67 protein-coding genes, 1 tRNA gene and 1 riboswitch are annotated in these 89,534 nt (G+C 31.5%); of the genes, 11 read left to right on the top strand and 57 right to left on the bottom strand.

Annotated elements, in window-relative coordinates:
- On the bottom strand, positions 1 to 337 hold a 337-nt coding region (locus tag ACNG5D_RS12105; RefSeq protein ID WP_418183781.1), incomplete at its 3' end, for a hypothetical protein.
- A gap of 339 nt (positions 338 to 676) precedes the next feature.
- Here ACNG5D_RS12105 and ACNG5D_RS12100 point away from each other — a divergent pair.
- Complete coding sequence (locus tag ACNG5D_RS12100; RefSeq protein WP_418183789.1) at positions 677 to 1,831, top strand: DNA polymerase III subunit; 1,155 nt, start codon at positions 677 to 679, stop codon at positions 1,829 to 1,831.
- 75 nt (positions 1,832 to 1,906) lie between these two features.
- Here ACNG5D_RS12100 and ACNG5D_RS12095 read toward each other — a convergent pair whose 3' ends face one another.
- From ACNG5D_RS12095 to ACNG5D_RS12040, 12 genes are all read right to left on the bottom strand, one after another.
- Positions 1,907 to 2,581, bottom strand: coding sequence for a hypothetical protein (locus ACNG5D_RS12095; RefSeq protein WP_418183780.1), 675 nt, complete (start codon positions 2,579 to 2,581; stop codon positions 1,907 to 1,909).
- A gap of 10 nt (positions 2,582 to 2,591) precedes the next feature.
- On the bottom strand, positions 2,592 to 3,680 hold the full coding sequence (locus ACNG5D_RS12090) for a hypothetical protein (RefSeq protein ID WP_418183779.1): 1,089 nt from the start codon (positions 3,678 to 3,680) through the stop codon (positions 2,592 to 2,594).
- Entirely contained in the window at positions 3,661 to 4,203 is a 543-nt protein-coding gene (locus ACNG5D_RS12085) for a hypothetical protein (RefSeq protein ID WP_418183778.1), read from the bottom strand. Before ACNG5D_RS12085 ends, ACNG5D_RS12090 begins: the two co-directional genes overlap by 20 nt.
- Positions 4,204 to 4,208: 5 nt before the next feature.
- Positions 4,209 to 4,742, bottom strand: coding sequence for an RNA polymerase sigma factor (locus ACNG5D_RS12080; protein WP_418183777.1), 534 nt, complete (start codon positions 4,740 to 4,742; stop codon positions 4,209 to 4,211).
- Between the two features lie 102 nt (positions 4,743 to 4,844).
- Positions 4,845 to 5,690 carry a DUF4249 domain-containing protein gene (locus tag ACNG5D_RS12075; protein ID WP_418183776.1) on the bottom strand — a complete coding sequence of 282 codons (846 nt, stop codon included), beginning with the start codon at positions 5,688 to 5,690 and terminating at the stop codon, positions 4,845 to 4,847.
- 4 nt (positions 5,691 to 5,694) lie between these two features.
- Positions 5,695 to 8,067, bottom strand: a complete 2,373-nt coding sequence (locus ACNG5D_RS12070) for a TonB-dependent receptor (protein WP_418183775.1) — start codon at positions 8,065 to 8,067, stop codon at positions 5,695 to 5,697.
- A 158-nt stretch (positions 8,068 to 8,225) separates the two neighbouring features.
- Positions 8,226 to 9,116, bottom strand: coding sequence for a LytTR family DNA-binding domain-containing protein (locus ACNG5D_RS12065; RefSeq protein WP_418183774.1), 891 nt, complete (start codon positions 9,114 to 9,116; stop codon positions 8,226 to 8,228).
- A gap of 83 nt (positions 9,117 to 9,199) precedes the next feature.
- Positions 9,200 to 9,727, bottom strand: coding sequence for an OmpH/Skp family outer membrane protein (locus ACNG5D_RS12060; protein ID WP_418183773.1), 528 nt, complete (start codon positions 9,725 to 9,727; stop codon positions 9,200 to 9,202).
- A 239-nt stretch (positions 9,728 to 9,966) separates the two neighbouring features.
- On the bottom strand, positions 9,967 to 10,827 hold the full coding sequence (locus ACNG5D_RS12055; protein WP_418183772.1) for a class I SAM-dependent methyltransferase: 861 nt from the start codon (positions 10,825 to 10,827) through the stop codon (positions 9,967 to 9,969).
- Positions 10,828 to 10,932: 105 nt separating this feature from the next.
- Positions 10,933 to 12,804: a tRNA uridine-5-carboxymethylaminomethyl(34) synthesis enzyme MnmG gene (mnmG, locus tag ACNG5D_RS12050; RefSeq protein WP_418183771.1), complete on the bottom strand. Its 1,872-nt coding sequence runs from the start codon at positions 12,802 to 12,804 to the stop codon at positions 10,933 to 10,935.
- Between the two features lie 89 nt (positions 12,805 to 12,893).
- Entirely contained in the window at positions 12,894 to 13,304 is a 411-nt protein-coding gene (ybeY, locus tag ACNG5D_RS12045; RefSeq protein ID WP_418183770.1) for an rRNA maturation RNase YbeY, read from the bottom strand.
- Complete coding sequence (locus ACNG5D_RS12040; RefSeq protein ID WP_418183769.1) at positions 13,297 to 16,740, bottom strand: DUF4175 family protein; 3,444 nt, start codon at positions 16,738 to 16,740, stop codon at positions 13,297 to 13,299. Before ACNG5D_RS12040 ends, ybeY begins: the two co-directional genes overlap by 8 nt.
- Before the next feature lie 188 nt (positions 16,741 to 16,928).
- Here ACNG5D_RS12040 and gltX point away from each other — a divergent pair, with 188 nt between their 5' ends.
- Together gltX and ACNG5D_RS12030 are read left to right on the top strand one after the other, a co-directional pair.
- Complete coding sequence (gene gltX / locus ACNG5D_RS12035; RefSeq protein WP_418183768.1) at positions 16,929 to 18,440, top strand: glutamate--tRNA ligase; 1,512 nt, start codon at positions 16,929 to 16,931, stop codon at positions 18,438 to 18,440.
- 171 nt (positions 18,441 to 18,611) lie between these two features.
- Positions 18,612 to 19,121, top strand: coding sequence for a DUF3124 domain-containing protein (locus ACNG5D_RS12030; RefSeq protein WP_418183767.1), 510 nt, complete (start codon positions 18,612 to 18,614; stop codon positions 19,119 to 19,121).
- A gap of 7 nt (positions 19,122 to 19,128) precedes the next feature.
- Here the strand turns inward: ACNG5D_RS12030 and ACNG5D_RS12025 are convergent, their stop codons facing one another.
- Positions 19,129 to 19,812: a hypothetical protein gene (locus ACNG5D_RS12025; protein WP_418183766.1), complete on the bottom strand. Its 684-nt coding sequence runs from the start codon at positions 19,810 to 19,812 to the stop codon at positions 19,129 to 19,131.
- Between the two features lie 78 nt (positions 19,813 to 19,890).
- Between ACNG5D_RS12025 and ACNG5D_RS12020 the strand changes: the two genes are divergently transcribed.
- Both ACNG5D_RS12020 and ACNG5D_RS12015 read left to right on the top strand, forming a co-directional pair.
- Positions 19,891 to 20,814 (top strand): SPFH domain-containing protein, encoded by a 924-nt coding sequence (locus ACNG5D_RS12020; RefSeq protein WP_418183765.1) that lies wholly within the window; start codon positions 19,891 to 19,893, stop codon positions 20,812 to 20,814.
- Between the two features lie 59 nt (positions 20,815 to 20,873).
- Positions 20,874 to 21,365, top strand: coding sequence for a YdcF family protein (locus ACNG5D_RS12015; protein WP_418183764.1), 492 nt, complete (start codon positions 20,874 to 20,876; stop codon positions 21,363 to 21,365).
- 4 nt (positions 21,366 to 21,369) lie between these two features.
- Here ACNG5D_RS12015 and ACNG5D_RS12010 read toward each other — a convergent pair whose 3' ends face one another.
- From ACNG5D_RS12010 to ACNG5D_RS12000, 3 genes are all read right to left on the bottom strand, one after another.
- Positions 21,370 to 22,527: a GNAT family N-acetyltransferase gene (locus tag ACNG5D_RS12010; RefSeq protein WP_418183763.1), complete on the bottom strand. Its 1,158-nt coding sequence runs from the start codon at positions 22,525 to 22,527 to the stop codon at positions 21,370 to 21,372.
- Between the two features lie 65 nt (positions 22,528 to 22,592).
- On the bottom strand, positions 22,593 to 23,081 hold the full coding sequence (locus tag ACNG5D_RS12005) for a DUF1761 domain-containing protein (protein ID WP_418183762.1): 489 nt from the start codon (positions 23,079 to 23,081) through the stop codon (positions 22,593 to 22,595).
- A gap of 91 nt (positions 23,082 to 23,172) precedes the next feature.
- Positions 23,173 to 25,170, bottom strand: coding sequence for a glutamine--tRNA ligase/YqeY domain fusion protein (locus ACNG5D_RS12000; protein ID WP_418183761.1), 1,998 nt, complete (start codon positions 25,168 to 25,170; stop codon positions 23,173 to 23,175).
- A gap of 88 nt (positions 25,171 to 25,258) precedes the next feature.
- On the opposite strand from ACNG5D_RS12000, the gene folB reads away from it, so the two are divergent.
- Both folB and ACNG5D_RS11990 read left to right on the top strand, forming a co-directional pair.
- Positions 25,259 to 25,621, top strand: coding sequence for a dihydroneopterin aldolase (gene folB, locus ACNG5D_RS11995; RefSeq protein ID WP_418183760.1), 363 nt, complete (start codon positions 25,259 to 25,261; stop codon positions 25,619 to 25,621).
- 114 nt (positions 25,622 to 25,735) lie between these two features.
- A tRNA-Cys gene (locus ACNG5D_RS11990) sits at positions 25,736 to 25,806 on the top strand.
- A gap of 61 nt (positions 25,807 to 25,867) precedes the next feature.
- Here the strand turns inward: ACNG5D_RS11990 and ACNG5D_RS11985 are convergent.
- From ACNG5D_RS11985 to rnr, 17 genes are all read right to left on the bottom strand, one after another.
- Positions 25,868 to 26,563, bottom strand: a complete 696-nt coding sequence (locus tag ACNG5D_RS11985) for a LysE family translocator (protein WP_418183759.1) — start codon at positions 26,561 to 26,563, stop codon at positions 25,868 to 25,870.
- Positions 26,564 to 26,701: 138 nt separating this feature from the next.
- Positions 26,702 to 31,465 carry a glycosyl hydrolase gene (locus ACNG5D_RS11980; protein WP_418183758.1) on the bottom strand — a complete coding sequence of 1,588 codons (4,764 nt, stop codon included), beginning with the start codon at positions 31,463 to 31,465 and terminating at the stop codon, positions 26,702 to 26,704.
- A 77-nt stretch (positions 31,466 to 31,542) separates the two neighbouring features.
- The gene (locus tag ACNG5D_RS11975) at positions 31,543 to 32,841 is read right to left on the bottom strand and encodes a T9SS type A sorting domain-containing protein (protein WP_418183757.1); all 1,299 of its coding nucleotides are present in this window, start codon (positions 32,839 to 32,841) and stop codon (positions 31,543 to 31,545) included.
- A gap of 351 nt (positions 32,842 to 33,192) precedes the next feature.
- A complete protein-coding gene (locus tag ACNG5D_RS11970) occupies positions 33,193 to 34,122 on the bottom strand; it encodes a glycoside hydrolase family 17 protein (RefSeq protein ID WP_418183756.1) in 930 nt (309 codons plus the stop codon).
- Between the two features lie 17 nt (positions 34,123 to 34,139).
- Positions 34,140 to 35,702 (bottom strand): MFS transporter, encoded by a 1,563-nt coding sequence (locus ACNG5D_RS11965; protein WP_418183755.1) that lies wholly within the window; start codon positions 35,700 to 35,702, stop codon positions 34,140 to 34,142.
- A 28-nt stretch (positions 35,703 to 35,730) separates the two neighbouring features.
- Complete coding sequence (locus ACNG5D_RS11960) at positions 35,731 to 37,170, bottom strand: glycoside hydrolase family 30 protein (RefSeq protein ID WP_418183754.1); 1,440 nt, start codon at positions 37,168 to 37,170, stop codon at positions 35,731 to 35,733.
- Between the two features lie 52 nt (positions 37,171 to 37,222).
- Positions 37,223 to 38,239 carry a glycoside hydrolase family 2 TIM barrel-domain containing protein gene (locus ACNG5D_RS11955; RefSeq protein ID WP_418183753.1) on the bottom strand — a complete coding sequence of 339 codons (1,017 nt, stop codon included), beginning with the start codon at positions 38,237 to 38,239 and terminating at the stop codon, positions 37,223 to 37,225.
- Between the two features lie 12 nt (positions 38,240 to 38,251).
- Positions 38,252 to 39,514, bottom strand: coding sequence for a glycosyl hydrolase family 17 protein (locus ACNG5D_RS11950; RefSeq protein WP_418183752.1), 1,263 nt, complete (start codon positions 39,512 to 39,514; stop codon positions 38,252 to 38,254).
- Between the two features lie 3 nt (positions 39,515 to 39,517).
- Positions 39,518 to 42,979, bottom strand: a complete 3,462-nt coding sequence (locus tag ACNG5D_RS11945; RefSeq protein WP_418183751.1) for a hypothetical protein — start codon at positions 42,977 to 42,979, stop codon at positions 39,518 to 39,520.
- Positions 42,980 to 43,093: 114 nt separating this feature from the next.
- On the bottom strand, positions 43,094 to 44,767 hold the full coding sequence (locus tag ACNG5D_RS11940) for a family 16 glycosylhydrolase (RefSeq protein ID WP_418183750.1): 1,674 nt from the start codon (positions 44,765 to 44,767) through the stop codon (positions 43,094 to 43,096).
- 12 nt (positions 44,768 to 44,779) lie between these two features.
- Positions 44,780 to 46,855: a PKD domain-containing protein gene (locus tag ACNG5D_RS11935; protein ID WP_418183749.1), complete on the bottom strand. Its 2,076-nt coding sequence runs from the start codon at positions 46,853 to 46,855 to the stop codon at positions 44,780 to 44,782.
- Between the two features lie 18 nt (positions 46,856 to 46,873).
- On the bottom strand, positions 46,874 to 48,376 hold the full coding sequence (locus ACNG5D_RS11930) for a RagB/SusD family nutrient uptake outer membrane protein (RefSeq protein WP_418183748.1): 1,503 nt from the start codon (positions 48,374 to 48,376) through the stop codon (positions 46,874 to 46,876).
- 18 nt (positions 48,377 to 48,394) lie between these two features.
- Positions 48,395 to 51,535 (bottom strand): SusC/RagA family TonB-linked outer membrane protein, encoded by a 3,141-nt coding sequence (locus ACNG5D_RS11925; protein WP_418183747.1) that lies wholly within the window; start codon positions 51,533 to 51,535, stop codon positions 48,395 to 48,397.
- Between the two features lie 232 nt (positions 51,536 to 51,767).
- Positions 51,768 to 54,575: a triple tyrosine motif-containing protein gene (locus ACNG5D_RS11920; protein ID WP_418183746.1), complete on the bottom strand. Its 2,808-nt coding sequence runs from the start codon at positions 54,573 to 54,575 to the stop codon at positions 51,768 to 51,770.
- A 93-nt stretch (positions 54,576 to 54,668) separates the two neighbouring features.
- Entirely contained in the window at positions 54,669 to 55,346 is a 678-nt protein-coding gene (locus tag ACNG5D_RS11915) for a head GIN domain-containing protein (protein ID WP_418183745.1), read from the bottom strand.
- Positions 55,347 to 55,425: 79 nt separating this feature from the next.
- Positions 55,426 to 55,719, bottom strand: a complete 294-nt coding sequence (locus tag ACNG5D_RS11910) for a YbjQ family protein (protein WP_418183744.1) — start codon at positions 55,717 to 55,719, stop codon at positions 55,426 to 55,428.
- A gap of 55 nt (positions 55,720 to 55,774) precedes the next feature.
- Complete coding sequence (rnr, locus tag ACNG5D_RS11905) at positions 55,775 to 57,976, bottom strand: ribonuclease R (RefSeq protein ID WP_418183743.1); 2,202 nt, start codon at positions 57,974 to 57,976, stop codon at positions 55,775 to 55,777.
- Positions 57,977 to 58,676: 700 nt separating this feature from the next.
- Here rnr and rpiB point away from each other — a divergent pair.
- The 3 genes from rpiB to ACNG5D_RS11890 are packed head-to-tail and all read left to right on the top strand — an operon-like array spanning position 58,677 to position 60,514.
- Positions 58,677 to 59,111, top strand: coding sequence for a ribose 5-phosphate isomerase B (gene rpiB / locus ACNG5D_RS11900; RefSeq protein ID WP_418183742.1), 435 nt, complete (start codon positions 58,677 to 58,679; stop codon positions 59,109 to 59,111).
- Positions 59,112 to 59,114: 3 nt separating this feature from the next.
- The gene (locus tag ACNG5D_RS11895) at positions 59,115 to 60,032 is read left to right on the top strand and encodes a cation diffusion facilitator family transporter (RefSeq protein WP_418183741.1); all 918 of its coding nucleotides are present in this window, start codon (positions 59,115 to 59,117) and stop codon (positions 60,030 to 60,032) included.
- 38 nt (positions 60,033 to 60,070) lie between these two features.
- Positions 60,071 to 60,514, top strand: coding sequence for a GNAT family N-acetyltransferase (locus ACNG5D_RS11890; RefSeq protein ID WP_418183740.1), 444 nt, complete (start codon positions 60,071 to 60,073; stop codon positions 60,512 to 60,514).
- Between the two features lie 4 nt (positions 60,515 to 60,518).
- On the opposite strand, the gene ACNG5D_RS11885 is transcribed toward ACNG5D_RS11890, so the two are convergent.
- The 18 genes from ACNG5D_RS11885 to ACNG5D_RS11800 form a co-directional block, all read right to left on the bottom strand.
- The gene (locus tag ACNG5D_RS11885; RefSeq protein ID WP_418183739.1) at positions 60,519 to 61,925 is read right to left on the bottom strand and encodes a T9SS type B sorting domain-containing protein; all 1,407 of its coding nucleotides are present in this window, start codon (positions 61,923 to 61,925) and stop codon (positions 60,519 to 60,521) included.
- A gap of 6 nt (positions 61,926 to 61,931) precedes the next feature.
- Entirely contained in the window at positions 61,932 to 62,804 is an 873-nt protein-coding gene (locus tag ACNG5D_RS11880) for an OmpA family protein (RefSeq protein ID WP_418183738.1), read from the bottom strand.
- Between the two features lie 101 nt (positions 62,805 to 62,905).
- Entirely contained in the window at positions 62,906 to 64,540 is a 1,635-nt protein-coding gene (locus tag ACNG5D_RS11875) for a S41 family peptidase (protein WP_418183737.1), read from the bottom strand.
- A gap of 6 nt (positions 64,541 to 64,546) precedes the next feature.
- Positions 64,547 to 64,924 (bottom strand): ribonuclease P protein component, encoded by a 378-nt coding sequence (rnpA, locus tag ACNG5D_RS11870; RefSeq protein ID WP_418183736.1) that lies wholly within the window; start codon positions 64,922 to 64,924, stop codon positions 64,547 to 64,549.
- A 47-nt stretch (positions 64,925 to 64,971) separates the two neighbouring features.
- Positions 64,972 to 66,081 (bottom strand): 2-iminoacetate synthase ThiH, encoded by a 1,110-nt coding sequence (gene thiH / locus ACNG5D_RS11865; RefSeq protein ID WP_418183735.1) that lies wholly within the window; start codon positions 66,079 to 66,081, stop codon positions 64,972 to 64,974.
- Between the two features lie 21 nt (positions 66,082 to 66,102).
- Positions 66,103 to 66,873, bottom strand: a complete 771-nt coding sequence (locus ACNG5D_RS11860) for a thiazole synthase (RefSeq protein WP_418183734.1) — start codon at positions 66,871 to 66,873, stop codon at positions 66,103 to 66,105.
- A gap of 40 nt (positions 66,874 to 66,913) precedes the next feature.
- Entirely contained in the window at positions 66,914 to 67,558 is a 645-nt protein-coding gene (thiE, locus tag ACNG5D_RS11855; protein ID WP_418183733.1) for a thiamine phosphate synthase, read from the bottom strand.
- Positions 67,559 to 67,594: 36 nt separating this feature from the next.
- Complete coding sequence (locus ACNG5D_RS11850) at positions 67,595 to 67,966, bottom strand: four helix bundle protein (RefSeq protein ID WP_418183732.1); 372 nt, start codon at positions 67,964 to 67,966, stop codon at positions 67,595 to 67,597.
- An 11-nt stretch (positions 67,967 to 67,977) separates the two neighbouring features.
- Positions 67,978 to 68,769 carry a hydroxymethylpyrimidine/phosphomethylpyrimidine kinase gene (locus ACNG5D_RS11845; protein ID WP_418183731.1) on the bottom strand — a complete coding sequence of 264 codons (792 nt, stop codon included), beginning with the start codon at positions 68,767 to 68,769 and terminating at the stop codon, positions 67,978 to 67,980.
- Between the two features lies 1 nt (position 68,770).
- Positions 68,771 to 69,124: a four helix bundle protein gene (locus ACNG5D_RS11840; protein ID WP_418183730.1), complete on the bottom strand. Its 354-nt coding sequence runs from the start codon at positions 69,122 to 69,124 to the stop codon at positions 68,771 to 68,773.
- Between the two features lie 100 nt (positions 69,125 to 69,224).
- Positions 69,225 to 69,815: a thiamine phosphate synthase gene (locus ACNG5D_RS11835; RefSeq protein WP_418183729.1), complete on the bottom strand. Its 591-nt coding sequence runs from the start codon at positions 69,813 to 69,815 to the stop codon at positions 69,225 to 69,227.
- 84 nt (positions 69,816 to 69,899) lie between these two features.
- Entirely contained in the window at positions 69,900 to 71,762 is a 1,863-nt protein-coding gene (gene thiC, locus ACNG5D_RS11830; protein ID WP_418183728.1) for a phosphomethylpyrimidine synthase ThiC, read from the bottom strand.
- Positions 71,763 to 71,859: 97 nt separating this feature from the next.
- On the bottom strand, positions 71,860 to 72,063 hold the full coding sequence (gene thiS / locus ACNG5D_RS11825; protein WP_418183727.1) for a sulfur carrier protein ThiS: 204 nt from the start codon (positions 72,061 to 72,063) through the stop codon (positions 71,860 to 71,862).
- A gap of 110 nt (positions 72,064 to 72,173) precedes the next feature.
- A riboswitch (TPP riboswitch) is annotated at positions 72,174 to 72,268 on the bottom strand.
- Between the two features lie 26 nt (positions 72,269 to 72,294).
- Positions 72,295 to 72,852 (bottom strand): DUF2867 domain-containing protein, encoded by a 558-nt coding sequence (locus tag ACNG5D_RS11820; RefSeq protein ID WP_418183726.1) that lies wholly within the window; start codon positions 72,850 to 72,852, stop codon positions 72,295 to 72,297.
- 61 nt (positions 72,853 to 72,913) lie between these two features.
- Complete coding sequence (locus tag ACNG5D_RS11815; protein WP_418183725.1) at positions 72,914 to 73,261, bottom strand: VOC family protein; 348 nt, start codon at positions 73,259 to 73,261, stop codon at positions 72,914 to 72,916.
- A gap of 5 nt (positions 73,262 to 73,266) precedes the next feature.
- Positions 73,267 to 75,072, bottom strand: a complete 1,806-nt coding sequence (locus ACNG5D_RS11810) for a M1 family metallopeptidase (RefSeq protein WP_418183724.1) — start codon at positions 75,070 to 75,072, stop codon at positions 73,267 to 73,269.
- Positions 75,073 to 75,138: 66 nt separating this feature from the next.
- Positions 75,139 to 76,749, bottom strand: coding sequence for a S8 family peptidase (locus ACNG5D_RS11805; RefSeq protein ID WP_418183723.1), 1,611 nt, complete (start codon positions 76,747 to 76,749; stop codon positions 75,139 to 75,141).
- A gap of 30 nt (positions 76,750 to 76,779) precedes the next feature.
- On the bottom strand, positions 76,780 to 77,640 hold the full coding sequence (locus ACNG5D_RS11800) for an MBL fold metallo-hydrolase (protein ID WP_418183722.1): 861 nt from the start codon (positions 77,638 to 77,640) through the stop codon (positions 76,780 to 76,782).
- 308 nt (positions 77,641 to 77,948) lie between these two features.
- On the opposite strand from ACNG5D_RS11800, the gene ACNG5D_RS11795 reads away from it, so the two are divergent.
- Entirely contained in the window at positions 77,949 to 79,823 is a 1,875-nt protein-coding gene (locus tag ACNG5D_RS11795) for a cation:proton antiporter (RefSeq protein ID WP_418183721.1), read from the top strand.
- Positions 79,824 to 79,887: 64 nt separating this feature from the next.
- On the opposite strand, the gene ACNG5D_RS11790 is transcribed toward ACNG5D_RS11795, so the two are convergent.
- The 5 genes from ACNG5D_RS11790 to glgA all read right to left on the bottom strand — a co-directional run bounded on the left by ACNG5D_RS11790 (position 79,888) and on the right by glgA (position 88,970).
- Positions 79,888 to 82,290, bottom strand: a complete 2,403-nt coding sequence (locus tag ACNG5D_RS11790) for a glycoside hydrolase family 31 protein (protein WP_418183720.1) — start codon at positions 82,288 to 82,290, stop codon at positions 79,888 to 79,890.
- 265 nt (positions 82,291 to 82,555) lie between these two features.
- Positions 82,556 to 84,463, bottom strand: coding sequence for a 1,4-alpha-glucan branching protein GlgB (glgB, locus tag ACNG5D_RS11785; protein WP_418183719.1), 1,908 nt, complete (start codon positions 84,461 to 84,463; stop codon positions 82,556 to 82,558).
- 33 nt (positions 84,464 to 84,496) lie between these two features.
- The gene (locus ACNG5D_RS11780) at positions 84,497 to 86,434 is read right to left on the bottom strand and encodes an alpha-1,4-glucan--maltose-1-phosphate maltosyltransferase (protein ID WP_418183718.1); all 1,938 of its coding nucleotides are present in this window, start codon (positions 86,432 to 86,434) and stop codon (positions 84,497 to 84,499) included.
- A gap of 29 nt (positions 86,435 to 86,463) precedes the next feature.
- A complete protein-coding gene (locus tag ACNG5D_RS11775) occupies positions 86,464 to 87,729 on the bottom strand; it encodes a glucose-1-phosphate adenylyltransferase (RefSeq protein ID WP_418183717.1) in 1,266 nt (421 codons plus the stop codon).
- A gap of 38 nt (positions 87,730 to 87,767) precedes the next feature.
- A complete protein-coding gene (gene glgA / locus ACNG5D_RS11770) occupies positions 87,768 to 88,970 on the bottom strand; it encodes a glycogen synthase (RefSeq protein ID WP_418183716.1) in 1,203 nt (400 codons plus the stop codon).
- Positions 88,971 to 89,534: the final 564 nt, after the last annotated feature.

The raw sequence follows: 89,534 nt of genomic DNA, 5'->3' as shown, positions 1-89,534 counted from the left end.
CTTTTTTAGCTTGTTCCTTTTTTGCTTTTGCCTTAGCCTTCGCTTTTGCTTTAGCTGCTTTAAGTTTTGCCTTTTTCTTCGCCTTAAGCTTTGCTGCCTTTAACTTTGCTGCTTTTTTAGCTTGTTCTTTTTTTGCTTTTGCCTTAGCCTTCGCTTTTGCTTTAGCTGCTTTAAGTTTTGCCTTTTTCTTTGCTTTAAGCTTTGCTGCCTTTAACTTTGCTGCTTTTTTAGCTTGTTCCTTTTTAGATTTTGAATTATTCTTAGTCTTCGATTTTTTTTCTGATTTAACTATAGTTGTTTCTTCTAGAACAGCTTGATTTTTGTTTTTTTCGCTCATAATAAATTTTATTAATGTATTCTTAATGTTATCTCAATGTAAATTTAATGTTAACAAAAATATAAATAATAACTATTCTCCAATGTTAAATCTTCATTTCTAGTAAAAACTTAACATTGAAAAACAAAACACCATTCTAAATTACAATACTTAAAAATATGATTTACAAAACGTTACAAAACAACCATCAAGTAAATAGAAAAACAAGAAAAGACACTACAATCATTTTGTTTTTAATAAAAACTAAATTGCTTTTTGTACGAAAACAAAAAACAATTACCCATTATATCTTTATATTACTTAGAAGAAAATGTAAAAAACAAAAAGTATATTTGTTCGATGCTTTTTGAAGATATTTTAGGACAAACCCATATAAAAAACCACCTGACTCAAAGTGTGGATAATGGCAGAATAGCTCATGCTCAACTTTTTGTTGGTAAAGAAGGTTCTGGCACTTTGCCTATGGCCTTAGCTTATGCACAATATATTTTATGTACTAATTCTGGTGGCGAAAACAATACTGGAAATGAAACCTGTAATTTAAAATTTAAAAACTTTTCGCACCCCGATTTACATTTTGCTTTTCCTGTAACTACTAGCGACAAAGTAAAAAGTAAACCTGTTTCTAGTTTTTATCTAGAAGAATGGCGCCAACTTTTAAAGGAACAACCTTACGGAAACCTATTTGATTGGTATAAACTACTTGGGGTTGATAACAAACAAGGACAAATTGGTGTAGACGAAGCTCATGATATTGTTAAATCTCTTACATTAAAATCTTTTGAAGGTGGTTACAAAGTAATGCTTATTTGGATGGCCGAAAAAATGAATACGGCTTGCGCAAATAAACTATTAAAGCTTATTGAAGAACCACCAAATAAAACTATATTTTTATTAATTGCTGAAGATGAAGAGCAAATTATAAATACTATAAAATCGCGTTGCCAAATATTACATTTTCCGCCATTAGCCGAAAATGTTATTAAAGAAGCTTTAGTAAAACAATATAACGTTGATGTCGGTGCTGCTACAAAAATAGCCCATCAAGCCAACGGAAATTACAACAAAGCATGCGATTTAGTGTATCAAGACTCTGAAGATATACAATTTGAAACTTGGTTTATTTTCTGGATTCGTAGTGCTTTTAAAGCAAAAGGTAATAAAGCAGCTATTCACGATTTAATTTCGTGGAGTGAAGATATTGCAAAAACAGGACGCGAAACTCAAAAACAATTTCTTAATTTTTGTTTAGATTTTTTTCGCCAAGCTTTATTATTAAATTATAATGCTACCGACTTGGTATATTTAGAACCAAAAACCGAAAAATTTAAACTTGAAAATTTTGCTCCGTTTGTACACGGAAACAATATTATGGATATTAGTAACGAACTGCAAGATGCTATTTACCATATTGAGCGCAACGGAAACTCAAAAATAATTTTAACCGATTTATCTATAAAACTTACTCGGTTACTTCATAAAAAAGCAAATTAACAAACAAAACACTATAATTAAAGCTTTTAGAACCGTGAAATTCTTAGTTTTTGTTAATTACTGTTTCTTTACATTCTAATTAAAATCATCTTTAATTTTTTTCTTTCTTCCCATATTAAAAATTCCAATTTTTAAACCAGCACCAATAGAAAACCCGTTAAGGTTTCCTTCGTCGTATGGTAATACATCGTATTTGCTTGTAAATCGATATCTTATTCCTGTTTCAAATTGTGTATATCTAGAAAAATTATATAGTATATTTATTCCTGGCTCTACAACGAAAAACTCTTCAAGATCTTCTTCTCTTATATCATCATATTCGTCTGTAAAACTATTTCCAAAATACCCCAAAGCGCCTCCGCCTACCAATAAAGGAAACGATACACTTATAAAACGTTTTCCAAAAAGTATGGGCTCTAAATGAATACCAGCATAACCGCCAATTAATGCTATTTTATCGCCGTTAAAAAGATCTGGCCTATTGTTATTTCTTTCATTAAAAAAACCTGTAACACCAATACCAATTTCCATTTTTTGATTAGCTACATAGGCCAATTTAAAGTTTCCAAAAACAGCACCTTTTGTTCCTGGGGTATCTAACCTGCCGTAATGTAAATTAAAACCTAAATACACACCATGAACAACATTTTTTCTGTCATCAAACTGTATATAATCATCAGATTCTTGTTTTTGTGCTTGTAAACAGTTAGATATAACGATAACAAATATTAAAGTAATTGTTTTTTTCATTTTGGTAAGTTTATAATTCTTTAAAAATAATAACACCTTTATAGCCTGTAATATTAAAAACACCTTTAGTTTTTGTACCATACAAGGCTTGTATTTGCCGTATTTTATTTTTTTCGTCTAGCACTTTGCTTTTTATATTATGCATGGATTTTGGAATTCTTAAAACGCCTTGCTCTAGTTCTGCTTCAAAATTAAAATTGGTGTTTGAAATATTAATATAAACCTCTGAAGATTTTTGCTGAATATTAACTATTGGATTTTTTGTTTTAAAATTTAATACTCGTAATTCTGCTAAATATAGATTTAAATTAGCTTTGGTTGTTATGGTATTAAATACAATTTTTGAATACTTAACCTTACCAAAGGTGTTATTTGTTTTATTTATTACTAAATCGTCTTTATTAGAATTAATATCTAACTTTCCAACAGTATCTATTGCTATTGTTGAGCCTTCTGTTTCTAGTTTTAAAACGCTAGAGTAATTAAACGACACAGATGCATCTTTTGCTTTTATTTTAGTTTTGTTTAAAATATTAGCTCTTAACTTTCCGTATTTTACAGAAAGTGTAGATGTAGCAATACTATCGGTTAATCTTAAATCGCCATGTTCTACATCTGCGTTTAACTTACCATTCCACCCAGAAACTATAATATCTCCGTATTTATTAAGCACTTCTACATTTGCATATTTTGGTAGGTATACCGTATAATTAATACTTGTATTAGATTTTTCGTTTTTAAAAGGGTCTATTTTATTAATATACTTATTAAAAAATGATGTTTCTTTTTCTTCTATTTTAGATTTTACTATAACCTGAGATTTTGTACTTACTATATTAGATTTAATACGTTTTAAAAGATCATTAGCCTTTTCAATATTTTTACCTTTAACTTCAACCTTAATAAGTATTTTTATAGAGTCTTTATCCCATCCATTAATAAATACATCGCCATATTTATTATCTAAATAAAATGTTCCGTCATGAGAAAAAGCGTAGTTCTTTTTTATTTCTCGATTAACCTTATTTTGCCCTAAAACACTTATTGAAAACAAAATAAATACACCAAAAAGAAATTTTTTATAAAACAAGTTCTCCATCTTCAAAGCTATTTTTAATTGGATAAGATCGTTGTAACAAATCTTCCATAAGTTGTATTTTTTTTCTGTAATTGGTAATTATGGCTTCAATAATTTTCTCGTTATTAATGCCTAATTTAAGTTCTGCTTTAAGTTTGTTATATTCTATATCTAAATCGTCTACAAGCAATAAAAAATCGTCTTGATCTTCTTTTGATAATACCGAACTATTTTTAATTAATTGTATTTGATTATCAACAAGATGTTTATAATGGTTATTAATTTCGTATAGTTCTTGATTAACCATTTGGTTTTCTTGATTTTGATATGTATTTGTAACAAAGAATAAACTAAACACAACAAAAAGAATAATACTTGCAGCCACGCCAAACCCAATTTTTTTCCATAGAGGAATAACATTTATAGGTTTTTGTGGTAATTCTGAAACAATGTTACTCCACAATCTTAATTTATCTACCTCGTCCAAATCGTAATCGTCAAATTTGGTAGCATTTTGGTTTGTATATTTTTTTAGTTTGTCCATTTCATTCAATTCATTAATGCTATTAGCTTCTTTTTAGCTCTGTGATATTGAGATTTTGATGTAGATGTACTAATTCCTAATATGTCACTTATCTCAATATGGTCGTATCCTTCAATTAAATATAAATTTATAATTGTTTGATAGCCTTGTGGTAGTTGCTTTATAGCATTTTTAATACTACTTATGTCTAAACCTTCTTCTTTAACTTCTTCGGGTTCGGGTATCCAGTTTTTTTGTTCCTCTAAAGCTATTATTGGTATTCTTTTTATTTTTAAATGATTAATGCTTTTATTAATTACAATACGTTTTAACCATGAGCCAAATGTGCTTTCGTACCTAAAACTATCTAGATTTTTAAAAGCTTCTATAAAGCTTTCTTGTAAAATATCTTCGGCATCTTCCTTTGTTTTTACTATTCTAATACATACGTTAAACATAGCATTAACGTATAATGAATACAGCTTGTATTGTGTTTTACGGTCGCCCAATTTACTCCGCTCAACAAGGTCTTTATGTGTAAATACTACTGCGTTATTCACTTTGTTTTTAGGTTGATATCAAACTTTAAATTGGTTTCTAATTATTATAGACAATGTAAATTGTTAAAGGTTGCACTTAAACCATAATTATTTAAATATTGTTTATTGAAATGTGTACGTAACAGTATCAAATTCAGATAATCTAAAATACCCAAAAGCATAGTTTTCTGGTGTGTTTAGGTTAATACAGTTACCTTTAAGTTTACCTGGTATTGCGCTATATGGGTTTCCTCCGCTATCGTATTGTTCTATTAAAAGACTTATATAATTATCGTACTGTTTTGAAATTCCGTATAGTTTAATTTCTACAACATCTCCGGGGTTAAACTCTTCTTGGTCGTCTTCGGTGTCTCTATCTTTTTCAAAAAACTCTTCAATTTCATTTCCGTTTACAAATTCGTCTGGAAAATCTTCATAAATAGGAAATAAATCGCCCTGTTCTATAAACCTAATTAAATAATAGTTTTCTTCATCCTCAGGATCGTCCCAATAGATTGAAACATCTAATACTTCATCGTCAAACCCGCCTTCTAAAGACTGTTCTACGCGTTTAATTGGCGATACCGATTTAAATGTTTCTGAAGCGCTATAGGTTTCATTATTATATACCACTTCTAGAGTATAACTATTGTTTATTACTGGAATAAAGTTTGAAACGGTATAAGTACCATCGTTTTGGTCTGTAAAAATATATTCTGCATTACTGTTGTTATTTATAACTTTTACAGAAGCTCCTGTTACAATACTATTTGTATTGTTTTCAAAATATGGTGTTGAAGTACTTAATTTTATGGTTTGATTGTTGCCTGCTGTGCCTTTTTGCCAATCTAAAGATGCTTCTATTACTAATCTGGGCTTTGCTGATGGGACTGATACATCTATAACATCTGTACAAGATGTAAACCCAATAAGACATAAGATTAAAAATGATTTTATATATGTTTTCATGATATTAAAATTTAAAGTTATAGGTTATTGATGGAATGATGCCAAAAATGGCTGTTCTTGAGGCTTCGTTTACACCTGTTTCGTCGTTTTGTTGAAATGAAATAGACGCTGCATTTTTTCTATTATAAGCATTGTAAACTCCAAAAACCCACTCGCCTTGCCACTTCCTGTTTGCATTCTTTTTAGGGTTGTATGTTGCAGATAAATCTAAACGATGGTATGCTGGTAATCGGCTTTTATTTCTGTCGGAAAAACTAGCTATTGATAAGCCTTCGTATTGATATTGCCCATCTGGATAGGTTACTGGTCGTCCGGTTTGAAATACTGCATTAGCACTAAAATTCCATCGGTCATTTAATTTATATGCGCCTGTTATTGAAACATCATGAGTTCTATCGTATGGAGTGTTATACCATTTACCATCATTAATCCCTAAGCCTCCAGCTATACCGCCCGGTGTTCTTTGTTCGGATTTTGAAAGTGTATAGGCCAACCACCCTGTAAAACGTCCTTTGTTTTTTCTAAATAAAAACTCTAAACCATAAGCTCTAGCTTCTCCATTTAAAATTTCGGTTTCAATAGTATTTGTTCCTATTAAATCGGATCCATCTACATAATCAATTCTATTATCAATAGTTTTATAATAGCCTTCTACTTCTAACGAATATTTACTGTCTTTTAAGTTTTTATAATAGCCTAATGCGTATTGATTTGCTTTTTGCGGTTTTATATACTTGCCACTTGGTGTCCAAACATCTACAGGTGTAACAGCTGTAGTGTTAGATAACAAATGCATGTATTGGGTTGTTTTTGTATAGCTTGCTTTTATTGAAGACGACTCGTTTAATTGATAAGAAAGCCCAAATCGAGGTTCTAAGTTATTAAACGTTTCTATGCTTTCGTTTTTCTTAAAAAATGTTTCGTTTGTTTCTTCTCCTTCTTCGTATACGCCAGTTTCGTTATTGTAAACAACTGGCATGTTATTTACATAGCTCATTATATTTTGTCCTCCTAATCTATTAAAACGGCTGTACCTTAAACCATAGTTTAATGCCAATTTATTTGTAAGTTGGTGTTCTGCACTTATGTATAATCCGCTTTCGAAAGCACGTTTTTGCTCTAGTTTTAAATAGTTTACTGGCGATGTATTTGATGTTGGTTTTACCTCTCCAGGGTTTAAGTTATGAAGTATACCACTTAGCCCAAAATCTATTTTAAGCTTATCGTTTAAATAATAGCCAAAATCGTATTTTATATTATAATTTTTAATATCTGCTATCCAATCGAGCTCAATAAAATCTAACACAATTCGGTAATCGTATTTACTGTATATAAGAGAAAGGTTTGAGAATAGTTTATCGTTAAAAATATGGTTCCACCTTAAATTACCAGATGCATTACCATATTTGTTTTTTACAATGTTAGATAAATCAAATTCATCTCTACCAAAATAACCAGACAAATACACGCGATTGTTTTTATTAATCTCGTAATTGGTTTTAAGGTTTAAATCGTAAAAAGAAATTTTATCGTCTTTAACCTGCTCTATTCCTTTCATTAATAGGTGTGCATACGATGAGCGACCTGCAATTAAAAAAGAGCCTTTTTCTTTAAATAATGGAGCTTCGGCGGTTAACCTGCTTGAAATTAAACCAACGCCTCCGCTAAGTGCAAACTCTTTACTATTTCCGTCTTTTTGGTGCACATCTAGAACCGATGATACACGACCTCCAAAATTTGCTGGTATATCTCCTTTATAAAGTTTTATATTTTTTATGGCATCGTTATTAAATACAGAAAAGAATCCAAAAAAATGAGAAGTGTTATAAATTATAGCTTCATCAAGTAATACTAAATTTTGATCTACAGCGCCGCCTCTAACATTAAAACCACCAGTTCCTTCTCCGCTATTAGTTATTCCTGGTAGCATTTGTATAGATTTAATAACATCTACTTCGCCTAAAACTGCTGGTATTTGTTTAATTGTGGCTGCATTTAGTTTAGACACACTCATTTGAGGTTTTCTAAGGCTTATACGTTCTGGCTCTTCGGCAGTTATAACAACCTCGTCTAACTGTTCTGAAGTTTCTGTAAGTTCAAAATCTATAATTAAATCTGCTTTTAAAGTTATGGTTTTAGATACTTCTTGATATCCCATATACGATACAATTAAGGTATATGTGCCTTCTTGAGCTGTTAGCGAATAAAAACCATAAGGGTTTGTAATAGAACCATTTGTGGTTCCTTTTAAAAATACGGTAGCTCCAAGTAGAGTTTCTCCGTTGTTTGAGTCTTTAACTGTGCCCCGAATACTATATTCTTGGGCTGTTAATAGTGTACTAATTAAAAGGCAAAAACCTAATAGTAAGTGTTTCATGTTAACTTGTTTGTTTTTTGATTAATGATATTATACCTATAGACATCTCATTTTCTATAGGGTTGCATTACAACACAAATTAAGTTTGATTATTATTAATAATCTTTTGAAATAATTGACTTTGGAGCGGAATTAATTTTTTTGGAGTGAAATTAAGCTCAATTTGTAAATACATCTGTTATTTTAGTTAAATACGGTTTTGAAATAGGCACCATAATATGGTCTGAAAAACTCATAACTAATACAGATTTACCTTCTTTTTTAGATTTATGCTTTACGTTAAGTAAATTAACAGCATACGATCTGTGACATTGTTGTATAGGGAAGGTTTCAACTTGATTTAAAAAGTTTTTCATTCTATTTCTTATAATGTGTTTTTTAATTTTATTTTCTTTTATATAGTGAATCAAAATGTATTGATTGCTTGATTCGGCATACAAAAAGTCATTTAAGCTTAGAGAAAAATCTATATTATTATTTTCATCTTTAAGTTTAAGAATTTTAGTTTTTTTAGTAGGATTAAACTTACTTTTAAATTGCTTTAATTGATCTTCTAATTCGTTTATTTCAAAATTTAAACTTTTTATTAAAACATAAATAATACTTCCAATAAAAGGGAACACTAAAACAATAATAACTTTAAAAAATATTTTAATCTGAAAACCTAAATTAAGTTCCTTTTCAAAATCGTTACCTAAGTCTGGAATAATAAAAGAAAAAGCAAAACTTAAAAGGGTTAATCCTAACGCTTCTAAGAAAAACCAAAACATATACTTTTTTACATTAACTTGACTAAAACCAAACCATTTTCTGGCAAAAAACTGCGAAAACGTAAGTATTATAAATGTATTTAATCCAACAGATACAAAAAAAAGCACTATGTTTTTTAACGGATTTATAGGGCTTGCAACCTCTTCAGATAAACCATAAGGCTGAAATAATGCCAAAAAAACCAATGCAAAAATGGTAGCGCTTAAAACATAAATCCATTTATTTTTTCGAGTATCGAAATAATTAAACGGTTGCTCTAAAAATATTTTTAAGTTCATCTATTTACTTTCTAAATTAAAAAAATAAAACCTTGCTAAATTTAATTAACAAGGTTTTAAGTTTTATAGTAAGAGTTTTAAAATTACTCCTTTTTATATTTAGCATTTAATGCCTCTAAAATGGTTTTTGTTAAATCGCTTTGCTCTGTACCATACATAACTGTTGCAGCTGCATCACTAGTACCAAGAATAAAATTATACCCGTTAGATTTACCATAATCTTTAACAAAGGCTTTTACATTACCAATTACAGAGTCTATTTCAGTTTGAAATGCTTGAGTTAATTGTTGTTGTTCAATTTGCATTTGCTGTTGTAATTGTTGTTGCTTTTGTTGTAAACCCGTCATTAATTGTTCGGCTTTTTTTCTATTGCTTCTAGCTAATCGTTGTGCTTCAGCTTGACCTTTTTGTGCTTCGGCCTGGAATGCTTGACTAATACTATCTGCTCGTTTTCTAAAAGCTTCTTCTTTAACTTGAAATTTAGCTTCTACATCTTTTTTTTCTTGGTAATCGTTAATTACAGTTCCGTTATCTATAAAACCTATTTTATTAGGTTTTTCACATGAAGCAAAAATCATGCTTGCTAATACTACATAAATTATATTTTTCATCTGTTTTTATTTTATTGGTTGATTTAATTTTTAATCCGAACAAAAATAACAAAGTAAGTTAAATACCGATGCGGAATTGGTTTGAATTTAACTTATAAATAAAATTTATAATATCACAAAAACGCAATAGTAGTTTTTTATTAAAAAAGAAGTCAAATTAAGCGTTTTAAGACACTTTAAAAAAAGTACAATAAGTTTGTTTGTTTAGCCAATAAAACAAACACTAAAGCACTTAAAAATTAGTTTTTACAATTTTTAATCACATAAATCAATGAAGAAGCCTCTTTTGATTGTAATGCTTTAAAATTTGAAATTAAACCAATAAAAAAACCTTTAACAGCATTCATTTTACCAGTCTTATATTTTTCTGAAAGCATACTTACATAAAACGAATCGAACCACATAGGTTTAATCTTTATTATTTTAAAAGATTGTTTTGAAACTAAATTAGAAATAGACTCTTTATTAAAATGCCAAAGATGTCTTGGCACATCAAAAGCAGCCCAAAAATGTTTGTAATATTTAGCATCGTAACTTTTATAATTAGGTACTGCAATTACTAATATGCCATTTGGTTTTAAAATTTTTTTAAAAACCTGTATATGCTGCTCTAAGTTTGGTAAATGTTCTAAAACATGCCAAAGTGTTATTACATTAAAAGTATTTTCTTCAAAACTTAATAATTGTTTTGTATTAAAAACAGCATTTTTTGTTTTGCAATTTGCAATTTCTCTTGCTTTTTGGTTTGGTTCTATTCCTGAAATGTTCCAATTATTTTTTAACGCGGTTTGTAAAAAATCGCCTGTCCCACATCCAACATCTAAAAGTTTCTTTTCATTTGAAGAAAAAGAATTTATTAAACCCAATTTTTTCTTTAAAGAAAAAGCCCTAATTAAATGATAGATGTTTTCGAATAAATTTCTTTTAGAATCTGTATGCGATATATAATCTTCACTTTTGTAATATTCTGGTAATTTATCAGAACTAGGTTGAGGCGTAGTTTGTAAAAACCCATAATCTGAATTAAGAATTAAATTAAAATCTTCTCCAGAAACAGAATAATCTTTTACTTTTAAATATATATGATTTTTATTTTGCACAGGCACTAAAACTAACAATAAATTAAATTAACCGAAAAGGTTGTATAGACAAAAAAAGATGATTAAAAAAACGTTCCACGTGGAACGTTGTAAAAAACTATTAAATTATCGACCCATATAAACTAACAAAACAGAAATATCGTTTGGCGAAACACCACTAATTCGTGATGCCTGAGACACGGTTGTTGGTTGTATATTTTTTAACTTTTCACGCGCTTCAAAACTCATAGATTTAATTTGAGAGTAATCAAAATTAGGTGGAATTTTTACATACTCTAGCCTAGAAAGTTTATCTGCATTGTTTTTCTCTTTAGCAATATAACCGGCATATTTAACTTGAATTTCTGCTTGCTCTATAATTTCTCTATCTAAATTATTATCTTTAATATACGCCTCGACACTATTAACTTTTCTAATATCTTCCATGTCAATATTTGGTCTAGCAAAAACCTTAAAAAGCTTTCCTGATTGCTTAACTGGCGATGAATTTTTACATTCTAAAATTGGGTTTATCTCTTCTGGTTTTACACTTTGGTTTTCAAAAAAGGAAACAAATTTTGAAGCCGACTCATGTTTTTGCTCCATTCGATTTAAGCGTTTTTCCGAAGCCAAACCAAGCTGATGACCTTTAGGTGTTAATCGTAAATCTGCATTATCTTGTCGCAACAACGTTCTATATTCTGCTCTAGATGTAAACATTCTATATGGCTCTTCTGTGCCTTTTGTAATTAAATCGTCTATTAAAACACCAATATAAGCCTCATCTCTTTTTAAGGTAAAAGGTTCCTTTTCTTGAACTTTTAAACTGGCATTTATTCCAGCCATTAAACCTTGAGAAGCCGCTTCTTCATAACCCGTTGTTCCGTTAATTTGACCTGCAAAGTACAAACCATCTACAAGCTTAGTTTCTAAAGTGTGCTTTAATTGAGTTGGCGGAAAATAATCATATTCTATAGCATAACCTGGCCTGAAAAACTTCACATTTTCAAAACCAACTACAGAACGTAAGGCCTTAAATTGCACATCTTCTGGCAAGGATGTAGAAAAACCATTAACATAAACTTCGCATGTATTCCAGCCTTCTGGTTCAATAAACAATTGATGTTTATCCTTATCTGCAAAACGATTAATTTTATCTTCTATTGAAGGACAATATCTAGGTCCTAAACTTTTTATTCTGCCGTTAAACATAGGCGACCTATCAAACCCTTCTCTTAGCAAGTCATGAACCAAACTACTTGTATAAGTCATATAACAAGACCGCTGTTTTTCTAGTGGCTTTGTAACATCTAAATAAGAGAATTTTTCTGGATTAGAATCGCCTGGTTGTTCTGTCATTTTTGAATAATCCAAAGATCTACCGTCTACTCTTGGCGGTGTTCCTGTTTTCATTCTACCAGAATTAAAACCTAAATCTACAAGTTGTTCTGTTATACCTGTAGCTGCTTTTTCTCCTGCCCTTCCGCCTCCAAAATTTTTATCACCTATATGGATTAATCCATTTAAAAAAGTACCGTTGGTTAAGACAACTGATTTAGCTTTTATCTCAATTCCTAAAGATGTTTTAACACCAACAACTTTATGATTTTTAACTAACAAACCAGAAACCATCTCTTGATAAAAATCAAGATTAGGCGTACCTTCAAGCAACATTCTCCAATCTTCTGCAAAACGCATTCGATCGCTTTGCACACGAGGACTCCACATAGCTGGTCCTTTAGATTTATTAAGCATTTTAAACTGAATAGCCGAAGTATCTGAAACAATACCACTATAACCACCTAACGCATCAATTTCGCGCACAATTTGCCCTTTGGCTATACCTCCCATAGCTGGATTACAAGACATTTGAGCAATGTTTTGCAGGTTCATGGTAACTAGTAATGTTTTACTCCCCATATTGGCAGCAGCCGCTGCAGCTTCACTTCCTGCATGTCCTGCACCTACAACTATAACATCGTAAACTTCATTAAACATAATTAGTTATTTTCTATTCATAAATAAAACGTTCCACGTGGAACACTTAAAAAATTTAAGTTTGCAAATATACGTTGAATACTTTAATCTTATTGTAATTGACTTAAGTAGTAATCTTCTTTTTCTCGCATTAATTTAGCATCCGTTTCGGTTTTGTCTTTATAACCACAGTAATGCAAAACACCATGTATAATGACACGATTAAGCTCTTCATTAAATACAACATTAAAATCTTTGGCATTATCTTTAACACGTTCAATAGAAATAAAAATATCACCTTGTATAATTTTTCCTATTGAATAATCGAAACTTATAATATCGGTTAATGTGTCATGATTAAGAAATTCTACGTTGAGCTTGTGCAAATAATCATCATCACAAAACACATAATTAATTTCTTCTAGTTGATGCTTTTCAGAATTTATAGCGCTTATAATCCATGATGAAATAAGTTGTTCATCTGATAAATGAAACTCTGTTTCGTAGTTAAAATTAATCATTTTCCTGCTTAAAATATTCTTGAACTTTTATTTTATAAACTTGATGCAAAGGTAAAGCTTGTCTGTTTAATATTTCTGTAGTTTGAAAATATTGTTTGGCTGTTGGAATTTGATTATTAGAATTATTATTAAAATTATTATTATTTGTTGAAGATTCACGTTTGTTATCTTCTCCTTGCTGAAAGGTGGCGTTTTCTAATTTTAATAATTGGTGTTTTAACTCCATCATTTTAGCTAATGTTTGTTGCGTAAAGCCTTTATTAAGTAGATCTAATTCAACATCCTCCATATGCCTTACCAAAGCATCAGCTTTTCCTGAATGTCCTTCTTTAGCTATTTTATCCTGTAACGCTTGTCGTAGCTTTTGTTGCTCTTGGTAAATTTTAAACAATAAAGCATCTTTATAATCATTTAAACCATCGGCATCTTCATTTGGTGTTTCTCCATCTTTTCCGTGTTTATTGTCTTTTTTACTGCCTTCATTTCCATTACCACCATGCTCACCCTCTTTAGGCTTCTCTCCTGCCTTAATATCTTCTTTACCTTCTCCTTGCTTGTTACTTTTAGTACCTTTATTAGGCTTGCCACTATCTCCCTTTTTTAATCCCTCTTGCATCATTTTATTAAGCTCTTCTTGACTCATAATAATATCTGGTAGTTGCATATCGCCTTGCCCACCTTTTCCAGCAGACATGCTCATGCTTTCTTGCATATTATCTAAAACATCACTTAAAAAATCTGCTAAATTATTGGCGGCAGTTACTGCAAATTGTTGATTAGAAACGCCTTGATAAACTTGATTTTCGGCTAGTAAGCTTAGAGCTTTATCGATATTATAATATACTTCTGTAATTTCGTTATTAACTTGTTCAGACAATTTTGGCTGACGTAATGAAAGTGCAAATAAGCTATCGTCTATATGCTCGAAATGCTCACGTAAGTTGTGTTGCTTTTTTAAATATGTTGCATACTTATTATGATCTGCTTGTATACCATTAAATTGATTCATTAAAAATTCTTGATCGAATGAAAACAATACAAGGTTGTCTAATATTTGCCTAAGCGTTTCAGAGTCTTCTTGCATTTGGTCTCCTCCAGCAGATTGCATGGCGCTTTTCATACTAGCACTCATTTGTTTCATTTTTTTTGCCGCCTTTTTTTGGCTTTTTTTAGCATTACTAAGCTTATCATTTTTAGTGTTTTTCTGCTCTTCTTCATTACCAGATAGCTCATTCTTTTTTAACTCATTAAATGCATTTTGTTGCTCTTTATCAACTTCTTGCTCATCTAACTTATCTCGAGGAATTTCAATTGGTTTTTTAAGTTGCTTACTTTCTTTTTCTAAGTCTTCTAGTTCTTTTTTATAATTAGCAAAGTTTTTGTTTAACGTATCTTGCTTGTCTGTAGTGTTTTCTTTATCTGGCTTGTTAGATAATTGCTCTTGCTGTTCGGCAAGTTTTAGCAAGTCGTCTTGCAATCGCTCTAACTTCTTCTCGACATAAAAACGCTTTGTAAGTTCTAACAATTGTTGTAAACTACGTTTCTTATTTTTATTTTGTTTAGCTAATTCGTCTAATTTTTGAATTAAACTTTCGTTCTTAATTTTTTCCTGAAGTTTCTCTATGTCTTTTAAAAGCTTTTCGTCTTTTTTAAGTTTATCTTCATTATCCTTTAAACGCTTCTTTAACTCTTCCTTATAATTATCTGTTTTAGGGTTTTCTTTTTGAAATTCTTCTAAATTATCTTTTAATTTTTTGTTGAAGTTTTTCATCATTTCGTCTTGCTGTTTTTGACGTTTAAAAAATGATTCTAACTTTTTCTTATCATTAAAGTTTAGATTGCTTTTTTCCTTTTGCGTTTTTGTTAATTCTTGTAAATTTTTGTCTTGTTGCTCAAACCGTTCTAACGATTTATTTAAATCTTTAATGGTTTTACTTTGTTCTTCTAAACGCTTCTGGCTTTCTTCTTGTTCGGTGCGTTTTCTATAAGTAAACACATTGCTTTTTGAGCTTTTAAATTTGTTAACAACGTCATTATCAAATACTTGAAAATATAATTCGTAAGGAACGCCAGTTGAAACATCTAAATTATTAGGGAATGCGCTAATAAAATCTGCTATATTAGATTTAGAAATAGGTATTAGCTCAATTTTTTTATCCTTTTCTTGACCAACAGGATAATACACAAGTTGTAGTTTAGACAAACCATAATCGTCACTAACTTGGCCGTAAAAATATAGTGTTTGCAAATCTAAACTATCGGTTTTAACTTTTAAATTAATGGCAGGAAATTTGTCTTTAACCACATTAATACTAAAAGCTAAATTTTCGTAGTTTTTTAAACTTTTATTACTTGTGCTTAATGTGTAATCTAAATTTTTAAAAACACGCTTAGATACTTTAAAAAAGCCATTATTATGTTTAGAAAACGCTAATGTATCTTGAGCATAAAAATGAACACTATCTGTAGCTTTAGTATGTAATTGCCATTTAATTATAGTACCCTCTGGAACTGTAGCGTTACCTGTACTGTTTAACGTTTTATTGGTTTTATTGGTATACTTAGGGAAATCTAAAATCATATCGAAACTTAATAACGAAGGCGTTTCTGTTACCTTAACAGTATAAGGTTTAGAAACCACGTTATTGGCTGTTAATTGAAACGTGATAGACAATTTTGGTTGCACAAATACATACTCGAACTCGCCCAACCCCTTTTGTTGCAAATAATAGGTTTCGTTATTATAAGTTATTTGAACATTTTCTGGAATAACCTCTCCTACTGTTTTTACTAGTAATTTATAATTAGAGTTTTCAATAGCATTTAAATTTTCATTAACAACAAAAAACTGAAATGGTGCTGGTGGCTCATAAGCTGTTTTATAATGCACAACGCGTGTATAACTATCGCTAAACCAATTAAAATTTCCAGATATAAAAATTAAAAGTAAAATAACAATAGGTATAGCAGCATATTTTAAATACCTTAAATTATTACTAAAATTAATAGCTAATTTAAACGGTATAGGTTTTAACTCTGAAGATTTTTGGTTAATACTTGCTAGCAATAACTCAGATTTAGAGTTGCTATCATTAAGCTGCAATACATTTAGTAATTTATCATTTACTTCTGGAAAATGTATACCTATAATTTTTGATGCCTTTTCGTAATCTATTCCTTTTTTAAACTTAAATAATTTGGCTAAAGGAATAAAAATAAACTTAATAAGCAACCCTATTTCTACACCAATAAACAGCCAGAACAAAATTGTTCTAAATGTTGTATTTAACCATAAAATGTGCTCTATAAAAAGTGTAAACAAAAAATAAAGCAAACCAATAGCAAAAAACAAAATAGTTCCTTTAAGCAACTCGTTAGTATAATAACGTTTAATAAAAGCTTCTAATTTGTTTTGTATGTCTTTAAAATTATTCATGATTTGCATAAAGTACGTGGCAACCAGTAATTAACTTACTAAACTACAATTTTATTTTTTACGGTGTTTATAATTATCTGTTAATTGTATCTTTGCAACAAATTCCAGAAACAAGCTATTTGTTACACTAAAAGTGTTTACAAAGGTTAATATTTAAATGGAAAACACATAAACTGTAATTATAAAAGATGACCAAAAATGTTCGTGTGCGTTTTGCACCTAGCCCAACAGGACCATTACACATAGGTGGTGTTCGTACTGCATTGTTTAACTATTTATTTGCTAAAAAACATGGCGGAACTTTTGTTTTAAGAATTGAAGATACTGACCAAAACCGTTATGTAGAAGGCGCAGAACAATACATTATTAATGCATTAAACTGGTGTGGAATGCCCTTTGATGAAGGTCCTGGTAAAAATGAAAAATTTGGCCCTTACCGACAAAGCGAACGTAAACCATTATACAAACAATATGCCGATAACTTAATTGCATCGGGCAATGCATATTATGCTTTTGATACTGCTGAAGAGTTGGATAACCACAGAAAAGATCATGAATCTAAAGGCAAAACCTTTATTTACAATTGGCATAACAGACTAAAATTAAACAACTCTTTATCGCTTAGTACAGAAGAGGTTAAAGCCAAATTAGAAGCAGGAATTGATTATGTAATTCGTTTTAAAAGCCCTCAAGACGAAACCTTACATTTAACCGATATTATTCGTGGCGACATTAAAATAGACACCAATATTTTAGACGATAAAGTACTATTTAAAAGCGATGGCATGCCAACATACCATTTAGCCAATATAGTTGATGACCACTTAATGCAAATAACACACGTAATACGTGGCGAAGAGTGGTTGCCATCTTTAGCATTACACTATCAACTATACCAAGCCTTTGGTTGGGATGCTCCAGAATTTGCACATTTGCCACTTATTTTAAAACCAACAGGAAAAGGTAAATTAAGTAAACGCGATGGCGATAAATTAGGCTTTCCAGTATTTCCTTTACAATGGACAGACCCAAAAACAAACGACATTTCTCGTGGTTATAAAGAAGATGGTTATTTTCCCGAAGCCATGGTTAACTTCTTAGCCTTTTTAGGGTGGAACCCAGGTACAGAACAAGAAATTTTTACCCTTAATCAGCTTATTGAAGCTTTCGATTTAAAAAAAGTAAACAAATCTGGTGCACGCTTCGATCCAGATAAAACCAAATGGTTTAACCACCATTATATGCAAGAACAATTTAATGATGATTTAGCTGTAGCTTTTAAAAACCAACATGAAGCATTGGCCGAAATCGATATTAATTACATCGCTATGGTTATTAATCTAGTAAAAGAACGCGCTACATTTGTATCAGATTTTTGGGATTTAACCCACTACTTCTTTAACGCACCCGTATCGTATGATGAAAAAGCATCAAAAAAAGCATTTAAAGACGGCACAAAAGACATACTAACAGAAGTTATTTCTATAATAAATACCATTGAAGATTTTAGCGTAGAAAACTTACAAACAGAAATTAAAAGCTGGATAACAAACAACAATATTGGTTTTGGTAAAGTTATGATGCCTTTACGCTTAACTCTAGTTGGTGCTTTACAAGGCCCTGATGTTTTTGATATTATGTATATGATAGGAAAAAACGAATCGATTAAACGTATTGAAACTGTAATAAAAACATTATAATATTCTTTTTTTTATTTTATAAAGCAAGAGCCTCTCATAACCAATGAAGAGGCTTTTTTTATGCAAAGCAAGTTGGCTTTATAAGAAAAAAACAATACATTCGTTTTAAAAGCTTAAACAGCCATTAAACAGAGTTTTATATTTAATTTAAACTAAAAACAATTCGCAAAAATGAAAAGGATTTTAATATTAATACTATTGATTTTTCAACTTTTTAATTGTGAAGAAAAAAAAGAAATAAGCTCTGTAAATCCAGAAAACTGGTCTAAACGAAAAGCAAATATAAACCAGAAAGATTCACTAGAATTTGGTAAATCGTACCTTTCAATATATTCTCAAATTTATAGCTTATCGCAACACAGAACCCACAACCTAACGGCCATGGTAAGTTTAAGAAATACAAGCGAAACAGATTCTGTTTATATTTTAAAAGCCGAATATTACGATACACACGGAAAATCTATTAGAAAGTATTTTGATTACCCTATTTATTTAGCACCAATGGAAACCACAGAAATTATTATTGATGAGATTGATATTACTGGTGGCACAGGAGCAAACTTTATATTTGATTGGAAAAAACCAAAAAACACCCCCGAACCACTTTTTGAAGGTGTAATGAGCTCTACAATGGGGCAACAAGGCTTATCGTTTACAACACATGCCAAACGCATTAAATAAAACTTTTTTAAAACAAAATTGAAGCACCCAAAACCAACATTGTTTGGTTTCCTTTAAAGCGCGAATTACCTCCAATAGTATTTAAATCTTGACCTTCAAGATTTTTTAAAATATTAGTAAAACCATAAATATATTGCGCTTTAAGCTTAAAGTTTTTAACTCCAACAGAAGCGCCCACAGCGCCATTAAAATTAAATTGAGATATATCGGTAATATTTAAAGCCGTTAAATTGGTATAATTATTTATAAAATAACCTTCTTGGTTTTCGTCTTTAAGCTCTAATTTACTATTGTATTGTAACATAGGGCCAATATCAATTGTAAAATAATTAGGAATAACTTTTAAATGCATTAACATGGCTACTTGCGCAGCAAACATTTTGTATTCTATAAACGTTTCCTCAGTACTTACTATACTGGGGCGACCAGAAACCTCAACGTTACTTTCAGAGAGTTGCATACCAAAACTAATATTATACCAACGCACAGGAATATCAACCACAGCATTAACACCACCAATAAACCCTGCAGAAGATTTGGTATTAAAATTATCTGTAACAATATCAAACTGCGTTATACCACCCGTAATTCCAAAACCATTAGTAATTGGATAATTACCTTTTTGCGAAAAACTTTTTGTAACAAAACATAAAGTTAATGCTACTAATAAGTAAAGTTGTATTTTTTTCATGCCTTTTTAGGGTTATAATGCTCAAATATAACTTAATTTAGTAATTCATATTTTTTTAACCATTTTAATAAATTCATTATGAACTTTGCATTTATTCCTTTTATTGTTATTGGATTATTTATTTTAATCTCGTCCTTTTTTGTTGTTAAACAGCAATCTGCTGCCATTATAGAACGTTTTGGTAAGTTTCAAAGTATACGCCAATCGGGTTTACAAATTAAAATCCCGTTAGTCGATAAAATAGCTGGTCGTTTAAGTTTAAAAATTCAGCAATTAGATGTTATTATAGAAACAAAAACTTTAGACGATGTATTTGTAAGGCTTAAAGTATCTGTACAATATCGTGTATTAAGCCAAAAAGTTTACGATGCCTTTTATAAACTAGATTATCCGCACGATCAAATTACAAGTTATGTGTTTGATGTGGTTCGTGCCGAAGTACCAAAAATGAAATTAGACGATGTTTTTGTAAAAAAAGATGATATAGCCTTAGCAGTAAAAGCTGAATTAAACGATGCAATGCTTGATTATGGTTTTGATATTATAAAAACATTAGTAACAGATATAGACCCAGACGCCCAAGTAAAAGAAGCTATGAATAGAATTAATGCTTCTGAGCGCGAAAAAATTGCTGCACAGTTTGAAGGTGATGCAGCTCGTATTTTAATTGTTGAAAAAGCAAAAGCCGAAGCAGAAAGTAAACGTTTACAAGGGCAAGGTATTGCAGACCAACGTCGTGAAATTGCACGTGGTTTAGAGGAGTCTGTAGAGGTTTTAAACCGTGTTGGCATAAACAGTCAAGAAGCTTCTGCTTTAATAGTTGTAACCCAACATTACGATACGCTACAATCTTTAGGAGAAGAAACCAATAGTAACTTAATTTTATTACCAAATGCACCACAAGCTGGAAGCAATATGTTAAACGATATGGTGGCTAGTTTTACCGCAAGTAATCAAATTGGAGAAGCTATGAAAGCTGCTAAAAAGAAAGAAGAAAATTAAAACTTAATTCTACAAAAAACCTCTATTGTACTTATAGAGGTTTTTTATTTTAGCAATACATGAAACATAATGTTTTAATTGTTTTGGGTTCGCCAAATTCTTCTACAGGTGTTTTAAGCGATATTTCAAAAAGCAGGCTAAATTTTTGTTTAAAACACTATTCTAACAATAACAAAATTATTTGTACAGGTGGATGGGGAAAACATTTTAATACCACAAATAAACCCCACGTCTATTATGCTAAAACTTATTTAATAAAGCATGGGGTTTCAAAACATTATTTTTTAGATGATGCTTTATCATCGAATACGGTTGATGATGCCGTAAAAATAAAACCTATAATAGAAAAATTAAACATTAACTATTTAACAATTATTACTTCCGATTATCATTTAGATAGAGTTAAATTAATTTTTAATGACATACTAAAATCCTTTAAATTAAAATTTATAGGCGTTAAATCTTCTTTAGATAAAGAAACTTATAATGCTTTAGTAAAACATGAAAAAAAAGCAATACAATCTATTTTAAAAAACGGGTTATATTACTAATTTATTAACTAAACGGATGCCTTTCTTCCCATTTTTGAATAGGATTCATATACATAACAATGCATTTTAATACCGTATTAGCAATAAAATTATTGGTATGATTTAAGTAAATATGCATCGTATGAGGCTTTGCCCCTATTGAGCTTTTAATTTCCATAGCTGTTCTAGCATACACAATAGTTTTATAACCGTTCTCAATACCAAAAAAAGCCATATTAAAAAGCATATTTAAATACATTTGGTGTTGGTGCTGTAACTTTTTATTATAACCTAAAAAATATGTTTCTAATATTGAGTTATTTAAAATTAATGTATAAAACCCTACTAATTCATTTTCTAAAAAAACACCAAATACTTTAAACTTATCTTTTAAATGAATTTTTAATTGATAAAAATGGTCTGGTTTAAGCTTAAAAGAATTAACACGTGCATTATCAGAAACTGTTTCATATAATTTAAAAATAGTATTAGAATAGGTGTTTAAAAAATGTGCATCTAACTCTTGATAATGCAAAGCTGCCGATTTTTTTCTTGCTGTTTTATAACGCCTTTTATACTTTTTATTAAATGACAATATGTAATCATTTGTTGTTTTCCAAGCATCAGCTATGCTAAAAATCATATTAGGCTGTACTTGTATTTTATAGAGGTTATTTTGCTTAAAAAATGCTGTACTTTCATGAATGGAATCCTGCTCAAAATAATCTTTAAATACAACAATACGTACTTTTTTATTAAATTTTACTTTAATATATGTGGTTAGCTCATTTAAAGCCTTTTCTATTTGGGTTAGATAATTGGCTTGAGAAATTTCCTTTTCATTAAAATATATGCCATGCTGCCCTGTATGCATTAAGTTTCCAACAACCAAAGCATTTCCTTTTATAATTTTAGAAATAAGTTGTTTTGCAAACTGTTTAATGGAGTTATCACTATTTTTTCTAAAAATGTCGTTTGCATACATTTCAACCCGCTGGATAATGGCAATACCAACTAAGGTTTTATTTTTAAAAACACCAACATAATATCCAGTAATATTTAAAGGTAAAGCGCTTTCAAGCCCTTTTAAAAAATTAGATTTTAAAAAAACATCCTGTGTATTAAGTGTATCCCAATCGGCTGGAAGCTCACTTGTATTTTTATATATTTTATAATGTATCAATATGAAAATAAAAAGGCTGAAAACTACAATTTCCAGCCTTTAATATACTAAATCTTTAAATTTTTTTACATACCACAAAGAATGGCGCCCATTAAAATAAGTGTAACAATCCAATATCCAGAATTTATAAGTATATATTTCCAACTTTTACGTTCAAATAATCCAATAGTTCCTATAATTGGCAAGGCTCCAAAAAGGCCAAATATCATACCATGAAGGGCACCGTGTTTAAAAGTTCTAAAAGCGGTTTCGTAATCGCCCATAAATACGTTAAACGATTCTTTAGCTAATGTAGGGTCTCCTCCTACCATACCTAATGCGCCCCATTGGTGGTTTGTAAATTGCATTAATAAGGTTGCTAATAGTACGGCAAAAAGTAATGCAAGCCCGAAAATAACAGCCATGTTTCCGCCTTTTATTTTTTCTTCGGTCATTCCAGATGCTTTCATCCAAGAGTTCCCAAAAACTTTTGGATGATACCATACAAAGCCCATAAACAAGGCAGCAACTGCAGCAATTGGAATGGCTATTGGGTTAATTGGTAATTGTTCCATAATATTAAATATTAATTAGTTAGTATACTTTAAAAGTACAAAAAAACCCGAAGATATACTTCGGGTTTTTATATTTATAAATATTTAAAATCTATTTTAAGGCTTTAGCTTCTTCTACTAACAAAGTGTTTTTATCGTTTAATGCTTTGTCTACAAAAGCCTGTATAGCTTCATTTTTTTCTAAACCATTTTCTAATAAAACACCTAAAGAAATCATGGTAATTATTCGAGTTCCAGATTTTTTAACCGAAGTATTAAACAGAGGTTCTAAATCGCTATAACTCACATTTTTTGCTAATTCTTGTATTTCTAATTTAGCTTTAGCCTGTTTATCTTCTGGCATTCTATCGTATTTTTTACCATACGATTTTATTTGTTCTATTGCGGGCTTATTATTTTGTTGAGGCTGTTTTGGTTTATTGTTACTAGCATTTTGTTGGGGTTTTACTTTTGCCCAAGTATCTCGTAAACCAACTGTTTTATTAAATACTATATTATTTGATGTTGAATCGTTATCAACATTAAAATAGCCTAAACGTTGAAATTGAAACCTATCTCCTATTTTAGCGTTTGTTAAGCTCGGTTCGACAAAAGCTTCGATAATTTTTAAAGAATTTGGGTTTATAAAATCCATAAAATCTTTTTCTGGATGACTATCTGGTGCTTCGTTATTAAACAACCTATCATATTCTCTAACCTCGGCCTTAACTGCATGCTTAATGGATACCCAATGTAAAGTTCCTTTTACTCTTCTTGAAGTATCTTCAGAATATGTACATTGTATTTCTATAATCTCGCCACTATTATTTTTAACAACATTTTCTGCCTTAATAATATAAGCGTTTTTAAGCCTTACTTCGCCTCCTAGTTTTAATCTAAAATACTTACTGCCAGCTTCTTCTTTAAAATCTTCTTTTTCAATATACAGCTCTCTAGAAAATGGTACCTTTCTAAAACCAGCACTATCATCTTCAGGATTATTTTCGGCATTAAACCACTCTTCTTTGTCTTCTGGGTAATTAGTTATTACTAATTTAACAGGGTTTAAAACCGCCATAACACGAGGTGCTGTTTTGTTTAAATCTTCTCGAATACAAAACTCTAAAAGCGATACATCAATAATATTTTCGCGCTTAGCAACACCAACGGTTTCTACAAATTTTCTAATGGCATTTGGTGTATATCCTCTACGTCGTAAGCCAGAAATTGTTGGCATTCTTGGGTCGTCCCAACCATTTACAACACCATCTTCAACCAATTTTAACAACTTACGCTTACTCATTATAGTATAGCTTAAGTTTAAACGTGCAAATTCGCGTTGTTTTGGTCTTAATTTATTAGTATTGGCTACTTGGTCTAAAAACCAATCGTAAAGCTCTCTGTGTGGCTTAAATTCAAGCGAGCATAAAGAGTGCGATACTTGTTCTATATAATCACTCTCGCCATGCGTCCAATCGTACATTGGGTAAATACACCATTGATTTGCTGTTCTGTGATGGTGCTTTTTTAGTATACGATACATAATTGGATCGCGCATTAACATATTTGTATGTTGCATATTTATTTTTGCACGTAAAATATGTTCGCCTTCTGCAAACTCGCCAGCTTTCATACGCTCGAACAAATCAAGATTTTCTTCAACGCTTCTATTTCTATATGGACCATCAACACCAGGTTGTGTTGGTGTGCCTTTTTGTTCGGCCATGGCTTCGCTAGATTGCGAATCGACATACGCTTTACCTTCTTTAATTAAATATACAGCCCAATCGTATAATTGTTGAAAATAATCAGAAGAAAACAATTCCTTATCCCAAGTATAACCTAACCAAGCAACATCTTCCTTAATAGCATCAACATACTCCTGTTCTTCTTTAGCTGGATTAGTATCATCAAAACGAAGGTTAACTGGGGCATTATAATATTCGCCTAAGCCAAAACTAATTCCAATGGCTTTTGTGTGCCCAATATGTAAATAGCCATTTGGTTCTGGAGGAAAACGAAAACGAAGGCTGCTTTTAGGCATTCCGTTTGCTAAATCTTCTTCTATAATTTGCTCGATAAAATTGAGTGATTTTCTTTCTTCAGACATAAACTTTATACTCTTTAGTAGAAACAGATACTATTAAAAAAATTATTGGGTAAAATTAGGTAATTTTGACGACTTAAATTGTCTTACAATGGGAATTATAAAAGTTGAAAATATTAGGGTATTTGCATATCATGGTTGCTTAAAAGAAGAAACAAAAATTGGAAGCGATTACCGAGTAGATTTAGAGGTTAAAGCAGATTTACAAACATCGGCTATTACAGATAAGCTTAATGATACTGTAGATTATGTATTTTTAAATAGAGTTATTAAGGAAGAAATGGGTATTGCATCTCATTTACTTGAAACCGTAGCTAAGCGCATATTAAATAGAATATTTAATGAGGATAAGCTTGTAAAAAAAGCAACTGTTTGGGTTAGTAAATTAAACCCGCCCATTGGAGGAGATGTAGAAAAAGTTACAATAAAAATGACTGATAAGCGTAAAAAGTAATTTTATCTATTGCAACATCACATTTTTTTTTACATTTGCAGCATATTATCAATAACTATGTTGGTAATGCTAATTTTAGATTAAATTTAAAAACAATCTAAAATATAAAATAATGGCGTCGTGGCCGAGTGGCTAGGCAGAGGTCTGCAAAACCTTGTACAGCGGTTCGAATCCGCTCGACGCCTCAAAAAAAAAGAGATACTTTTTAAGTATCTCTTTTTTTATAAAAATATAAATGTCGTGCTTTCACTCTAAAAGCTTATCTTTTATAGGATTTATGTTTTCTAACTTTTCTTTATTTTTTTCGTAAGCCTCTGGAAATAGTCCTTGAAAAAATAATAATATACCAAAACCTAGTATTACTATAGCAATTACCTTTTTGGTTTTAAAAATAAGTCGTGGTGTTAATTTAGCCTTTAATCTTTTTGCTATTACTATTTTTACTAAGTCTGATACAAAATACGCAACCAACATAGATACTATAAATACAATATCTCCATGTTGCGAAGTGGTTAAAGAGTCGCCCAAAACAATAAAACCTAGCCAACCTAGTAAAACACCAATGTTTATAAAATTTAGTAAAAATCCTTTTACAAAAAGTTTTCCGTAGTCTTTTTGAATTTCAACCTTATGATACTCTTTTACAATGGCTCGAAATGATTTTGATGTTTTTACAAACGATATAACGCCATAAACCATTAATAAAACACCACCAAATATTAAAAAATTTGGGTCGTTACCTATTTTGCCTCTTAAATTATTAGTACTGTAAAAAGCAATAACAATAAAAATAATATCGGCAAAAATAACACCTAAATCGAATATTAAAGCACTTCTAAACCCTTTTGTAGCACTAGTTTCTAATAGTACAAAAAATACTGGCCCTATAGTAAAAGCAAGTATAATCCCGAAGGGAATAGCGGTTAAAATATCGTCAAACATAAAAATGTGAAGCTTTAATACAAAGTAAAGAAATATTTTAAAACTATTGGTTTGCTTAATAAGCCTATTTATAATATTTAAAGGAAAAAGAGCGGTGTTAAATAACACCGCTCTTTTTAAACATACTAAAAAAATAAACTATTTTTTAATGAGTTTTATGTTATTAATTCCTGCTTCAGTTTTTATTTGAGCAAAATATAAGCCAGATTGTAAACCAGAAGCATCAATAATGGTTTCTCTTGTGCTTGGTTTTATAAGTAATACTCTCTTTCCTAAAACATTAAATAATTGTATATAGTTTATGTTTATTGCGTTTGTTTTAATTACCCAATTACTTAGAGTTGGATTAGGAAATACCTGAATATAGTTTTTCAAACCTGAATCATTAACACTTAACGAGCAAGATTCACCCACGGTATACGAAAAATATTTTGTTACCGCTAAACCACCTGCAAATGCAAACTTACATGCATAACTAATAGTTGTTCCTAGAGTTTGCCCAGTAATTGTATGAGTAAAAATATTTCCAGATACATGCGCCATTGGAGTCTCGCTAAACGGAGTTTGTTTCCATAAATAAGCAACTACCCCATCTTTATCATCCAATAATTCGAAAGTTAAAGTAACATCTGTCCCTAAGGTTGTAAAGCTATAATTATAGCCAATATCGAAAGTGCCTTGTTGTGCATCAGAGGCTACTCCCCCGCATTCATTATTAGAACTTTCTAGAGTTGTGGCCTGAATAATTATAGGGTTATTAGTAGCGTTATTACCTGCCAAATCAGTTGCTGTTACACTAAACGTATACATGGTATTTGGACTTAAAGCCGAAATTGTCATGGACTCTTCAACACCAGAATTTCCTGTTGTATTTTTTGTTCCTGCATCGTAAGAAACATTATAGACTACTGTCCCCGAATTATCTGTTCCGTTTAACAATAACTCTACAGATGTTGATGTTACGGCGCCTAAAGTAGCTGTAAAGCTTGTAGGAGGTTCGTTATCTGTTTCTCCACTACAATCCGACCCAACAACATAGCTTATATATTCTGTAACAGCCAAACCACCTGAAAACTCAAACTTACAAGCATAGCTAAGAGTTGTTCCATTTGCTAAACCACTAAGAGTTTTGGTAAATTTATTAGTAGACACAAAGTCCATTTGAGATTCTGTAAACGGGGTTTCTTGCCATAAGTAAGCATTACCAGATGATTTATCGGTATCCAACAACTCAAAGGTAATAACTACATTAGTTCCAATTGTTTCGAAAGTACTTTTATAGCCTATTGAAAACGTTCCTTGAATTGCTGTAATTCCAGTTTTTGTACACTTTTTAACTTCATCTACATTTACATTAATAGCTTGCGATATGGTTTCTCCATTGGCATTATCTATAGCTTTAGCTGAAATTTGATGGGTTCCTATATTGGCATTATTCCATGTATAGCTATAGGGTTCTGTAGCATCTTCACCTAATTTGGTAGTTCCGTTATAAAACTCTACCATGCTAATTGTACCATCTAGATCTGAAGCTGTAGCTGTAATAATTATCTCTTCGCCTTCTTTAAACGTCGTATTGTTTGTTGGTGCTGTTATAGATATAGTTGGGTTGGTATTTCCTGTTGCCGAAACAATAACCAACACATAATCGGTTGATGAGTATGTACCATCATTAACCGTTAACTTTACCTTATAAACCCCTTCTTCTAAATTTGAAATATTTGGTAATTGGGCTGTATTATCAGAAAATGAAATTATAGATGGTCCATAAATTTGTTCCCAATTATAATTTAAATTAGCTGTGTCTAAATCTGTGCTTAACGATCCATCTAATACTGCTGTTGTATTGGGTAAAACAACCGAAACATTATCGCCTGCATGTGCTACTGGCGGTGTGTATGAAAGTGGGCTATTATAGCTAAATATCATTTTTCCTAAATTAAATTCGCCATTAGTAACGACCAACCTTAATGTATGTTTGCCTTCATTTAACTCGATATTACTTACTGTTTTATTTACCCATGTATCCCAATCTCCAGAATCGGTTACCGTAATATCTGTACTTATTTTAACGCCATCAATCTCGAAATAAAAAGGACCACCACCACTTGTGTTTCCAGAGGTATATCTAAAACTTAAATCGTAATTTCCTGCTGTTTGTACATCTATAGAGTATTCCATCCATTCGCCAGGAGCAATATATCCTACTATGGCACCTTCGGTTGTGTTTGTTGAGGCATCTACATATTCATTTGTTCTAAAATCGCCTTCATTATTAACCGATACATCTACATAAGCAATATTTTGTCCTATACCACCTTCAAAAACATCATACTTACCAGCCTCAATAGTTCCAGGTATACTTATTGGTGTGCCTGAATAAGGCACTTGTTCGCCTACTTGAACAGATACAATATTAGTAACATTAAAATTAGAGCCCACATATACTTTAGCGTACATACCATGAATACCTAAAGACAAATTACTTGCTTTAAAAATATATGGAGTCGTTGTAGTTTCTCCTAACAACGTTGTTCCGTTATAAAACTCTACTTTAGTAACACCACTACCTATTGTGTTAGCTGTTAAATTAACACTTCCGCCTGGATAGGCTTGATTAAAATTTGAAGTTAATGTTGCAGATACATTAATATCTTTACTTGTTGCCATTTGATTTGCTGGCACATCTAACGTATAACCGTCTGAAAAAGTTACTGTTATTGGAGAATCTGAATAATTATGCGCCACATAGGTAAAATCCCCTCCGTTATTAAAAACTGCTGATATTGGGTAATCTGAAGTTATAGTAGCATTTAAATTTCCTAGTGCATTCATGGCATGAATCCAATGATAGGTTTGTGCATCTGATACCCCAAACTTTAAATTACGATCTGGGTAGGCATTATATAACTCAATAGCTTTATCAGGGTCTAAAAAAGATAAATATTTCCATATTGTATCGTGCCATAAATTTGGGTTAGTATCACTATCACTTAAAATACCTGTATAGGCTTTTAATTCATCCCATATTTTTTGAACATAATTTAAATTTTGTCCCAGATATAACGATCCGCCATGCATAGGGTATAATTCTATACCATAGGATGCTGTAATATCTGATGTCCAAAATGTACCATTATCATAAGAATTTCCCCAAACTCTAGATACCAAACTGTATTGTTGCGATGTTTGAAAATTACGTTCGCTCATATCAAACCAATACTCTTCAATAGCTGTTTGTTCTGTAGTATACAGGTAAACCCCTAAATCTCTAATAGCATCGTTTTCTGTAATGGTGCCCCAATGAATTAATGATGAATTGAATTGCATACTCTCTGAAGTAGATTCTTGATCGTTTCCTTGAGGAAAAGATGCGGTTCCGTTAGCCCAACAATGCCCAGCATAAGGACTAAAATTTCTTAAAAAAGGAAACTGTGTATCATTTCTATCAAAAGAAGCTGCATCACGTATTAATAAGTTAATCATGGCACCCCAATTATCTGCCCAACCTGGTTCAAACTGTTCCATAAATGCTGCTGCATGTATAAAATAACCCCAATGAAAATGGTGGTCGTTTATATTGGTATCTTGTCCATGGCCAGCTGGGTAACCTAACATAGTAGACCAATTACTATTATAATAAAATAAAAAAGCTACCTCGCTTGTTTGGTAAGTTAGCCAATTTTCTAAACGTTCTTTTATAGTTGCTATCATTTTATCTCGTGCCAAAACATTACCAATTTGGTCTGCAATTCTTGCCGTTTGGATTAAACGATTCATTACCTGACCTTCATTATAAGAATCTGTCCAAATTGCTAAACCATCATTTTCTATCTGAGCAATTTTTGTATCTAAATCTGACGGATTAAATCCATCACTATAATTTGCTAAATATGGCATAGTAGGAAGAATTCCTTTATAAATATTTTCAACCGTAAAAGTATTGCCATCTAGCGTTTTTATTTCACCTCGAATGCCATTATAGCTATATCCGTTAGGTGTTGCTGAACCAGCAGCTAAATTATCCCATTGATGTGGTAATAAACCTTGTAAAATATTTGTTTCAGAGCCTTCTTTAGTTTCTGTAGTTACTACAAAATTAGTTTGCACAACACCATTATTTGAATTGTAAGACCAATTTGTTGTGGTATTGGTAGGAAATACATAAGCATACTTTTTGTATTGATTGGCTACTGTATTTGTGTTTGTAGCATCTTGTGGCAACATAGCCATAGACCAATAATTATTTCCGTTTAATGTTGAAGTATAAGTGCTACCTGTATTTGTCCAAACACTACCCACAGGCGCATAGATTACAAAATCTGCACCACTACTTGCGTTTTCTATAATTAACATTTCGGAAGAAACAGTTACCATTCCGTTATTAATTTTAATTTCTAAAACATCGTCACTTTCCTTTTCAAAATAAAGAAAAGGCATTCCTATACCTGAAGTTGCTTTAAGTTCATGAGAGCCATCATTCCAGTTCATGGTAACCGTCCAGTCTGAATAATCTGAAACCGTTGCTTGAGACGAATTTAATCCTGAAAGACCAATTTGAATAGGAGCAGAATCTCCTATAACACCAAAAGGAATATAAGTTACTATTAAACCAGTATTTGTGGTTTTCATAGTCATTGGGTAATTAAAAAGATTATCGGCATGATTCTCTTTAATTAACTTGGACCACCAATCGTTGGTTGGTACAGGTTTTCCTGTTGCATTACCGCTTATTTGAGGTGTACCCGAAGGAAAACCATTTCTGCCAGCGGCATCTGTTCCGGGAAATGAGTTGGTATAACTTCCGCTACCTATATTTGTTGTTTGGGCATTTGCAGCCACTATTGTAAACCCTAATACAATAGAAAAAAAGAATTTAAATACATTATACTTTAGTTTCATACTCGATAATTTTGATATGAAAAAGGGTGCTTTTAAAAAACTAAAAACACCCTTTTTATTTTTTTACCAGCTAATGTTTATTTTTTAATTAGTTTAATACTATTTGTTCCGTTATTCGTTTTTATTTTTGCAAAATACAAGCCCGTTTTTAGTCTAGAACCATCTATTTGCGCTTCTGTAGAATTAGGAGATACAGAAATTACTTGTTTACCTAAAACATCAAAAACATTAACCGAACTTATACTTAAATTGTTTGCTTTAATATTCCAAATATCGTTTGTTGGATTTGGGTATATTTTTACTTCGGATATTTTAAATTTTTTAGTACTTAATGCTGTTTCGTTATAGAAATACCAGTTATCAAAGTAAACAGTTCCGTTTCCATCTACTTTAAACTGATGAATATCTGTTAAGTTTTCTCCTCCGGTTGAAAAATAACTTAAAGGAATATCTACACTTACCCAAGTTTCGGTTGCAATTGGTAAGGCATAACCAAGCTCTCCTGCGCTTTGATCAAGTACATAAAAGTTTAATGCAGTAGAGTTAGGTGTCCAAAAATCGACATGTAAATGAGTTTGTGCTGAAACATCTTGAGGCACACCACCATCGGCACTACCTAAATTGGTTCCTTGATAGTTTAAGCCAGAATATTTTATTACTTCGTTTCCATCAATTGTTTCAAACGAAAAACCAGTAGATTGCCCCCAGCCTGGGTTAAAGTTAGTACCACTTAAATCCATATAAGCATCGCTATAAATAGAAATTACTTGATTTGCTGTTTCATTATACGAAGGTGCTGTAGGCGCATTTGTAGGCGCTGGTAGTGGGCCTGATACGGTTCCGTTAGGTACCATAACATTATCAAAATATAGTGTATTATCTGTTGTTCTATCTGTACCGTCGCCATAAGGAACAACAAAATCTGGAATAATAATTAGTCTGCTATAAGTATTTCCTATTTGTGCAGAAAAATCGAACGTTAATTCTTCCCATTGATTTATTACTGTATTTGCAGATGCAATTTCTATTGGCGCACTAAACCCTTCAAACTTAATTGCTACGTTACTAATAGTTGGTTTATAAACCATTATTTTTACAATAGCATTTGTAGCATCAAATGTAAATTCTCCGTCGTCATCTGTAAAACATAATGCCCAATTATTATCGGTGGTATGTGCAACAAATTCGACTACAGTTGCAGATGTATTAATACCTCCGCTTACAGGGTTTGCTATTTCAGTAAAAGTAGGCGCAACTTCTGTTGCTGTCCAATTCCATCCGCTACCTGTTCCTGCAGGTTCAAAATCTATAGTATGCGAAGCCTGTGTAAAACCAACAGTAGAAATTAAAATAAATAGTAAAGTAATTTTTTTCATAATAATATAGTTTTAATTTAGTTATTCTCAAATTTAGCAACAACCTATTGTTATATGTTTAAATTTTACCCCTACAAAAAACATACATCTCAAAAAAAATGCTTGCTATTTATTTAAAACAATGCCTTAACACACCAGATAATTGGGTTTTGTTTAATATGTTAAAAAAGTTATTATAACTATAAAATTTGTGCGTGTTGTGGTAATGTAGTGGTGATTTTTAAACTGGTATAGTTTAATTTATTTAAATGTTTAACACGAGTAGTTTTAAACAAAATATTTTCTCTTTTATAAACAAAAAATCCTACTATAATAGCAGGATATCAATACTTTATTATGTTTTTATAGTTTTTAAATTTTAATGGTTTGTCTTAATCTACTAAAAGATAATTGTTTTGAATAAAATTTAGGTTTTTCATTTTTATCCCAAAGCCCCCAATATGCACCTACATCGCCTTCGGTACCTACTTTCCATGACTCATCAAAAGAAGAAAAATAAAATATGTCTATGTTATCTTCTCTAGCCCATTCTTGAGTATTAATAAAGTATTTTATGGCATTTTGGTATGATGGAAGCGCTCCGTGTAATCCTAAACCTTGACTTGGCCATCCTGTTTCGGTAATAATAACGTGTTTACCATTTGCTGCTTTAACTGCTCTATGGTACATATCTTTCATATAAATTAAAGCATACTCTAGGCTACAACCTTCCCAATACGGATAACAATTTGCCAAAATAACATCGCAAGCATTAGTAATTTTAGGGCGCTTAGCAAACTCGTAATAAGCATCAACATAACCCATTGGTATGTTTGGTATTTCTCGTTTAACTTGCACTAAATAATCTATTAATTCATCTTCAGATAAATCGCCTCTGTACATAACTTCGTTTCCTACTGCTGCAATATCTACATAACCAGCTTTAGCTAATTTTATAAGACCTGTTATTTCGTTCTTATTTATAGTATTGTCTTTTCCTAACCAAGCTCCAACAAGTGTTTTAATTCCAAATTCTTTAGCTATAACTGGAATAAGCTCGTTGCCATCTGTACATGAAAATGTGCGTATCCATTTAGTATAGGGTTTTAAAATACGCATACGCCTTCTTATTTGTTTTTCTGTAATTTGATCGCCAGCTTTTTGTCCTTCTTCGTAAGCACTAAAACAAATACCATGCATACCACTTCTTAAAATCCTATTAAATGTATTATTCAAGCCTGTAGTAGTTTTATTTTGTAAACCACCAGATAAAGACAATATATTTTCTTTTTTAAAAGACATGTTTTTGCTATTAATATTTATAATTCTCCTCTACGCTCAATTAACTGAGCTTTAATTTCTTTAGCTTTTGTTTCACTAAGACTATATTTATACATAATTATAATGGCTATTGCTGCTGTAATTGACGGAATAACTATATCTGCCACCCTTAAACTATTCATAGTTTCAATAGATTGTGTTTCTGCATCAGAAATAAAACCTACCAATTTTAAAACAAGGCCACCTAAAAATAAAGCTATAGATTGACCTATTTTTACCATTAACCAATAAATAGCTCCGAAGGTGCCTTCTTTTCTTGGCATTCCATTTTCAAGTTCGTCTAAATCGCATACATCTGCAGTCATACTCATCATTAAAGTAAATAATCCACCAAGACCAAAAGCAATAAAGGGTATTGGCATAAAAATTAACCAAGGAGCGCCTTGACTTATATCTATACTAAACCATGACATACCTACGCTTTCTAAAAAGGGATTTAGTACTTCAAACAAAGAAGCCATTCCTTTATTTAATAGCTGGCCAAAACTTGTTTCGTTAAAGTTTTTATTTAATTGATTATCAAAACCCCACCATTTTAAAATATATCCAATAATTGAAATAACTGTTGAAATAATGAAAGCTTTACGTTTACCCCATTTGTTTGCCATTTTAGAAACAATAGGTATTACAACAAAAGCAGTTATTACAGCTGTAATTGTTGAAAACCATGCTGGCCATGTACTTGCATTTTCGTAACTGCCATTGTACATGTAAAATACTATAATATAAACGCTAAAAGCCGATACTAACTGAAACCCATTAAAAACTAAAAAAGTTGCACCACAAAGCTTAGTAAATGGTTTGTTTTTAAAAACTTGCTTAATACCAACCCATAAGTCTATAAGGTTAGATGCCATAGTTTTAAGCGTAATTTTTTTTCTGTTCTCCATTTGAGAAGCATCAATACCTTTACAAAAAATAGCAGGCAAAACTCCTAAAACTGCACATATAGATCCCACAATTATTGATAAGTGCCTAACACCTTCTGCTTGCGATTCGTAAACTTGAGGGTCTGCTATAATAACCCAAAACCAAGGTACTATCATCCATGCTATTTGACCTATAGTATTTGAGAAAGCCATAATTCGAGTACGCTCATTATAGTCTGATGTCATTTCGTAACCTAAGCCAACTAATGGTGTAGCATACATAGTGTTTCCTGCTAAAAAAAGTATGGTTAAGGTTAAAAAGTACCAAAAATTATACGTTTGAGAATTCTCAGGAGACATTTGCCATGTAAACGCAAATAAAATTCCACTTAAAATTGCACCAACAAAAATATAGGGTCTACGGCGTCCCCAATTAGATTTTGTATTATCAGATATAAAACCCATAATTGGATCGGAAAGTGCATCAAAAAGTCTAGGTAAAGCCCCTAATATTCCTGCATAAAGTGGATCCATACCAAATGCAGTAAGTAGAAAAAACATAAAAAACGATAACGAACCAGGTAACAAATTAAGCACAAAGTGTCCTGCTCCAAAAGCCATTTTTTGACCCATTGGCACTCTATCTTTTAAAGGGGTTACACTATGCTTCATACGTTTTATTTTATTGAGTTAAATGCTACTATATTTCTTGACTAGGAATTATAACTGTTTGAATGGCTTTGGCATCAATAGAAAAAGTAATTATACTTTCATTTAATTTTAATCGAACAGATTTTGCTGTATCAAATTCATTAAATAAAACAACAGAAATTGACCCATCGGGGTTTTTGGCTGCAGTAGCCATAATACTTATATCTGAATTATCGTGTGCAATAACCTTAGCTTGTGGTCTTATAAACTTGCTAAAATGTGCCATTGTAAAATATAATGGTGTAAAATATACCTCATCGGTTTCTGGGTCTACAATTACAGGTGCAACACACCAGTTTTCAAACCAGTTTGGTCCGCCTTGTTTATCTAGTACCATATTCCAATCTACCCAACCATCAACCCAGTTGTTAAGGCAACCTATAATATCTCGTGCATAACGGTTTACTGGGGCATATTTTGGATGTAAATATTTCTTTTCTGGGGCTCTCCAATCGTAACCCCAATCGGTGGCTTCTTTTTTCCAATACCAAGCATCATCTTTCCAAACTGGAACTTGAGAATCTATACAACCTTCGGTTTCTATTAAATATTTATTTGGGGCTTTATTATGGGCATATTGTAAGGCTTCTGGAAAATAGTTGTATGTACTTTCATACCAATGAATTGCTGTGCCGTCAAAATATTTAGATGAAGCCTCATCTCTGTACATTTCATCAACCCATTCTTTTAGCCCTTCTCTATTTTGGTCGTAACCTAAAATAATTTTATCGCCATAACCATCGGCTTCTAGTTTTGGCCCTAAATGAAACTGAACAAAATCGGTCATTTCCTTTGGTGTAAAGTGCATGCTTTCCCAATTGTTACCGTTTCCATGCGGCTCGTTCTCTACTGTAAAACCCCAGATATCTATACCTTGAGCTTTATAGGCTTTTATATACTTTGAAAAAAATAAGGCCCAAGTATCATAATATTCAGGAAGTAATTTACCTCCAACCCACTTGTTATTGTCTTTCATCCATGGAGCTGCAGACCAAGGCGAGGCAAAAATATTAAACCCGTTTTCTGAAACAGCTTGCGCTTCTTTTATCATAGGAATTAAATCATCCATATCCTCTTTAATGCTAAAATGCTCTAAGTTTTTATCGCCCTCTACAGGAGTATATGAGTAATTTGATAAAGAAAAATCGCAAGAATTCATGTGGGTTCTTGTTAAAGAATAATTAGCTCCTTCTTTTGCGAAATAGGCTTTAATAATGGTATCTCTGTTTTTTTTACTTAATTGATTTAATAAATAGGCTGAAGACTCTGTAAACGCTCCACCAAAACCTGAAATGGTTTGAAGCGTTTGCTCTGGGTATAATGTTATTGAAACAATACTATCGTAATGTTTAAAAGCTGAAACTTTGGTTAGTTTATTTCCTCTTTCTGAAGTTTCAAATACTTGAAATTCAACTTTTTTTTGTTTCATTTTACAGCTAGATAATAAAATAATAATTATAAAAGCTACTATGTAATTGTACTTATTCATTTTTGCTTTTTTGTTGATTATACTTTGTTTTTATAATCTTAAATGTTTCTTTTTTTGTTCTATCTATATTAACAATGCCCCAAAACTCTTCGTTTGGAGAACCATCGTATGGCACACCACTACTATTTGGTGCCCAACCCCCTATATCTTGCCTTTCGGGATTTCCTGCTTTCCACCAACCATCGGTAAACGAAAACATTGTTACACCAGAACAGATATCTAAATTCTTAAAAATTTTATCTAAAATTTTTTTATTAGCTACTGCTTGAGCTTTTTCATTTACACCTTTATTAAAACCGTTTTTAGAAACAGTCATATAACTATCACCTCCTGCTTCTGATATATACATAGGCTTATTGCTTATAGCCTTCCATTGTGTAAAAATTTGTTCTGGGTTATCCCACCGGTAAACATTCATGCCCCAAACATCTATATTTGGGCAAGACCTAAGTGCAAAAGCATCTGGTAATTCGCCATGAGCCGTTGTAACTGGGTGCAAAACATCGTTTTGATGTATTAAACTTGCGGTAGTATTCATTACAGAATACCAATTATTTATATCGCCTTTAAACCATTCGGGATGGTAATTATATTCGTTACCTAATTCCCACATTAAAATAGCTGGGTGGTTTTTATATTTATTTACATAATCGATACAGGTTCTTGATTTTATATCGAAAACACCATCTTGCTTATAACCAAAACCTATAATTACTTTTATTCCTGCTTTGTAAATTTGGTCTAAAACTAATTTATCATCAATAGGTGCATAAACTCTAATAGTATTTATACCTGCTTGTTTCATTAATTTAAGATCTTGAGTTAAATTTTTAAAATCTCTAAACTCACTACCTTTTGAAACCGGATGGTAACAAATACCTTTAATGATATATGGCTTATTATTTACATACAGATGCTTATCTAATATAGTTACAGCACCTATTGGATTGTCTTTATTACAAGACAAACAAAAACAGATAATAAATAATGAAACAATATATTTAACCATATATAATTTTGTTTAATGTGGTATTAATTGATTTTTTTCGGGAATTAAAACATCTTGCATTAATAAATTTTTATCTCCATTATAAGTTTTCGATATAGGTTTTCCATTTCTAGTTAAACCCTTAAAAATACCTTTATCAACCAAATTCCAAAGTGCATATTTAGCTTTTCCATCGATTGTAAATAAGCCAAAATGATTTTCTGAACCTTGAGGGTTTTGAGCATCTTTCCAATTTTCATTGAAAGCTTCAAAGTAAAAACAAGAGATGTTTAATTTGTTTGTCCATTCTCGCATATGTTTGTAATACAAGGCTTCTTTATACTCGTCTGTAGCCTTAGAACCGTAAGCCCCGTACTGTTGGTTTGAAAAACTAGCCCATCCTGTTTCTCCTATATGAATTGGTTTATTAACTCCTAATGATATCATGTAATTAAAAACACTATTGTATTGAGCCATTGCGTATTCTTTAGCACGTAACATAATAGCATCTATTTTTTGTAAATCTGATAGCTTAGAATCTTCTTCTTTAACGCCCCAAAATACTGGGTTGTAATGTGTATCGTGCATAGGGTAGGTGTGCATAGAAATATAATCGACGGCTTTTATTAGTTTTTCTAAATCTTCAACATGGTATTCACTACTACCTCCGCCCCAAGAGGCGAAATTATCTGAACTTGTTATCCATAAATCTTTAGGTAATATTCCTTCTGCCTTTAAATTCTGTAAATGGTTTACCCATTTTAAAATAACATTTGGTTGTACATAGTAACTTGTTGCCCATTTTACCATGGCTTCGTTACCAACAGCTATAACTTTAACAATATCTGGATATTTTTTAGCTAGATTAATTGCTCTAGATATTTCGGCGGCATTTTTATCTGCATCTTCAACGTTATGGTTAGGTTCTTTATCTGTCCATGCGTTTTCACAATCTATCCAAGTGCCTAACATTACAAACATTTCGAAGTTTGTATCTTCCTTTTTTAGTTCGCTAATAGCTTTTAATACATTTGGTGCTTGTTGTAGCTGTACGTTATAGGTTCTTAATATTTTTACACCCATAGCAAATAGCAACTTCATGTCTTCTTTTAGTTCTGAAATTGTTGGCTGAATGTTTCTTGTGTTTTTACGATAACCTCCATAAGAAATTGCAAGATATTCAGGGTTTCCTAAAATATCGGCAGCTGTTAATTGCTTTTCGTCTTTTGGTTTTACATTACATCCTAACATTATTAATACTATTAAGGTTGTTATAAATAATTTTAATTTTAACATTATTTAGTTTCTGTTTAATGAAACCATAATGTGATTTATTTCTCCTTTTCTTTGAAATATAGATTTTGAGGTTTGTAAATCAAGGCTCATATTTTTTGACTCTGTACTTTTTCCGTTATTGTAAACTACTTTTAAACTATTGTTATTAGATAATTTGTAAATTACTGGAACCTTGCAATAAGTAAAACAAAGTGCGTTGGCTTGAACCTGTAGAACTTGTTTTTCTTTATTAACATTTGTAAAACAGAATGTGTTTGGCATTTTTAAAAACTCCTTAGTTTGTAATAAACTTGGTTTAAAAATTATTTGTCCTGCTCGTACAAATACACCTAACTCACCAAACCTGGTTAATACATCTTCTTTAACTTGACCTGTCATACCTGGTTGTTGTGCTCCTTTAGTTGCTGGTGTGTGTGAATACGGATCGGTTGGAAAAGCTCCGTATAATTTTGGTGATTTATGAACGCCTATTCCTGCATTTATTTCATAATAATGATCTAATAATCTACCAACCACTATAGCATCAGCATTAGTGTTTATAGCTAGCAAACAATTTTCTTGTACTGCTAATGATAATTTAGACACCATGTGCCAATAAATAGACCCTAAACCTTCGTAACCAAAAAATGTTCCTGAGCGGCCTGTAAACGATTTATGATTGAAAGTGTCTTCGAATGTTTTTAACAACTGTTCGGTATCGCTATCTACTAAAGTTTTATATATATTATCTAGGTTTTGTAATGCTTCTTTTAGGCTATTTGCATTATTAAAGTTGCCATTAAAATGATAATTTCCTTTAATATCTTGTTCTATTATTTGACGATTTCCATCTGCCAATAATTGTTTTAATAAGTTAGATTGTTCTACTATATTAGATGGTATATTGTTCTTTTTATCAAATCGAGGTAAATTTTTATTTGGGTACAAAATGTAACTGTATTGGTCTTCTCTAAAAAGAGCACTACTTTTTAAACCGTCTAATAAATTTAAAGCTTGAATAGGAGAGAGGTAACCAGAACTTAGAGCGGCAACTTGGCCCTCTAGCATTTCTGATAAATATGAAATTGAAACCTCTTTGTCGTTTTCAAGAGTCATTAAATTGTATGCATGATACATATTATCATCTCGCTTGTTGGCATTTATACTATGCTCTAAATATGCTTTAGCTACTTTAATAAAACTTAAAACCTCTTCTAACTTTAATGTAGATTTTTGGTTAGCAAACCCATTTTTATAAATTATTTCTCTATACTTACTTCCAGCTTCGCCTAAGCCATCAAGAACTGTTTTTCTGTCTTTGTTTGAAATTTTACCTACTAATATGGCTGTATTTTCTTGTAATGTTTTAACAATAGCGCTAAAGCAGGTTAGTAACTCTTGAGAAATTTCTACTTGTTTTGTTTCAGATTTTGATACTATTTTTTCAAAAAAAACTAAAAATCTATACAAATAATTAAGTGTTACCATAGATACACCATTACCAACTAAAGCATTATTGGCATCATTCCATTCTGGGCGTTGGGTATTAAGCCATATGCCTGCTTCTGGAATAAAGTTTGACATTTTTGCTAAAACAGTAGCTAATAATTTTTCAATTAAATTAACTCTATAAATATTTGAGTTTTTATCTGTTAATAAGGCTCCGTCTGCACCTAAGGCTTTGCGTCTTTTATCAATTTCAGAATTTAATTTATAATCAAAATCGATAGTGTCTTTTGGGTTTTTTAAAGTATCCTTATAACTTTTAATAATATAGGGTACATTAGCATATACATATATGTTTTCTGCAAATCGTTTTTCTAGTGTATTAGGGTAATGGTTTTCAATAAACTCTAAAAATTTTAAAAGGTAAATAATTTGGTGGTCGCCCCAATAACCAATGTAAGACCAAGGGTCGTGTTCTTCTATAACTTCCCAATCAAAACCTCCTTTTGTAACACGATAAGGATTGTACCCTTCAAAGGTTGTTGCATTTAAAAACTTATGAATCATGCCTTCAATAAACTCTGGGTAGGAATGAGCTAGTGCTTCCCAATTTTGAAAAATATCGCGCCAATTACCTTCGTAATCTAAAATTTTAGAGTCATCAATCTCATTTTGCGTGTTTATAGAAAATTTATTCCAAGGTCTACTTGGGTCGCCATGTCTTCTACTAAATTTTAATGGTAAATACTCGAAACATAAGCGTTTAAAATCTTTATCTACATCTGCTTCGGCTAAGTTTTTCAAATAATTTAAAGTAAATACTTCTGGAAGATTGGTTAATTGAGAACTTTTTGTGTTAAAAAAAGTTTTATTTGCATTTGCTATGTATTTTACAAAGTCTTGTTTTTCAATTTTATAATCATCGTCAAAAATACCTCCACGCATAATATTAAATAACGTGTTAGCAAAATGTCGTGTATTAGTTAATTGATCTGCAGTAAGTTGTAAACCATCTGCATTTCCTGTTATTTTAATAAGGTTTTTTGTTCCTAAATCAATATCATTTTGAATTGTATTTAAGATACTATTTCCTTTTTTAATAATTTCTGAAACTTTAACGACATCGGAAATTGACTGGTTTACATTAGCAACAAACATCCAATTGGATTCTGATTTTGATGATAACTCAATTTCTGAAGCAATAAAATAGGCTCCTTTTTCAGCTTTTACATCTACTTCTTCATGTATAGCCTCGCCTCGTCTAAAATTATCTAATTGAGTTGATGACAATAAATGTGTTGGATTGTTAAACCCATAAGACCAAACAATATTAGCTTTTAAAGCCTCGCTAGGCTCTGCTTTATCTACAATAACAGCGCTTAAAGCGTAAATGCCTAAACCAGAGTCTTTTTGTAATTCGCTTTTTTTATAAGCATCAACAAGGTTGCTTCGGCTATTTTGTAGTTCTGAATTTACATGATTTGGAATTATATTTTGTAAACCATCTAAAACCTTAATATTTAACGTTTCGTTTGAGTTATTTATTAGTGTTGATTTTTTTACAAAACCAAATGTATTGCTTGAGTTCCACTCGTACCTAAAGGTTAATCCTAAATCGATATTACTTTCTTCAAACATAATTTTATTTCCATAAACATTCTTGTATAGACTTGTTTTGGTTTTATAAATTCCTGTTTGACGTATTGAAAATGGTTCCCAAAGTTGTGTTTTGCCTTCTTTAATAACTCTAAAAATAGCTTTACTACCTGTTGTATCGACTAATTCAGTAAGCTTATCGTCAGTATAGTATGGAAACAAGGCGTATTCTGCATTTTTTCTACCAGCTGTTAAACCACCATTACTTGAAATAAACATCCAATGGTTAGAGTCGCTTACTATACTCATAAAAAACGGACGCATTTTATTGCTATTAGAAATTTTAAAATAGCTTTCTCCGTTAATTGTAACTAGCTTTGATGCTACCTTTTCTGTTTCAAATGAAACACTTTTATTACTTAATATCGAATTGGTATTGCTCATAAATTTAATTTTAATAAAAGCTTTAAAAACCTTTATCTCCAAACTAGGGTTATAAAAAGGGTAATTTTAGTGTTATACACCACCCTTTTTGTTTAAATAAAGTCTATTCTATATTTATTGATAAACTCTTACATAATCAATTTCCATAGTGTCTTGCGTAAATGCTGGATCTATATCTCCTCCTAATGTGCCTCCCATTGCAACGTTAAGAATTAAGAAAAAATCTTTATCGTAAAAAGGCAAATCGGCATTATTATCTAAAACAGTTACTGCTACGTTATCTAATAAAATGGTTAATTTTTCTGGAGTCCATTCTAAACCATATAAATGAAATTCTGAAGCTGCATTTTCTATAGTAGAAGTCTCACCATAACTAGCTTGAGCACTTGTACCAGAATCGAACCAATGGTAAGTACCAAGCGATGTGTTTTTATCCCATCCTGTTTGTTCCATAATATCAATTTCGCCGCAATGAGGCCACCCAACATCTGGGAAATTAGCTCCCATCATCCAAATGGCAGGCCATGTACCTTGCGCGCTAGGAAGCTTAGCTTTTACCTCAACACGACCGTATTTAAACTCGAATAAATCGATTGATTTTAATCTAGTAGATGTATAGTTAGATCCTTCTTTTATGGCGGTAATTTTAAGTATTCCATCTTCTACAATAACATTGCTAGAGTTATCTGTGTAAGTTTGAACTTCGCCATTTCCCCATCCACCAGCGCCTAAATCGTAGGTCCAACTTGCTGCATCTGGAGCGCCGTTAGTATCAAACTCATCGGACCAAGCTAAAGTGTTATATTCAGACTCAAATACTGCTTCGCCTTCTACAGGTTTGGTTGATGTAAATTTATGATACCAAGCATTTCCTCCTCCTGCTTCAATAATTCTAACTTCTAATAAATCATCAGAGATTGAAATAATATCATACGTACTAGCTCCTACATACCAACCCATAAAACCACCATCAGAAATTTCGAAAGTTGTTCCTCTATAAGGCTGTTCGTTATAACTTCCTTCTACAGCAGCTTTAGAACTTGATGGAGCAAATGATACGTTTTTAAGACCAAACATTGTTGGTGCTACAGTTTCATCATGGCAAGTGTCTCCATCTACACCAATAACGCCTGCATATGTTCCTGGTACAAAAGCAGGCCCTACAGTTTGCTCGAACGTTACTCCTTCTTCTAATCTTGTAAAAACAAACTCGTTAGTATACATACAGTATTTTTCTTCATCCCATGGTCCAATAGCATTCCACCAAGCTTCCCAAGCAAATTCGCCATTACCATAATCGTCTTCAACAGGGCCTAAACCCACATGTAAGGGAATGTTTGATGACCAATACCATGTTTTAGAGCCTCCAACAACATTTCCAGAAAGCATTTCTACAGCTTCAAGATCTGAGAAAGAGCTAAAAACTTCAACATTAATTGTAGCACTTGACATAATGCCTCCTGTGCCAACAGCATTTACAACTACTGTATAGGTATTTACTCCAGTAACCGTAAATCTATGTTCTATTTCTCCAGAAGGTGAAAGACCTTTTTTACCATCACCAAAATCGAATTGATAAGTTATTTCGTTATCTGCAGTAGATTTAAATTTTACAATTCCGCTACCATCTCCATAAGGGTTTTCGGCATCTACACCAACAACTTCGGCACTTATGGTTACATTGGTTGGAGCTATAAGATCTCCTATTACGGCATCATCATCTTGGCAACTAGTACTAATTAGCACTAGTGTTAAAAATAATCCGATATAATATTTTATGTTTTTCATAATCTAATTTTTTTAAATTTTTACAAGCTTATATTGCCAAAAAACGGTTCCGCCACTACCATCAACATTTATATTTACATTAATGGTATTACTATCAAGAAACTCTACATTATATATTACTGAGTCTGGTGCTGCATTAGGGTCTGTAAGTTCTGCACCATTAACCGCTTTAGCTAAGCCTATATAAGCTCCTTTACCATTAAGTGTTATTGTACCTTCGCTACTATTGTAAGTGTAGGTTGCTGGTATAGATCCGTCGTGTGGTGCTACAGGAGTTCCGCAAGAGTCTGCTCCTCCTTGCCATCCTTCAGTCCAGGTTTGTGCACCTAAAACGTTTTGAAACGATCCATCTTCACCAAACACATATAAATCATCATAATAACACGCTCTACTTGTTACACAGGCTGCATCACAATTCCACCAAGATGTATCTCCAACCGATGGGCCAACACCTAATGCACCACCTTCATTGGCCATTTGCCAAGTTCCTGTTAATGGTGTTGATACTACTCCTGCTCTAATTAGTTTATAATTCCAGAATCCTCCTCCAATATCTATATTAACAGAAATGGTATCATCATCTAAAAATTCGATATTGTAAGTAATTGAACTAGGAGCATCAGCTGAGTTTGTTAATTCTCCGCCATTATAAGCTTTTGGAATACCTATATACGAACCAACCCCATTTATTGTTACAGTTCCTGCTGTTTCATTATAAGTATATGTAGCGGGGTTAGAACCGTTGTGTGGTGCTACAGGTGCCCCGCAAGCATCACCTCCGCCTTGCCATCCTTCTACCCAAGTATCAGTTCCTAAAACATTTTGGAATGAGCCGTCTTCGCCAAATACATAAACATCGTCATAAAAACATGCTCTGCTGGTTACACAAGCTGCATCACAATTCCACCATTCTGAATTCCCAGCATTTGGACCAACACCTAATGCACCTCCTTCTGGAGCCATTACCCATTGGCCAGGCAATCCTGTTGCTCCACTAGAAGGTATAGTTTGGTTAATGTTGTCTATATAGAAAGTCCAATCTGAACCACCTTCGCCAACGACACCAAAATCGAAAAATAAAACTATTTTTTGATACGATTGAGACTCATCAATATCTGCTAAATCAAAAATAACTTCTTCCCAACTACTATTCCCATTTAAGGTAGCTTCCTTTTCAATAAAGATAGAACCATCGTCAAGGTTTTCAATTTTTAATATTAGTTTACCTCCTGGTCTTGGAGACCAAACATTCATTTTAATTGCTTTTTTAAGACTAAAATCGATAGGAGAAGACATAGTAATTACATTTCCTGCCCATACTTCTGGACCTCCTTTTACAATTTCGCCTACTTTTGCAGATGTATTTCCGTCTGAATCTGGGTTATCAATTACCGTAGCAGATGCCCCACCAAAGCCGATAAATGCAGAGGCATCAAAAACTTCAAAATCTAAAGGAAAAACTACAGGAGCTGAAATGGTTACATCTTGCTCTAACTCGCTAGACTCTGCGCCACCACTTAAAGCAACAACTTTAATTGTGTAATCGCCAACGCCAGGATACTCGTTACTTACTGTTCCATCAATTTCTAAGGGTGTTCCTTCTTCATCTGGATTAGAAGTGTTGAAAAACACTAAAAAACTAGAGGCAAAATCGGCCTTTGCAGATACATTTAATAAAAACGGATTTGCACTATCGACTTCGGCATTAATTGTAATGTTTTCTGGTGCTCTAAAAGATACTACAACGGTTTGTTTTCCTGTTGCTGTGTTCCCTTTAAGATTTGTTGCTGTTATTGTAGCTTCATAAGTGCCTTCAACATAAACATGCTCTGCATATTCTCCAGGTTCGATGGATTGAGATGGCTCTGATCCATCACCAAAATCTATAATATAACTTACTGCGCCTTCGCCTGTTGGTGTAATAAATGTAAGCCCAGAATTATCTGGAACCACATTTACTCCTGCCGAAATATTTGTAGGTACAGTAATAGTGTTAACAAAATCTGTTTCGCCAAATTTATCTTCCTCACAACTCCAAACAAGAGTTATAATTAAGATGGTACTAAATATATATTTTAATGTTTTCATAATTTATTTTTTTAGTTTTTAATAGCCATCGTTTTGTGATAAACCAGAAATATTTATTTCTCGTTGCGGAATAGCAAATAGCCCTTTTGTAGCTGTACTATAACCACTACCTAAAACTGCAGCAGCTTGACCGGTTCTAACTAAATCGAAAAAGCGATCGCCTTCCATACCTAATTCTAATCTTCTTTCTTCCCAAATTGCTTCTACTGTAGCGGTAACTCTATGGGCTTCGTCTCCAAAGGCTCTATCTCTTACCATATCTAAATAGGTTTGTGCTTTTGCTTCACTACCAGAAGTTGCTCTTAAATTTGCTTCTGCAGCCATTAATAAAACATCTGCATAACGGATTATACGTTGGTTATTTTCGTAGTTTAACTCAACTTGTCCACTTGTTTGGCCTTTTCTTGGTAAATACTTTTTATTGTATAAGTCTGTGTTTTTAAAAGGCGCAACCTGAAAGGTAACATTAAGGCTAGGGTTTGCTGCTGCATAAGCTGCAACATTAAAACATGTAGCATCTTTTCTTTGGTCGCCATCTTCAAAAGCTGCTGCTAAGTCTTGAGTTGGTAAATTTGTACTCCACCCTGGATTAAAAGGCATATTTGCAGTACCGCTTATTCCTCTAACACCACATTGCTGAACAGCATAATTACCTTGACCTCTTGTTTGTCCTGCCCAGTTATAATAAGGCGACCCATTTGAATATTGTATCTCGTATACCGACTCTGGGCCATTTTCATTTTCTACTAAGAAAATACTATTATAATCTGAAATTAAACTGAAGGGCCCATTTACTACGTTTTCAAGCATTGGAACTGCCAAATCAAATTTTTCTTGATATAAATACACTTTTCCTAATAAAGCTTGGGCAGCATATTTTGTAATACGCCCTTGTTGTGATGCCGATGTTGGTAATACATTTATAGCGTCTAATAAATCTGTTTCTATTTGAGCATAAACTTCTGTTTGAGGTGATCTTTGAAGTGTTCCAAAATCTGAAATACCTAATTTACCATTAGTAAACAATGGCACATCGCCAAACATTTTTGTTAAACTAAAATAGTAATAGGCACGTAAAAAACGAACTTCACCAAAAAGGGCTTCTTTACCGTCAAACTCTACTGTGTTTCCTAAAAGATTAACATCTTTGTATTTTATTAAGTAATTGGTTCTATTAATACCTTCGTATGCTGATGACCATAAATCTTGAAGTGTTAAATTGTTTGATAAAAGCTGATAATCAAAATCATCAATATTTTGAAGATCTAAAACATCTGAAGCATTTTCACCTCCAGCTACAGCATTATCTGATGCAATATCACCTATAACAACCATTTGATTTAACCATTGTGTAGGTGTATAACAACTTACTGCCATGGTTTGATAATCTGATGCTGTTTGCAAATAATCTATTTCTGTTACAGCATATTCATCATGTGGATCAAATTCAACAACATCTGAACAACCTATAAAGATTGAAAGTATCATGATTAACCCAATACTATTTTTTATGTTTTTCATAATATATTTTTTTTGATGTTAAAATTTAAGGTCTAAACCAATTAGAAATGTTCTTGCTTGCGGGTAAGCACCTCTGTCTATACCTGTGTCTAAAATGCCACCTGATATTTCTGGGTCGTAACCGCTATACTCTGTAAGTGTTAGCAGGTTTTTAGCTTGAGCATAAACACGAACTTTACTAAAAAATGCATTTGATGTTTCTGGTAGTGTATACCCTAGAATTAAACTTTTAATTTTTATAAAACTTCCATCTTCTACATATCTGTCTGATGGCCTGATGTTACTATTTGAATCTGCAAACGTATAACGTGGGTTGCTAGCATTATTAGTTGTACCCTCTCCAGTCCATCTGTTTAAAATACTCCTATCTTTATTTGTGTATAAAGCATTACGCTCGTAAGCTCTAAAAATATCGTTGCCAACAGAGGCGTAGGTAAACATACTAAAGTCGAAGTTTTTATAATTCATGCCTAAATTCCAACCTAAAGTAAAATCGGCAAAAGGGTCTCCAATATTTGTTTTATCATCATCATTAATAACACCATCGTTATTAGTATCTACAAAACGAATATCGCCTGGTTGCGCTCCTGTTTGTGTAACATGCGCATCAACTTCAGCTTGATTTTGAAATAATCCGTTTGTTTTAAACCCGTAAAAATAACCTGGTGTAAAACCTTTTTCAAATCGGGTAGCATCATGTGCTTGACCATTAAAATAACTACCTCCAGAAACAAATGCAGTACCATCACTATTGGTTTCTGTAACTAAATTATTGGATGCTGTAAAGGTTAAAGAAGTATTAAAATTAAAATTACTGCTATTGGTTTTATACCCTAATGTTAAATCTATACCCTTGCTTTCTGTGCTACCAATATTAGATTTTACTGGTTCTGAAGTCCCTGCATATAGTGGTGGAGCATCAGTAAATAATAAACCCTCAACCGATTTATTAAAATAATCAACGGTTATTGATAAATTATTAAATAAAGTAGCATCAAAACCAATATTATATTGTGTTTGCTCTTCCCAACTTAAAGTTGGATTACTAAATGAGTTTACTGTAGCTCCAGGAACAAACTCGGTGCCAAATGTATACCCATTACTGTTTGCTGTAGTGTTATAACTTGGACCACCAACAGTAATACTTACATATTGTGGGTCTACATTTTCGTTACCAACAGTACCGTAACTACCCCTAATTTTTAAGAAATTAATAGCTTCTGAATTGAAAAAATCTTCGTTTGAAGCTACCCAACCTAAAGAGCCTGCATAAAAGTTAGCAAACTTATTATCATCACCAAAAGCAATAGATCCATCTCGTCTGGCAGAGAACGATGCTAAGTATTTATCTTGATAATCGTAATTTATTCTACTAAAATAAGACATATTTCTACGCTCTAAATCTTGGTAGCTATAACCTGTATAAGCATTAGTATTTAACTCTGTATTAACTCCTGTTGCTGCACTAATATCTGCCCAGGACCATGAGTTATCCCTTACATCTTGTCTGGTTACACCAATCTCGTCGCCTGTTGATTTGCTTCTAGAAACTCCTAAAACTATATCGAAATTATGTTTATCATTTAAACTAAAGTTGTAACTAGCAAAAGTCTCGAATGTATAACTAAAGTTAGATTCTTCTGTTTCTGTTACACTATTATGGTGTGTTGGTATTACACTTGTTGTACCATCTCCATTATCTACTGTTTGCATTGGTACAGTACCATCTGGTAAATATTGACTAGATACATTGTTTGGTCCATAATATGCTAAAGGCGTAAAACTTTTACTTACATTATCCCATTTAGTATACCCTAAACGCGAGGTAATTTTAAGGTTATCTAAAATATCGTATTGTATTTCAAATTTACCGTATAATTTATCGCCATTATTTTCATTATAAGTATCTGCTAAACGTTGTACTGGATTAAATATTTCTGATAATAATAGGTTACTATAACCATAAGTAGCAAAATCGTTAGGGTTGTTATTATAAGGCGAAACTGTTGGATCGAAATTAATAGCATTACCTAAAATAGAGTTAAATGCATTTTCTGCAACCGTTTGGCTTTTAATATTAGCATAACTTGTATTAACTAAAAACTTTAATTTTGGTGCTAATTGAAAATCTAAATTTGCTGTAAAGTTAATTCTATTAAAATTAGATTTATCATCGCCGCCTACAACGCCACCTTGACTTAAATAACCTGCAGATAAAAAGAAACCTATATTTTCTGAACCTCCGCGTGCAGAGATAGTATGAGAGTTTACTGTAGCGTTTTTAAATACTTCATCTTGCCAATCTGTACCTTTTCCTAAACTAGAGATATTAGAAAATATTAAACCTTCTCCAGCTGCTGCACTACCCTCATTTACCATAGTAGCGTACTCTGAGGCATTTAATAAACCTAGCTTTCTAATTACAGATTGAAAACCTGTGTAAGTATTATAATTAAATTCTGTTTTATTATTTTTTCTACCGCCTTTAGTTGTAACCACTATAACACCATTACCACCTTTAACACCGTAAATTGCAGTTGATGCTGCATCTTTTAATATGTTAAGAGATTGAATATCGGCCGAACTTATAGAGTTTAAATCGTCTAAAGATTGCGGAACTCCATCAATAATAACTACAGGGTCTACACCAGAAAAAGAAGGAATACCACGAACCAATACTGTTGGCTTACTCCCAGGAGAACCACTTTGTATTACAGAAACACCCGAAGCACTACCTTGTAAAGCTTCTTCAACTCTTAAGGGTTTTAATTTTTCAATAGATTCTGACTTTACTGTTGAAATAGCTCCAGAAACCTTAGTAACTTTTTGTGTACCATACCCAACTACAACAACTTCATCTAACTGAGCTAAATCTTCTTGTAATTGAATAATTAATTTTTTGTTATCTGAAACTAATACCTCTTTAGTTATATAACCAATGTAACTTATAGATATTGTAGTTCCTTTTTCAATTCCTGTTAAGATAAAGTTACCATCAAAATCTGTTGTGGTACCTTTAGAGGTGTTCTTAACAATGATATTCGCCCCAGGAATAGGAAACCCTGTTTCATCCTGAACATTTCCGCTTATATCTATATTCTGACCACTAGCGAAAGAGATAAAGAATAAAGCTAAAATTTGTAATAGCGTGTGTCTCATAAATTTGTTAGTTTTTGTTTATGGTAAAATTAAGGAGGCATTAAGGAATTATTAACAAAAAATACCCCAACAAAAAATATACATGATAAAAAAAAGTAATTATTATTGCTAAAAGCCCAATAAATACAAAGGAAAATTATCAAATTAATTTTTAATTAAAAGCTAATAAATATTAGCGAAAAAAATAAATGTTGTGGTGTTGTATAGGTAAAAAGAAGGAATGTTGTGGAAATTATATTTCTAAAATATAATTAGATAAACTAGATTCGTGAGCCAAATCCATTTTTTTTCTTAATCTGTAGCGTTTAACTTCAACGCTTTTTGGAGAAATATTTAAAAGTGGTGCTATTTCCTTTGATGATAAATTTAAACGTAAATAAGCACAAAGACGTAAATCGTTTGCTGTTAAACTTGGGTGTAGGCTTTTTATCTTTTTTAAAAAATCTTTATCGGCATTATTAAAAGCTTCTTGAAATAAGTTCCAATCATCTGTATTATTCAAATTCTTGTCTATTATTTTAATTACATGTTGTAAACTTTTATGGTTTTCGGTATTTTCAAGCTCTTTTTTAATTGTATTTAAAAATTCATTCTTCTTAATAAGATTCATAGTAGAAATTCCTAATTCTCTACTTTTATGCTCTATATCTTCTCTTAACTTATCATTCTTAAAACGCATTAACTGCTGCTTATTTTCAAGTTCTTTAAGATGAAACTCTCGGGTTGTTTTTTGCATTAATCGTTCGCGTTGTTTTTTATAATAACGTTTATATACATTATGCATAAACAATGAAAAAAGTAATACAATTAATATATAAAATACAATAGCTATGTTAGATAAATACCATGGTCTATTTATTTTAAAGCTATAACTTTCTGTATTTATTGTTACTTGATTTCCTAATTTACCTTGTACTTTAAAAGTATAATTACCATAAGGAAGATTTTCAAACTGTACACTACCATTAGTTGTCCAATTACTCCAATTATTATATATACCTTCTAGTTTATACTGATATTTTGGCTTTAAAATTTTAAAATACTTTGCAATACTATAAGTAAATTCAATATTATTTTCTAAGTTTTTAAATTTTTCTGAAAATGTAGGATTAACATACTTTATAGAATCATCATTTTTTAACTGACTAACTTTTATAGTATTAATATTAATTTTACTATCTATTTTTTTAATTTTATTTAAATCGATTATAGTGTATCCTGTAGACGAACCTAACAAAAATAACTCGTTATCTATATGTGTAATATTTTCATAACCAATAATATCTTTTCTAATATCTACTGGAAAAGTAATAGATTTAATTTCGGGTTTTCCACTAAGTTTTGAGGGTGTTAAGTAATTTATGCCTTCTGTTGAAAAACTCCAAAGTTTATTAGTTTTATTATCTGATACGAGTTTTCCAGATGTAAATGTTTTATTATTTATTAATTTACTTAATAGTGTATCTTTTAAAAATTTATTTTTTGAAGTATTAAATTTAAATACACCATTATTGCCTGTATATAGCAAGTTATTATTGTATTTAATTAAACTAGTTCTTAATCCTTTTTGCATTAAACTATCTTTTTTATAAGATAGCACTTTTGTTAAATTGTTATTTATTTTAAGTTTATAAACACCTTTATACTCGTGGCTTACATAAATTTCGTTTTTATTTAAAAACTCGAAATACCTGCTTGATATGTTAAAACCTTCAACTTTATTTTTACTTTTCCATGTATTTTTTATTTTTTCTAAAATATACAAACCATCGTAATTTCCTTGTATAATTAAATTGTTATTAATGGCTTTAATTTGCCATGTACCTTGTATGTTAGATACTTTAGTAGCCTTATTATTATTAATAACAAATGTTCCCATGTTATGGCCACAAAACAAGGTGTTATTAATAATTTCTATACACCATACTTGGCCTTGTGTGCCTTCTATAAATCTAAATTTTTGCTTATTTTTTAAAGGTTTATAAAATAAACCTTGGTTGGTACCTAAGTATAAAGTATCATTATAAATTTTAGAGGTATATACACTTCCTATTGTACCACTATTATCATAATAAAAATGATATGGAGACCTTATATTTATATTATTAATTCCATTGTCTAAACCTAACCAAATATTATTATCGTTATCTTCAAAAACAGATAAAACTGTATTATTACTTAAACCGTTTGATTGGTTAACTATAAAATTTTCTTCACCGTTACTAGTTAAGTGAATTAAACCATCTGAAATAGTTCCTAAAACAAAACTTTTATCTAAAAGTTGAATACCACTAAATACACTTACATCTTTTAATAAATGGCTTGAAGGAATTACCCAAGGGGTAATATTTCTATTTTTTAATTTAAAAAAGCCTTGATCTTGAGTAAGTATTAATAAACTATCTTTATAATTAAAAATGTTTACTATTACATTATCTTTAACAATAGCATCGTTTAAAACTAAAACATCTTTTCCGTTTTCTATTTTATAAAGGCCATAATTTAAGTTTTGAAAATATAAGTTTTTTCCAACCTTGAATATTTTTGATATTGTTGATATTGAATTAATAACACTATAAGTATTATTCGTTTTATCAAAAATATGAATGCGATTTAAGGATTGAAATAAAATCCAATTTTCTAAAGATACTATATTCCAAACCTCTTCATCTTCTAAGAAATTAATATTTAATTTTTTTGAAAGCGAAGTGTAATTTAAAACACCTAATTTATCTTTTTTCCAATATCCAAAATCATGATAACTTCCTGTATAAATTAAACTATCAATAACTTTTACTGCTCGTATTATGGTTTCGTTTGGTGAATGGTATAAATTCCATTTTGCTCCGTTAAATTCTAATAAACCCTTATTATTTGCAAAATATAAATAATGATTGTTAGATTGAGATATGGACCAATTTTGAGATTCTGCACCATAATCTTCTGGATAAAAAACATTTATAGGTGGGTGCTCTTGAGAAATTAAACTAAAAACTATCCCAAATGTAAATAGAAGAAAGAAAAACTTTAAGCTTTTCATGAAAATATACAATTTGTTAAGTTACTAAGGTACTAAAATTATAGCCTTAAACAAGGGTTGTATAGTTCATGTATAGATTAAATATTATATAACTTATTCTTCTATTCTTTTTATTCGTCCTCCTAAAATTCGGCTTTCTTCAATTTGTTGTGGGTTTCCGTAAATAAAAATATTGCCTCCTGCTCTTACCTTTGCTATTACTTTTTGCGAAGCATTTACATAAGCTTCACCTGCAGCTCGAATAGAAACTTCTGTAAATTCTGTTTTTAAAAGTTTTCCATCAAAATCGCCTCCTGTGTAAATGGATATATCTTGATGTTTGGCTAGCCCCTTAACTATAATATCTGCTCCGGTTACTGCTCTAACATTTATATATTTTACATTTACATTTACATTAATTTTAGCTCCTTCTTGGGCGTTTAAATCTACTTCAAATTGCTCTATTGGTGTTTCAGAGTGTACAAAAGCACCTTCATTAACATCTATAACATCAATATTAGTGTAATGTAGTTTTACTTTGGTTTTACTACCATCAAAAGCTTCTTCTAGCTTCATTTTTATTTTTAATGTGCCATTTTTATTGTTTACTAAAACATCGGCAGCATTTTTTCCTGTAATACTAATTTTATCTATATCAGACTTAATGAGTTCTACTTCAATAAGGTCGTAAACTTTTAATTCGCTAAATTCTCCAATAGTTTTTTCTATTGGCTTTTGTGCTAAACATATTGTTGTTATAAAAAGTACAACGACTTTAATTAAGGTTTTCATTTTACTATTTTTTTATTGAAAACGTAAAATTATTAATAATTGTTATCTGCATATTAAACTTTAGCAAAACATTATCATATTAAACAACTTTAACTGCTGTTCCTGTAACAGATACAAAAAAGTAAGAACCTGTTTCTGTTTCCATATCTAATTGAATACCTACAACAGCATTAGCTTTTAAATGTATTGCGTGGGTTTTTAAATTTTGAAAAGCTTGTTCTTTAGCTTTATTTATAACATCGTTTATCATATTCATATTTTTTTCTGTTTTAAATGAAAACGATGTTTTTATATTTGAAGATACCCCTGTTACTATACCTAAATAATCTTGAATTTTATGGCCTTCAATAGAGTTTGTAGTTGTTAATATCATGGTTTTAAAGCTTTATTATTTGTTTATTAAATACTTAAAATGTTACAAACTATTTTTAAGCATCTGTAGGTTTTCCTATTAAATTAAAATCGAGGTGCTTTTTAACCAAATCGGTATTTTTTACTTTTACAATTACCTCGTCGCCTAATTGATAAATTAAACCGTTATTTCGGCCTACCATAGCGTATAAATCTTGATCGAAGGCGTAATGATCGTCTTTCATATCGCGAACACTTACCATTCCTTCGCATTTATTAGTAATTATTTCTACATATATACCCCAATCTGTTACTCCAGAAATTACACCAACAAATGCTTCATCTTTGTGGTCTTCCATAAACCTTATTTGCATGTATTTTATAGAATCGCGTTCGGCTTTTGTAGCTAGATTTTCCATATTACTAGAGTGGTTACATTTTTCTTCAAAAGCTTCTTCATTAACAGATTTACCACCATCAATATAATGTTGTAACAAACGATGCGCCATAACATCTGGATAACGACGAATTGGCGATGTAAAATGGCTATAATAATTAAAAGCTAAACCGTAATGCCCAATATTATGGGTTGTGTATTCGGCCTTACTCATACTTCTAATAGTAAGCGTATCAACTAAGTTTTGTTCTTTTTTTCCATTTACTTCTTTTAGTAAATTGTTTAAAGAGGCTGTTGTGCTTTTTCTGTCTTTAAAATTAAGTTTATATCCAAATTTGCCTACTACGTTTTGTAATGCTGCTAATTTACTATCGTCTGGCTCGTCATGTACACGATATACAAATGTCTTTTTAGGTGATTGTTTTCCTATAAATTCTGATACTTTTCGGTTAGCTAAAAGCATAAACTCTTCTATTAGTTTATTAGCATCTTTACTGGTTTTAAAGAATACTCCAATAGGGTTTGCTTGTTGGTCTAAATTAAATTTTACTTCAACTTTATCAAAAGAAATAGCACCTTCGCGCATGCGCTTACCTCGCATAATTTTTGCTAATTCGTCCATTTTTAATATGGCATCGGCTAATTTTTGATTGGTTTTATATGTTTTCCCTGTTAATGATACTTCTGCAGGAATAGTATTGGTTTTGGTCTCTATAACGGCTTGAGCTTCTTCGTAAGCATAACGGGCATCACTATACGTTACCGTACGCCCAAACCATTGGTTTTTAATTTCTGCTTTATCATTCATTTGAAATACTGCCGAAAAGGTATATTTCTCTTCATGCGGGCGTAAAGAGCAGGCATTGTTTGATAATACTTCTGGAAGCATAGGCACAACACGATCTACTAAATAAACCGATGTGGCACGCTCGTAAGCTTCATCGTCTAAAATGGTGCCTTCTTGTAAATAATGCGATACATCGGCAATATGAATTCCTATTTCGTACAAGCCGTTATCTAAAATTTCAAAAGATAATGCATCATCAAAATCTTTAGCATCTTTTGGGTCAATCGTAAAGGTTAAATCTTTACGCATATCGCGTCTTTTAGCAATTTCTTCTTTAGTTATAGATGTATCTATTTGGTTTGCAAACTGTTCTACTTCATAAGGAAATTCTAATGGTAAACCATATTCTGCTAAAATAGCATGTATTTCGGTATTATGCTCGCCTGGTTTACCTAAAACTTCTAGTATTTTTCCAAAAGGAGAATCGGCATTATCTGGCCAATCTTCAAGTTTTACCAAAACTTTATCGCCATCTTCTGCTTTATTTATTTTGTTAATAGGTATAAAAATATCTTTGTACATTTTATTACTATCAACAACTACAAAAGCAAAATTCTTTTTTTCGTGCATTTGAATTACACCTACATATTCAGACTTTGCTCGTTTAATAATATTGGTAATTTCGCCTTCTATTTTACCACGTTTTCTTCTTTTGTAAGCATAAAATTCTACTTCGTCTCCGTGTAAGGCTTTGTTAATATTGTTTGATGCTATAAAAACATCATCTTCAAAATCATCACATATAATATAACCGTTTCCTTTTGCAGCCAAATCTAGAATTCCTATATGGTATTCTGTATTTATAACTGCTTTAAATTTACCACGTTCTACTTGTTCAATTTCTTGTTTAGTAGCTAATTTGGCTAATGTTTTTATAATTTGATTTCTGCTACTAGCATCGTTTACTCCTAATTTTGCAGCAATTTGTTTATAATTAAAGCTTTGGTTTTTCTCTTTTTTTAAAATACTTAAAATTGTATTTGTTAGGTTGGAAATGCCTTTCTTTTTGGATTTCCCTTTTCTTTTTTTACTCATTTAATTTGTAATCAATTATATTTCCTAAGGTATTGGAAATTTTGTTATTAAATAGCATTATTAGTGCGAAGAATTTGCTATTTCTTTTTACAAAGCTACGGTTTTAATATTAAATCGTATTTTTTTATTGTTAAATTCAAGTTATCCACATTATATATTATATAAATAATTTTCTTTTAAAATTTAAAAAAATAATTAATGGTTATTATAGTGTGTTAATAGCGGTATAACTTTTTTAACTTTTATTTTGATATGTATTTTATTGAATATTGTTGATAGGTAATGAACAATTATTAAATACTTAACTTGTTTAAATTTAAGTTATTTTAATTTTCTATTAACAATTGTTAGTAACTTATATTAACAACTATTTTTAATAAATATTACTATTAACAAATCTAACAACTACACATTTTAGTGCTTATAAATTAACTAAAAATTTACATTAACTTATTTGCATGTTATGTAAATGTTATGGATTGAAAAAAAAATTGGAATTACAATGTTTTTCTTTTACAAATTAATGAACAGTTATTAACAAGTAATGAATATTGTAATAAACATGCTTTATAATTTAAAATATAAAACCTGAAATTTAAAATATGACTATTAACAAAATACATAATAGATACAGGTTTAAAAGCAGTATTCTAGTTGTTTATTTATTACCTTTGTTTATTATAAAATAATTAATAAAACCATGACAATTTCTATAGGAAACGATCACGCAGGAACAGATTATAAATTTGCAATAAAGCAATTTTTAGAAGATAAAGGTTATACCGTAAATAATTATGGTACTGATACTAATGATAGTGTTGATTATTCCGATTTTGGACACCCAGTTGCTGAAGATGTTGAAGCTAATAAAGCCAATTTTGGTATTTTAATTTGTGGTAGCGCAAATGGTGTAGCTATGACTGCTAATAAACATCAAAAAATACGTGCAGGTTTATGTTGGAATAAAGAAATTGTACATCTTATTAGAAGCCATAATAATGCTAATATTTTATGTATTCCGGCAAGATTTACTGCTATACACCAAGCTGTAGAAATGGTTGATGTATTTTTAAATACTGCATTTGAAGGGGGGCGCCATCAAAGAAGAATTGATAAAATACCTATGTCTTGTTAAAAAATGGGGCATCATCATGGTCATAATCACACACATGATCATGGCGACTTAAAAGGTCGTAATCTTTTTATATCTATATTATTAAACATTCTTATTACGGCTGCTCAAGTTATTGGTGGTTTAATTTCTGGTAGTTTAGCATTATTAAGCGATGCTTTGCATAATTTTAGCGATGTAGTTTCTCTTATTATTAGTTATATAGCTAATAGTTTAACTAAAAAAAAAGCTTCTTTTCAAAAAACATTTGGGTATAAACGTGCAGAAATTTTAGCTGCATTTATTAATGCAGCAACTTTAATAGTAGTAGCTATTTTATTAATAATTGAAGCCGTAGAGCGTTTTCAAAATCCACAACAAATAGAATCTAATTTAGTAATATGGTTATCTATAATTGCTATTTTAGGTAATGGTTTTAGCGTATTACTTCTTAAAAAAGATGCTAAAGCCAATATGAATATGAAAAGTGCTTATTTACACTTATTAACAGATATGATGGCTAGTATTGCCGTTTTAATTGGTGGTATTTTAATGAAATATTACCAATTTTATTGGGTAGATAGTATACTTACTTTTGTAATTGCATTATATTTAATTTGGATGGGTTTCGATTTACTTAAAAACTCAACTAAAGTACTTATGTTATTTACTCCAGATACCATTCCTATTAAAAAAATTGTTGAAGAAATTAATGCTTTTACAGTTATTAAAAATGTACATCATGTGCATGTTTGGCAACTTAACGAAAATGAAATACATCTAGAAGCTCATATTGATTTTAATAACGATATTACGCTTTCTCAATTTGACGCTGTTTTACATGATATTGAAATTTTAGTTTTAAAAAAATACGAAATTAACCATGTTAATATTCAGCCAGAATATAGAAAAAATGACGCTAAAGATGTTATTGTGCAAGATTAGTATAGTTATTAGTTTTCGTATGTATTAAAAATTAATTTATGTTAGAAATAAAAATAAAAACCTTTAAAGAATTAACAAATAAAGAGTTATACAATATACTGCAATTACGTAGCGAAGTTTTTGTTGTAGAACAAGATTGTGTATATCAAGATCTTGATGGAAAAGACGAAAAATCGCTTCATGTTTTAGGGTTTAAAAACAATAAAATAGTGGCTTATACTCGTATTTTTAAACCAGGCGATTATTTTGAATTAGCTAGCATTGGTAGAGTAGTGGTAGCTAAAAATGAAAGACAGCATAAATATGGTTATGATATTATGAACGCTTCTGCAGAAGCCATAAAAACATACTTTAATGTAACGTCTATAAAAATATCTGCTCAGGTTTATTTAAAGAAATTTTATAACAATTTAGGGTTTAAAGAAATAGGCGAGGAGTATTTAGAAGACAATATACCGCATGTTGCCATGTTAAAGGCATAAAGGTTTACCTCTTTAAAGTAAAATGGCCACGTAAAACCTCTTTGGTATTTAATATTATTTCATACCAATAATCATCGCTATTTAATAAGTTTCCGTTAAATGTTCCATCCCAACTTGTAGCTGTGCTGGGTAAAAATTTTATTAATTTTCCGTAACGGTTATAGATTGAAATGTTGTTTATAAGATTTAATCTATCATAAACTTGCCAAACATCATTAATTCCATCGTTATTAGGAGTAAAATATTTAGGTATATAATAGTCTTCATTATTTATAAAAACAAAAAAATGACTTTCATTACTATTACAATGACTTTCATTATAAATATAAATAGTTTGCGAGGTTGTTATTACATCACCAGGGTTTAATAATATACCCATACCATTAGTTTTTGTAAAGTAATTTCCGTTGTTAAGTGTAGGTAAAATATAACTTGTGCCAATAATATTTTCTAATTGATCTACAGGAATAAGGTTATCGCATGCATCAGATGCGTCTACATAATTTGAAAACGATGTTGGTATCCATGTAGAGTGGTTATTATTAACGTTATCAACCACAACACAATTTAAATTAGGATTAGCATCAAAATTTATTAAATTAATATTATTGTTATTTCTATTTTTTACATTTAAAGCACATAACATATTTTGTTTACAATCTAAATCTGTTAGGCTAGAGTTTTCAGAAAGATCAAGAGTTGTTAAAGCATTACTAAAACAGATTAAAACAGCTAATTTGGTATTATAATTAAGGTTTAATTCTGTTATTTGATTTTGTTCGCAAGACAAATAAGATAGGTTGTTGTTTGCAGTTACATCTAGTTGGGTTAACAAGTTATTTCCACATTGAAACCGATTTAAAACATTACAATTTAAAACATTTATAGAGGTTAATAAATTGTTTTCGCAAGTCAATACATTTAATTTTATGTTGTTAATTAAATCGAGTTTTGGTATAAAATTATTTTCGCAGCGTAAAGAAATTAACTCTGGGTTTTGTAAAACATTTAAACTGGTAAGTTGATTATTAAAACACCATAACCTTACCAAGTTTGGTTGGTTGGTAACTGTTAAATTATTTAGTTGATTGTTGCTGCAATACAACTCAATAAGGTTTGCGTTTTTGTTTATATTTAATGAGGTTAATTGGTTGTTTGAGCAATCTAAATTGGTTAGTCCAATAAAATCTTCAATTCCTGTTAGGTCTAAAATATTCATACCAGCAATATCCAAATCTGTTTTATTACTAATATTTGCGGTAGGCACAAAATTATCTAAAGGGCCAGAATCCCAACCTAAATTAATTAAAGCTTGTTCAAAATTATTATCTGGAATAAAAGTATTTTGAGAAATACTGTTAAATGAAATAAAACAGAAACTAATTATAATATACTTAGCTTTAAAATACATGGGGTTTTAATTAGCTTGGTCTCCAGTATAAGTAATTAGTATTTCTACACGTCGGTCAAATTCTGGTTCGCCGCCAAGCGGAAATTTACGACGCATCCCTACATGTCGCATACGTTTTTTATCTATACCTTTTTTTATAAAATAGTCGTAAACATATTTAGCTCTAGCTTCAGATAAATTTCTTTTTTTAGTTTTTCTATTAACCGCGTCTCTGGTGTATTGTGTGCAACATACATGCCCTTGAATGGTAAAGTAAATATCTTCTCGTTCTAAAAGTGCATTAGCAATGGTTTCTAGTGTTTTTTTAGAACTTGGTGTTACGGTTGGGTAACCGGTTTTAAATAATATGTTTTTAAATAAAATTTTATCGCCTTTTACACCATCTTTTATAAGTTCTACAACACCTTTATCTTTTTTAGGTTTTGGTGATGGAGGTGTAGAATCTATTACTTTTTGTATTACAGGTTTAGGAGGTTTTGGTTTTACAATAATTTCAACTTTTCTATTTAGTCCTCTTATTTTTAATAGGTTTTCTTCTTCTACTATTTTAAGAAGTATTTCTCCTTTACCATCTACATTTGTTATTAAAGTTTCGCTTATTTCGTTGTTAGCAAAAATAGCTTTTATAGCATCTGCACGTTGTTGAGAAAGTATTTGGTTATAAGAATCTGCTCCTCTATCATCACAAAATCCAAATATTGAAATAGATTCTATATTAACATCATTTAAAGTTGAAATAAATAATAATAAGCGGTTTTTTTCTGTATTAGGAACATCATATTTATCGGTATCAAAATATACTTCTTGTGTTAATTCTTGTTGTGAAAAAGCAAAAACACTACTAAAAGTTAATAATATTAATACTATTAATTTATTCATAGGAAGATAATTGAATAGGTGATAAATATACTATTTTTAATCTAAAATTATGCCAAAGGCCAATATTCATGGGGTTTTAGTAAAATACTTATAGAATTTATTTATTTTAAATAACCTTGGTATGTTGTAGGATTGTTTAATATTTCTGTTGCTTTTTTTATTTCGTTATCATGTATTTCTAAATATTCATATAAGCCTTCTCTGTATACATATCGTTTTACAATATCTTTAGTTAATAATTCTAATAAGAAGTCTTTATTTTCATCAATAACTTGAGTTTTAGAGTTATTTAAGTTAGATATTAGGGTGTTATAATCGTTTTTAATATTATCATTTAATTCTTCTTTTTTAGCTGTTTCAAACGCTTTTTTAAGTGCTTTTTCGGTATCGGTTTCAAAAGAAAAATGATGAGATTTTAAATAGTTTTTAAAATCTAAAAAATCTTTATCGTTAAGCTTTAAGGTGTTTATATCGTTAAATGTATGATTGTAGTAATAATTGGTGGCATAGTCGAAAATTAAATCGTTATTAACAATAGCAGTTGTTATTGGCGAAATTTTATAAGTTCCTACTTGAACATCAGGAAATACACCACCACCATCAAAAACTTGTCTTCCATTTTTTGTTTTAAAGGCGTTGTAATTTTCTTGTTTTACTCTTACAGCTTCACCTTTTTCGTTCCTGTTCCAATAATCTAAAGATTGAATACATCTTCCTGAAGGTGTGTAATATCTAGATATGGTAATTTTTACTTGTGTGCCGTATGTTAGTTGTTTTGGGCGTTGTACTAAACCTTTACCAAAACTTCTAGAACCTACAATTACTGCACGATCTAAATCTTGAAGGGCTCCAGAAACAATTTCGCTAGCCGATGCACTACTTCCGTCTAATAAAATAACTAACGGAATTTGGGTGTCTATAGGATCGTTTTGGGTAATATAAGTTCTATTATATTTTTTTACTTTAGATTTTGTGGTTACTACCAATTGCCCTTTAGGAACAAATAGATTTACAATTTTTATGGCTTCATTAACTAATCCGCCTGGGTTTCCTCTTAAATCTAAAATAATGCGTTCTGCACCTTGAGCTTTTAAATCGCGTAAAGCATAATTAGTTTCGGCATGAGCTTTACGGCTAAATCTGCTTAAAACTATATAGCCTGTTTTATTGTTTATTAATGAGAAATGAGGAACGGCTTTTATTTCTACTTCGGCACGTTTTATGGTTGCTGTTAAAGTTTTTCCTTGTCGTTTATAAGTTAATTCGATAGAAGAGCCAGAGGTGCCTTTTAATAAATCGCCAGCATGGTCGTTATAATCTTCTATTAGTATATTACCTACTTTTATAATTTCGTCTCCAGCTTTTAAGCCTGCTTTATCGGCTGGATAATCTTTATAAGGTTCTACAACAACCAATTTGTTTTTTAAGGTTTTTATTCTTGCTCCAATACCTGTATAGTCTCCTGTATTATTAATTCTAGCAGCTTCTACATCTTGCTCGTTCATAAAATTGGTATATGGGTCTAGATCTGCTAACATACTTTTTATAGCGGTATCCATTAAATCGGCAGGATTTGTTTCATCTACATAATTCATGTTTAACTCTTTAAACAAGGTGGTAAAAATTTCTATTTGCTTAGCAATTTCAAAAAAATCGTTTTTAAAAGCAGCTGTAGAAAAAAATATAACACCAGATAGTATTGGAATTAAAATTTTCTTTTTAAATATATTTTTCATGTTAAGTTATTTTTCTGAAATTTTATTTGAAAATTTTTCAAATAAAATGTTCATTTTGTTTTCAATTTGGGTAAATGTGGGTTTATCCTTGCCAATGTACAAAATCATAAACGCATGTTGCGTTGATAAATTGTTAAAAAATTTAGCTTTATTTAATCGGTAAGATTCTCTAATTAAACGTTTTATGTTGTTTCTGTCTACAGCAGTTTTAAAGTTCCGTTTACTTACAGAAACACCTGTTTTTGCAATGACACTATCATTAAAATGTGCTTTTAAATAAACTAAACGTAATGGGTAAGCCGAAACAGCTTTACCTTCGGTAAACAATTGGTCTATGAGTTTTTTACTCTTTAGCTTTTCTTTTTTACTGTATGTAAATGTCACAGGTTAAGTTTTAAGAAACCAAAGGTAGTAAAATAAAAAAATCAACTCTAAATATAACTTTTATCCCAATCTTTCCAAACCACTTCGTAACCTTGATTTTTTATCATGTTTTTAATGGTTTGAGTATCTCTTTCATCAGATATTTCAAATTGCTCTAAACTTTCTGGAGCAACTGCATAACCGCCAGGATTTGTTTTAGACTCTGCGCTAATGGATGTAATACCCAGTTTTATAATATTATTTCTAAAGGTTTCGCTTTCGCGTGTAGACATAGAAAGCTCTACATCTTCGTCTAGTAAACGGTAGGCGCAAATAAGTTGAACCAAGTCAGAATCTGTCATTTCAACCTTTGGTTGTACTTCGCCTTGGTGTGGCCTAAGTCTAGGAAAAGAGATAGAATACTTGGTTTTCCAGTAAGTTTTTTGCAAGTATTTTAAATGTAAAGCGGTGTAAAAACTATCTACACGCCAATCTTCTAAACCAAATAATGCACCAAGACCAATTTTGTGTATACCAGCTTTTCCTAATCGGTCTGGTGTATCTAATCGGTAATTAAAATTAGATTTTTTGCCTTTTGGGTGATGCGTTTTATAGGTGGCTTCATGATAGGTTTCTTGATATACTAAAACCGCATACAAACCAGCTTCAATAAGCTGTTCGTATTCATCTTGATCTAGTGGTTGTACCTCAATACTAATATTAGAAAAATGTTCGCGAATTAAATTTATGGCATGTTTTATATACGAGACACCAACCGTTTTATTGGCTTCGCCTGTTACTAACAAGATATGGTCGTAACCTTTGTTTTTTAAAAAGGCGACTTCTTTTAAAATTTCGTCGTCTTTTAAAGTTCTACGTGCAATTTTATTAGTCATACTAAAACCACAATAAGTACAAATATTTTGACACTCGTTAGACAAATACATGGGTGCATACATTTGTATGGTATTACCAAAACGTTTTTTTGTTATAGTATGACTACGTTGTGCCATATCTTCAAGAAAAGGCCTTGCTGCAGGAGAAATTAAGGCTTTAAAATCTTCTAAATCTATCTTTTCTTTTTGAAGAACCTGTTTAACATCTTCTGCTGTAAAAGCATAAATTTCTTTTTCTAAAGTATCCCAATTATATGTATTAAATGTAGTTTTAAAAGACATGTTTTAAGGTGTATTCAATTTCTAATTTAAAAACGACGTTAATGGGCTGCTTGCTTCGGCATGTTTTTTAACCGATGCTAATTTGGCATTAAATGCCATTCTGCCTGCCTCGACCGCCATTTTAAAAGCTACTGCCATTTGTGTTGGGTTTTTTGATACTGCAATGGCTGTGTTTACTAAAACAGCATCTGCTCCTAATTCCATGGCGTAAGCGGCATGCGACGGACTGCCAATTCCTGCATCTACAATTACAGGCACGTTACTTTGTTCTATTATAATTTCTAGAAAATCGACTGTTTTAATACCTTTATTAGTACCAATTGGTGCGCCTAATGGCATAACACATGGTGCACCTACATCTTCCAAACGTTTACACAAAACAGGATCTGCATGTATGTATGGCATAACCACAAAACCTTGTTTTACTAATTCTTCAGTTGCCTTTAAAGTTTCAATTGGGTCTGGTAATAAATATTTAGGATCTGGATGAATTTCTAATTTTATCCAATTCGTCTCTAAAGCTTCACGTGCCAATTGTGCAGCAAAAACAGCTTCTTTTGCATCTCTAACTCCAGAGGTATTTGGTAGTAAATTTACTTTAGGACGCATAATGCTTTGCAGCATTTTATCTTGACTATTATCTACATCTACACGTTTTAATGCTACCGTAATTAATTCACTTTCTGATGCTTTTAAAGCTTCAGACATTAAATTATTTGAGCTAAATTTTCCTGTTCCGGTAAATAGTCTAGAATTAAATTCTTTATCTGCTATTTTAAGTATATCGTTCATAATTAAAGCTGTTTGCTTTTAGCTATTGGCTAAAAAATGTTTATTTAAATGTATGGCGTTGTTCTAGTGTGGCAGAAGTGTTTAACAATTGGTTAAACGTTCGTATTTTATTAAAGTCTTTTGTAATTTCTCCCGATGCTGCAATACCAGAAATACCGGCTTCTAAAATTGCAGTAACATCTTCTAAAGTAATGCCTCCAATGCCTATTATTGGTGTTTTTGTTTTTAATTCATCAACAATGGCTTTATAACCGTTAAGTCCTAAAACCGGACTTAAATTATCTTTAGTTGTAGTAAACCTAAAAGGACCTAAGCCTATATAATCGACGTTTTTGTTAATTAAATTTTCACAATCTTCTAGTGTGTTTGCTGTACCACCAATTATTTGCCAAGTGTATAAATGTTTTCTGGCTACAGTTGGGCAAGTATCGGTTTTACCTAAATGCACGCCATCGGCTTTTATTTCTTTGGCTATTTTATAATAGTCGTTAATAATTAATCTGGTTTGAAAATGAGAGGTAATCGCTCTCGCTTCTTTAGCTAATTTTAAAATCTTTTTTTCTGAAACATTTTTTAAACGTAACTGTACTAATTCTGCTCCAGAGGTACATGCTTTTTGAATGTTTTCTAGATGTTCTTTAGGAGTTTCACCTTGCGTTATATAGTGGAGTTTAGGTATTATCATGGTTATTTGAATATGAGAATTATGGGAGTTAAGAATTTAAGAATAGTTGTTTTTATTAGCTATACTTCTGCAATATGCATTCAACATTTTGCTAACCTCATTAATTAATTCGTTTAATTCTTTAAAATTATTAGTGTATTCTAGATCTCTTGATAGAATTAAAAAATATTTACATTCTTCTAAAGATGCTTGCGCAATATTATAAAAGCGTAGTTTTTCTTTATTACTTAATCTTTTATAGCCTTCTGCAATATTTGCAGTTATAGATACAGCAGCTCTTCTAAATTGAGACGTTAAACCGTAAATCTCTTCTTTCGGAAAATCTTTAGTGATTTTATAAACCTCTAAAACAAACTTGTGTCCTTTTTGCCATACAATTAAATCTTCAAAACTTTTACTTCTTTCCATCTCCTAAATTCTTAAGTTTTATTCTTAACTTCTAAATTATGCGTTCCCAAAAGAGATTTATTACTATTTAAAAACCTTTCTGTATAATATTTCGATGTGCTAGCAGCATCTTCTAATTCCATTCTTAAGGCAATGTTACTTGCTAAAGATGATGATAAGACACAGCCACTTCCATGTTTTTCATAAGCAAATTTTGTTTTAGGCTCTATATTAGTTTGAACAATTTTATTGTGGTATAAAACATCCCAACCTTTTTTATCGGTTCTGTGTCCGCCTTTTAAATAGATGTTTGTTAGGTTACTAATATGCGCTATAGTGTCTTGAATATCTAATTTTGGGTACAAAAGCTGAATCTCTTCGTAATTTGGAGTAATTATGAAGCATTTTTTCCAAATATTATCCAATAAATCTTGATTTTCTGTAGAATGAAAATCGAAACCAGCGCTGGCTTTTATAATAGGATCTAAAATGATTTTTATATTTGAGTTTAGTGAATAAAGCTTGTTTAATAGAACAGACAATGTCTGCCAAGATTGAATGATGCCAATTTTAACTACTGAAATTTTAAAGCGTTCAAACAAGGTTTCAATTTGAGCTAGAATCACTTCTAAATCAGTCCAAATACATTGTTTAAAATCGATATCGTTTTGAACTGTTAATGCAGTACAAACAGATAGACCATACAAACCATGCGCTTCAAAGGTTTTTATATCTGAAGTTATTCCTGCGCCTGAACTTGGATCGAAACCAGCGATACTTAAAATACAATTATCAATTAGCAATGAACAATTATCTTTCTCCACGTTAGATATTATTTTTAGATGAATTAATGATTTTGTACAAAATCCTCAGTATTTCTTCTACTTTATCAAACAAGTATTTAAATGTTTCTTGGTTTATATATCCAGTATCTTTTAATAATCTTAGCCAATATTTAGTTTCACGAGCTTCTTTATAAGCTATAGACAGTTTATGAATAAAATCTTTTTTAGAAATGCCTCCAATAGCTTCTTCTGTATTAGCTCCAATAGAAGTTCCTGAGCGTAATATTTGTTTAGATAAAACATATTCTTTCTTTTCAGAAACTAATTCTTGAGAAAGTTTAACTATTGCTACCGCAAAGTCGTAGGTTTTATCTAAAATAATATTTTTACTCATAGTTAATCGTTCTCTGTTAATTGCACATTGCTAATTGTTCATTGTTAACTGCACATTGCTAATCGTTCTCTGTCAATTGCACATTGCAAAATGTTCATTGTTAATTGATAAAATGACGTTTCATATGTTTAAAAACTTCAACAGGTTTATCGTTATTCCAAATTCCTCCTAAAACACCAACACCTTTAAAACCTAGAGTATCAAATTCTGATAAGTTTTCTGTAGTAACTCCACCCATGCCAATTATGATTTTATCGATATGATTGACATCAAATTCTCGACCTTCATATCCTTGTTTTGAGATTGATGAAAATACTGGACTTAATAAATGATAATCGAATTCGAAATAACAATTTTCTAGTTCGTCTGGTTCGTGAAACGACGAGCTTATAGTTTTCCCAAACATGTTTAAATCTTTAAAGTACTGTCCAGGATTATTTATATGATCTCTTCGTTTTTGTTCTTGAAAATGAATGCCTTTTAAGTTGAAATCGTTAATCAATTCATGAAAATAATGCACCACAATTCTATTATGATATTTTTTATCTATTTTGTTTAAATAAGCGCAATGTTCTTCATAATTCTTATTTGGCTTTCTTAAATGATAGTACTGCAAACCTTCTTGAAATAATTGGTTTAGTATTTCAATTTCGTTTGGAACGTCGTTTTCTGGTGCTATTAGTATTAGCATATACAATTGACAATTAACAAAGAACAATTAACAATGCGCTCTCAACAATAAATTGCTAATTGCACATTGTTAACTGATAATTGATTAAAGATAAACCTCAGAGCCTTTTTCTTTAAATTCTTTCGATTTTTCTTCCATTCCTTTTTGTAAGATTTCGTTGTTATCCGAAATTTGGTTTTCTGCGGCAAAGTCTCTAACTTCTTGAGAAATTTTCATAGAACAGAATTTTGGCCCGCACATAGAACAAAAGTGTGCAATTTTAGCACCAGCAGCAGGTAAGGTTTCATCATGATATTCGCGAGCTCGCTCAGGGTCTAAGCCTAAATTAAATTGGTCTTCCCAACGAAACTCAAAACGTGCCATACTCAAGGCATTATCTCTATGCTGTGCGCCTGGATGTCCTTTTGCTAAATCGGCAGCATGTGCCGCTAATTTATAAGTAACAACTCCTACACGAACATCTTCTTTATTAGGCAATCCTAAATGTTCTTTTGGTGTTACATAACATAACATGGCACAACCGTACCAACCAATCATGGCAGCACCAATGCCAGAAGTAATGTGGTCGTAACCCGGAGCAATATCTGTAGTTAATGGGCCTAAAGTGTAAAAAGGCGCTTCGTCGCAAACTTCTATTTGCTTTTCCATATTTTCTTTAATCATGTGCATTGGCACGTGACCTGGACCTTCTATAAAACATTGCACTTCGTGCTTACGAGCAATTTGTGTTAATTCTCCTAAAGTTTCTAATTCTGCAAACTGCGCCTCATCATTAGCATCGGCTACAGAACCTGGACGTAAACCATCGCCTAAAGAAAAGGCCACATCGTAAGATTTTAAAATTTCGCAAATCTCTTCAAAATGCGTATATAAGAAACTTTCTTTATGATGTGCTAAACACCATTTTGCCATAATAGAACCACCACGAGATACAATTCCGGTAACTCGATTTGCGGTCATTGGTACATAACGTAACAATACACCAGCATGAATGGTAAAATAATCTACACCTTGTTCTGCTTGTTCAATTAACGTATCGCGGAAAATTTCCCAAGTTAAATCTTCGGCAACACCGTTTACTTTTTCTAAAGCTTGATAAATAGGTACCGTTCCAACTGGTACTGGAGAGTTACGTATAATCCATTCGCGCGTTTCGTGAATGTTTTGACCGGTAGATAAATCCATAATATTATCGGCTCCCCAACGGCAAGCCCAAACGGCTTTTTCTACTTCTTCTTCTATAGATGATGTTGTTGCAGAGTTACCAATATTAGCATTAATTTTAACTAAGAAGTTTCTGCCTAAAATCATAGGTTCTGCTTCTGGGTGATTTATATTAGATGGTATTACTGCACGACCACGAGCTACTTCTTCGCGAACAAATTCTGGAGTAATTTTGGCTGGAATTGATGCTCCAAAATGTTCTCCAGGGTGTTGTTTTCTTATCTCGGTCATTTCATCAATACGCTGGTTTTCGCGAATAGCAATATATTCCATTTCTGGAGTAATAATGCCTTTTTTAGCGTAGTGTAATTGGGTTACGTTTTTTCCTTTTTTAGCACGTTTTGGTTTATGCTTTAAGTTAAAACGCATGTGGTCTAAACTTTTATCGTTTAAACGCTCGTTACAATATTTAGAAGTAAAAGCATCTAACGCTTCTACATCACCACGATCTAAAATCCATTGTTCTCTAATGCGCTCTATTCCATCATGCACATTAATTTTTTTGCTAGGATCTGTATAAGGCCCAGAAGTATCGTACACCGTAACAGGCTCGTTAGGTGTTTTCTTTTTTGTCATAGAATCTACAGTATCGCTTAATTCTATTTCACGCATGGCCACCTTAATTTGCGGGTGAATTTTACCTTGTACGTAAATCTTTTTAGAATTAGGAAATGGATTTCTAGTAATTTGTCCTTGTTTTGGTGCGGTGTCTTTGTTTTTCATTTTTTTTGCTTCTAGCTTTTGGCTCTAAGCCTTTAGCTGTTAGTAATTTGTTTTATATATTTTGCTAAAGGCCAATAGCCAAAAGCTAATGGCTAATTTATCCGCCTTGAGTGGCTTGAATAATTAAAACTTGATCCTGATTTGATAATTGTTGAGTTTCCCATTTTGAGTTAGGAATAATATTATCTTTAATAGCAACAGCTACACCTTGTAAAGGAGTGTTTAAATGCTGTAATAGCTGTAAAATATTGGTATTGGGTTTTACCGTTACTTCTTTTTGGTTTACGTAAATAGTTATCATATACAGTATTTTAATAATGCTGTAAACAAGAAGTATTAAGAAAATGTTTGAAAAGTTATGTACTTTTTTTAAAAAGCACATAAATAGAAATGCTGTAAACATACGTTTCAATATGTTTTTCAACTTTTCCCTTCGGCGGTACTAACCGCATCAGGTTCAAAGGGTTTTTCTCAGTTCGATTTAACGAACACCCCTAAAGTTTACATGGTAAAGGTATTAAAAAAATTACTATTAGTTAGATAATTCTTTGTTTTCGTTATTCAAGCTCTTTACAATACCTTTTAGCATTTTTGGAACAATTAGTTTATGAAAAGGCTTTACGGGTAAAAAATAAAGTTTACCAAACCAATGGTTATATTCAACAACTGTAGTAATAGTTAGTTTTTTGTTTTGAGTTTGGTTGTTTTCTTTAAGTAGTGATATTCTAAAATTTAAATGTTTATCGTCTTCGCCTAAAATAATTTCGTTTTCTGTTTTAGAATACACATTAAACAACCCAAGAGAGCTACCAGGTTCGCATGTAAAGCTGTCTAATTGTTGTTGCCTATCTTTATTTTTTTCTGATATTTTTAAACCAAATACAGAAACGATTCTATTTCTTAATTCGAAAAGATTTTCGCTCCATTTTGGCGCAGACGTAAAAAAGGCTTTGCCTATTTGTGTAGACGAAATATTACTGTTTTTGTCTAAGTAGTAGGTTTGATAACTATCTGAATAATCGTAAATTTTACCATTATTTAATAATATAGATGCTGTTGGAATATTAACTTTAGTGATATTAGTTTTCATATCGAAATCGTTAAGTCAAGTAAAAATAGTAAATGACTTTGAAAGATATGTTGCTGTAAGATTATTTATTAGACCAAATAGCTAATTCGTTACCAGAAGGATCTAAAAATTGAAATCTGCGTCCGCCAGGAAAAGAGAAAATGTCTTTAGAAATTATACCGTTGGCAGCAATTATTTTATTTTTTATTGTATCAAGGTTTTCGTGATACAAAACAACAAGAACCCCATTTAAAATGGGGTCTTCTGTTTTTTCAAAACCACCTTCTATACCACTTTCCGCGAAAGCGATATAAGTTGGTCCGTAATCTGTAAATACCCAATTAAAACAAGAGGAGTAAAAGCTTTTAATGTCTTCAAGGTTTTTAGCTTTAAACTCAACGTAGTTTATATGGTTATTTGTTGTATTCAAAAAAATTACTTTTTATTGTTCTCTTTATTTATATCTGCCATAAACTCTTTAGGATCAATTTGAACAGATTTTACTGTTTTTGAAGTTTTAAAAGTATATGTTGGATATGCCCAAGCCCAGTCTTTAATTATAGTTGCTGTGGTTGGTTTTTCACCTCGCATTATTTGTAAAGGTATGTAGAAATTTTCTGTTGTATCATCAGTATATGTTACTGTAATATCAATTGGCATTGGCATAACTCCAACACGCTCTAAGGTAATGGTATTGTTTTCTATACTTTTTACAGCATAATCAATAGTGTTTGTGGTTTGTGCAAAATCTATTAAATACCAATCTAATTCTAAACCAGATATTTTTTCGGCAGTTCTAATTATATCTAAAGGTTTTGGGTGTTTAAAAGCAAAATCTGTAAAATATTTTTTAATTGTTTTTTTAAGATTATTTTCACCAATAATATACCCTAATTGCGACATAAATACGGCTCCTTTACTATAAGCCGAAATGCCATAGGCTTGGTTAAAAGAATAGCGATCTGCATGGGTTGTTAAAGGCTGCTCTTTACCAGAGGTTGCTAAGTAAATATAACCTTTATAAGAGTTTTCGTTGGGGTTAATTTTACCTTCGTTAAAAATATCGTTCATAGCCCAATTACTAATATAGGTTGTAAAACCTTCGTCCATCCATTCGTGTTTAGCTTCGTTTGATGCTAATAAAAACTGAAACCATGTATGTGCCATTTCGTGTGCTGTTACACCTACTAAACTTCCAAAGTTACGCTCGCCGGTAATTAAAGTACACATAGCGTATTCCATACCACCATCGCCACCTTGAATAACCGAATATTGATTGTATGGATATTTACCAACATGTTCTGAGAAATATTGCATTAACTCTACTGTTTTAGATTGCAATTTTTTCCAGTTTTCTTTCTTTTCGGCGTCTAATGTGTTTTTATAATAGAAATTTAAAAGCGGCCCATTAGGTACTTGTTTTGTATCGTGAATATAATCTGGATCTGCTGCCCAAGTAAAGTCGTGTACGTTAGGTGCTTTAAAATGTAATGTTTTTTTATTTGCATTTACTTTAGCATCTTCTTGTAAATAACCCGTTCCGCCAACTACATAATTTTTATCGATGGTTAGTTTTACATCAAAATCTCCCCAAACACTATGAAACTCACGACCAATATATGGGTCTGCATGCCAACCTTCAAAATCGTATTCTGCCATTTTAGGGTACCATTGTGTCATAGATAACGCTACCCCTTCTTTACTATTTCTACCAGAACGACGAATTTGCACTGGCACTTGAGCATCAAAAACCATATCGAAAGTAACTTTTTCTCCTGGTTGAATAGGTTTTGCTAATTCAACTTCTAAAACTGTACCTACTGTTTCATGATTAAGTACAACACCGTTTTGTTTTAAAGTGTTTACTTTTATATATCCAATTTCGTTAGGTTTTAGTTTGCTAATTCTGTCGCCAACTCTAGAGTCTGGATCTGAGATGGTTCTAGAACGTACATCCATTTCGCTTCCTGGTTGAAATGCGTTGAAGTATAAATGATAAAATACTTTGTTTAAAACATCTGGCGAGTTATTAGTGTATATTAATTTTTGTTTCCCTTTATATTGATAGGTGTTAACATCCATATCAATTTCCATTTTATAATCTACATGTTGTTGCCAGTAACTAGATATTGTTGTTGCTGTTGTAGAAGAATTTTTAGGTGCCGAAGTGATAATGTTTTTTTGACCACTACAGGATAGTACGAATGATATACTTAAGATAGAAAGAAAGAAACGATTCATATAAACTAGAATTTAAAAAGGTTGTTTTGGAGAAAATATCCCAAAACAACCTTAGAATTTATAAAATTATGATTTAGACAATTTTGATGCCATAATTAAAGCGTTATAAGCATTTGCCATTTTTGCAGATTTACTTATATCTGCAAAAGGTCTTACATCTTCAGATTTTCCACCAACAATAACTTTAGTATTAATGGCTAAACCAGAATCCATAATAACTTGTTTTACTTGAGCTGCGCTTAAACTTGGGTAGTACGAACGAATTAAAGCGGCTATACCAGCTACACCAGGAGCAGCCATTGATGTTCCTCCTTTTGTATCATATTCGTTTTCTGGTGTTGTAGAATATACACTAGCTCCTGGAGCAAAAATATCTACATTTTTTTTACCATAGTTAGAAAAACCAGCTACCATATTTGATCCGTATTTTGGAGCTAAAGCACCAACTCTAATATAGGTTTCAGAAATTTCTTGACCGTTAATATTGTCATCAGGGAAATTAGGTTCTGTATCTACATCTTTACTATCATTTCCAGCTGCATGTACAAAAACTACATTTTTTTTAGAGGCATAAGTTATAGCTTCTCGCACCCAATCGCTATGTGTAGAGTAGCTTTTACCAAAACTTCCGTTAATAACAGAGGCTCCATTATCTACAGCATATCTTATGGCTAAAGCAACATCTTTATCGTACTCATCGCCGTTAGGTACAGCTCTAATACTCATAATCTCTACATTATTTGCAACACCATTTGCGCCTTTTCCGTTGTTACGTTCTGCGGCTATAATTCCAGCTACGTGTGTACCATGGCTTTCTGTTTTTTTAACAGGTTTTACATTTCCGTCGCCATAATATTTTGTAGACATATCGTCTGGATTATCGCCAGTAACACGACCTTTTAAGTCTTTATTTAAGTTGTAGTTTAAGCGATCGTTAATACTTTCTAGAGCACCGCTAATTTCCTTTTTTGCATCGGCTAAAGAGTCCATACCATTGCTAAACATGAAATTAGCTACTTGTTGTGCCTGTGCTAAACCTTCGTCTTCAGTTTTAATAGCGCTTACTTCTTCTTTTGTATAATCGTTTTTACCAAAGTGTTTTGTTAATGCATCATCGGCTGTTTTAATTTGCTGAAAAATTTGTTCGTATTGTGTTTTTCGGCCTAACCATTTTTGGTATTCGGTATCATATTCTGCTTTGGCTTTAGCATAATCTGGATTGTTTGTGTCTCCGCTTGCTAAAATTCTAACAAACTCTAATTGTTCGTTATAGCCTTCACCTAAAAAGTTCCAACCGTGTATATCATCTACATAACCATTTTTATCATCGTCTATTCCGTTACCAGGAATTTCGCCTTTATTGGTCCAAATAACATCGTTTAAATCTTCATGGTCTATATCAATACCAGAATCAATAACAGCAACAATAATTTTTTTGCCTTTTTTGTTTTTAATTATTTCGGCGTAAGCTTTATCAACACTCATTCCAGGAATGGTATCTTTTGCTAAATCTAAGTGCCCCCAATTGTGTTTTTCTGCTTGAGTAAGTTCAGAAACTTTTAGTGGCGATGTGTCTATGTTTTCAATAGGTGTTGAAATTACTGGAGCCGTTCCGCCACAGTTAGACAATAAAACTGCTAAGAAAGCAGAAGTTGCTATTGTTTTAATTGTTCTCATAGTGTTATTTGAATTAGTCATTTTTTAGTATTAATTAAATATATCTTGGCAGGTGTAAACATCTTTTAATCGAACCCCTTTTTCGGTATGTTGTACGGTAATAATTTGGTTATGGGCGTCGTGTTCTAAAAACAAATAGAAATTATGGTCTGCGGCCATATTTAAAAAGTTTTCTTTTTCGTTAAGTGTTAATAAAGGTCTAGTGTCGTAACCCATAACATAAGGTAGTGGTAAATGCCCAACGGTTGGTAATAAATCGGCCATAAAGGCAATGGTTTTGTCTTTATATTTTATTAAAGGTATCATTTGTTTATCGGTATGGCCATTGGCAAAAAATATATCGAAACCAAGCTTTGAGTTTTTAAGTAAGTTATGCTCTGGAAGCGACGTAAATTTTAATTGACCACTTTCTTCCATGGGTAGAATATTTTCTTTTAAAAATGAAGCACGTTCTCGTCTATTAGGCTCTGTTGCCCATTTCCAATGGTCTTTATTACTCCAAAAATGAGCGTTTTTAAAAGCGGTTTCGTATCCTGTTTTGTTTTTATTCCATTGAATGCTGCCTCCACAATGATCAAAATGAAGGTGTGTCATAAACACATCGGTAATATCATCACGATGAAATCCAGAAGTTTTAAGTGATTTATCTAAAGAGAAATCGCCCCAAGGATGGTAGTAACCATAAAATTTATCGGATTGTTTATTGCCCATTCCATTATCTATTAATATTAGGCGGTCGCCGTTTTCTATAAGTAAACAGCGTGTTGCAATATCAATCATGTTATTAGAATCGGCTGGGTTCGTTTTAGACCAAATCGCTTTGGGCACTACTCCAAACATAGCACCTCCATCAAGCTTTAAGTTTCCAGCGTTTATAGGATATAAGTTCATAGGGGTGTAAAATTAAGAAATCTATATTAAATCCTTTAAAATGTTAAGAATATATTAAGAAATGATTTAAATTAAATTTTGTTATAATTAATTACTTGTTATAAAAGCATACCAAATCATGAATTAAAAAAAGTAACTAATTATATGCCTCAAAATAAATTGGTGCAGCTATAATTTAATACTTTTAAAAAGCTTTAAATATACAGGTTATACTATATTTTTTGTAAAAGTTGAAAGATAATATTTTTTAAAAACAATAAATCAAGCGTTTTACTTAAATTAGTGTTTTTTAAAAAAATAATTAGTCTATGTTAGAACTTGCAGGAATTATCATTTTAGGAATATTGGCACAATGGGTGGCTTGGAAATTTAAAATTCCAGCTATATTGCCTTTAATTTTAATTGGATTACTTGTGGGGCCTATTGCTGCAGCCTATTTAAATGAAGATGGTAGTAAATGGATTGAACCTATTTGGAATGGTAAAAAAGGTTTGTTTCCTGGCGAAGGCTTATATTACTTTGTATCGTTAGCCATTAGTATTATTCTTTTTGAAGGTGGTTTAACTTTAAAACGTTCTGAAATTAAAAATGTGGGACCAGTAATTACTAAGTTAATTACACTTGGTTCTGCGGTTACTTTTTTTGGTGCAGGTATATTGGCATATTATATTTTTGATTTAAGTTGGCAATTATCATTTTTGTTTGCTGGGCTAATTATAGTTACAGGACCAACGGTAATTACTCCTATATTAAGAAATATTCCGCTTAAAAAAGACATTTCAACCGTTTTAAAATGGGAAGGTATTTTAATAGATCCTATAGGCGCTTTAGTAGCCGTTTTAGTTTTTGAGTTTATTAGTGTCGAGGGCGATAGCGGTTTTACCAAAACAGCATTAATAGAGTTTGGTAAAATTATACTTTTTGGCACTACCTTTGGGTTTACCTTTGCTCATGCTTTGGCATTTGCTATTAATAAAAAGCTAATACCTCATTATTTATTAAATGTAGTTTCTCTATCTACCGTTTTATTAGTTTTTGTAGAGTCTGAAATTTTTGCACACGAGTCTGGTTTATTAGCGGTTGTTGTAATGGGAATGGTTTTAGGTAACGGAAAACTTCAAAACCTAAAAGAATTGCTTTACTTTAAAGAGTCGTTAAGCGTTTTATTAATTTCCATATTATTTATTCTTTTATCTGCAAATATTAATATTGAAGACATGATGCTGTTGTATACCTGGAAAACGGCAGCACTTTTTGCAGCGGTTGTATTTTTAATAAGACCGTTAGCGGTATTTTTAAGCACTATGGGATCTAAATTAAAAACCAACGAAAAGATTTTTATAAGTTGGGTTGGCCCTCGCGGTATTGTTGCAGCAGGTATTGCATCGTTATTTGGAAGTAAGCTTATAAAACAAGGTGTTGAAGGCGCAGAGTATATTACACCTTTAGTGTTTATGATTGTGTTAGGAACCGTTTTATTAAATGCCACTACAGCACGATTATTTGCAAAAATAGTTGGTGTATTTCTTAAAAAGTCTGAAGGTATTTTAATTATTGGAGCATCAAAAGTATCAAGGTTATTAGGGCATTATTTAGTTACAAATGGTAGGCATGTAGTACTTGTTGATAGTAATGAAAAAAATATAGAAAAAGCTAAAGAATTAGGTTTAGAAGCTATAAGTACAAATATTTATTCTGATACGTTAATGGATAATATAGAACTTAGTGATGTAGGTTATATAATGGCTTTAACGGGTAATCCAGATATTAATAAATATGCTATTAATAAATTTGGTAAACAATTTGGAGAAAACGGATCGTATCGATTAGTAACTACACAAGAAATGTTAGACGATACTAGTAATCCAAAAGAAGGCTTGTTTTCTCATAAAGATGATTTTAGTGCTCTTTTAGAATTAACAAGAGCATACCCGTCTATACAAGAAATTGATCTTGAAGATAAAGCACATTATGATAAGTTGATAAATATTTCTAATGAAGACCCAGATATTATTCCTCTGTTTGTTAAAGATAACGAAGGTGAATTCCATATTATATCTTCGCACAATTTAGATTTTAATAATATTGAACAAGGCTACCAGCTTGTATATTTAGGAAAACCTTTTGATGTTGAAGAGGTGCCAACTGTCGAGCCTAAAGCAAATAACGAAGAAAAAAATTAGTTAAAAAACAGCCTTTCTTTTAAAGAAAGGCTGTTGTTAGTTTTACTATAATAAAGCGAAAATATTATCCTATAATATGAAGTTCTGTAAACTCTTTGGTAAGCGTTAACGTGTTGTTTTCATTAAGCTTAAGGTCTGTAAGAGAAATTTCAACATTATCAACTTCAACTTTAGTAATTTTAAATGGTAAACCATGTAAGCAAAGCTTAAATGTTTTATAGGTGGTTGTAAATTTACCAGATTTATGTTGTTGAATAATTAATTCGTTAGTTTTTCCAGATAGTTTAAAGTCTCTTAAGCTAAAACGACCTTTAATATAATCATACCCATCTGTAGCATCTTCATAAACTTGCGAGGTTTCTTTACCTTCTGTATAATAAACATCTAGTATAAGCTCGTCAATAGTTTTTTCGCCAACATATTGTTGTACGGGATATTTAGGTATTATAGCTCCTTCTTTTACAAAAATAGGCATACTATCTAAATCGGCATCAACCCATTGTTCTGTTCCGCCTTCAACAATTTCATCATTAAAAAAATTGTACCATTTACCTTTAGGGAAATACATGCGTCTTCCTTTTTGGTTTGGTCCTGTTATTGGGCAGGCTAGTATTTTTTCACCAAAAATAAACTCATCGTTTCTGTAATGTGTTTGTTGGTCGTGCTGATCGTATAAAACAAGCGATTTTAAAATTGGCACACCTTCTTCAGCATATCTCCAAAATGCTGTATAAAGGTAAGGTAGTAATTGGTATCTTATTTCAATAAATTTTCTTACAACATCGGTAATGGTTTTTCCAAAAGCCCATGGCTCTTGGTCGCCGTGGTCGCCAGATGAGTGTGTTCTACAAAATGGGTGGAATATACCTAATTGTATCCAACGCGCGTATAACTCGCCATTAGGTTGCTCTGCAAAGCCTCCAATATCAGAACCAATAAAAGAGAAACCAGACATACACATACGTTGTGCTTGAAGGTTTGCAATGGTTAGGTGATCCCATGTTGCTATATTGTCGCCTGTCCAGCTAGATGTATAGCGTTGTGTGCCTGAGTAAGCAGCTCTTGTAATTACAAAAGGTCTTTTTGGATACGAGAATTTTTTTAAGCCTTGGTATGTGGCTCGAGCCATTTGCATACCATAGATATTATGTGCTTTTCTGTGGCTGCATTGGTTGCCGTCGTAATCATGTCTTACATCGTCTGGGAAAGTTTTTCCAGGAACGTCCATTACTGCTGGTTCATTCATGTCATTCCAAACGCCTTTAACTCCTATGTCTTCTACTAGTTCTTGAAATAAATTAGACCACCAATCTCGAACTTCAGGGTTTGTAAAATCTGGGAAATAACATTCTCCTGGCCAAACTTTACCTTTCATGTATGGACCATCTGCACGTTTACAGAAATAGTCTTTTTCTAGACCTTCTTTAAATACAGAATAGTCCATGTCTATTTTTATTCCAGGATCTATTATTACAATGGTTTTAAAACCATCGTCTGCCAATTCTTTAACCATTCGTTTTGGGTCTGGAAAATGTTCTTTACTCCAAGTAAAGCATCTAAACCCTTCCATGTAATCAATGTCTAAATAAATAGCGTCACATGGAATTTGTAATTCTCTAAATTTTGATGTGATTTCTTTTACGTTAGATTCTGGATAATAACTCCATTTACATTGGTGATAGCCCAGAGTCCAAAGCGCAGGCATTTCATGAGGTTTACCTGTTAAATCGGTATAATTTATAACAACATCAGACATTTCTGGACCGTAAATGAAATAGTAATTCATTTCGCCACCTTGTGCCCAAAAGCTAGTTATATTTCTTCTTTCGTGACAAAAATCGAAGAAAGATTTAAAGGTATTGTCAAAAAATATACCGTAAGATTTTTTGTTGTGAAGTGCTGTATAAAAAGGAATGGTTTTATAAATGGGGTCTGTGTCTCTGCCGTAGGCATAAGAATCTGTTACCCAGTTTTGAAAACGTTTGCCTTTTAGATTGTTATCAACAGGTTTGTCTCCTAAGCCGTAATAACTTTCTCCGGGTTGCGCGGTTTTAGACATTTTTACAATATCGCCACCGTGCTCGTAACTTTCTTCCCAATGGAAACCAAGCTCGTCTTCGCATATTAACGATTTGTCTTTAGCATCAAAAATAGATGTGCGTAAATCTAGTTTTGAAATGTGACAAATAAGTTTTGCAGTTGTAATAATATAACTCTCGTTATCTTCGGTAACTTCAAGATGATTGTAACCTCTACTTGCATATTTGGTAATGGCATAAGAGAAATCGTTTTCAAAGATGCCTGTGGTTGTGTATCTAAAGCGAAGAATACTATCTCTACGTACAGTTACTTCTAAAACAACGCCGTTTGCAGTTGTGAATGAAAGTACGTTTAAATTTTTTTCGTATGATACTATTTTTGATGGAAATAAATTTCCTTTATATTCTAATTCTGTGTTTAATATCATAAAGTTATGTATTAATATTAGTTAACGAAATTACTAAATTTTAAAGAGGTTGAATCTTTCTTTTCTTTAAAAAAAAGTTATATATATTAAATAAAAATCAAATAAATACTTGTTAAATTATAGATACTTTAATAGTGTGCATCTTGGCAGTTTTTTGTTGTTTTTAACGAGTTTACATTTTACAAAAATGTGCTAAAACATTGAATTAAATTAAGTTAACTCTTTTGTAGAATTTTTAATTAAATAGGTTTGTAAAAACATATTGTTATTTAAATTTAAAAATGGTAACAGCTAGTGGCGGTAATGTAATTTCGGCCGAATAATCTTTACCATTCCAAGGATTGTTTTTAATGGTTGTTTCTTTTTTGTTTTCTATACCGCTTCCTCCAAATGCTTTATCGTCGCTATTAAAAATTTCTACTAATTTTCCTTTTGCTGTAACTCCTATTTTGTAACTTTTTCTAACGGCAGGGGTTAAGTTGCAAACTACAACAACATTATCTTCTTCTTTATAACCTTTTCTTATGTAAGATATTACACAATTTTCATGATCGTCGTAACTAATCCATTCGAAGCCTTCGCCACTAAATCCTTTTTCGTATAAAGCAGGGGTGTTTTTATAAACAGCATTAAGGGCTTTATAGTAGTTTTGCATATTTTGGTGTGGTTTAAATTCAAGTAAGCTCCAATCTAAACTTTCTTGAAAATTCCACTCGTTGTATTGTCCAAATTCGCCACCCATAAATAGAAGTTTTGTGCCAGGATGGGTAAACATGTAACCGTATAATAGGCGAAGGTTAGCAAAGCGTTGCCACTCGTCGCCAGGCATTCTTCCTAGAATGGAGTTTTTACCGTAAACAACTTCGTCATGCGATAAAGGTAGCATAAAGTTTTCTGTAAAAGCATAGGCTAAACTAAAGGTAATATCGTTTTGGTGATGTTTTCTGTATATAGGGTCTTTGGCAAAATATTCTAAGGTGTCGTGCATCCAACCCATCATCCATTTCATTCCAAAGCCTAAGCCACCAAGAAATGTTGGTTTAGATACCATTGGGAATGCTGTAGACTCTTCGGCAATGGTTTGTACATCGGGAAACGAGGCATAAATTTCTTCGTTTAATTCTTTTAAGAAACTAATAACCGCAAGATTTTCTCTGCCACCATATATGTTTGGTTCCCATTGGCCATCTTCTCTAGAGTAATCTAAAAATAACATTGAGGCTACAGCATCTACGCGTAATCCATCGGCATGGAATTGATCCATCCAAAATACAGCATTACTTATTAAAAATGAGCGAACTTCGTTACGTTCATAATTAAAAATTAAACTTTTCCAATCTTGGTGGTAGCCTTTACGTTTGTCTGGATGTTCGTATAGGTGAGATCCATCAAAAAAACCGAGTCCGTGTGCATCTTCTGGGAAGTGCGATGGTACCCAATCTAGAATAATTCCTATGCCAGCTTGATGTAATTTATCAACTAAATATTTAAATTCTTCTGGATAACCAAAACGCGATGTTGGAGCAAAATATCCTGTAATTTGGTAGCCCCAAGAGGGATCGTAAGGAAATTCCATAATTGGCATGAGTTCTACGTGTGTAAAATTCATGTCGCTTACATACTTTACTAAATCATCAGCAAGTTCGTAGTATGACAAAAAACGGTCTTCTTCAAGATGTCTTTTCCAAGAGCCTAAATGAACTTCGTAAACAGAATACGGCGCATCAATAGCATTGTGTTTTTTACGAGTTTTCATCCAATCTTTATCTTTCCACTTATAATTATCGTCCCAAACTATTGATGCCGTGTTCGGGTTATGCTCAAAACGTCTGGCGTAAGGGTCTGCTTTTTCGGTTTTTATATCGTTATTGTGGCTTTGTATTTTATATTTATAAGTGGCTCCTTTTTCTACAAGAGGAACAAAGCCTTCCCAGATGCCGCTAGAGTCCCATCGAACATTTAATTGGTGCTCGCCTTCTATCCAATAGTTAAAGTCGCCAATTACAGAAACTTGTTTTGCCGTTGGTGCCCAAACGGCAAAATAAACGCCATCTATACCATCAACAGTAATAAGGTGAGAACCAAATTTTTCGTATAATCTATAGTGTTTTCCTGCTTTAAAAAGGCTAATATCAAACTCTGTAAATAAACTGTGCGCTTTTACTTGTGCCATGTTATTTAATTTATTGGATGTTTATTTTATTTATTACTTATTAATTTTAAATATATGAAATGGCATGGTTGGATGTAATTCTACAAAGCACCACTCGTTATTCCAATTGTAACGGCTGTCTGTAATTAAGTCGTGCATTTCAAGGTTGTGCCCATGATGCACACCTATATCGTGCAATGGTACTTGTACTGTACCTTGTTGCGAATTATGAGCATCTAAACTAATAACAACAAATATTTGATTTGTTCTGTCATTATTCCATTTATAGAATGCTAATAAATTATCGTTATCTATATGGCAAAATTTAATATTATTGGTTTGTTGAAGTGCTTCGTTATTATGCCTTATGTAATTAATTTTCGATATAATAGTTGTTAGTTTATTTTTAATTTCCCAGTTGTAATGCGTAATTTGAAATTTTTCTGAATTTAAATATTCTTCTTTTCCTAATAAAGATTCGGATAGCATATACTCGAAAACGGGACCATAAATACCAATACTAGAGCTTAAAGTTGCTGCAAGCGCATAGCGTTGTATGTGTTTAGATTCGTTAGCGCCTTGCAAATGATGCGGATTAATATCTGGTGTGTTAGGCCAGAAATTAGGTTGCATGTATTCTTTTAGTTCAGATTTTGTTAACTCTTCAATATATTCTATAAGTTCGTGTTTATTTTCGCGCCAAGTAAAATATGTGTAAGATTGTGTGTAACCTTGTTTTGCTAATTGTTGCATAACTTTTGGAGCGGTAAAAGCTTCGGCTAAAAAGATAACATCGGGATGTTTTGCTTTTACTTGATTAATAATCCAGTTCCAGAAGTAGAAAGGTTTAGTATGCGGATTATCAACTCTAAATATATTTATCCCACAATCTATCCAATGCATCAAAATATCTAAACATTCGTGCCAAAGGTTTTTATAATCTTCGCTTTCCCAGTAAATGGGAAGAATATCTTGGTATTTTTTTGGTGGGTTTTCAGCATATTGTACTGTGCCATCTGGTCGCCATTTAAACCATTTTGGGTGGTCTTTAACCCAAGGGTGGTCTGGGGCAGCTTGTAAAGCATAATCCATGGCAATTTCAATATTGTTTTCTTTTGCTTTTTGTATTAAAGCTTTAAAGTCGTTTAGCGAGCCTAATTGAGGGTGAATATCTTTATGTCCGCCATATTGTGAGCCTACACCCCAAGTAGAACCAACATCGCCTTCTTTGGCTTCGGTGGTGTTGTTTTTACCTTTTCGGTTTATTTCTCCTATAGGATGAATTGGTGGTAAGTATACCACATCAAAACCCATATTGTTAATTCTTGGTAGTAAGCGTTCGCAGTCTTTAAATGTACCATGAACCCCTTTGTGTTCTGAAGCCGAACGTGGAAAAAACTCGTACCATGTACTAAATCTGGCTTTTTTTCTATCGACATAAACACGATAGTCTTTAGTTGTGTTATCAAGTAGTTTTATAGGGTTGTTAAAGAAAATTTTATAAAGCCTATCTGTAGTGGCTTCTGTTATGGCTTCTCCATAATGGTCTTCGTTTGTAAATAGTTTATAAAGGTGTTCTAGGTAAGTTTTATCATCGTTAGATACTTTATTAAGAAGTGCTTTTATAAACTCTGCACCTTCAAGAAGTTCAGAATATACATGTTGTCCATCATTAATTTTTCTAATTAATCCATAACGCCAATTAAGTGCATAATCTACCCAAGCTTGAATTTTATACACGAAAAATCCTTGTTTTTCTACAGTAAAGGCGGCTTGCCACTCATCGTTAGATGTTAGAGCCATTCGGGTTTCTTTCCAAGTTTTATCGGTTTCGTGTTTATATAGAATAGATGCGCCTAAAACATCATGACCATCGGCCATAATGTATGCTTCTACATTAACAATTTCGTTTATTACACGTTTAATATAAAACTTGCCATTGTTTACACTTGGTGAAACATAGTCTATTACAACTCTTCTTTGGTCTTGCATTTTAGTTAATTATAATATGAATATAAAGTTTATATTACGGTTCCTTTAGGTATTGTTGCACCGTGTTTAATAACTACAATGCCGTCTCTAACACAATAGGTATCTGTTTCGGTATCTTCTAGGTGTTTACCACCATTTATTCTAACATCATCACCAATACGGCAGTTTTTATCTATAATGCAGTTTTTTATAAAGCAACGCTCGCCAATACCCATTAGGTTTTCAATTTTATTGTTTTGCATATCTTCTAGAGACTCGTAATAGTTTGCTCCCATCATATAGGTATTAATAATGGTAGATTCTTTGCCTATTCTTGAGCGTATACCAATTACCGATTTTTCAATTTTTGCTGCACTAATTATACAACCTTCAGAAACTACAGCTTTGTCTAGAGCTGTGCCTGCAATTTTTGTTGTAGGTAGCATTCTGGCATGCGTGTAAATACGCTTGTCTTTGTTATATAAATCGAATTGAGGAATATCATCTGTTAATCCTAAATTGGCTTCAAAGAATGATTCTATGGTTCCTATATCTGTCCAATAGCCTTCGTATTGATAGCTTAGTGTTTTATGTGAGTTTATAGATTGTGGTATAATTTCTTTTCCAAAATCAATAGTATCTGGGTTTTTCATTAAATCTACCAGTAAATTTTTGTTAAAAACGTATATACCCATTGAGGCTAGATAGTTTCTACCTTGATCTTTCATTTCTTCACTTACTTCTGATGTCCAATCTGGTAATAGGCTAGCGTCTGGTTTTTCAACAAACGAAGTAATTATATTTTCGTCATTGGCTTTAAGTATACCAAAACCAGTAGCATCTTTAGCGTTTACAGGAATTGTTGCTATAGAAATTTCGGCTCCGCTAGCTTCATGGGCTTCAATCATTTTATCATAATCCATTTGGTATAATTGATCGCCAGATAGGATTAAAGCATATTCAAAATCGTGTTGTAAAAAATGGTGCATACTTTGTCTAACAGCATCTGCTGTGCCTTGAAACCATGTTTTATTTTCTGGGGTTTGTTCTGCCGCCAATACATCTACAAAGGCACTACTAAAAAAGCTAAAATGATATGTGTTTTTTATATGTTTATTTAAACCGGCAGAGTTAAATTGGGTTAATACAAAAATACGTTTGATATCTGCATTAATACAGTTTGAAATAGGAATATCTACTAACCTATATTTTCCTGCTATTGATACTGCTGGTTTTGATCGTCTATCTGTTAATGGGTATAGTCTTGAACCTTGGCCACCACCTAATACAATGGATAAAACTTTATTGTTAATCATATCTTTTTTGGTTTTTTTAAGTTAGCTCCTTTTATAATTTATATTAATGATTTGTATAATGTTTCTACTTGTTTTGCTATAGCAACCCAATCGAAATATTCTTCAACACGTTTTCGGCCATTTTTTGCCATGGTTTCTCTTAGCGCTTTATCGTTAATTACTTTGTTAATACCGTTGGCTAAATCTTGCGAAAACTTATCAGGGTCAATAGGTTCAAAAGGGGCTTCTGTTTGTTGTTCTAAAGGTATTAAAAGTCCAGTTTCGCCATGCACAACAACCTCTTTAATACCTCCTACGGCACTTGCAACAACAGCAGTATTACATGCCATGGCTTCAATGTTTATGATACCAAAGGGCTCGTAAATTGAAGGGCAACAAAATACACTAGCATGCGAGTAAAGCTGAATTATTTCTTCTTTTGTAACCATTTTGTCTATCCAAATAACATGATCTCTGGTTTGTTTTACTTTGTTAACGGCGTTTTCCATTTCTTTACCAATTTCTGGGGTATCTGGTGCGCCAGCACAAAGCACTATTTGGGTTTCTGGGTCTATATATTTAATAGCATTTACTAAATGAATAATTCCTTTTTGGCGTGTAATTCTGCCAACAAAAAGCACATAAGGTTTTGTTTTGTCTATGCCATAGGCATCGAGTGTCGATGTTTTGGTCGTGGTTATATATTGTTGAAGGTTAATACCATTATATATAACATGTACTTTGCTTTCATCAACATTAAAATGTTTTATAACATCTTCTTTAGTTTCTTCAGATACTGCAATAAGAGCATCTGCCATTTCAATAGCTGTTTTTTCTATCCAAGACGAGGCATCATAACCTCTGCCTAATTGTTCGCGTTTCCAGGGTCTTAAAGGTTCTAGTGAGTGCGTAGTTATTACTAAAGGTGTGCCGTAACATAATTTAGCAACAATACCTGCAAAATGCGAATACCAAGTGTGGCAATGCACAACATCGGCATCAATAGGTTCTGCGTTCATTTGAATGCAGGTGCTCAAGGTTTTAAAAACCGATTTTAATTTATTGTCTGCACCATCAAAAACAGCATTTTCAAAAGGAAACCCTTTTATGGTTAAGCTGCCCGATTTTGTGTCTTGATCTCCAAAGCATCTTACATCCATTTCCATTAATTTGGCTAACTCGTCAGCTAAATATTCAACATGTACGCCTGCGCCACCATAAACATACGGCGGAAATTCTCTAGTGTAAAAAAGTGCTTTCATAATAAGAAAAATGTAAAAAAAGTATTTAAACTCACACAAAAAAATGAAATTTGTTAATGAAAATAATTTTTCATTTTGATTAATTTTAAAAAATTACCAAAACTATTTTTTATGGGGTAGTTTATTGAAAATCAAGCAAAACTCATTTAAAAAAATACTAATTTGTTAATAACAATTAAAGTAAAAAACTGAAAAGAACATAGATTAAAATATAAGATAAACACTTGTGTTTAAAGTATTTTACACAAGAAAGGCGGTTTATCCTATTTTACATAGTTATAAACATACGAAATATTTATTAACAATATTTGTGTTGTTTTATTTTTATGAAAAAATAGGTGTTTTGTTAATTAAAGAAAATAATTAATAAAAAAAATGACTAAAATGCATGGTTTGGTTTTAATCATTCAGTTAAAACTGATAATATCATTATAGATTTACTTCAAGTAACTTAATTTTAAGTAAAATATAATGTCTGTTTTGTAAAAGCGACTTCAAATTTTTAACATTTTATTGTAAATACATTTTTGCTTATCTAGATAAAAGTAACTTTTCAGCCTTATT

This window comes from Algibacter ulvanivorans, from assembly GCF_048381495.1.
Lineage (GTDB): Bacteria > Bacteroidota > Bacteroidia > Flavobacteriales > Flavobacteriaceae > Algibacter_B > Algibacter_B ulvanivorans.
The sequence above is the reverse complement of the archived record's forward strand: the minus strand, read 5'-3'. Positions and strand labels throughout refer to the sequence as shown.

Excerpts from the sequence above, each read along its gene's own strand:
- ACNG5D_RS11805 (WP_418183723.1), bottom strand. The coding sequence starts at position 76,749 with ATGAGAACAATTAAAACAATAGCAACTTCTGCTTTCTTAGCAGTTTTA.
- thiE (WP_418183733.1), bottom strand. The coding sequence starts at position 67,558 with ATGATAATACCTAAACTCCACTATATAACGCAAGGTGAAACTCCTAAA.
- ACNG5D_RS11965 (WP_418183755.1), bottom strand. The coding sequence starts at position 35,702 with ATGAAGCATAGTGTAACCCCTTTAAAAGATAGAGTGCCAATGGGTCAA.
- ACNG5D_RS12100 (WP_418183789.1), top strand. The coding sequence starts at position 677 with ATGCTTTTTGAAGATATTTTAGGACAAACCCATATAAAAAACCACCTG.
- ACNG5D_RS11980 (WP_418183758.1), bottom strand. The coding sequence starts at position 31,465 with ATGAAACTAAAGTATAATGTATTTAAATTCTTTTTTTCTATTGTATTA.
- thiS (WP_418183727.1), bottom strand. The coding sequence starts at position 72,063 with ATGATAACTATTTACGTAAACCAAAAAGAAGTAACGGTAAAACCCAAT.
- ACNG5D_RS12005 (WP_418183762.1), bottom strand. The coding sequence starts at position 23,081 with ATGGAACAATTACCAATTAACCCAATAGCCATTCCAATTGCTGCAGTT.
- ACNG5D_RS11950 (WP_418183752.1), bottom strand. The coding sequence starts at position 39,514 with ATGTTAAAATTAAAATTATTTATAACAACCTTAATAGTATTAATAATG.
- ACNG5D_RS11960 (WP_418183754.1), bottom strand. The coding sequence starts at position 37,170 with ATGAAACAAAAAAAAGTTGAATTTCAAGTATTTGAAACTTCAGAAAGA.
- ACNG5D_RS11820 (WP_418183726.1), bottom strand. The coding sequence starts at position 72,852 with ATGAAAACTAATATCACTAAAGTTAATATTCCAACAGCATCTATATTA.
- ACNG5D_RS11895 (WP_418183741.1), top strand. The coding sequence starts at position 59,115 with ATGGGGCATCATCATGGTCATAATCACACACATGATCATGGCGACTTA.
- ACNG5D_RS11810 (WP_418183724.1), bottom strand. The coding sequence starts at position 75,072 with ATGAATCGTTTCTTTCTTTCTATCTTAAGTATATCATTCGTACTATCC.
- ACNG5D_RS12015 (WP_418183764.1), top strand. The coding sequence starts at position 20,874 with ATGAAACATAATGTTTTAATTGTTTTGGGTTCGCCAAATTCTTCTACA.
- ACNG5D_RS12000 (WP_418183761.1), bottom strand. The coding sequence starts at position 25,170 with ATGTCTGAAGAAAGAAAATCACTCAATTTTATCGAGCAAATTATAGAA.
- ybeY (WP_418183770.1), bottom strand. The coding sequence starts at position 13,304 with ATGATTAATTTTAACTACGAAACAGAGTTTCATTTATCAGATGAACAA.
- glgA (WP_418183716.1), bottom strand. The coding sequence starts at position 88,970 with ATGAAAGCACTTTTTTACACTAGAGAATTTCCGCCGTATGTTTATGGT.
- ACNG5D_RS11915 (WP_418183745.1), bottom strand. The coding sequence starts at position 55,346 with ATGAAAACCTTAATTAAAGTCGTTGTACTTTTTATAACAACAATATGT.
- thiC (WP_418183728.1), bottom strand. The coding sequence starts at position 71,762 with ATGAAAAACAAAGACACCGCACCAAAACAAGGACAAATTACTAGAAAT.
- ACNG5D_RS11920 (WP_418183746.1), bottom strand. The coding sequence starts at position 54,575 with ATGAAAAGCTTAAAGTTTTTCTTTCTTCTATTTACATTTGGGATAGTT.
- ACNG5D_RS11790 (WP_418183720.1), bottom strand. The coding sequence starts at position 82,290 with ATGATATTAAACACAGAATTAGAATATAAAGGAAATTTATTTCCATCA.
- ACNG5D_RS11955 (WP_418183753.1), bottom strand. The coding sequence starts at position 38,239 with ATGGTTAAATATATTGTTTCATTATTTATTATCTGTTTTTGTTTGTCT.
- ACNG5D_RS11930 (WP_418183748.1), bottom strand. The coding sequence starts at position 48,376 with ATGAAAAACATAAAAAATAGTATTGGGTTAATCATGATACTTTCAATC.
- ACNG5D_RS11795 (WP_418183721.1), top strand. The coding sequence starts at position 77,949 with ATGTTAGAACTTGCAGGAATTATCATTTTAGGAATATTGGCACAATGG.
- folB (WP_418183760.1), top strand. The coding sequence starts at position 25,259 with ATGGGAATTATAAAAGTTGAAAATATTAGGGTATTTGCATATCATGGT.
- ACNG5D_RS11985 (WP_418183759.1), bottom strand. The coding sequence starts at position 26,563 with ATGTTTGACGATATTTTAACCGCTATTCCCTTCGGGATTATACTTGCT.
- ACNG5D_RS12030 (WP_418183767.1), top strand. The coding sequence starts at position 18,612 with ATGAAAAGGATTTTAATATTAATACTATTGATTTTTCAACTTTTTAAT.
- ACNG5D_RS11775 (WP_418183717.1), bottom strand. The coding sequence starts at position 87,729 with ATGATTAACAATAAAGTTTTATCCATTGTATTAGGTGGTGGCCAAGGT.
- ACNG5D_RS11880 (WP_418183738.1), bottom strand. The coding sequence starts at position 62,804 with ATGAATAAATTAATAGTATTAATATTATTAACTTTTAGTAGTGTTTTT.
- ACNG5D_RS11970 (WP_418183756.1), bottom strand. The coding sequence starts at position 34,122 with ATGTCTTTTAAAAAAGAAAATATATTGTCTTTATCTGGTGGTTTACAA.
- ACNG5D_RS11940 (WP_418183750.1), bottom strand. The coding sequence starts at position 44,767 with ATGAAAAACATAAAATATTATATCGGATTATTTTTAACACTAGTGCTA.
- rnr (WP_418183743.1), bottom strand. The coding sequence starts at position 57,976 with ATGAGTAAAAAAAGAAAAGGGAAATCCAAAAAGAAAGGCATTTCCAAC.
- ACNG5D_RS11840 (WP_418183730.1), bottom strand. The coding sequence starts at position 69,124 with ATGAGTAAAAATATTATTTTAGATAAAACCTACGACTTTGCGGTAGCA.
- ACNG5D_RS12040 (WP_418183769.1), bottom strand. The coding sequence starts at position 16,740 with ATGAATAATTTTAAAGACATACAAAACAAATTAGAAGCTTTTATTAAA.
- ACNG5D_RS11935 (WP_418183749.1), bottom strand. The coding sequence starts at position 46,855 with ATGAAAACATTAAAATATATATTTAGTACCATCTTAATTATAACTCTT.
- ACNG5D_RS11910 (WP_418183744.1), bottom strand. The coding sequence starts at position 55,719 with ATGATATTAACAACTACAAACTCTATTGAAGGCCATAAAATTCAAGAT.
- glgB (WP_418183719.1), bottom strand. The coding sequence starts at position 84,463 with ATGGCACAAGTAAAAGCGCACAGTTTATTTACAGAGTTTGATATTAGC.
- ACNG5D_RS11800 (WP_418183722.1), bottom strand. The coding sequence starts at position 77,640 with ATGAACTTATATCCTATAAACGCTGGAAACTTAAAGCTTGATGGAGGT.
- ACNG5D_RS11875 (WP_418183737.1), bottom strand. The coding sequence starts at position 64,540 with ATGAAAAATATATTTAAAAAGAAAATTTTAATTCCAATACTATCTGGT.
- ACNG5D_RS11925 (WP_418183747.1), bottom strand. The coding sequence starts at position 51,535 with ATGAGACACACGCTATTACAAATTTTAGCTTTATTCTTTATCTCTTTC.
- ACNG5D_RS12085 (WP_418183778.1), bottom strand. The coding sequence starts at position 4,203 with ATGGACAAACTAAAAAAATATACAAACCAAAATGCTACCAAATTTGAC.
- ACNG5D_RS11885 (WP_418183739.1), bottom strand. The coding sequence starts at position 61,925 with ATGTATTTTAAAGCTAAGTATATTATAATTAGTTTCTGTTTTATTTCA.
- ACNG5D_RS12065 (WP_418183774.1), bottom strand. The coding sequence starts at position 9,116 with ATGAACTTAAAAATATTTTTAGAGCAACCGTTTAATTATTTCGATACT.
- ACNG5D_RS12060 (WP_418183773.1), bottom strand. The coding sequence starts at position 9,727 with ATGAAAAATATAATTTATGTAGTATTAGCAAGCATGATTTTTGCTTCA.
- mnmG (WP_418183771.1), bottom strand. The coding sequence starts at position 12,804 with ATGTTTAATGAAGTTTACGATGTTATAGTTGTAGGTGCAGGACATGCA.
- ACNG5D_RS12020 (WP_418183765.1), top strand. The coding sequence starts at position 19,891 with ATGAACTTTGCATTTATTCCTTTTATTGTTATTGGATTATTTATTTTA.
- rpiB (WP_418183742.1), top strand. The coding sequence starts at position 58,677 with ATGACAATTTCTATAGGAAACGATCACGCAGGAACAGATTATAAATTT.
- ACNG5D_RS11890 (WP_418183740.1), top strand. The coding sequence starts at position 60,071 with ATGTTAGAAATAAAAATAAAAACCTTTAAAGAATTAACAAATAAAGAG.
- ACNG5D_RS12070 (WP_418183775.1), bottom strand. The coding sequence starts at position 8,067 with ATGAAACACTTACTATTAGGTTTTTGCCTTTTAATTAGTACACTATTA.
- ACNG5D_RS11835 (WP_418183729.1), bottom strand. The coding sequence starts at position 69,815 with ATGCTAATACTAATAGCACCAGAAAACGACGTTCCAAACGAAATTGAA.
- ACNG5D_RS11780 (WP_418183718.1), bottom strand. The coding sequence starts at position 86,434 with ATGCAAGACCAAAGAAGAGTTGTAATAGACTATGTTTCACCAAGTGTA.
- ACNG5D_RS12075 (WP_418183776.1), bottom strand. The coding sequence starts at position 5,690 with ATGAAAACATATATAAAATCATTTTTAATCTTATGTCTTATTGGGTTT.
- gltX (WP_418183768.1), top strand. The coding sequence starts at position 16,929 with ATGACCAAAAATGTTCGTGTGCGTTTTGCACCTAGCCCAACAGGACCA.
- ACNG5D_RS11860 (WP_418183734.1), bottom strand. The coding sequence starts at position 66,873 with ATGAACGATATACTTAAAATAGCAGATAAAGAATTTAATTCTAGACTA.
- ACNG5D_RS11975 (WP_418183757.1), bottom strand. The coding sequence starts at position 32,841 with ATGAAAAAAATTACTTTACTATTTATTTTAATTTCTACTGTTGGTTTT.
- ACNG5D_RS12095 (WP_418183780.1), bottom strand. The coding sequence starts at position 2,581 with ATGAAAAAAACAATTACTTTAATATTTGTTATCGTTATATCTAACTGT.
- ACNG5D_RS11945 (WP_418183751.1), bottom strand. The coding sequence starts at position 42,979 with ATGAGCAATACCAATTCGATATTAAGTAATAAAAGTGTTTCATTTGAA.
- thiH (WP_418183735.1), bottom strand. The coding sequence starts at position 66,081 with ATGTCTTTTAAAACTACATTTAATACATATAATTGGGATACTTTAGAA.
- ACNG5D_RS11850 (WP_418183732.1), bottom strand. The coding sequence starts at position 67,966 with ATGGAAAGAAGTAAAAGTTTTGAAGATTTAATTGTATGGCAAAAAGGA.
- ACNG5D_RS12090 (WP_418183779.1), bottom strand. The coding sequence starts at position 3,680 with ATGGAGAACTTGTTTTATAAAAAATTTCTTTTTGGTGTATTTATTTTG.
- ACNG5D_RS12025 (WP_418183766.1), bottom strand. The coding sequence starts at position 19,812 with ATGAAAAAAATACAACTTTACTTATTAGTAGCATTAACTTTATGTTTT.